The 113,058-nt window shown below is 73.3% G+C and carries 97 protein-coding genes and 2 pseudogenes (1 of these 99 only partly in view); 25 read left to right on the forward strand and 74 right to left on the reverse strand.

The genetic code is table 11. The annotated features are described in order from the left end of the window. Positions 1 to 207 precede the first annotated feature (207 nt). Positions 208 to 1,098: an SAM-dependent methyltransferase gene (locus ACFVVX_RS27770; protein WP_387949392.1), complete on the reverse strand. Its 891-nt coding sequence runs from the start codon at positions 1,096 to 1,098 to the stop codon at positions 208 to 210. A 272-nt stretch (positions 1,099 to 1,370) separates the two neighbouring features. Between ACFVVX_RS27770 and ACFVVX_RS27775 the strand changes: the two genes are divergently transcribed. Then, entirely contained in the window at positions 1,371 to 2,294 is a 924-nt protein-coding gene (locus ACFVVX_RS27775) for a polysaccharide deacetylase family protein (RefSeq protein ID WP_387949394.1), read from the forward strand. A 46-nt stretch (positions 2,295 to 2,340) separates the two neighbouring features. Here the strand turns inward: ACFVVX_RS27775 and ACFVVX_RS27780 are convergent, their stop codons facing one another. Further along, entirely contained in the window at positions 2,341 to 3,159 is an 819-nt protein-coding gene (locus tag ACFVVX_RS27780; RefSeq protein WP_387949396.1) for an SDR family NAD(P)-dependent oxidoreductase, read from the reverse strand. 261 nt (positions 3,160 to 3,420) lie between these two features. Between ACFVVX_RS27780 and ACFVVX_RS27785 the strand changes: the two genes are divergently transcribed. Then, positions 3,421 to 4,290, forward strand: a complete 870-nt coding sequence (locus ACFVVX_RS27785; RefSeq protein WP_387949398.1) for a 3-hydroxybutyryl-CoA dehydrogenase — start codon at positions 3,421 to 3,423, stop codon at positions 4,288 to 4,290. A 61-nt stretch (positions 4,291 to 4,351) separates the two neighbouring features. Here ACFVVX_RS27785 and ACFVVX_RS27790 read toward each other — a convergent pair whose 3' ends face one another. The 8 genes from ACFVVX_RS27790 to infC form a co-directional block, all read right to left on the reverse strand. Continuing rightward, the gene (locus tag ACFVVX_RS27790) at positions 4,352 to 5,191 is read right to left on the reverse strand and encodes a chitosanase (RefSeq protein ID WP_387949400.1); all 840 of its coding nucleotides are present in this window, start codon (positions 5,189 to 5,191) and stop codon (positions 4,352 to 4,354) included. A 211-nt stretch (positions 5,192 to 5,402) separates the two neighbouring features. Further along, positions 5,403 to 7,904 (reverse strand): phenylalanine--tRNA ligase subunit beta, encoded by a 2,502-nt coding sequence (gene pheT / locus ACFVVX_RS27795; protein WP_387949402.1) that lies wholly within the window; start codon positions 7,902 to 7,904, stop codon positions 5,403 to 5,405. Beyond that, positions 7,904 to 9,025: a phenylalanine--tRNA ligase subunit alpha gene (gene pheS / locus ACFVVX_RS27800; protein WP_387949404.1), complete on the reverse strand. Its 1,122-nt coding sequence runs from the start codon at positions 9,023 to 9,025 to the stop codon at positions 7,904 to 7,906. Before pheS ends, pheT begins: the two co-directional genes overlap by 1 nt. A gap of 242 nt (positions 9,026 to 9,267) precedes the next feature. Beyond that, on the reverse strand, positions 9,268 to 10,371 hold the full coding sequence (locus ACFVVX_RS27805; protein WP_387949406.1) for an ATP-binding protein: 1,104 nt from the start codon (positions 10,369 to 10,371) through the stop codon (positions 9,268 to 9,270). Between the two features lie 51 nt (positions 10,372 to 10,422). Continuing rightward, positions 10,423 to 11,298, reverse strand: a complete 876-nt coding sequence (locus ACFVVX_RS27810; protein WP_387949408.1) for a TrmH family RNA methyltransferase — start codon at positions 11,296 to 11,298, stop codon at positions 10,423 to 10,425. A gap of 211 nt (positions 11,299 to 11,509) precedes the next feature. Further along, positions 11,510 to 11,905: a 50S ribosomal protein L20 gene (gene rplT, locus ACFVVX_RS27815; RefSeq protein ID WP_030055649.1), complete on the reverse strand. Its 396-nt coding sequence runs from the start codon at positions 11,903 to 11,905 to the stop codon at positions 11,510 to 11,512. A gap of 109 nt (positions 11,906 to 12,014) precedes the next feature. Beyond that, a complete protein-coding gene (gene rpmI / locus ACFVVX_RS27820; RefSeq protein WP_030055648.1) occupies positions 12,015 to 12,209 on the reverse strand; it encodes a 50S ribosomal protein L35 in 195 nt (64 codons plus the stop codon). A 140-nt stretch (positions 12,210 to 12,349) separates the two neighbouring features. Beyond that, positions 12,350 to 13,108: a translation initiation factor IF-3 gene (gene infC, locus ACFVVX_RS27825; RefSeq protein WP_387949569.1), complete on the reverse strand. Its 759-nt coding sequence runs from the start codon at positions 13,106 to 13,108 to the stop codon at positions 12,350 to 12,352. A gap of 484 nt (positions 13,109 to 13,592) precedes the next feature. Here infC and ACFVVX_RS27830 point away from each other — a divergent pair, with 484 nt between their 5' ends. Further along, a complete protein-coding gene (locus ACFVVX_RS27830; RefSeq protein ID WP_387949410.1) occupies positions 13,593 to 13,970 on the forward strand; it encodes a DUF1844 domain-containing protein in 378 nt (125 codons plus the stop codon). A 94-nt stretch (positions 13,971 to 14,064) separates the two neighbouring features. On the opposite strand, the gene ACFVVX_RS27835 is transcribed toward ACFVVX_RS27830, so the two are convergent. Next, positions 14,065 to 14,808 (reverse strand): SseB family protein, encoded by a 744-nt coding sequence (locus tag ACFVVX_RS27835; RefSeq protein ID WP_387949412.1) that lies wholly within the window; start codon positions 14,806 to 14,808, stop codon positions 14,065 to 14,067. A 116-nt stretch (positions 14,809 to 14,924) separates the two neighbouring features. Between ACFVVX_RS27835 and ACFVVX_RS27840 the strand changes: the two genes are divergently transcribed. Both ACFVVX_RS27840 and ACFVVX_RS27845 read left to right on the forward strand, forming a co-directional pair. After that, positions 14,925 to 16,178 (forward strand): amino acid deaminase/aldolase, encoded by a 1,254-nt coding sequence (locus ACFVVX_RS27840; protein WP_387949413.1) that lies wholly within the window; start codon positions 14,925 to 14,927, stop codon positions 16,176 to 16,178. A 346-nt stretch (positions 16,179 to 16,524) separates the two neighbouring features. Beyond that, positions 16,525 to 17,448, forward strand: a complete 924-nt coding sequence (locus tag ACFVVX_RS27845) for a lytic polysaccharide monooxygenase (protein WP_387949415.1) — start codon at positions 16,525 to 16,527, stop codon at positions 17,446 to 17,448. Between the two features lie 139 nt (positions 17,449 to 17,587). Here the strand turns inward: ACFVVX_RS27845 and ACFVVX_RS27850 are convergent, their stop codons facing one another. From ACFVVX_RS27850 to ACFVVX_RS27865, 4 genes are all read right to left on the reverse strand, one after another. Further along, positions 17,588 to 18,742 (reverse strand): DUF2510 domain-containing protein, encoded by a 1,155-nt coding sequence (locus tag ACFVVX_RS27850; RefSeq protein ID WP_387949417.1) that lies wholly within the window; start codon positions 18,740 to 18,742, stop codon positions 17,588 to 17,590. Between the two features lie 133 nt (positions 18,743 to 18,875). Beyond that, complete coding sequence (locus ACFVVX_RS27855; protein WP_387949419.1) at positions 18,876 to 19,682, reverse strand: 3-oxoacyl-ACP reductase; 807 nt, start codon at positions 19,680 to 19,682, stop codon at positions 18,876 to 18,878. 22 nt (positions 19,683 to 19,704) lie between these two features. Next, the gene (locus ACFVVX_RS27860; RefSeq protein ID WP_387949421.1) at positions 19,705 to 21,078 is read right to left on the reverse strand and encodes an aldehyde dehydrogenase family protein; all 1,374 of its coding nucleotides are present in this window, start codon (positions 21,076 to 21,078) and stop codon (positions 19,705 to 19,707) included. Positions 21,079 to 21,083: 5 nt separating this feature from the next. Beyond that, positions 21,084 to 22,472: a glutamine synthetase family protein gene (locus tag ACFVVX_RS27865; protein WP_387949423.1), complete on the reverse strand. Its 1,389-nt coding sequence runs from the start codon at positions 22,470 to 22,472 to the stop codon at positions 21,084 to 21,086. Between the two features lie 155 nt (positions 22,473 to 22,627). On the opposite strand from ACFVVX_RS27865, the gene ACFVVX_RS27870 reads away from it, so the two are divergent. Beyond that, positions 22,628 to 23,362 (forward strand): gamma-glutamyl-gamma-aminobutyrate hydrolase family protein, encoded by a 735-nt coding sequence (locus ACFVVX_RS27870; protein ID WP_387949424.1) that lies wholly within the window; start codon positions 22,628 to 22,630, stop codon positions 23,360 to 23,362. Between the two features lie 55 nt (positions 23,363 to 23,417). Here ACFVVX_RS27870 and ACFVVX_RS27875 read toward each other — a convergent pair whose 3' ends face one another. The 6 genes from ACFVVX_RS27875 to ACFVVX_RS27900 all read right to left on the reverse strand — a co-directional run bounded on the left by ACFVVX_RS27875 (position 23,418) and on the right by ACFVVX_RS27900 (position 29,296). After that, complete coding sequence (locus ACFVVX_RS27875; RefSeq protein WP_387949426.1) at positions 23,418 to 24,233, reverse strand: SGNH/GDSL hydrolase family protein; 816 nt, start codon at positions 24,231 to 24,233, stop codon at positions 23,418 to 23,420. 145 nt (positions 24,234 to 24,378) lie between these two features. Beyond that, positions 24,379 to 25,617, reverse strand: a complete 1,239-nt coding sequence (locus ACFVVX_RS27880; RefSeq protein WP_387949428.1) for a beta-ketoacyl-[acyl-carrier-protein] synthase family protein — start codon at positions 25,615 to 25,617, stop codon at positions 24,379 to 24,381. Continuing rightward, a complete protein-coding gene (locus tag ACFVVX_RS27885; RefSeq protein ID WP_387949429.1) occupies positions 25,614 to 25,856 on the reverse strand; it encodes an acyl carrier protein in 243 nt (80 codons plus the stop codon). Before ACFVVX_RS27885 ends, ACFVVX_RS27880 begins: the two co-directional genes overlap by 4 nt. A gap of 69 nt (positions 25,857 to 25,925) precedes the next feature. Beyond that, positions 25,926 to 27,380, reverse strand: coding sequence for an MFS transporter (locus ACFVVX_RS27890; RefSeq protein ID WP_387949430.1), 1,455 nt, complete (start codon positions 27,378 to 27,380; stop codon positions 25,926 to 25,928). A gap of 9 nt (positions 27,381 to 27,389) precedes the next feature. Further along, positions 27,390 to 28,295 carry a class I SAM-dependent methyltransferase gene (locus ACFVVX_RS27895; protein ID WP_387949431.1) on the reverse strand — a complete coding sequence of 302 codons (906 nt, stop codon included), beginning with the start codon at positions 28,293 to 28,295 and terminating at the stop codon, positions 27,390 to 27,392. Then, on the reverse strand, positions 28,292 to 29,296 hold the full coding sequence (locus ACFVVX_RS27900; RefSeq protein WP_387949432.1) for an acyl-ACP desaturase: 1,005 nt from the start codon (positions 29,294 to 29,296) through the stop codon (positions 28,292 to 28,294). The genes ACFVVX_RS27895 and ACFVVX_RS27900 overlap by 4 nt, the downstream gene beginning before the upstream one ends. A 386-nt stretch (positions 29,297 to 29,682) precedes the next feature. Between ACFVVX_RS27900 and ACFVVX_RS27905 the strand changes: the two genes are divergently transcribed. Both ACFVVX_RS27905 and ACFVVX_RS27910 read left to right on the forward strand, forming a co-directional pair. Then, positions 29,683 to 30,750, forward strand: a complete 1,068-nt coding sequence (locus ACFVVX_RS27905; RefSeq protein WP_387949434.1) for a cation diffusion facilitator family transporter — start codon at positions 29,683 to 29,685, stop codon at positions 30,748 to 30,750. 113 nt (positions 30,751 to 30,863) lie between these two features. After that, complete coding sequence (locus ACFVVX_RS27910) at positions 30,864 to 31,811, forward strand: 5'-3' exonuclease H3TH domain-containing protein (protein WP_387949436.1); 948 nt, start codon at positions 30,864 to 30,866, stop codon at positions 31,809 to 31,811. 99 nt (positions 31,812 to 31,910) lie between these two features. On the opposite strand, the gene ACFVVX_RS27915 is transcribed toward ACFVVX_RS27910, so the two are convergent. From ACFVVX_RS27915 to ACFVVX_RS27925, 3 genes are all read right to left on the reverse strand, one after another. Next, the gene (locus tag ACFVVX_RS27915) at positions 31,911 to 32,942 is read right to left on the reverse strand and encodes an aminotransferase class I/II-fold pyridoxal phosphate-dependent enzyme (protein ID WP_387949438.1); all 1,032 of its coding nucleotides are present in this window, start codon (positions 32,940 to 32,942) and stop codon (positions 31,911 to 31,913) included. After that, positions 32,939 to 34,279: a radical SAM protein gene (locus ACFVVX_RS27920; RefSeq protein ID WP_387949440.1), complete on the reverse strand. Its 1,341-nt coding sequence runs from the start codon at positions 34,277 to 34,279 to the stop codon at positions 32,939 to 32,941. Before ACFVVX_RS27920 ends, ACFVVX_RS27915 begins: the two co-directional genes overlap by 4 nt. A gap of 160 nt (positions 34,280 to 34,439) precedes the next feature. Next, on the reverse strand, positions 34,440 to 37,295 hold the full coding sequence (locus ACFVVX_RS27925) for a DEAD/DEAH box helicase (protein ID WP_387949571.1): 2,856 nt from the start codon (positions 37,293 to 37,295) through the stop codon (positions 34,440 to 34,442). A 243-nt stretch (positions 37,296 to 37,538) separates the two neighbouring features. On the opposite strand from ACFVVX_RS27925, the gene ACFVVX_RS27930 reads away from it, so the two are divergent. After that, a complete protein-coding gene (locus ACFVVX_RS27930; RefSeq protein WP_387949442.1) occupies positions 37,539 to 37,916 on the forward strand; it encodes a hypothetical protein in 378 nt (125 codons plus the stop codon). Positions 37,917 to 37,944: 28 nt separating this feature from the next. Further along, positions 37,945 to 38,277 (forward strand): ArsR/SmtB family transcription factor, encoded by a 333-nt coding sequence (locus ACFVVX_RS27935; RefSeq protein ID WP_387949444.1) that lies wholly within the window; start codon positions 37,945 to 37,947, stop codon positions 38,275 to 38,277. A 60-nt stretch (positions 38,278 to 38,337) separates the two neighbouring features. Here the strand turns inward: ACFVVX_RS27935 and ACFVVX_RS27940 are convergent, their stop codons facing one another. After that, complete coding sequence (locus tag ACFVVX_RS27940) at positions 38,338 to 39,510, reverse strand: aminotransferase class V-fold PLP-dependent enzyme (protein ID WP_387949446.1); 1,173 nt, start codon at positions 39,508 to 39,510, stop codon at positions 38,338 to 38,340. A 78-nt stretch (positions 39,511 to 39,588) separates the two neighbouring features. Between ACFVVX_RS27940 and ACFVVX_RS27945 the strand changes: the two genes are divergently transcribed. Both ACFVVX_RS27945 and ACFVVX_RS27950 read left to right on the forward strand, forming a co-directional pair. Beyond that, on the forward strand, positions 39,589 to 41,655 hold the full coding sequence (locus tag ACFVVX_RS27945; protein ID WP_387949448.1) for a prolyl oligopeptidase family serine peptidase: 2,067 nt from the start codon (positions 39,589 to 39,591) through the stop codon (positions 41,653 to 41,655). A gap of 192 nt (positions 41,656 to 41,847) precedes the next feature. After that, entirely contained in the window at positions 41,848 to 44,214 is a 2,367-nt protein-coding gene (locus tag ACFVVX_RS27950) for an immune inhibitor A domain-containing protein (protein WP_387949449.1), read from the forward strand. Positions 44,215 to 44,340: 126 nt separating this feature from the next. Here ACFVVX_RS27950 and ACFVVX_RS27955 read toward each other — a convergent pair whose 3' ends face one another. The 7 genes from ACFVVX_RS27955 to ACFVVX_RS27985 all read right to left on the reverse strand — a co-directional run bounded on the left by ACFVVX_RS27955 (position 44,341) and on the right by ACFVVX_RS27985 (position 53,263). Then, the gene (locus ACFVVX_RS27955; RefSeq protein WP_387949451.1) at positions 44,341 to 46,713 is read right to left on the reverse strand and encodes a collagenase; all 2,373 of its coding nucleotides are present in this window, start codon (positions 46,711 to 46,713) and stop codon (positions 44,341 to 44,343) included. A gap of 320 nt (positions 46,714 to 47,033) precedes the next feature. Then, positions 47,034 to 47,357 (reverse strand): hypothetical protein, encoded by a 324-nt coding sequence (locus tag ACFVVX_RS27960; protein WP_387949453.1) that lies wholly within the window; start codon positions 47,355 to 47,357, stop codon positions 47,034 to 47,036. A gap of 190 nt (positions 47,358 to 47,547) precedes the next feature. Then, complete coding sequence (locus ACFVVX_RS27965) at positions 47,548 to 48,525, reverse strand: ABC transporter ATP-binding protein (RefSeq protein ID WP_387949455.1); 978 nt, start codon at positions 48,523 to 48,525, stop codon at positions 47,548 to 47,550. Continuing rightward, entirely contained in the window at positions 48,522 to 49,553 is a 1,032-nt protein-coding gene (locus tag ACFVVX_RS27970; RefSeq protein ID WP_387949456.1) for an ABC transporter ATP-binding protein, read from the reverse strand. Before ACFVVX_RS27970 ends, ACFVVX_RS27965 begins: the two co-directional genes overlap by 4 nt. 2 nt (positions 49,554 to 49,555) lie before the next feature. After that, positions 49,556 to 50,542, reverse strand: a complete 987-nt coding sequence (locus ACFVVX_RS27975; protein ID WP_387949458.1) for an ABC transporter permease — start codon at positions 50,540 to 50,542, stop codon at positions 49,556 to 49,558. Next, positions 50,539 to 51,498, reverse strand: a complete 960-nt coding sequence (locus ACFVVX_RS27980; protein ID WP_387949459.1) for an ABC transporter permease — start codon at positions 51,496 to 51,498, stop codon at positions 50,539 to 50,541. The genes ACFVVX_RS27975 and ACFVVX_RS27980 overlap by 4 nt, the downstream gene beginning before the upstream one ends. A gap of 13 nt (positions 51,499 to 51,511) precedes the next feature. Next, positions 51,512 to 53,263 carry an ABC transporter substrate-binding protein gene (locus ACFVVX_RS27985; RefSeq protein ID WP_387949460.1) on the reverse strand — a complete coding sequence of 584 codons (1,752 nt, stop codon included), beginning with the start codon at positions 53,261 to 53,263 and terminating at the stop codon, positions 51,512 to 51,514. 286 nt (positions 53,264 to 53,549) lie between these two features. On the opposite strand from ACFVVX_RS27985, the gene ACFVVX_RS27990 reads away from it, so the two are divergent. Then, entirely contained in the window at positions 53,550 to 54,950 is a 1,401-nt protein-coding gene (locus ACFVVX_RS27990) for an aminopeptidase P family protein (RefSeq protein ID WP_387949572.1), read from the forward strand. 40 nt (positions 54,951 to 54,990) lie between these two features. On the opposite strand, the gene ACFVVX_RS27995 is transcribed toward ACFVVX_RS27990, so the two are convergent. Then, a complete protein-coding gene (locus ACFVVX_RS27995; RefSeq protein ID WP_387949462.1) occupies positions 54,991 to 55,638 on the reverse strand; it encodes a response regulator in 648 nt (215 codons plus the stop codon). After that, positions 55,635 to 56,864 carry a sensor histidine kinase gene (locus ACFVVX_RS28000; protein WP_387949464.1) on the reverse strand — a complete coding sequence of 410 codons (1,230 nt, stop codon included), beginning with the start codon at positions 56,862 to 56,864 and terminating at the stop codon, positions 55,635 to 55,637. The genes ACFVVX_RS27995 and ACFVVX_RS28000 overlap by 4 nt, the downstream gene beginning before the upstream one ends. A gap of 162 nt (positions 56,865 to 57,026) precedes the next feature. Between ACFVVX_RS28000 and ACFVVX_RS28005 the strand changes: the two genes are divergently transcribed. Beyond that, positions 57,027 to 58,103, forward strand: a complete 1,077-nt coding sequence (locus ACFVVX_RS28005) for an ABC transporter permease (protein WP_387949466.1) — start codon at positions 57,027 to 57,029, stop codon at positions 58,101 to 58,103. Then, on the forward strand, positions 58,100 to 58,780 hold the full coding sequence (locus tag ACFVVX_RS28010) for an ABC transporter ATP-binding protein (RefSeq protein WP_387949468.1): 681 nt from the start codon (positions 58,100 to 58,102) through the stop codon (positions 58,778 to 58,780). The genes ACFVVX_RS28005 and ACFVVX_RS28010 overlap by 4 nt, the downstream gene beginning before the upstream one ends. A gap of 1 nt (position 58,781) precedes the next feature. Here the strand turns inward: ACFVVX_RS28010 and ACFVVX_RS28015 are convergent, their stop codons facing one another. From ACFVVX_RS28015 to arc, 26 genes and pseudogenes are all read right to left on the reverse strand, one after another. Then, positions 58,782 to 59,378 (reverse strand): Uma2 family endonuclease, encoded by a 597-nt coding sequence (locus tag ACFVVX_RS28015; RefSeq protein WP_387949470.1) that lies wholly within the window; start codon positions 59,376 to 59,378, stop codon positions 58,782 to 58,784. A 101-nt stretch (positions 59,379 to 59,479) separates the two neighbouring features. Further along, on the reverse strand, positions 59,480 to 60,196 hold the full coding sequence (locus tag ACFVVX_RS28020; protein WP_387949472.1) for a GntR family transcriptional regulator: 717 nt from the start codon (positions 60,194 to 60,196) through the stop codon (positions 59,480 to 59,482). Positions 60,197 to 60,496: 300 nt separating this feature from the next. Further along, positions 60,497 to 61,366: an ornithine cyclodeaminase family protein gene (locus ACFVVX_RS28025; protein ID WP_387949574.1), complete on the reverse strand. Its 870-nt coding sequence runs from the start codon at positions 61,364 to 61,366 to the stop codon at positions 60,497 to 60,499. A gap of 95 nt (positions 61,367 to 61,461) precedes the next feature. Then, a complete protein-coding gene (locus ACFVVX_RS28030; protein ID WP_387949473.1) occupies positions 61,462 to 62,490 on the reverse strand; it encodes a proline racemase family protein in 1,029 nt (342 codons plus the stop codon). After that, positions 62,487 to 63,854, reverse strand: a complete 1,368-nt coding sequence (locus tag ACFVVX_RS28035) for an aldehyde dehydrogenase family protein (protein ID WP_387949475.1) — start codon at positions 63,852 to 63,854, stop codon at positions 62,487 to 62,489. Before ACFVVX_RS28035 ends, ACFVVX_RS28030 begins: the two co-directional genes overlap by 4 nt. A 41-nt stretch (positions 63,855 to 63,895) precedes the next feature. After that, positions 63,896 to 64,900, reverse strand: coding sequence for a proline racemase family protein (locus tag ACFVVX_RS28040; RefSeq protein ID WP_387949476.1), 1,005 nt, complete (start codon positions 64,898 to 64,900; stop codon positions 63,896 to 63,898). Between the two features lie 92 nt (positions 64,901 to 64,992). Further along, a complete protein-coding gene (locus ACFVVX_RS28045) occupies positions 64,993 to 65,928 on the reverse strand; it encodes a dihydrodipicolinate synthase family protein (RefSeq protein ID WP_387949477.1) in 936 nt (311 codons plus the stop codon). A 98-nt stretch (positions 65,929 to 66,026) separates the two neighbouring features. Further along, positions 66,027 to 67,442, reverse strand: a complete 1,416-nt coding sequence (locus ACFVVX_RS28050) for an NAD(P)/FAD-dependent oxidoreductase (RefSeq protein ID WP_387949479.1) — start codon at positions 67,440 to 67,442, stop codon at positions 66,027 to 66,029. Further along, positions 67,423 to 67,737 (reverse strand): (2Fe-2S)-binding protein, encoded by a 315-nt coding sequence (locus tag ACFVVX_RS28055; protein ID WP_387949481.1) that lies wholly within the window; start codon positions 67,735 to 67,737, stop codon positions 67,423 to 67,425. The genes ACFVVX_RS28050 and ACFVVX_RS28055 overlap by 20 nt, the downstream gene beginning before the upstream one ends. A gap of 228 nt (positions 67,738 to 67,965) precedes the next feature. Further along, positions 67,966 to 69,126, reverse strand: coding sequence for an NAD(P)/FAD-dependent oxidoreductase (locus ACFVVX_RS28060; RefSeq protein WP_387949482.1), 1,161 nt, complete (start codon positions 69,124 to 69,126; stop codon positions 67,966 to 67,968). Between the two features lie 142 nt (positions 69,127 to 69,268). After that, positions 69,269 to 70,159 (reverse strand): twin-arginine translocase subunit TatC, encoded by an 891-nt coding sequence (gene tatC, locus ACFVVX_RS28065; protein ID WP_387949576.1) that lies wholly within the window; start codon positions 70,157 to 70,159, stop codon positions 69,269 to 69,271. Between the two features lie 161 nt (positions 70,160 to 70,320). Then, entirely contained in the window at positions 70,321 to 70,635 is a 315-nt protein-coding gene (gene tatA, locus ACFVVX_RS28070) for a Sec-independent protein translocase subunit TatA (RefSeq protein WP_387949484.1), read from the reverse strand. A 213-nt stretch (positions 70,636 to 70,848) separates the two neighbouring features. Continuing rightward, the gene (locus ACFVVX_RS28075; protein WP_387949486.1) at positions 70,849 to 71,025 is read right to left on the reverse strand and encodes a hypothetical protein; all 177 of its coding nucleotides are present in this window, start codon (positions 71,023 to 71,025) and stop codon (positions 70,849 to 70,851) included. 231 nt (positions 71,026 to 71,256) lie between these two features. Further along, a pseudogene (locus ACFVVX_RS28080) lies at positions 71,257 to 71,469 on the reverse strand (hypothetical protein); the annotation flags it as partial. 3 nt (positions 71,470 to 71,472) lie between these two features. After that, positions 71,473 to 72,429 carry a helix-turn-helix transcriptional regulator gene (locus ACFVVX_RS28085; protein WP_387949487.1) on the reverse strand — a complete coding sequence of 319 codons (957 nt, stop codon included), beginning with the start codon at positions 72,427 to 72,429 and terminating at the stop codon, positions 71,473 to 71,475. After that, on the reverse strand, positions 72,426 to 73,469 hold the full coding sequence (locus tag ACFVVX_RS28090) for a helix-turn-helix transcriptional regulator (protein ID WP_387949489.1): 1,044 nt from the start codon (positions 73,467 to 73,469) through the stop codon (positions 72,426 to 72,428). The genes ACFVVX_RS28085 and ACFVVX_RS28090 overlap by 4 nt, the downstream gene beginning before the upstream one ends. A gap of 179 nt (positions 73,470 to 73,648) precedes the next feature. After that, the gene (locus tag ACFVVX_RS28095) at positions 73,649 to 74,023 is read right to left on the reverse strand and encodes an FKBP-type peptidyl-prolyl cis-trans isomerase (RefSeq protein ID WP_387949491.1); all 375 of its coding nucleotides are present in this window, start codon (positions 74,021 to 74,023) and stop codon (positions 73,649 to 73,651) included. 161 nt (positions 74,024 to 74,184) lie between these two features. Continuing rightward, positions 74,185 to 75,498, reverse strand: a complete 1,314-nt coding sequence (locus ACFVVX_RS28100) for an FKBP-type peptidyl-prolyl cis-trans isomerase (RefSeq protein ID WP_387949492.1) — start codon at positions 75,496 to 75,498, stop codon at positions 74,185 to 74,187. A gap of 319 nt (positions 75,499 to 75,817) precedes the next feature. Continuing rightward, positions 75,818 to 76,804, reverse strand: coding sequence for an FKBP-type peptidyl-prolyl cis-trans isomerase (locus ACFVVX_RS28105; protein ID WP_387949493.1), 987 nt, complete (start codon positions 76,802 to 76,804; stop codon positions 75,818 to 75,820). Positions 76,805 to 76,933: 129 nt separating this feature from the next. Then, a complete protein-coding gene (gene pafA / locus ACFVVX_RS28110) occupies positions 76,934 to 78,295 on the reverse strand; it encodes a Pup--protein ligase (protein WP_387949494.1) in 1,362 nt (453 codons plus the stop codon). Between the two features lie 268 nt (positions 78,296 to 78,563). After that, on the reverse strand, positions 78,564 to 79,331 hold the full coding sequence (prcA, locus tag ACFVVX_RS28115) for a proteasome subunit alpha (protein ID WP_387949495.1): 768 nt from the start codon (positions 79,329 to 79,331) through the stop codon (positions 78,564 to 78,566). A gap of 31 nt (positions 79,332 to 79,362) precedes the next feature. Beyond that, on the reverse strand, positions 79,363 to 80,160 hold the full coding sequence (gene prcB, locus ACFVVX_RS28120; protein ID WP_387949578.1) for a proteasome subunit beta: 798 nt from the start codon (positions 80,158 to 80,160) through the stop codon (positions 79,363 to 79,365). Next, positions 80,157 to 80,234 (reverse strand): annotated as a pseudogene (locus tag ACFVVX_RS28125) (recombination endonuclease VII); the annotation flags it as partial. The gene prcB and the pseudogene ACFVVX_RS28125, both read right to left, overlap by 4 nt. 134 nt (positions 80,235 to 80,368) lie before the next feature. Continuing rightward, entirely contained in the window at positions 80,369 to 80,587 is a 219-nt protein-coding gene (locus ACFVVX_RS28130) for a ubiquitin-like protein Pup (protein ID WP_387949497.1), read from the reverse strand. 174 nt (positions 80,588 to 80,761) lie between these two features. Next, positions 80,762 to 82,273 (reverse strand): depupylase/deamidase Dop, encoded by a 1,512-nt coding sequence (dop, locus tag ACFVVX_RS28135; protein WP_387949499.1) that lies wholly within the window; start codon positions 82,271 to 82,273, stop codon positions 80,762 to 80,764. Between the two features lie 251 nt (positions 82,274 to 82,524). After that, complete coding sequence (gene arc / locus ACFVVX_RS28140; RefSeq protein ID WP_387949501.1) at positions 82,525 to 84,291, reverse strand: proteasome ATPase; 1,767 nt, start codon at positions 84,289 to 84,291, stop codon at positions 82,525 to 82,527. A gap of 284 nt (positions 84,292 to 84,575) precedes the next feature. Between arc and ACFVVX_RS28145 the strand changes: the two genes are divergently transcribed. Next, positions 84,576 to 84,878 (forward strand): ferredoxin, encoded by a 303-nt coding sequence (locus ACFVVX_RS28145; RefSeq protein ID WP_387949502.1) that lies wholly within the window; start codon positions 84,576 to 84,578, stop codon positions 84,876 to 84,878. A gap of 190 nt (positions 84,879 to 85,068) precedes the next feature. On the opposite strand, the gene ACFVVX_RS28150 is transcribed toward ACFVVX_RS28145, so the two are convergent. From ACFVVX_RS28150 to ACFVVX_RS28160, 3 genes are all read right to left on the reverse strand, one after another. Beyond that, the gene (locus ACFVVX_RS28150) at positions 85,069 to 85,653 is read right to left on the reverse strand and encodes a hypothetical protein (RefSeq protein WP_387949503.1); all 585 of its coding nucleotides are present in this window, start codon (positions 85,651 to 85,653) and stop codon (positions 85,069 to 85,071) included. Between the two features lie 163 nt (positions 85,654 to 85,816). After that, entirely contained in the window at positions 85,817 to 86,776 is a 960-nt protein-coding gene (locus ACFVVX_RS28155; RefSeq protein ID WP_387949504.1) for a tRNA (adenine-N1)-methyltransferase, read from the reverse strand. 68 nt (positions 86,777 to 86,844) lie between these two features. Next, positions 86,845 to 88,071 (reverse strand): site-2 protease family protein, encoded by a 1,227-nt coding sequence (locus ACFVVX_RS28160; protein WP_387949506.1) that lies wholly within the window; start codon positions 88,069 to 88,071, stop codon positions 86,845 to 86,847. Between the two features lie 174 nt (positions 88,072 to 88,245). Here ACFVVX_RS28160 and ACFVVX_RS28165 point away from each other — a divergent pair, with 174 nt between their 5' ends. Together ACFVVX_RS28165 and ACFVVX_RS28170 are read left to right on the forward strand one after the other, a co-directional pair. Beyond that, on the forward strand, positions 88,246 to 89,154 hold the full coding sequence (locus ACFVVX_RS28165; protein ID WP_387949507.1) for a RecB family exonuclease: 909 nt from the start codon (positions 88,246 to 88,248) through the stop codon (positions 89,152 to 89,154). Further along, positions 89,155 to 89,826 carry a response regulator transcription factor gene (locus ACFVVX_RS28170; RefSeq protein ID WP_030299918.1) on the forward strand — a complete coding sequence of 224 codons (672 nt, stop codon included), beginning with the start codon at positions 89,155 to 89,157 and terminating at the stop codon, positions 89,824 to 89,826. 99 nt (positions 89,827 to 89,925) lie between these two features. Here the strand turns inward: ACFVVX_RS28170 and ACFVVX_RS28175 are convergent, their stop codons facing one another. From ACFVVX_RS28175 to metH, 3 genes are all read right to left on the reverse strand, one after another. Then, positions 89,926 to 91,539 (reverse strand): ABC transporter substrate-binding protein, encoded by a 1,614-nt coding sequence (locus ACFVVX_RS28175; protein ID WP_387949509.1) that lies wholly within the window; start codon positions 91,537 to 91,539, stop codon positions 89,926 to 89,928. Positions 91,540 to 91,895: 356 nt separating this feature from the next. Next, positions 91,896 to 92,600, reverse strand: coding sequence for an HAD family hydrolase (locus tag ACFVVX_RS28180; protein ID WP_387949511.1), 705 nt, complete (start codon positions 92,598 to 92,600; stop codon positions 91,896 to 91,898). A gap of 146 nt (positions 92,601 to 92,746) precedes the next feature. Then, positions 92,747 to 96,253 carry a methionine synthase gene (gene metH / locus ACFVVX_RS28185; RefSeq protein ID WP_387949512.1) on the reverse strand — a complete coding sequence of 1,169 codons (3,507 nt, stop codon included), beginning with the start codon at positions 96,251 to 96,253 and terminating at the stop codon, positions 92,747 to 92,749. Between the two features lie 207 nt (positions 96,254 to 96,460). Between metH and ACFVVX_RS28190 the strand changes: the two genes are divergently transcribed. Then, the gene (locus ACFVVX_RS28190; RefSeq protein WP_387949514.1) at positions 96,461 to 97,486 is read left to right on the forward strand and encodes a hypothetical protein; all 1,026 of its coding nucleotides are present in this window, start codon (positions 96,461 to 96,463) and stop codon (positions 97,484 to 97,486) included. A 45-nt stretch (positions 97,487 to 97,531) separates the two neighbouring features. On the opposite strand, the gene ACFVVX_RS28195 is transcribed toward ACFVVX_RS28190, so the two are convergent. Further along, entirely contained in the window at positions 97,532 to 98,044 is a 513-nt protein-coding gene (locus ACFVVX_RS28195) for an SRPBCC domain-containing protein (protein WP_387949516.1), read from the reverse strand. Between the two features lie 160 nt (positions 98,045 to 98,204). On the opposite strand from ACFVVX_RS28195, the gene ACFVVX_RS28200 reads away from it, so the two are divergent. Next, complete coding sequence (locus tag ACFVVX_RS28200; RefSeq protein WP_387949518.1) at positions 98,205 to 99,032, forward strand: SGNH/GDSL hydrolase family protein; 828 nt, start codon at positions 98,205 to 98,207, stop codon at positions 99,030 to 99,032. Positions 99,033 to 99,292: 260 nt separating this feature from the next. Then, complete coding sequence (locus tag ACFVVX_RS28205; protein ID WP_387949520.1) at positions 99,293 to 100,243, forward strand: PAC2 family protein; 951 nt, start codon at positions 99,293 to 99,295, stop codon at positions 100,241 to 100,243. 308 nt (positions 100,244 to 100,551) lie between these two features. Here ACFVVX_RS28205 and mshC read toward each other — a convergent pair whose 3' ends face one another. From mshC to ACFVVX_RS28235, 6 genes are all read right to left on the reverse strand, one after another. After that, on the reverse strand, positions 100,552 to 101,781 hold the full coding sequence (gene mshC / locus ACFVVX_RS28210) for a cysteine--1-D-myo-inosityl 2-amino-2-deoxy-alpha-D-glucopyranoside ligase (RefSeq protein ID WP_387949522.1): 1,230 nt from the start codon (positions 101,779 to 101,781) through the stop codon (positions 100,552 to 100,554). Positions 101,782 to 102,012: 231 nt separating this feature from the next. Continuing rightward, the gene (locus tag ACFVVX_RS28215; RefSeq protein ID WP_387949523.1) at positions 102,013 to 102,894 is read right to left on the reverse strand and encodes a carbohydrate-binding protein; all 882 of its coding nucleotides are present in this window, start codon (positions 102,892 to 102,894) and stop codon (positions 102,013 to 102,015) included. 130 nt (positions 102,895 to 103,024) lie between these two features. Beyond that, a complete protein-coding gene (locus ACFVVX_RS28220) occupies positions 103,025 to 103,933 on the reverse strand; it encodes a helix-turn-helix domain-containing protein (protein ID WP_387949525.1) in 909 nt (302 codons plus the stop codon). Between the two features lie 178 nt (positions 103,934 to 104,111). Beyond that, entirely contained in the window at positions 104,112 to 104,984 is an 873-nt protein-coding gene (locus ACFVVX_RS28225; protein WP_387949527.1) for an SCO1664 family protein, read from the reverse strand. Continuing rightward, positions 104,954 to 105,532, reverse strand: a complete 579-nt coding sequence (locus tag ACFVVX_RS28230) for a DUF3090 family protein (RefSeq protein WP_387949529.1) — start codon at positions 105,530 to 105,532, stop codon at positions 104,954 to 104,956. The genes ACFVVX_RS28225 and ACFVVX_RS28230 overlap by 31 nt, the downstream gene beginning before the upstream one ends. A gap of 340 nt (positions 105,533 to 105,872) precedes the next feature. Continuing rightward, positions 105,873 to 106,571 carry a histidine phosphatase family protein gene (locus ACFVVX_RS28235; protein WP_387949531.1) on the reverse strand — a complete coding sequence of 233 codons (699 nt, stop codon included), beginning with the start codon at positions 106,569 to 106,571 and terminating at the stop codon, positions 105,873 to 105,875. Between the two features lie 170 nt (positions 106,572 to 106,741). Between ACFVVX_RS28235 and ACFVVX_RS28240 the strand changes: the two genes are divergently transcribed. Further along, a complete protein-coding gene (locus ACFVVX_RS28240) occupies positions 106,742 to 107,734 on the forward strand; it encodes a magnesium and cobalt transport protein CorA (RefSeq protein ID WP_387949533.1) in 993 nt (330 codons plus the stop codon). 93 nt (positions 107,735 to 107,827) lie between these two features. On the opposite strand, the gene ACFVVX_RS28245 is transcribed toward ACFVVX_RS28240, so the two are convergent. After that, on the reverse strand, positions 107,828 to 108,874 hold the full coding sequence (locus tag ACFVVX_RS28245; protein ID WP_387949535.1) for an LLM class F420-dependent oxidoreductase: 1,047 nt from the start codon (positions 108,872 to 108,874) through the stop codon (positions 107,828 to 107,830). A 292-nt stretch (positions 108,875 to 109,166) separates the two neighbouring features. Here ACFVVX_RS28245 and ACFVVX_RS28250 point away from each other — a divergent pair, with 292 nt between their 5' ends. The 3 genes from ACFVVX_RS28250 to ACFVVX_RS28260 all read left to right on the forward strand — a co-directional run. Then, positions 109,167 to 110,147, forward strand: coding sequence for an aldo/keto reductase (locus ACFVVX_RS28250; RefSeq protein ID WP_387949537.1), 981 nt, complete (start codon positions 109,167 to 109,169; stop codon positions 110,145 to 110,147). A 101-nt stretch (positions 110,148 to 110,248) separates the two neighbouring features. Beyond that, entirely contained in the window at positions 110,249 to 112,528 is a 2,280-nt protein-coding gene (locus ACFVVX_RS28255; RefSeq protein ID WP_387949539.1) for a helix-hairpin-helix domain-containing protein, read from the forward strand. Positions 112,529 to 112,736: 208 nt separating this feature from the next. Beyond that, positions 112,737 to 113,058, forward strand: partial view of an SDR family NAD(P)-dependent oxidoreductase gene (locus ACFVVX_RS28260; RefSeq protein ID WP_387949541.1) — the 5' portion only. It continues 461 nt past the right edge of the window; only the first 322 of its 783 coding nucleotides appear in the window; it begins with the start codon at positions 112,737 to 112,739; its stop codon lies off the right edge, out of view.

Raw genomic sequence — 113,058 nt, forward strand, 5'->3', positions numbered from 1 at the left:
AGTCCTCGTACTGGACGTACTTGGGCTTTCGGCCGGTGCGGCGAGAGTGCGTGCCGGGCGTCGCGACGGGGCGAAGGTTGCCTGACGCGGCACTAAGCGGACCCGGACCCTGCCAAGGCGCCCGACGGCGGCGCCGGGGCCGCCTCCGGGCGCCGCGGCTCGAAGGCGGCTTCGGTGCCCGAAGGCGGGTCAGCGCTTGAAGGCGGGTCAGCGCTTGAAGGCGACGGCCGCGTACGCGGAGACGTCCTGCCAGCCGGCCGGGAGCTCCCCGGTGGGCACGTGCCCGGCCTCCGGGCGCCAGAGCGGGAGTTGGACCAGGCCCGGGCCGGCGAACTCGAAGTCCCCGAAGAACGGCTCGACGGCCGCGCGCGGGCGCAGCACCAGCGGGGCGCTGGCGCTCTTGTAGATCCGGGTGCCCTCGGCCGCGCTCTCCCGGGAGGCGAAGTCGGGGCTGCCGTGCGAGAGGATCAGCGCGCTGCCCGGCGCGAGCGCGTCGCGCAGGGTCCGGACGATCTCCCGGGCGCCGTCCTCGTCCCGGATGAAGTGCAGGACCGCGACCAGCATCAGCGCCACCGGCTCGCCGAGGTCGACGGCCGCGCGCAGACCGGGGTGTTCGAGGATCGAGGAGGGATCCCGCAGGTCGGCCTCGATGACGGAGGTGTGCCCGGCGGGGTGGCCGGCCAGCAGCGCCCGGGCGTGGGTGGCCACGATCGGGTCGTTGTCGATGTAGACGACGCGGGCGTCCGGGGCGGCGCGCTGGGCGACCTCGCTCGTGGAGCCGACGGCGGGGATGCCGGTGCCGATGTCGATGAACTGGCGGATGCCCCGGCCGGCCACGAACTCGACGGCGCGGCCGAGGAACTCGCGGTTGGTGCGGGCCAGCAGCGGCAGCGCGGGGTAGGCGGCGATGGCGGCCTCGGCGGCCTTGCGGTCGACCTCGAAGTTGTCCTTGCCGCCGAGGTAGTAGTCGTACATCCGGGCCGTGTGCGGGACGCCGGTGTCCAGTTCGGTCGGCGGCTGCCAGTCCTCGGACCGCGCCCAGTCCCAGTCCGTGTCCGCCCCCGCGGCCGCCACAGCGGTGCCCTCGTCCTCGTGCATCCTGTCCGCCCCCTATGCTCACCTGCCGGAATGCGCACCACCGCGCTGCGGGTGCCGCGGCCGACCGCCGAACTGCTCGGCGGGACCGGTCTGTTGCGACTCCGTTGCGAGTACCGGGCGGTGCGCCGTGATCGTATCCGACGACACCGTGCGGAAACAGCGCGAGTTCAGGTTCACGCAACGCCCACCGGACGGGTATGAGCACGTCGAACCGCTCGCTGGGGCACCCTCCGAATCGCCCGGGCGCCGCGTCGTCCCTATGCTGACTGCCGATGACTGCCGACCGCCGCACCGTACTGCGCTCCGCCGCCAAGCTGGCCGTTCTCACCGCCGTCGGCGGGCTGCTCACCGCCTGCGGGGACAGCGCCCCCCGCCGGACGGATCCCGGGCTCCTCGCCGTGCACGCCGGCACGGTCGACCCGCAGGGCGGCGACCCGGCCGCCGTCGACCCGGCCTGGGCCGCCGGGGAGGGCCCGGCCTCCCCCGCGCCGACCGCCTCGCCCGACCCGGCGCCCTCCCCGGACCTCCCGGCCACCGCCGCCCCGACCGCCACCGCGCCGCCGGCCCCGCCCGCGCTGCCGCCGCTGGCCCCGGGCACCCCGGCCGAGGTCGCGTACGGGCCGCGCACCGGCAGGAACGTCGCCCTGACCTTCCACGGCAGCGGGGATCCGAAGCTGGCCACCGCCGTGCTGGAGATCGCCGAACAGCGCGGCGCCAGGCTCACGGTGATGGCCGTCGGCAGCTGGCTGGACCAGCAGCCGCAGATGGCCCGCCGGATCCTGGACGGCGGCCACGAGCTGGGCAACCACACCCAGAACCACCAGAACATCTCCACCATGACGCCGGAGCAGGCCCGGGCCGAGATCGCCCAGTGCGCGGAGCGGCTGCAGCGGCTCACCGGCTCGATCGGCCGCTGGTTCCGGCCGTCCGCCGCCCAGTACGCCACCCCGATGGTGCGCGAGCAGGCCCGGGCGGTCGGGTACGAGCACGTGCTCTCCTTCGACGTGGACCCGCGCGACTACAGCGACCCGAGCGCCGCCGAGCTCCAGCGCCGGGTGCTCGGCTCGGTCAAGGGCGGCTCGGTGGTCGCGCTGCACATGGGCCACCAGTGCACGGTGGACGCGCTGCCCGGCATCCTCGACGGCCTGGCCAAGGCCGGACTCAAGCCGGTCACCGCCAGCCAGCTCTGCGCCTAGGGCCGGCGTCCGCGGGCTCCGCGCCCGGGGCCGGCCGTCCGCGGGCTCAGCCCATCGGGTCCTGCGGCCCGTAGGGGCGCAGCCGCAGCGTCCGGGCGTCGGCCGCGCGGATCTCCTCGGCGCGGCTGACCAGCTCCTCCAGGTTGTCCCGCCCGGCGTGGATGAAGCGCCCGTGCAGGGCGTCGAAGCGGCCGCGCGCCGCGTCCACCGTGACGGCGACCATGTAGGGGATGGAGCCCCAGGTCTTCATGTCCTGGAACATCGGCATCCCGGCGGTCATGTCGGTGGCCACCGCGCCGGGGCTGATGTCGAGGACCACGATGCGGTGTCCGGCGAGCGAGTCGGCGATGTTGTCGGAGAGCTGGAGCAGCGCGCCCTTGGAGGTGGCGTAGGCGGTGTAGTTGCCGTCAGGGCGCAGCGCGAAGCCGGAGTTGAGGTTGACCACCCGGCCGTGGCCGCGCTCGACCATGCCGGGCAGGACGCAGCGCAGCAGGTTGTAGGGGCCGCGCAGGTTGGTCTCGATCACCTGCCACCAGTGGTTGGGGTCGGTCTCCCAGAGCGGGACCTCGGCGTGGTCGACCTGGCCGGCGTTGTTGACCAGGAGGTCGACCGGGCCGAGGTCGCGTTCGACGACCCGGACGGCCTCGCGGACCGAGCCGTGCCGGGTGACGTCGGCGGTGACGGCGACCCCGCGGGAGCCGTGCCGGGCGCACTCCTTGAGGGTGTCGGTGAGGGTCTCGTGGGTGCGGCCGACGAGGCCGACGCCCATGCCCTCGGCGGCCAGGCCGATGGCGATCTCCCGGCCGATGCCCCGGCCGGCCCCGGTGACCAGGGCGACCTGTCCTCTGAGCGATCCCGACGGCATCCCGTTGCTCCCTTCGCCTGACCCCCGACCGTCCCGCATTCTGTCCGTCCGCGGGCGGGTCGGTACCCGGGCGCACGGGCGGCGGGAGCGGCCTCACCCGTTCGGCTCAGCCGGGGAGGGGATGACCTACCGGCCGGTACGGAGTAGTAACGTCGTCGGGGCGGTGCACCGGTTCACGCATTCCGGTACGCCCGCCCGCTGAACAGCAGCTTGCTGGGACACCTCGCTGGGTCACCCCCAGCACCACCGAAGGGCAACGGAGTGAGTGACATCGCGCGCGTCGGAGTGATCGGCTGCGGTCTCATGGGGTCGGGCATCGCGGAGGTCTTCGCCCGGGCCGGGCTGGACGTCCTGGTGTCGGAGGCCAGCGGTGAGGCGCTGGAGTTCGGCCGGACCAGGCTGACCAACTCCCTGGAGACCGCGGTCAAGCGCGGCAAGCTGACCCCCGAGCTGCGCGACGAGGCGCTGTCCCGGCTGGCCTTCACCACCGACCTGGCGGACTTCGCCGACCGCGACCTGGTGGTCGAGGCGGTCGCCGAGCGCGAGGACATCAAGGTCAAGATCTTCCAGACGCTGGACCAGGTGGTGGAGCGCCGCGACGCGATCCTCGCCTCCAACACCTCGTCGATCCCGATCGTGAAGCTGGCCGCCGCCACCTCGCGCCCGGAGCAGGTCATCGGCCTGCACTTCTTCAACCCGGCGCCGGTGCAGAAGCTGGTCGAGGTCATCCCGACGCTGACCACCTCGGCCGCCACCACCGAGCGGGTGGAGACCTTCGCCACCCAGGTGCTCGGCAAGGAGCCGATCCGGGCCCGTGACCGCGCCGGTTTCGTGGTGAACGCGCTGCTGGTGCCGTACCTGCTGTCGGCGGTGCGGATGTTCGAGTCCGGGGTGGCGACGGCGTCCGACATCGACAAGGGCATGGAGGCCGGCTGCGCCCACCCGATGGGCCCGCTGCGGCTGTGCGACCTGATCGGCCTGGACACCATCGTGTCGATCGCCGAGTCGATGTACGACGAGTACAAGGAGCCGCTGTACGCCGCTCCCCCGCTGCTGTCCCGGATGGTCGACGCCGGGCTGCTGGGCCGCAAGTCCGGCCGCGGCTTCTACGACTACACCGCGAGCGCCTGACCTCCGCACGCGCAGGGGGCGGGGAGGCCGTGGCCTCCCCGCCCCCTCGGCGTGTCCGCGCTCAGCTGTTGATGGCGTAGCTGTCGCCGTAGACCTTCCACTTGAGCGGGGGGTTGAGGTCGAAGTTCTTGGCGTTCAGGAAGACCAGCTGCTCGGTGTCGACGCGGCTGGTGTCGGAGTGCGCCTCCTCCAGCTTCATGGCGGCCTTGCGGGCGTCCAGGAAGGCCTTGAGGTAGGTGGCCTCGTCGCCGCCCTGCGCGGGGGACTTGGCCTTCTTCAGGGCGTTCTTGCGGATGGTGCCGAAGCCCGCCGCGTCGAAGCCGCCGCCGTGCATGACGATGGCGTCGTAGTAGGCGAACTGGCCGAGCGCGCGCAGGCCGTCGGCCTTGGCCTGGTTGACGGCGGGGTTGAAGTAGACGCGGTCGCGCTCGTCGTTCTGGGCCTGCAGGAAGACGGAGTCCTTGGCGGCGGTGGCCCAGTCCTTCACGAAGGCGCTGCCGAGGCCGCTGTGCGACTCGGTGCCGTTGACCTTGCGCAGGGCGGGCAGGTACTTGGCGAGGATGTTGCCGGGCTTGAGGTCGGTGTAGTGCTCGACCAGGTCGAGCATGTCGCCGGTGCCGGAACAGAAGCCGATGATGCCGGCGGTGTAGCCGCGGCCGTCCTTGATGTCCTCGATGTACTTGTACTGCGCCTTCCAGTCCAGCGAGGAGTTCTCGGCGCTGGACACCAGCTGCATCGCGATGTCCTTCTTGTGCGGGTCGTCCAGGCCGACGGCCTTCACCTGGACGACGGCCGCGGCCGGCGCGGCCTGGGCGGCGCCGGCCGCCGCCACGGTGGCGGGCGCGGCCACCAGGAGGGCGGCGAGGGCTATGCGTACGGTGCGGTGCTGCGGACGGTGCATCTGACGCTCCGTTTCCTTGGCCCGGGCAGGGGGTACCCGGGCTCCGTGGGAGTTAGGAAACTTTCCTAACTAAGAGATAGCGCCCACCGCGCCGCGTCCGCAAGGGTTTTGACCGAATCGCCTCAAGCGGCGGCCGGAAGTCACCGCCCGCACGCCGAAGGGCCCCTGGAGACCGGACGGTCTCCAGGGGCCCTTCGGTACGGCCCGCGGATCAGGCGCCGCGCAGCACCGCGCCGGTGCGGGCGAGGGCCTCGGCCACGGCCGCCTCGCGGGCGGCGCTCGCCTCGTCGGCGGTCAGCGTGCGGTCCGCCGCGCGGAAGCGCAGCGCGTACGCCAGCGACTTCCGTCCCGCGCCGACCTGCTCGCCGGTGAAGACGTCGAACAGCCGGATGTCCTCCAGCAGTTCGCCCGCCCCGGAGCGCAGCGCCGCCTCCACCTCGGCGGCCGGGACGGCCGCGTCGACGATCAGCGCCACGTCCTGGGTGGCCACCGGGAAGCCGGAGACCGCCGGACCGGAGACCCGCTCGACACCGTCGGCGGTGAGCAGGTCGAGGTCCATCTGCATCGCGCTGCTGCGCTCCGGAAGGCCCATCGCCTTCACCACGCGCGGGTGCAGCTCACCGGCGTGGCCGACCACCCGGTCGGTGCCGGCGACCAGCAGCTCGGCGCAGCGGCCCGGGTGCCAGGGCATCAGCTGACCCTGGCGCACGGTCAGCTCGACGCCGGCCGCGCGGGCCACCGTGCGGGCCGCCTCGACGGCGTCCGCCCAGGAGGCGTCGGCGCCCTTGCCCCACCAGCCGGAGGGCAGCCGCTCGCCGGCCAGTGCGACGGCGACCCGGCGCGGCTGGTGCGGCAGGGCGGCGTCGAGGGCGGCGAGCTCCTCGTTGCTGGGACGGTGGTCGACGGCCGGGCGCGGCGCGACGGACAGCTCGTCCTTGGGCAGGAAGACGGTGCCCGTCTCGAAGATCGCCAGGTCGGTGTTGCCGCGCCCGACGTTGCGGCGCAGCGCCCCGAGCAGGCCCGGCAGCAGCGTGGTGCGCAGCGCCGGCTCCTCGTCGTTGAGCGGGTTGACCAGCTTGACCGTGCGGCGGCGGCGGTCGTCCTTCTCCAGGCCGAGCGCGTCGAAGGCGGCCTCGCCGACGAACGGGTAGTTGTTGACCTCGACGTAGCCGGCGCCGGCCAGCGCCACGCCGACCCGGCGGTGCATCCGCTGGGCCTCGGTAAGGCCCTTGCCCGGCGGCACGGTGGGCATCCGGGCGGGCACGTTGTCGTAGCCCTCCAGGCGGATGACCTCCTCCGCGAGGTCGTACGGGTCGGTGAGGTCGGGCCGCCAGGTCGGCGGGGTGACCTCCAGGACGTCGGCGCCCGCGACGGAGCAGCCGATCTCCTGCAGGCGGCGGGTGACGCTCTCGCGGCCGTACTCGGCGCCGGCCACCCGGTCGGGCAGGTCCGCGGCGATGGTGATGGTGCGCACCGGGTGCGGGGCGGCGATGTCGGTGACCCCGGCCTCGGCGGTGCCGCCGGCGATCAGGACCAGCAGGTCGACGGCGCGCTGTGCGGCGGCGCGGGCGGCCTCCGGGTCGACGCCGCGCTCGAAGCGCTTGGACGCCTCGGAGGGCAGCTTGTGCCGCTTGGCACCGCGGGCGATGACGACCGGGTCGAAGTGGGCCGCCTCGATGATCACCTCGGTGGTGCCCGGGCCGGCGGCCGGGTCGAGGATCTCGGTGGAGGCGCCGCCCATGACGCCGGCCAGCCCGATCGGGCCGCTGGTGTCGCAGATCAGCAGGTCCTCGGCGGAGAGCTTGCGCGCGACGCCGTCGAGGGTGGTGAGGCGCTCGCCGTTCTCGGCCCGGCGCACGGTGATCGGGCCGTTCACGCGCTGCTTGTCGTAGGCGTGCAGCGGCTGGCCGACCTCCAGCATCACGTAGTTGGTGATGTCGACGGTCAGCGAGATCGGGCGGATGCCGGACTTCTGGAGCCGGCGCTGCAGCCAGATCGGGGACTTGGCGGTGGGGTCGAGGCCGATCACCGTGCGGGCGACGAAGCGGTCGCAGCCGGCCGGGTCGGCGACCTTGACCAGGTAGCCGAAGGAGTTGGCCGGGGGCACGTCCAGCAGCGCCGGGTCCGCCAGCGGCAGCCCGTACGCGGCGGCGGCCTCACGGGCCACACCGCGCATGGACAGGCAGTAGCCGCGGTCCGGGGTGACGGCGATGTCCAGCACCTCGTCGACGAGCTGGAGCAGCTCGATCGCGTCGGTGCCGGGCTCGTGGTGCTGCTCCAGGACGATGATGCCGTCGTGGTCGTCGCCCATGCCCAGCTCGCGGGCGGAGCAGATCATGCCGGCCGAGGTGTGGCCGTAGGTCTGCCGCGCGGCGATCGGGAACGGGCCGGGCAGCACGGCGCCCGGGAGGACCACGACGACCTTGTCGCCGACGGCGAAGTTGGTCGCGCCGCAGACGATCTCCTGCGGTGCGCCGGTGCCGTTGGCGTCGCCGACGTTGACGAAGCAGTGCCGGATCGGCTTCTTGAAGCCGGACAGCTCCTCGATGGAGAGCACCTGGCCGACGACCAGCGGGCCCTTGAGGTCGGTGCCGATCTGCTCGACGGTCTCGACCTCGAGGCCGGCGCGGACCAGGCGCTCCGCGACGTCGCGGCCGGTCTCGCCGGCCGGCAGGTCGACGTACTCGCGCAGCCAGGAAAGCGGGACGCGCATCAGATCTCCATCCCGAACGGGAGGGTGAAGCGGACGTCACCCTCGACCATGTCGCGCATGTCGGCGACGTTGTGACGGTTCATCAGGATCCGCTCCAGGCCCAGGCCGAAGGCGAACCCGCTGTAGCGGTTCGGGTCGACACCGCAGGCGATCAGCACCCGCGGGTTGACCACGCCGCAGCCGCCGAGCTCGATCCAGCCCTCGGAGGAGCAGGTGCGGCAGGGCCGGTCCGGGTTGCCGACGCTCTCGCCGCGGCACACGAAGCACTGCAGGTCGATCTCGGCGCTCGGCTCGGTGAACGGGAAGTACGAGGGGCGCCAGCGCAGCTCCAGGCCGTCGCCGATCAGCTTGGACACCAGCTGCTCGATGGTGCCCTTGAGGTCGGCGAAGGTGATGCCCTCGTCCACGGCCAGGCCCTCGACCTGCCGGAAGACCGGGGTGTGGGTGGCGTCCAGCTCGTCCGTGCGGTAGACCCGGCCGGGGCAGACCACGTAGATCGGGGGCTCGCGGTCGAGCATCGTGCGGGCCTGGACCGGGGAGGTCTGGGTGCGCAGCACCACGCCGGAGTCGGCGGAGCCGTCGGGCGCCCGGACGAAGAAGGTGTCCTGCATCGAGCGGGCCGGGTGGTCCGGGCCCAGGTTGAGGGCGTCGAAGTTCAGCCACTCGGCCTCGACCTCGGGGCCCTCGGCGACCTCGTAGCCCATGGCCACGAAGGTGTCCTCGATGCGCTCGGCCATCGTGGTCAGCGGGTGGCGGGCGCCGCGCGGGGCGCGGTCGTACGGCAGCGTGACGTCCACCGCCTCCTCGACCAGCACGCGGGCGTCGCGCTCCGCCTCCAGCTCGGTCTGCCGCCGGGCGAGGGCCTGGTTGACGGCGCCCCGGGCCTGGCCGATCAGCTTGCCGGCGGCGGCCTTGGCGTGCGGGGGCAGGGCGCCGATCTCGCGGTTGGCGAGGGAGAGCGCGGAGCGGTCGCCGGTGTGGGCGACCTTGGCCTGCTTCAGCTCGTCGAGGGTGGTGGCGGCGGCGAAGGCTGCGAGGGCCTCGTCGCGGGCCTGCTCCACCACCTCGGGCTTGAGGGCCTCGACCTCGACCGGGTCGTAAGACTTGTTGGGTGCCGACATCTCTATCTTCCCGTGCTCCTGCTCGTCCGTGCTCAGGTAAGGGGCTCGCCTCTGCGTCACGCCCGGCGTGGCCGGGGCACGGGCAGCCGCTCTCCGTACCGAAGAGGGGGATGTCCGCGGCGCAGCCGCGCAGGGCGTTGCGCAACGCCAAAGGTCGAGTGTAGTCGCAGCGCGTAGCGCGACTGTCGTGAAGCCCGTCCGGGAGCGCCCGGGAGCCTGCTCGGCTCCTTGCCCGCGCTCGTTCAGAGCATGAAGTCGGGCACCCCGGCGGGCAGGATAAATCGGAACCGGGCGCCGCCGCCGGGCGCGCGGTCGACGCGGATCGAGCCGCCGTGGGCCTCCACGATGCCCTTGACGATATAGAGGCCCAGGCCCGTGCCGCCGCGCTTGGAGCCGCGCCAGAAGCGGGTGAAGACGCGCGGCATCGACTCCTCGGGGATGCCGCTGCCCTCGTCGCTCACGGTGATCGCTGTGCCTTCCACGATGCGGGGCGGGGTGCCGGGGCGATCCCAGACGGGTGCCTCGACGACCTCCTTGGCCGGTGCCACCTCGATCGTGACAGTTCCCTCGCCGTGCCGCACCGCATTTTCCAGCAGGTTGGCCAGCACCTGGTCGACCTTGTCGGGGTCGGCCCACAGCACGGTGAGCGGCTCGGCGATCCGGATGTCGAAGCGGTCCTCGGGGGTGCCGGCCGCGACCTTGCCGTCGACGTGCCGGCGCACGGCGGCGGCCAGGTCGACCACCTGCTTGCGCAGCTCCAGCCGGCCGGCGTCGATCCGGGAGATGTCCAGCAGTTCGGCGATCAGCCGGGTGACCCGGTCGGCGTCGGCGTCGACGGTCTCCAGCATCAGCCGCTTCTGCCCGTCGGTGAACCGCTCCCACTTGGCCAGCAGCGTCGCGGTGAAGCCCTTGACGCTCGTCAGCGGCGAGCGCAGCTCGTGCGCGACGGTCGCGATCAGCTCGGCGTGGCTGCGCTCGGTGCGCCGGCGGGCCTCGGTGCCGCGCAGGGCGATCACCAGCCGCTCCAGCGGGCCCTGCGGGCGGGCCCGGACGTAGCGGGCGGAGACCAGCACCTCACGGCCGCCGGGCAGCAGCAGGTTGCGCTCGGGCTGGCTGGTGCGGATCGCCAGGCCCCCGTACGGGTCGGTCAGCTGCCACCAGCGGCGGCCGTCCAGGTCCTCCAGCGGCAGCGCGTCCGCCAGCGGGCTGCCGAGCGCGGCCTGCGGTGCGATGCCGGTCAGCCGGGCGGCCGCGCGGTTGAAGCAGACCACCCGGCCCAGGGCGTCGGCGACCACCAGGCCGTCCGGCAGGTCGTCCGGGTCCAGCTCTGCCCCGTTGACGGCCATGGGTGTCCTCCCCGATTACCCACCGTGTCTTTCCCCCCACCGAGGCAGACCCTAGCGCTCCTGGCCCTGTGCGCGACACCCTCCCGGCGAGCGCTGCGCACGGGCGGAGGCGTAGAGGCAGACGGCGGCGGCCGTGGCGAGGTTGAGGCTCTCGGCGTGTCCGTGGATCGGTACGCGCACCACCTCGTCGGCGAGTGCGCGGGTCTCCTCCGGAAGCCCCCACGCCTCGTTGCCGAACACCCATGCGCCGGGCGCGCCCAGGGTGCCCTCGTCCAGCTCCTGGTCGAGGTCGCGCTCCCCCGCGCCGTCCGCGGCCAGCACCCGCACGCCCGCCTCGCGCAGCCGGGCGACGGCCTCCTCGACCGGCACGCCGACGGCGACCGGGAGGTGGAACAGGCTGCCGACGGAGGCCCGGACGGCCTTCGGGTTGTACAGGTCGACCGAGGCGTCGGTCAGCACCACGGCGTCCGCACCGGCCGCGTCGGCGGTGCGCAGCACGGTGCCGGCGTTCCCCGGGTCGCGGACGTGCGCGAGCACCGCCACCAGCTGGGGGCGGGCCCTGAGCACCTCCTCGAAGGGGGTGTCGATGAAGCGGCAGAGCGCCACGATGCCCTGCGGGGTCACGGTGTCGCAGATCTCGGCGACGACCTCGTCGGTGGCGGTGAGCACCGGCAGGCCCTCGGCGAGGGCGGCGGCGACGATGCCGGCGTGCCGCTCGGCGGCCTCGGGGGTGGCGTAGACCTCGACCACGGCGTGCTCGGACGAGCCCGGCAGCTTCCCGAACGCGACGGCCTCGCGCACGGCCTGCGGGCCCTCGACGAGGAAGCGGCGCTCCTTGGTGCGCTGGTTCCGCTTGGCGAGCCGGCGGGCGGCGACCACCCGGGGCGAGCGCAGGGAGGTCAGCAGGGGGGTGTCGGTGCTCGGCATGTTCTCGTCTCTGGGGCGGGGAGCCGGTGGCGGGTGCTGGGCCGGTGCGGTGCGGTTCGGGGTGACCGGCGCGGCCGGACCGTCACGGTGGGCCCGGTGCGGTGGGGCCGGTGCTGGGCCGGTGCGGTCGGGGCCCGTGGCGCGCGGAACGCAAAACCGGACCCGCAGGATGGAGCCTGCGGGTCCGGTCAGCTCGGCTGATCCAGGAGGATCAGGCGGCGTCGGCGGCAGCCTTCGGGGCGTTGACGTCGGCCGGCAGCGCCTTCTGGGCGACCTCGACGAGCGACGCGAACGCGCCCGGGTCGTTGACCGCGAGGTCCGCAAGCATCTTGCGGTCGATCTCGACGCTCGCGGCCTTCAGGCCCTGCACGAAGCGGTTGTAGGTGATGCCGTTGGCACGGGCCGCAGCGTTGATGCGCTGGATCCACAGCTGACGGAAGTCGCCCTTGCGCTTCTTGCGGTCGTTGAAGTTGTAGACCAGCGAGTGGGTGACCTGCTCCTTGGCCTTGCGGTACAGGCGCGAGCGCTGGCCCCGGTAGCCGCTGGCGCGCTCCAGGATGACCCGGCGCTTCTTGTGGGCGTTGACTGCCCGCTTGACGCGTGCCACTTGATTACTCCTTGAGTTGGACCACGGACTACTTCACGTGGTCCGTCATTCGAATGGGTCGGGAAGGATCAGCTGCCCCGTCAGCGGCTCGCGCCGGACGGGAGGGCGATCACTTGCCGAGAAGCTTCTTGATCTTCTTGGCGTCAGCCGGGGCCAGCTCGACGGTGCCGGCCAGCTTGCGGGTCAGCGTCGAGGGCTTGTGCTCCAGGAGGTGGCGACGGCCCGCGCGCTCGCGCAGCACCTTGCCAGAGCCACTGATCTTGAAGCGCTTGCTGGCGCCACTGTGCGTCTTCTGCTTCGGCATTTCGCCGTATCTCCTCGTCGGTCCGTCCACGCCCGCGCGGTTTGCGCCGCGCGGGCGTGAAGGATGGATCTGTGATGACCGGGCAGGACGCCCCGTCACCCTGGTGGCCGGTCTCCCGGGCCGCCCTGGCCGGTGAAGGCTCAGGCGTCCTGGGAGGCCTCGGCCGGCTGCTCGACCTCGGCGGCGACCTCGGCGGCCTCGTCGACCTCGGCGGCCTCGACATCCTCGATGTCGTCGGCCTCGTCGGCCTCCGCCTCGGCTGCGGCGTTCTCGGCCTCGAGCGCCGCGTCCTCGTCCAGCTCGGCGGCGTCGGAGCCGGGGGTCCGGCCCTGTCGCTCGGCCTTGCGGGCGTCGGCGAGCGCGCGGGCCTCGGCCATCGCCTCGGTCTTCTTCTTGTGCGGGCCAAGAACCATGATCATGTTTCGGCCGTCCTGCTTGGCCGAGGACTCCACGAAGCCCAGGTCCTGGACGTCGTTCGCCAGCCGCTGCAGCAGTCGGAAGCCCAGCTCGGGGCGGGACTGCTCACGACCGCGGAACATGATCGTGATCTTGACCTTGTCGCCCTGCTTGAGGAACCGGACGACGTGACCCTTCTTGGTGTCATAGTCGTGCGGGTCGATCTTCGGCCGGAGCTTCATCTCCTTGATGACCGTGTGCGCCTGGTTCTTGCGCGCCTCACGGGCCTTCATGGCCGACTCGTACTTGAACTTGCCGTAGTCCATGAGCTTGCACACCGGCGGCCGGGCGGTCGCCGCGACCTCGACGAGGTCAAGGTCGTACTCCTGCGCAAGCTCCAGCGCCTTGGCAAGCGGCACGATGCCGACCTGCTCGCCGCTGGGACCGACGAGTCGCACCTCGGGGACGCGAATCCGGTCGTTGATGCGGGGCTCGGTGCTGATGGGGCCTCCTCGGTTGCACCTTCTGCGATGCGGCCGTCGGACGGCGGTCGCACGTAGTGGACTCGACCACTGGGCGGGGCTTCATTCGTGCTGCGCTGCCTGACTTGCTGGTAGGCACTGCATGCACCGCGACACGAAAAAAGCCCCGCTCGGTGCAAGCGGGGCTCCACATATCCGGGGGCGGTACCCGGTGAGGGGCACTGCGGCGACTCGGCACCCTGCGGCGCCCGTCGCGGACCGGGACCCGTCGACGGTGAAGCCGATCAGGTGGGAGACTTTCGCGGTTGCCCTCTCGGGCCTCCTGTGAGTGGAGCCTCCACTTGCTGGCCAGGCGCCCTGGGGGCTCCCGGCCGGTCAGTCTCGAAGCATACAGCGTTTCGACTCCCGGCGGTATTCCGCCCCTCGCTCCCCGTGGCCCGGGCCGTTCCCCCGCGCCCTTGTACGCTCCTGGTGTACGTACACCGGCACGACGGAGTGAGTCCCCTTGAGCACCGAGCCCACCCAGAACCCCGCCTCCGACGACGAGGCGCTCGGCTTCGACGACCTCACCCGGGACATCGCCGAGGTCCCGGCCGTCGAGGTGATCACCACCGTCGCGGTGCACCTGATGAGCGCGGCCGCCGTGAAGTGCGGGCTGGCCGAGGGCGGCGAGGCGGACAAGGACCTCGACGAGGCCCGCAAGCTGATCACCGCGCTGGCCGGGCTGGTCACCGCCGGCGCCCCCGAGATCAGCAACTTCCACGCCGCGCCGCTGCGGGACGGCCTGAAGTCGCTCCAGCTGGCCTTCCGCGAGGCCTCCCTCGTCCCGGACGCCCCGGGCGCGGGCCCCGGCGAGAAGTTCACCGGGCCGGTCTACGCCTGAGCCGCCGCACACCCGTGAAGGTGCCCCCTCGTCGGACGAGGGCGGCACCTTCCGCGGTATCCGGCACCGGCCGATCCGGCACCGGCCGGTACCGCTACCGCCGGTACAGCGGCTCGCCGGGCAGCCGGGCGTCGGCCGGCAGCACGGCCAGGCTCAGGCCGCGGTCGAGCCGGACCCGCAGGACCGGATCGGCCGCGACGGCCTGCCCGACCCGCTGCGCGGCCGCCTGGACGGCCTGCTGGTCCAGGCCCGCCTCGAACACCACCGCGAGCAGGCCGTCCCCGTCCTCGTAGGGCGCCAGCAGACCGGTCACCACCTGCGGCTCGGCCGCCAGCAGCGCCCGCACCGCCTCGCGCACCTCGGGGTCGCGCACCGGCGGCAGGTACGGGCGGTTCTCCGCCAGCGCGCGCAGCCGGGCGCCGGACAGCCGGTAGGCCACCGGGCCGGCCGGGTCGATCAGCAGGGTGTCGGCGCGCTCGGAGAAGGCGACCATCGCGGCCTGCGGCGCGGCCACCGGCGCCGGGCGGGCGTCGGCCCGCCAGCGGGCCATCGCCTCCAGGGAGGTGAAGGCGGGCAGCGCCCGGCGGCCGTCGGGGGCCTCGACCACCGGGACGGCCATGTCGCTGGTCTTCTCGTGCTTGTGGCCGTGCTCGTCCAGCTCCACCTCACCGAGGAGCGCGACGATCGGCACCATCAGCCGGGTCGGTGTCAGCGCCGCGAGCACCTCCGGTTCGGCCGTGCGGTCCTCGGACCAGCGTGCGAGCGCCGCGGCGAGCGCCGGGTCGGCGGTGCCGTCGTCCTCGGCGAATCCTGGGTTCGGAATGTTCTTGCGATCCACCCGGCCGACCCTATGCCACCTCACGCCCCCGGCCCGGTCCGGCCGTCCGGGCCCGTCCGGGGCCGGTCGCGTCGCGCCCCTACCCACCGGTAGTGGCGGTGTGGCAGTCTGCGCGCATGGCCACGCCCGAACTCGCCGCCCGCACCGCCCGAACCGCCGCGTCCGCCTTCACCGGGGCCTCGCCGAGTGCCGACCGGGCGCGGTACGACCGGGCCACCGCGGGGCTGGACGGGCCGGTGGCCGTGGTCGACCTGGAGGCCTTCGACGCCAACGCCGCGGACCTGGTGCGGCGGGCCGGAGGCAAGCCGGTGCGGGTGGCCAGCAAGTCGGTGCGGTGCCGGGCGCTGCTGGAGCGGGTGCTGGCGACGGACGGCTTCGCCGGGGTGATGAGCTTCACCCTCGCCGAGTCGCTCTGGCTGGCCCGCCAGGGGTTCACCGACATCCTGCTCGCGTACCCCTCCGCCGACCGGGCCGGCTTCGCCGAGCTCACCGCCGATCCGGCCCTGGCCGGCGCCGTCACCGTGCTGCTGGACGACCCGGCCCAGCTGGACCTGATCGACCGGGCCAGGACCGGCACCGCCGAGATCCGGGTCTGCCTGGAACTGGACACCGCGCTGCGGCTGTTCGGCGGGCGGGTCCGGGTCGGCGCCCGGCGCTCACCGCTGCACGCGCCCGAGGACCTCGGCGCCTTCGCCGAACTGGTGCAGCGCCGCCCGGGGTTCCGGGTGGTCGGGCTGATGGCGTACGAGGGGCACATCGCCGGGGTCGGCGACATCGTGCCCGGGCGGCCGGTGCGCTCGCGGATGATCCGGCTGATGCAGGCCAGGGCGCGGGCCGAACTGGCCGAGCGCCGTGCGGCGGCGGTGCGGCGGCTGCGGCGGGTCGCCGACCTGGAGTTCGTCAACGGCGGCGGAACCGGAAGCGTCGAGTCGACCGTGGCCGAGCGCGCGGTGACCGAGGTGGCGGCCGGCTCCGGGCTGTACCTCCCGCAGCTGTTCGACCACTACCGCTCGTTCCGGGGCCGCCCGGCCGCGCTGTTCGGCCAGCCGGTGGTGCGCCGGCCCGGCCTCGGCGTGGTGACGGTGCTCGGCGGCGGCTACCCGGCCTCCGGCGCGGCCGGACCGGACCGCTCGCCGGTGCCGTACCTGCCGCAGGGGCTGCGCTACGACCCGATGGAGGGCGCCGGCGAGGTGCAGACGCCGCTGCTCGGCGCGGCCGCCGACGACCTGCTGATCGGCGACCGGGTCTGGTTCCGGCACGCCAAGGCCGGCGAGCTGTGCGAGCGCTTCCCCGAGCTGCACCTGATCGAGGGCGACCGGGTGGTGCGCAGCGTCCCGACCTACCGGGGCGAGGGCCAGACCTTCCTCTGAGGGCGGCCGCGCGCAGGTGCGGGCCTCCCGGCGGACCGGCCCGACCCCAAGTCGTCGGGCACTCACCGGGGTTGGACGACCGGTTCCGCGGACCTCGCGGCGGCGAGCTTAGCCAGGCCTTAAAAAGGCCCGATGGGACACCTAACTCGGGTGTCCTGTCGGGCCTTTGCGCTGCACGTACGGCTACAGTCCGTCAAAAAGTACGCCACATCGGGCTATTGCCAGCTGGTCTAGTCCAATCATACGCTCAGCCGGGGGTCAGAGTGCCGGGCCGGCGGCCCCTCGGGCAGACGTGTCCACTCCCCCACACTCTCGGCCCGGACGACGGTCAAGGAGTCCCCACCCCATGTCCTTCAAGCGAAGTGCCCTCTCCGTCGGCGTCCTCGGCGCCGCGTTCCTCGCCGTGGCGGCCTCCACCGCCGGTACGGCCAGCGCCCACGGCACCATGACCAACCCGGTGAGCCGGGTCGCGGCCTGCTACGCCGAGGGCCCGGAGAACCCCAAGTCCCAGGTGTGCAAGGACCTCGTGGCGCTGAGCGGCACCCAGCCGCTGTACGACTGGAACGAGGTCAACATCGCCAACGCGGACGGCCACCACCAGGCGCTGATCCCGGACGGCAAGCTCTGCTCGGCGAACCGGGACAAGTACAAGGCGCTCGACCTGCCGCGGGCCGACTGGCCGGCCACCCCGGTGAGTTCGGGCTCCTTCAACTTCAAGTTCCGCGTCACCGCGCCGCACCAGGGCAACCAGACGGTCTACATCACCAAGCAGAGCTGGGACCCGACCAAACCGCTGAAGTGGTCCGACCTGGAGCCGACCCCGGTCGCGGTGGTCCCGACCAGCCGGACCGCCGCGGACGGCTACTACAACTACACCGGCACGCTGCCGCAGCGCACCGGCCGCCAGCTGCTCTACACGGTGTGGCAGCGCACCGACAGCCCGGAGGCCTTCTACAGCTGCTCGGACGTCGACTTCGGCAAGGCGGCCACCGCCGGGCAGCCGGTCTCGGCCCTCGCCGCCGCCGACGCGCCCGCCGCGCCGAGCGAGCAGCAGATCACCGCGGGCCAGTCCAAGTCCACCGTGTCCCACAACGGGCACGGCGGCAACGCCAACGAGCCGGCCGGCGCGGTCGTTCCGACCGCCAACGCCGCCGTCGGCACCTCGGCCACCGGTCCGCTGCTGCTGAGCGGCGCCGCCGCGATCAGCGTCGGCTGGGCCGGCATGGTTCTCCGGCGTCGTCGTATCGAGGCTGTTCGACGCGACGCCTGACCGCCGGAGGCCGGGACCGGGCCGTTGACCGACCCCCGTGCGGTCCGGCCCCGGCCGATGCCCCCGCATCGAGCCCGACCATGACGGCGGCCCACCCGGAATCCGGGTGGGCCGCCGTGCGTGAGCAGCGCGGGGCCGGTCAGGTGTTGGCGCCGCCGTCGGCTCCGCCCGGGCCGCCGCCGGGGAAGGCGGGGATCTTGCCGGTGTAGTCGGCGATGCCCTTGACGATCGTGTCCATCACGGCGACGTCGGGCGCCTTGTCGGCGATGTCGAAGCCGAGGTGGACGGCGACCAGGTTCTTGCCGTCGGCGGACGGGAAGACCACGGTCTGGACGTAGCCGTCGTTGCCCTTCACCGCGTCGACCTTCCAGCGGACCAGGTAGCCGTCGCGGCCGTCGACCTTGACCGCCTCGGACTTCAGCTCCTCATGGGAGTTGATCTCGCTGTAGGACTCCTTGGCCGCCTTGTCGATGTCGGCCTTGGCGGCCGCCTGGACGTCGCTGCCGGCGCCGGCGATCCGGTTGGTGTTGGCACCGCCGAGCGAGCACTGGGCGGCGGCGCCGGTCGCGCCCTCGCACTTGTAGGAGCCGATGCTGAGCGCGGCGTAGCCGTCGCTGGTGGTGCCGCCCTCCCAGCCGGAGGGGACGGGCAGGGTGATCCGGTTGACCAGGTCGGCGGCGGTCCCGCTGCCGGCCTGCTTGCCGTCCCCGGAGCCTCCGTTGCCGCCGCCCTTGCCGCCGTTCCCGCCCTTGCCGCCGTTCCCGCCGCCGTTGCCGTTGCCGTTGCCGCCGCCGTTCCCGTTGCCACCGCCGTCGTCACCACCGCCGCCGAAGTCGGGCAGGCCGCCCCAGGGGCCGTCCCCGCCGCGCGGAGCGGGCTGCGGAACGGCCCGGTGCGAGCCCCGCTCCCCGTCGTGGTCCATCGCCAGGTAGGTCACGCCGGAGCCGACGCCCAGCCCGAGCACGGCCGCCACGGCGGCCGCCACGACCGCCGTGGAGGGCTTGCGCCGGGGCTTCGGCGGCTGCGGCGCGGCCGTGCCGTAGGCGGCGCCGAAGGGGGGCGGCTCCGGGTAGCGGACCGTCGGCCCGCTGCCCAGCACCTCCCCCTCCAGCACGGTGGTCTCGGCGGCCGTCTCCGGCCCCGGAGCCGCCGCGGCCTGGGGCGGCGGGGCGTCCGAGGGTGCGGGCCGGGTGCTGGCCGTCCAGCCGTTGCCGTCCCACCAGCGCTGCGGCCTCGGGTCGCCGCCGGTGTCCTTGGGGTCCGGGTACCACCCGGCGGGGATCTGCTCGCTCACGAAAGAGAATCTAAAGGGAGCCGGATAAACGCGATATCAGCGCGGCCCCGAATTCCCGGTGTTTTCCATGAGATTCCGGTGAGAACCCCCGGGCGGGCCTGCAACACGGCCTGCAACAGGGCCTGCAACGGGCCTACAACGGGGTGACGTAGGCCCCCGCGATGCCGCCGTCGACCAGGAACTCGCCCGCCGTGATGAAGGACGAGTCGTCGCTCGCCAGGAACGCGACGGCGGCCGCGATCTCCTCCGGCCGGGCGAAGCGGCCCAGCGGGATGTGCACCAGGCGGCGCGCCGCCCGCTCCGGGTCCTTGGCGAACAGCTCCCGCAGCAGCGGGGTGTCCACCGGCCCGGGCGACAGGGCGTTGACCCGGATGCCCTCCCGGGCGAACTGCACGCCCAGCTCCCGCGACATCGCCAGCACCCCGCCCTTGGAGGCGGTGTACGAGATCTGCGAGGTGGCCGCGCCCATCCTGGCCACGAAGCTGGCGGTGTTGATGATCGAGCCGCGCCCGTGCCGCCGCATGTACGGCAGCGCCGCCTTGCAGCACAGGTAGACGGAGGTCAGGTTGACCTCCTGGACCCTGCGCCAGGCCGCCAGGTCGGTGGTCAGGATGGAGTCGTCCTCCGGCGGCGAGATCCCGGCGTTGTTGAAGGCCACGTCCACGCTGCCGTAGGTCTCGTAGGCCTCGTCGAACAGCGCCTCGACCATGTACGGGTCGGTGACGTCGGTGTGCACGAAGAGGCCGCCGACCTCGGCGGCGGCCGCCTTGCCGGTCTTCTCGTCGAGGTCGGCGCAGACCACCCGGGCCCCCTCGGAGGCCAGCCGGCGGGCGGCGGCCAGGCCGATGCCGCTGCCCGCACCGGTGATCACGGCCGTGCGGCCGACCAGTCGCCGGCAGACCGGAGCGTCCTTCGCGGTCGCGGCTGGCTTCTCGGTCATGGGGGCTCCTACTCCTCGGACCCTAGGGCTCGGTGTGGATGAAGACGTTCTTGGTCTCGGTGAAGTGGCGCAGCGCGTCCGGCCCCAGCTCACGGCCGATGCCGGACTCCCCGAAGCCGCCGAAGGGCGTCCAGTACCGCACCGAGGAGTGCGAGTTGACGGACAGGTTGCCCGCGGCCACGCCCCGGGCCAGCCGCAGCGCCCGGCCCAGGTCGCGGGTCCAGATCGATCCGGAGAGCCCGTAGCGGGTGGCGTTGGCGAGCCGCAGGGCGTCCGCCTCGTCCTCGAAGGGCAGCACGACGGCGACCGGGCCGAAGATCTCCTCGGTGACGGCCGGCACGCCCGGGTCGGCGGGGGCGAGGACGGTCGGCGGGTACCAGAAGCCGGGGCCCTCGGGCACCGCACCGCGGGCGAGCACGGGCAGGTCGGGGGTGACGTAGGAGGCGACCCGGCGGACCTGGGCGGCGGAGATCAGCGGCCCGAGCCGGGTGTCGGGGTCGGCCGGGTCCCCCGTGCGGACGGCCTCGACGGCGGGCAGCAGCAGGGCGAGGAAGTCGTCCACGGCCTCGCGCTGCACCAGGATCCGGCTGCGCGCGCAGCAGTCCTGGCCGCTGTTGTCGAGGAAGGACATCGGGTCGGCGGCGCGGGCGAGGTCGGCGTCGGCGAAGACGATGCTGGGGCTCTTGCCGCCGAGTTCGAGGGTGACCCGCTTGGCGCGGGCGGCGCAGCGGGCGGCGACCTCCTTGCCGACCACGGTCGAGCCGGTGAAGACGATCTTGCGGACCGCCGGGTGGTCGACCAGGGCCCGCCCGGTGGTGCCGCCGGCGCCGGGGACGACCTGGAACAGGCCCTCGGGCAGCCCGGCGGCGAGGGCGAGTTCGGCCAGCCGCAGGGCGGTGAGTGGGGTCGCCTCGGCGGGCTTGAGCAGCACCGCGTTGCCCGCCGCGAGGGCCGGGGCGAAGCCCCAGGCGGCGATCGGCATCGGGAAGTTCCAGGGGGCGATCACGCCGACCAGGCCGACGGGCTCGTGGAAGGTGACGTCCAGGCCGCCGGCCACCGGGATCTGCCGCCCGGTGAGCCGCTCCACTCCCCCGGCGGCGTACTCCAGCAGGTCGCGGACGTTGCCGGCCTCCCAGCGGGCGTTGCCGACGGTGTGGCCGGCCTCGCTCACCTCCAGTGCGGCGAGTTCGGGGATGTGCACGTCGACCTGGTCGGCGAAGCGGCGCAGCAGCCGGGCCCGGTCGCCGGGGGCGAGGGCGGCCCAGCCCTGCTGGGCCTTGAGCGCGCGCTGGACGGCGGCGTCGAGCCGCTCGGGGGTGGTGTCGGGAACGGTGGCGAGGACGGCGCCGGTGGTGGGGTCGAGGACGTCGGTGGCGCCGCCGGTGGGCTCGGGCATGGTGCTCACATCCGCTCGAAGGATCGGTAGCGCTCCCAGTCGGTGATGGCGCCGTCGTAGGCGGCCTGTTCGACCCGCGCCATGTTCAGGTAGTGGTCGACCACGTCGGTGCCGAAGGCGGCGCGGGCGAGGTCGCTGCGCTCCCAGAGGTCGGCGGCCTCGCGCAGGGTGGCGGGGACCCGGGCGTACTCGTCGACGGCGTAGGCGTTGCCGAGGCAGGGGGCGGGCAGGTCGAGTTTCTGCTGGAGGCCGTGCAGCCCGGCGGCGATCATGCCGGCCACCGCGAGGTACGGGTTGACGTCTCCGCCGGGGACGCGGTTCTCCATCCGCAGGCCGGGGCCGTGGCCGACCACGCGGTAGGCGCAGGTGCGGTTGTCGCGGCCCCAGGCGACGGCGGTCGGGGCGAAGGAGCCGGGCCGGTAGCGCTTGTAGGAGTTGATGTTCGGCGCGTAGAGCAGGCTGAACTCGCGCAGCGCGAGGAGCTGTCCGGCGAGGAAGTGCCGCATGGTGTCGGTCATCCGCCCGTCGCGGCCGGCGAAGGCGGGGGCGCCCACGGCGTCGCGCAGCGACAGGTGGATGTGGCAGCTGTTGCCCTCGCGCTCGTCGTACTTGGCCATGAAGGTGAGTGCGCAGCCCTGTTGGGCGGCGATCTCCTTGGCGCCGGTCTTGTAGACGCTGTGCTGGTCGCAGGTGGTGAGGGCGTCGGTGTAGCGGAACGCGATCTCGTGCTGGCCGAGGTTGCACTCGCCCTTGGCGGACTCCACGACGAGCCCGGCGCCGGCCATCTCGTTGCGGATCCGGGCGAGCAGCGGTTCGACCCGGGCGGTGCCGAGCAGCGAGTAGTCGACGTTGTACTGGTTCGCCGGGGTGAGGCCGCGGTAGCCGCCGAGCCAGGCCTGTTCGTAGGTGTCGCGGAAGACCAGGAACTCCAGTTCGGTGCCGATGTCGGCGGCGAGGCCGTACTCCGCGAGGCGTTCGATCTGGCGGCGCAGCAGCTGCCGGGGCGCGGCGGCGACGGGGCGGCCGCCGTGCCGGGCGAGGTCGGCGGTGACCTGGGCGGTGCCGGGCTGCCAGGGGGTGAGCCGCAGGGTGGCGAGGTCGGGGCGCATGGCGAAGTCGCCGTACCCGGTCTCCCAGGAGGAGAGGGCGTAGCCGTCGACGGTGTTGAGGTCGATGTCGACGGCGAGCAGGTAGTCGCAGGCCTCGGCGCCGTTCTCGGCGACCTCGTCGAGGAAGAAGCGGGCGGCGAAGCGCTTGCCCTGGAGGCGGCCCTGCATGTCGGTGAAGGCGAGTGCGACGGTGTGGATCTCGCCGGTGTCGACCAGGGCGCGCAGCTGGTCCAGGGTGAGCGGCGGGCGCGGCGGCGCGGCGGCACCGGGGGTGTTGTCGGGCATGGCGGAACCCTCCTCCTCGATCACTCAGCGAGATCGATCGGTCACAGCGAACCGTACGGCCTGGCCCGGACGGCACGGAAGAGGGCGGACGGGTGTGGCGCGCCGATATGCGTGATTGACGAGGGAACGGGCGGTGCGGGAGGAGAATGCCCGCCATGGATCGCAGGCCTTTCATCGGCGTCAGCACCTACGTGGTGGACGCGAGTTGGAGCGACTGGCGGGACCGCCGGGTGGCGCTGGTACCCGAGCGGTACACCGCATACGTACGGGATGCGGGCGGGATCGCGGTGCTGTTGCCGCCGGACGCCGCGGAACGCGCGCCGGAGGTGCTCGCCCGGTTGGACGCCCTGGTCATCGCGGGCGGACCGGACATGGACCCGGCGTACTACGGGCAGCCGCCGCACCCCCGCACCGAGGTGGACTCACCGGAGCGGGACCACTGGGAGTCGGCACTGATCCGGGCGGCGCTGGCGGCGGGCATCCCGCTGCTGGGCATCTGCCGGGGCATGCAGGTGCTGAACGTGGTCTGCGGCGGCTCGTTGGTGCAGCACCTGCCGGACGTGGTCAGTCCGGACGTGCACGGCGGCTCGCCCGGCAGGTACGGGGAGCACACCGTGCGGCCGGTGCCCGGGACGCTGCTCGGCGGGCTGCTGCCGGAGAGCGAGCTGACCGTGCCGACCTTCCACCACCAGGCGGTGGACCGGCTGGGCGCCGGCCTGCGGGTGGGCGCGTACGCGCCGGACGGCACCATCGAGTCGGTGGAGGGGCCGGGCTTCACGCTGGGCGTGCAGTGGCACCCGGAGCAGGGCGAGGACCTGCGGGTGATGCAGGCGCTGGTACGGGCGGCGACGGCGGCCCGGTCGGTGCCGCTGGAGGCGGTGCCCGGCTAGCAATTCCCTCCGGGTGAGCCTGAGTTGTCGCGTGGCGGCCGACGGCCGGGACGGGCTACGGCGTCACCGGGTCGGGGTGGGCGGACTGCCGGGCTGCCGCGAGGAGGCTCGGCAGCATCCGCTCGGCGTGCTCCGCGTACCCGCGCGGGGAGGGGTGGACGCCGTCCGGGCCGAGGAGTTCGTCGGCCCGGTCGCGGAAGTCCGTCCCGGCGGAGGGGGCCAGGACGGCGCCGACCCGCTCGGCCGCGCGGGTCTGCAGGCGGGCCAGGCGCCGGGAGCGGCGGGCGCCCGCCCAGCGGACCGGCGCCCGGAAGCCGGGCCCGTACCCGGGGTTGGGGCAGGGCACCACGACCAGCTGCCAGCCGGTCTCGCGCAGGGCCCGCACCAGGTGGGCGAACCGCCGTGCGGAGCGGCCGAGCGGGATCGGCAGCAGGGCGTCGTTGCCGCCGACGATCAGCACCGCGATGCCGGGCCGCAGCCTGGCCGCGCGGACCGTCTGCCACTGGAGGCCGGCGGTGGTGGCGCCCACCCGGGCGAGCACCCGCAGGTCCACCGGCCGGCCGAGCCCCTCGCCGAGGGCTTCGGCGAGGCGGGCGCCCATGGTCTCCTCGCGCCGCCCGGCGCCGAGGCTCTGGGCGAGCGAGTCGCCCAGCATCAGCAGGGTCAGCGGCCGGTCGTCGGCCGGCCGGGCCGGTCCGTACCGCCCGTCGGCGACCGGCACGGACCAGTCGGCGGGCGGGCGGTGCATCAGCAGGCGGCTGTAGAGCCGGGCGGCGGCGAGCCGGATCCGGCCGAACGGGCCGCCGGCGCGGCGGGAGCGGGGGCCGGCCCCGGCCGGACGGGTGTCCGGCGGGGCGGTCGGGGCGGTCATGGTGGAACTCCGGATCGGGCGCGGGGGACGGGCGGACGGGGACGGGCGGGGGCGGGCGGACGGGACGGGGCCGGCGGACGGGCGGGGGCGGGCGGACGGGACGGGGCCGGCGGACGGGCGGGGACGGCGGACGGGTCGGCGGGGTTCAGGCGGCGGTCAGGACGACGGCCGCGTTCTGGCCGCCGAAGCCGCTGGACACCGAGACGGCGGCCCGGACGTCGAGCGGGCGCGGCACCTTGGTGACCACGTCCAGGTCGATCGCCCCGTCCATCCGGTCGAGGTTGGCGGTCGGCGGGATCAGCCCGTGCTGCAGGGTGAGGACGGTCAGCGCGGCCTCGATGGCGCCGGCCGCGCCCATGGTGTGGCCGATCACGCTCTTGTTGGCGGTGACCGGTGGCGGGCGGTGGAATACCCGGTGCAGCGCCGCCGCCTCCGCCGGGTCGTTCAGCGCGGTACCGGTGCCGTGTGCGTTGACGTGGCCGATCTCGTGCGGCGCCAGTCCGGCGTCGGCCAGCGCGGCCTCGACGGCCCGGGCCAGGCCGTCGCCGTCCGGGCGGGGCGCGGTGAAGTGGTAGGCGTCGGCGGCGGAGCCGTGGCCCGCCAGGTAGGCGCGCGGGCGCACTCCGCGCGCCCGGGCGTGGTCCACCCGCTCCAGGACCAGGACTCCCGCGCCCTCGCCGAGGACGAAGCCGTCCCGGTCGGCGTCGAACGGGCGGGAGGCGCCGACCGGGTCGTGCCGGCGCCGGGAGAGCGCGCCGAGGCGGTCGAAGGCCGTCGCCACCATGGGCGAGCGCGGGCTGTCCGTGCCGCCGGCCAGCACCACGTCGCAGGAGCCGGCCCGGATCAGCCCGCAGGCCAGGCCGAGCGCGGTGGTGCCGGAGGCGCAGGCGGTACTGGTGACCAGGCTGGGGCCGAGCACCCCGAGGTCCAGGCCGACCTCCCCGGCCGCCATGTTGGGGATGCTCCGCGGAAGCATCAGCGGCGAGACCCGGTCGGGCCGGCCCTCGTCCATCCGGGCGTACTCCACCCGGTAGTGCTCGACGCTGTTGGCGCTCACGCCGAGCACCACGCCGACCCGGGTGCCGTCCCACCCGGCCGGGTCGAGCCGGGCGTCCGCGACCGCCTCCCGGGCGGCCAGGACGGCGAGTTGGGCGAACCGGTCGAGCCGCCGGGCGAGTCGGCCGCCGAGCAGCGCGGGCGCGTCGTACGCGTCGACACGGCAGGAGAAGTCGACGTTCAGTCCGGCCAGGGCCGGGTCGTGCCGGGCCGTCGGACGCCCGTCGCAGAACCGCTCCCAGGTGGCCGCCGCGCCGAACCCGGCAGGGGTGACCATCCCGAGTCCGGTGACCGCGACCGCCTTCCCGGCGGCCTGGCGCACCGTCACCGCGCTGCTCCGGCGGCCAGGTCCCCGTCGGCGAAGGCGGCCAGCTCGCCGAGGGTGCCGTCGGGCCGGATGTCGGTCACCGTGACGCCGATCCGCTCCTCCACCAGCAGGGAGAGCTCGACCAGGGCCAGGCTGTCCAGCTCCAGCGAGGCCAGGGTGGCGGCCGGGCCGACCCGCTCGGGGGCGACGTCGAACTCCTGGACGAGGCAGTCGCGCAGGATGGTGTAGGTCTCGGACACGGAGAGGCCTTTCGATGACGGAGGAAGCGGAGGACGGAGGTCGCGGGGCAGGGGCGGGGAACGCGGGGGTCAGTCGGGTTCGGGGCCGAGAACGGGCAGGGCGGGCAGGGCGGCGGCCGCCGGGTCGCGGCCCGGCAGGCGGGACCAGGCGAGCAGGGCCGCGAGCAGGGCGGCTCCCCCGCCGACCCAGGAGGCGTCGGCGAGCCCGTCGGTGAAGGCGCTCCGCGGGTCCGACCCGCCGCTCGCGCCGCCCAGCGCGGTGGCCAGGACCGAGCCGAGCACCGCCACCCCCAGCGTCGAACCGACCTGCCGGGTCGCGTCGTTGAGCGCCGAGCCGACACCGGCCATGGCCTCGGGCACCGCGCTCATCACCAGTTCGGTGGCGACCGGCGCCAGCAGTCCGGCGCCGAAGCCGGCCACCGCCTCGAAGGCCAGCACCGGGAGGTCCCCCGAGTCGGTGCCCAGCCTGGCCAGCTGGACGAAGCCCGCGGCGATCAGCAGCTGTCCGCCGGCCGCCGGCACCCGGGCGCCGCACCGCCGGGCCACCACCGGCCCGAGGACGGCGCCCGCCGCCAGCCCCAGCGACAGCGGGACCATCCGGACGCCGGCCTGCCAGGCGGACAGGCCGCGCACCTGCTGGAGGTAGAGCGTCAGCAGGAACATCGCGCCGAACATGGCGAAGGACATCAGCGCCAGCGACAGCGTCGCGGGCCAGACCGGGCCGCCGCGCAGCAGCCGGACCGGCACCATCGGCGCCGCGCACCGCAGTTGCCGCAGCACGAGGCCGGTGAGCAGCAGCGCCGCCGCGCCGAACGCGGCGAGCACGGCGGCGCTGGTCCAGCCGTGTCCGGGCGCCTCGATGAAGGCCCAGACCAGCGCGAGCAGTCCGCCGCAGGAGAGCAGGGCACCCGGCCAGTCCAGCGGCCGGGTGGCGGGGTCGCGCGACTCCGGCAGGACGGCCGCCGCGGCGGCGAGGACGGCCGCGACGACCGGGACGTTCAGCCAGAACGCGGCCTGCCAGCCGTACCGGTCGACCAGCCAGCCGCCGGCGACCGGCCCGAACAGCGCGCCGACCCCGGCCACCGCCGCCCAGATGCCGATCGCCCGGCGCCGCTGCGCCGGATCGGGCAGCACGTGCACGATGGTGCAGAGCGTGGCGGGCATGAACAGCGCCGCGCCCAGTCCCATCCCGCAGCGGGCGGCGATCAGCTGGGCCGCGCCGGTGCCGGTGGCACCGGCGGCCGAGGCGAGCCCGCACAGGGCGAGCCCGAGGCCGAACGCCCGCCGCCGGCCGTAGCGGTCGCCGAGCGCGCCCGCGGCCAGCACGCAGCCGCCGAGCGCGAGCGCGTAGCCGTCGACGATCCACTGGGTCTCGGCCAGGCTCGGCCCGAGGTCCTCGCGCAGCCCGGGGATCGCGACGTTCAGGACGGTGAAGTCCAGGCCGATCAGGAACAGCGCGGCGCAGACCACGGCCACCGCCGCCCACGCCCGCCGCCCGGTCACCGGCGCGTTTCGCTGAGGCACGCGCCGGCCTCAGACCGGCAGCCGCAGCGGCTCGTCGCGCCGCCGGAAGCCGATCCGGTACAGCGTGGCGGCGCCGCGCAGGAAGGTCACCTCGCTGCCCCGCAGATAGCGGCGGTAGCGGCGGAATCCCTCCTCGCCGACCAGCCGCTCGGCCTCCGTGCGGGCCCGCAGCAGCCGGGCCGACCAGGAGGCGAGGGTCCGGACGTAGTCCTCGGCCGAGGCGTGCAGGACGGTCGGCGAGAAGTACGGGTCGGCGGCCGCGGCGATCTCGCTCAGCCGGGGCAGCCGGGCGCCGGGGAAGATGTCGCTGCCGACGAAGGCGCCCAGCGGGCCCCCGCCGTCGGCCGCGCCGTCGTAGGCGATGGTCTGCAGCGACATCCGGCCGCCGGGGCGCAGCCAGCCGTGGCACTGCTCGAAGTACCGGGCGTAGACGCCGAGCCGCTCGGCGCGGTCCATCTCCGCGGTGGCGAAGTGCTCGAAGGAGCCCATCGCGACCACCGCGTCGTAAGGGCGCTCGGGGCGGTGGTCCTCCCAGCTCTCCAGCCTGGCCCGGACGCCCGGCAGGCCGCGTGCCTCGAGGTGGGCGTGCTGGGCGCGCGAGATGGTGAGCCCGGTGGCCTCGGCGGCCCGGCGCCCGCGGACGGCGTGCTCCAGCATCGCGCCCCAGCCGCAGCCGACGTCGAGCAGGCGCAGTCCGCCGTCCGGCTCGGCGCCGACCAGGTCCAGGTGGTGGTCCAGCTTGGCCCGTTGGGCGCGGGGCAGTGCGGTGGCGTCGGGTTCGTCGCGGGGGATGCCGTCCCACTTCGCGGCCGTGTAGGCCAGGGTCTCGTCGAGCCACAGTGCGTAGAAGTCGTTGCCGAGGTCGTAGTGGTACTCGATGTCGGCGGCGGGTGTGCCGGCCGTGGTGATGGTCATGCCTCTCCTGTTCGGGGTGCGCTCGCGCCGGTCCGGGGTGTGACCTCGGGAGCGGTGGCGGGGGCGGCGCGGCGGGCGCGGACCACGAGGGCCTGGGCGCGGCGCTCGACGAAGCGGGCGGCCCGGGCGTCCAGGCGCTCCAGGTGCCCGGCGAGCCGGTCGCGGGCCTGTTCGCCGACCGGTCCGAGTCCGGTCAGCTCGAAGACCCGCAGGGTGCGCAGCACCGGGACCAGTACCTCGTCGTGGTGGATCCTCGGGTCGTAGACGCCGGCCACCGCCACGTCGGCGGCCATCCGGGCGAAGCCCGGCATGCCCTGGCCGGGCATCGCGAAGTCGGTCACGGTGTCCGCCAGCACGGCGAGCACCTGGTCGGGGTCGAGCTCCAGCGCGGCGCGCAGCAGTTCGCGGTAGAAGACCATGTGCAGGTTCTCGTCCTGGGCGATCCGGGCGAGCAGCCGTTCGCAGACCGGGTCGCCGCTGAGCCGGCCGGTGTTGCGGTGGCTGACCCGGGTCGCGAGCTCCTGGACGGCCGCGTAGGCGACGGTGGCGAGTACGCCGGTCGGCCGGGGGTCGGCCGGGGTGCCGACCTGGGCCATCCGGGCGCGTTCCAGGGCGATCGGGTCGACGGCGCGGGTGGCGTGCAGGTAGGCCCGCAGGGAGGTGGCGTGCCGGTCCTCCTCGGCGGTCCACCGGTGCAGCCAGGCCCCCCAGGCGCCGTCGCGGGAGGTCTGGGTGCCGATGGTCCAGTGGTAGCCGGGGAGGTTGTCCTCGGTGAGCAGGTTGACCACCAGCGCGGAGCGCACCGCCGGGTCGAGTGCGGACTGCCCGGGGTGCCAGGCCTCCCCGTCGAGCGGGCCGTCGTAGTCCCGGCCGAGGCTCCAGGGCACGTACTGGTGGGGGAACCACTCGCGCGCCGATCCGAGGTGGCGATTCATCAAGTCCTCGGCCACCGGCTCCAGTTCCGCCAGCCAGTGGACGGTGCCCACCGTAGTGATCTTCACGGATGGTGATCGTTGCGCAGCCGTGCGTGACCGCGCAAGCCGGTGTCACCCGGTCGGGTCAGCCGATGAGCCCGAAGTGGACGAAAAGCGGGCGGAAGAGGCCGGAAGGAAGCAGCGGGTGGTCCGCACCCGAACCGGAAGCGGACCGGGTCGGACGGGAAGGGTCGGGGGTGACCTGACCGAGGCCGGCGGCGTTGAGGAGGCGGCGCCCGGCGGTATCCCGCCTGCTCACCACGGGCGTGCTCCGATCGAGCGAAGGGGGCCAGGCGGCAACGACAACGGTCACCAGTACAGCCTTTGGATCTTTGTCCGATCTGAGGTTCACTTCGGGTGCAGGGCGGTTGCGCCCCTTACCCCACCCCCCGTGCGTCCAGGAGAGGACTTCGATGGCCGGGCACGAGCACTCCCACGATGATCATGCGCATGACCACGGGCACGCCCACGGCGGCCGCGGTCACGGCGCGCACGGTCACGGCGGGCACGGCGGGCACTCGCACGGGGTCGCCGCCGACGCCGACCGCCGCTGGCTGCTGAGCGCGCTCGCGCTGATCGTGGTGTTCATGGCCGGCGAGGTCGTGGTGGGCTTCGCCGCCGAGTCGCTGGCGCTGATCTCGGACGCCGCGCACATGCTCACCGACGCCGCCTCGATCGTGCTGGCGCTGGTCGCGATGCGGCTGGCCGCCCGGCCGGCGAGGGGCGGCTACACCTACGGGCTCAAGCGGGCCGAGATCCTCTCCGCCCAGGCCAACGGCGTGACGCTGCTGGTGCTCTCCGCCTGGCTCGGCTACGAGGCGGTCGCCCGGCTGATCGACCCGCCCGACGTGGCCGGCTCGCTGGTCCTGGTCACCGCGCTGGTCGGGATCGTGGTCAACCTGGCCGCCGCCTGGTGCATGTCCAGGGCGAACCGCAGCTCGCTGAACGTCGAGGGCGCCTTCCAGCACGTGGTGACCGACCTGTACGCGTTCATCGCCACCGCCGTCGCCGGTGCGGTGATGCTGGCCACCGGCTTCTCCCGGGCCGACGCGATCGCCTCGCTGATCGTGGTCGCGCTGATGCTGAAGGCCGGCGTCGGCCTGGTCCGGGACTCCGGGCGGATCTTCCTGGAGGCCGCGCCGGCGGGCATCGACCCGGACGCGGTGGCGGACCGGATGGTCGCCCAGCCGCTGGTGGAGGAGATCCACGACCTGCACATCTGGGAGATCACCTCCAACCAGCCCGCCCTGTCCGCGCACATCCTGGTCACCCCGGGCGGCGACTGCCACGCGGTGCGCCGCGGGCTCCAGCGCAGGCTGGCCGACGAGTACGGGATCACCCACAGCACCCTCCAGGTGGACCACGTCGGCGAGGACGACGCGGGCGGGCTGCTGCAGATCACCGCGCCGACGGACACCGGCCCCGAGCACTGCGCCGACTCGCACGGCCCGGTCCACCGCGCCGGCCCGCACGAGCACTGACCCCGCCCCGGACCGGGACCGGCGCACCCGCGGACGGGGCGAGGACAGCCCGGACAGCCACGGGCGCGGACCGGCCAGGGCAACGGACCGGCGCGACGTCCGTCCCGTACGGCATGATCGGAGGCGTGACCGCACCCGTGACCGCACCGCGACTGATGCTGCTCGACTCCGCCAGCCTCTACTTCCGGGCCTACTACGGTGTGCCGGACACCCTGCGCTCGCCGCAGGGTGAGCCGGTCAACGCCGTCCGGGGCCTGCTGGACTTCATCACCCGGCTGGTCCAGGACCACCGCCCGGACCAGCTGGTCGCCTGCATGGACGCCGACTGGCGCCCGCAGTGGCGGGTCGACCTGGTGCCCTCCTACAAGACGCACCGGGTCGCCGAGGCGGCCGAGGACGGCGAGGAGGAGGTGCCGGACACCCTCGCCCCGCAGGTCCCGGTGATCGAGCAGGTGCTGGACGCGCTCGGCATCGCCCGGGTCGGCTCCCCCGGCTACGAGGCGGACGACGTGATCGGCACCCTGACCGCCCGCGCCACGGGCCCGGTGCAGATCGTCACCGGGGACCGCGACCTGTTCCAGCTGGTGGACGGCACCCGCGGGATCACCGTCCTCTACCCGGTCAAGGGCATGGGGAACCTGCAGGTCACCGATGACGCCGTGCTGATGGAGAAGTACGGCGTGCCCGGCTCCCGGTACGCCGACATGGCGGCGCTGCGCGGGGATCCGAGCGACGGCCTGCCGGGCGTCAAGGGCATCGGCGAGAAGACGGCCGCCCAGCTGATCAACGAGTACGGCGACCTGGCCGCGATCCGGGCCGCCGCCCTGGACATCGGCTCGAAGCTGACCCCGGCCCGGCGCCGCAACATCGTCGAGGGCGGGGCCTACCTGGACGTCGCGCCGACGGTGGTGCGGGTCGCCGAGGACGCGCCGCTGCCGGACTTCGACCCGGCGCTGCCGCACGAGCCGCTGGACCCGATGTCCCTGGAGGAGCTCTCCACCCGCTGGGGCCTCGGCACCTCCCTCACCCGCCTCCTCGAAACCCTCGCCGCCACCCGCTGAGCACGGAGCCCGCGCGGCGCACTCCGCCGCGCGGGCTCCCCGGCACCTCCCGGGCCTCAGGTCCGGTCACTGTCGTCGGCGCTTCCTACCGTCGTCGCGCTACCGAGGTCCCGACTCGGCCTCGTCCGCCGCCGTCGGGCCGAAGGCGTCGGCGAGGCTGGTCAGGACGGACCCCGGCCAGCGGCTCTCGCCGAACACGCCGACCGGCACGGCGAGCACGCCGTACTCGCGGTGGAGCGTCTGCGCCGGGATCCCGACCGGGAAGAAGTAGTTGCCGGGGCAGGTCCGGGTCTCCGCGGGAATCGCCCCGAGCACCTCGTCCGGCAGCCGTGTGAACAACCGCTCGGCCCGCGCGGCCAGTTCGTCGACGACCAGCCGGGGCAGGTCACCGTGCCCGGTCAGCAGGCGGTCGGCGAGCCTCAGCTGATCCGGCGTCGGCGGATCCGCCCGGAACGCTTCGGCCAGTTCGGCCTGCGCCGGACCGAGCAGCACCACGCCGAACGTCTGCGGCCACAGCCACCCCTTGGTGACCGAGTGCAGCAGGACCGCACGACCGGTGTCGAGCAGGCGCCGGGTGCCGGCGGCGAACGGGGCTCCCAGCTCGTAGACGCTGTCGATCAGCAGGTGGCGGTGCGGCGACTCCCGCAACCACGAGATCACCGCGTCGCACTCGGCCTCGGACAGGTACCGGCCGAGCGGCTTGCTGGGGTTGGCGAGCAGCAGGTACTCGGGCCGGTCGTCCGCCGGCGACGTCGGCAGGGCCGGCGCCGGCAGCGTCGGGTAGGACGCGGGCGCCAGGCCCGCGGCGCGGGCCAGGTCGAAGTAGACCGGGTACACGTCGCCGGGCAGCCACAGCCGTGCCTGCACGGTGCGCAGCCACCGGAACACCACGCCGAGTCCGTGCCGGACGCCCCGGCAGACCATGGCGTGGCGGGACCACTCCTGCGGCAGCTCGAACCGCCGCAGCCAGGCGCGGGCGAGATCGCAGCGGTACACCGTGTGCGTGCCGGCCGGCGCTTCCGGTCGCATCGGAGCGAGCGCCCGGTACAGGTTGGTCTCGGCGGCGTCCAGGAGCGGCGGGGCCGCACCGAGTTGCCGCCGCCGGAACTCCTGGAACTCGTCGAACCTCATACCGCTGCACCTTCCGGCAGGATCTCGCTGGCCCGGTCCTCCAGGGAGGCGTAGCAGCGTCCGTCGGCCATGACGTTCCAGCTGCGGGCGATCCCGTGGGTGCGCTCCCAGAGCAGGCTGGGCTCGGTGTAGGCGGCGATCCGCATCGGCCGGCCGTCCCAGCTGCCGTGGTGGACCGGTGCGCCCCAGGGCAGGCGGCTCTCCAGGTCGAAGCCGTGCCGGGCGGCGAACCGGGTGACGACGGACAGCGGGACCTGGTGCTCCCGGCTCCAGACGTTGGCGGCGCGGTCGAAGTAGAGCGACTCGGTGCTGGTGGAGACGTAGAGCTCCTTGAAGCAGACCTCCTCGACACCGAGCGCCGCGGCCCACGAGAGGTAGTCGGCCACGCCGGCCTCATCGGCCACGCCGCCGTGCTGGAGCACGCAGATCAGCCGCAGCCGCAGGCCCGGCCAGCGGTCGCGTTCCGCGCGCCAGGTGTCGGCCACGGAGCCCACCGGGGTGCGCAGCGTCATCAGCCGCTCGCTGACGTCGTCGTCCTGGTGGTGCCGGGAGACCGCCAGCACGCTCAGGCCCGCGGCGCCCAGGGCGGCCAGCCGGTCGGCCCGGTCGGCGTGCCCGCCCTTGGCCAGGTTGTGCGCGTTGGTGATCAGGACGACCTTCGGGAAGGCCGCCGAGCAGGCGGACACCAGCCGCAGCTGCTGTTCGAACGGGAGGAGCGAGGGCTCCCCGCCGCCGGTGATCACCGCCCGCTCGGCGCCCGCCGCGCGGGCGCGCTCCAGCCAGGAGCCGACCGCGTCCCACGGCACCCGGGCCGGCGCCTGGTCGGTGGAGATCGAAGCCGCGGAGAAGCAGAACGAACACCGGGCCTGGCAGGCGGAGGCGACCGGCAGCACCGACACCGAGCGCGGCCGCAGGTCGGTGTAGCTGCGCCGGGCCGATCCGTGCAGCTGCAGCGAATCCGCCATCACGTCCTCGACGGTTGTCGGGCGCAGCGTGAAGTCCTCGCCCGCCTGGTCGAGTTCGTGGACGGCCGACAAGCGGATGCGGGGCTCGTGCAGTTCCGCGCCGAGGCCGGTCGACACGTTGGGCAGCAGCGTGTCCGGGTCCACCGCGGTTTCCAGCACCAGCAGCCGGTCGCCCGTGATGTTTAGGCGGTCCAGCAGGCGTCGTGCCTTGCCTATGCCGATGCCCAGCTCCGCCCGGGTCAGCAGGTGGAACCGGTCGGGGTGGGTACTCTCCGGGATCCCCGCCTTGCCGTAGGCGAACGCGTACTTGTCGAAGCCCCTGGCGAAGTTCGACAGCACGATGACGTGGAAGCGCTGGCCGGTGCGGTTCATCCCGTCATCATGCACGAACGGGTCCGGAGCCCGTCCGGGCGGTACTCCCCCGCCGGGTGCGCCACAGGGCCCGCCCGACCCGGGGCACGCCGGAGGGGCCCGTCGTGGTGACGGGCCCCTCCGGCGTGCCGTCAGGTCAGGCAGATCAGGTCAGGTCAGGTCAGGTCACCGAGGAGTAGGCGATGATGCCGCGGCGCAGGCCGTCCACCGCCTTGCGGGCGGTCCTGCGCAGTTCGGCGTCCTCGCCGGCGGCGTCCTGGATCTGGCCGAGGACGTCGATCAGCTGCTTCGTCCAGCGGACGAAGTCGCCGGCCGGCATGTCGGCGTCGCGCAGCACCTGGTCCAGGCTGTGGCCCAGCGCCCAGCGGTAGGCCGCCCAGGCGAAGCCGAGGTCCGGCTCGCGCTGGCCGACGCCCTCGGCGGTGTTGATCCGGTGCTGCTCCTCCAGGGCGTCCAGGTGGCCCCAGATCCGGACCATCTTGCCGAGCGCCTCCTTGGCGCCGCCCTCCGGGACGCGGGGGGCGGCGGCGTCGTCGGACTGCCGGGCCTCGTAGACCAGCGCCGAGGCGCAGGCGGCCAGCTCGGCGGCGGCCAGGCCGCTCCAGACGCCCTCGCGGATGCACTCGGAGGCGAGCAGGTCCAGCTCGCCGTAGAGCCGGCCGAGCCGCTTGCCGTCGTCGGTGACGGTGTCGCCCTGGAGGTAGCCGAGGTCGGCGAGCAGCCCGCAGACCCGGTCGAAGGTGCGGGCGATGGTGTGGGTGCGGGAGCGCATCCGGCGCTCCAGCAGCTCGGTGTCGCGGTGCAGCCGGTGGTAGCGCTCGGCCCAGCGGGCGTGGTCCTCGCGCTCGTCGCAGCCGTGGCACGGGTGCCGGCGCAGCTCGGCGCGCAGCCGGCTGATCTCCGGGTCGTCGGCGGCGGCCGCGCGGCCCTTGCGGAACCGCTCGGGCTCCAGGTGGCCGGCCTTGGTCCGCAGTGCCGAGGCCAGGTCGCGCCGGGACTGCGGGCTGCGCGGGTTGAAGGACTTGGGGATGCGTACCCGCTCGACGGCGGCGACCGGGTGCGGGAAGTCGATCATGGCGAGCCGCTTGACCTGCCGCTCGGCGGTCAGCACCACCGGGCGCGGGCCGTCGGCGAAGTCCGGGTGGCGCGGGTTGCCGCGCGGGGAGCGGCTGACCGGCGGCAGGCCCGGGTCGAGGACGAGGGCGAGGCCGGCGAACTTGCCGGTGGGGACGTGGATGACGTCGCCCGGCTTGAGCTGCTCGATGGACTCGACGGCCTCGGCCCGGCGCTGGCTGCTGCCCTCGCGGGCGAGGTCGTTCTCCCGGTCCTTGAGCCGGCGGCGCAGGTCCATGTACTCGTCGAAGTCCCCGAGGTGGCAGGTCATGGACTCGCGGTAGCCGTCCAGGCCCTCCTCGTTGCGCTGGACCTGGCGGGCGATGCCGACCACCGAGCGGTCCGCCTGGAACTGCGCGAAGGACGTCTCCAGGAGCTCGCGGGAGCGGTGCCGTCCGAACTGGGAGACCAGGTTGACGGCCATGTTGTAGGACGGCCGGAACGAGGACTTCAGCGGGTAGGTGCGGGTGCCGGCCAGGCCGGCCAGGGCCTCCGGGTCGAGGCCGCGCTGCCACAGCACGACGGCGTGGCCCTCGATGTCGATGCCGCGCCGCCCGGCCCGGCCGGTGAGCTGGGTGTACTCGCCGGGGGTGATGTCGGCGTGGGTCTCGCCGTTCCACTTGACCAGCTTCTCCATGACCACCGAGCGGGCGGGCATGTTGATGCCCAGCGCCAGGGTCTCGGTCGCGAAGACGGCCTTGACCAGGCCCTTCACGAAGAGCTCCTCGACCACCTCCTTGAAGCGGGGCAGCATCCCGGCGTGGTGGGCGGCGATGCCGCGCTCCAGCCCGTCCAGCCACTCGAAGTAGCCGAGGACGTGCAGGTCCTCGTCGGGGATGTCGGCGCAGCGCTCCTCGACGATGGCGCGGACCCGGCCCCGGTCGCCGTCCTTGTTGAGCCGCAGGCCGGAGCTGAGGCACTGCTGCACGGCGGCCTCGCAGCCGGCCCGGCTGAAGATGAAGGTGATCGCGGGCAGCAGGCCCTCGGCGTCCAGGCGGTCGATGACGTCGACCCGGCCCGGGGTCCAGACCTTGCCGGGGCGGCCGTTGGGCATGCTCCGCCCGCGGCCGCGGCCGAACTTGTCGCGGGGGTTGCGGTCGAGCTCGGAGCGGGCGAGGCGGACCAGCTCGGGGTTGACCGCCTTGGCCGGGTTGCGCGGGGCGTCCTTGGGCCGGCCGTCGCGGTCCGGGTTGGCGAACAGGTCGTACATCCGGTTGCCGGCCATCACGTGCTGCCACAGCGGCACCGGGCGGACCTCGGAGACGATCACCTTGGTGCCGCCGCGCACGGTGTCCAGCCAGTCGCCGAACTCCTCGGCGTTGGAGACGGTGGCGGAGAGCGAGACGAGGGTGACGGACTCGGGGAGGTGGATGATGACCTCCTCCCAGACGGCGCCGCGGAAGCGGTCGGCGAGGTAGTGCACCTCGTCCATGACCACGTAGCCGAGGCCGTTGAGGGTGCTGGAGCCCGCGTAGAGCATGTTGCGCAGCACCTCGGTGGTCATCACCACCACGGGGGCGTCGCCGTTGACACTGTTGTCACCGGTGAGCAGGCCGACCTTGTCGGCGCCGTAGCGCTTGACCAGGTCTCCGTACTTCTGGTTGGAGAGGGCCTTGATCGGCGTCGTGTAGAAGCACTTGCGCCCACTCTGGAGGGCGAGGTGGACCGCGAACTCGCCCACGATGGTCTTGCCGGAGCCGGTGGGGGCGGCGACCAGGACGCCCGAGCCGCCTTCCAGGGCCTGGCAGGCCTCCAGCTGGAAGTCGTCCAGCGGGAAGTCGTACAGCTGCTGGAAGCCGTACAGGGCGGTCGCCTGCTCCTTGGCCCTGCGGCGGAAGGCCGCGTACGCCTCGGCGGGGCTCAGCTCCTGGTCTTCGGACTGCTCGGGCTGAGGGGTGTTCATCGCCGTCCGGGTGTGGTTGGTGTGATCTCGCATCTCAGCGAGAGGTTACCCGGGAGGACCGACATCGATAGCACCGTTTTTCGTGCGACGAGATCAGTTCTCTCTCAGATCCATAGTTGCAAACATCTTCAAGTGATCACGATCGCACCGGCTTCGAACGTCTCCGGTCATCCCCGGTGGAAAGCCCGCGACCCTCCCTAGATTCGGAGTCCGACAGCCACCACGCACGGGAGGAGCAAGACGATGGCGAACCTGGAGACGTCCCTCAAGGAGGCCATGGGCATCGACGGCGCGATCGGCGTCGCCCTGGTCGACTACGGCAGCGGCATGGCGCTCGGCACCCTCGGCGGGGACACCGGCGAGCTGGACCTCAACCTCGCCGCCGCCGGCAACACCGACCTGGTCCGGGCCAAGATGCGGACCATGGAGATGCTCAGCCTCCACGACAACGAGATCGAGGACATCCTGGTCAGCCTGACCAGCCAGTACCACCTGGTCCGCCCGCTCACCACGCAGAACGGCCGCGGCCTCTTCCTCTTCCTGGCGCTCAACCGCGGCCGCTCCAACCTCGCCATGGCCCGCCACCAGCTCAGGCGGATCGAAGTGGCACTGGAGATCTGACCGGCCTGCCACCAGGGAGGGGAGAGTCGTGGCGGTAGCGCTTTACCAGGCGAAGGCCGAGTTCTTCCGGATGCTCGGCCACCCCGTCCGGATCCGGGTGCTGGAGCTGCTGCAGGCCGGACCGACGTCCGTCCGCGAGCTGCTGGGCGAGCTGGAGGTCGAACCGTCCAGCCTCTCCCAGCAGCTCGCGGTGCTGCGCCGGTCCGGCATCGTCACCGCCACCCGGGAGGGCGGCACGGTGGTGTACGCCCTGGCCGGCGGGGACGTCGCCGACCTGCTCCGGGCGGCCCGGCGGATCCTGACCGTGCTCCTGGCCGACCAGCACCTGCTGCTCACCGAGCTGCGGGCGGCCGCCGACTAGGGCGTGTTTGCAAAGTCGCGTCGGGTCCGCGACGCCGGGCATCCCGGAGCCCGGAGCCCGTCAGCCGCGCAGCAGCTCCGCCAGGGCCGCCGCCAGCCGCTCGTACTCGTCCGGCCGGTTGTACAGCTGCGCGCTGATCCGCAGCACGCCGCCGCCCGCCCAGGGGCGCACCGCGATTCGTACCGCCGCCCGCTTCCACAGCCAGGCCATCACCGCCCGGGCGTCCGCCTCGGTCTCGCCCTGCCCGGGCGGCAGCCGCAGCGCGCGCATCGGCACGCCCGCCAGGCCCGGCAGCGGCCGGAGCCCGACGCGTTCGGCCAGCACCCGCTGCCCGTACCCGGCGAGCCGGTCGTTGTGCGCGCGCACCCGCTCGGCGCCGAGCCCGTGCAGCACCTCGAAGCCGGCCGGGGCGGCCAGCCACGGCGTGTAGTCGACCGTGCCGCGCCACTCGACGGCGGCCGGGAAGCCCCGGGCGTGCTCCCAGGACACCGCGAGCGGGCGGACCCGGGCGGCCCACTCCGGGCGGACCGCGAGCAGGCCGGTGGCCCGCGGGGCGAAGGCCCACTTGTGCAGGTTGCCGACCCAGAAGTCGGCGGCCTCGTCGATCGGGTCGGCCAGCGCGCCGGGCGCGTGGGCGCCGTCCACCACGGTGGCCACCCCGCGCCCGCGCAGGGCGGCGAGCAGCGCGGGCGTGGCGATCCCGCGGGCGCCGACCGAGGTGATCTGGTCCAGGACGGCCAGCACGGTCCGGCCGTCCACCCCGGCGAGGACGGCCTCGCGGACGGCGTCCTCGCCCGGGTCGTCCAGCGGCAGCCGGACGACGTGCACCTCGGCGCCCGCCTCCGCCGCGCGCCGCCGCACCGCCAGCTCGACCGCGCCGTACCCGTGGTCGGTGAGCAGGATCCGGTCCCCGGCCGCCAGCGGGACGGAGTCCAGCGCGATGGCGACGCCCTCGGTGACGTTGCCGACCAGCACCGACCGGTCCGGGTCCGCGCCGAGTTCGGCGGCGAGCCCGGTCCGGGCCGCGGCCACCCGTGCGGGCAGGTCGGCGAAGAAGCCGTCCGGGTCGCGCTCCATCTCCTCCCGCAGCCGCTCCTGGACCCGCTGCACCGGGACGGGGACCGCGCCGAACGAGCCGTGGTTGAGGTGCACCGCCGCCGGATCCAGCGTGAACAGACCGTCCGTGCCCGGCAGCGGGGCCGGGGGCTCGACGGTCCGCAGGTCCTCGATCACGATTCCTCCGACATGATGTGTGACATTTCACATGACATAATACTGGTGAGTCTCCCGCACCGCGGAGACCATCGGGCGGTGACCATCACCGACCCCTTCCTCTCGCTCAGCACCCGCACCGGCCGCTTCACCTACGGCGCCCCGCGCGCGTTCGTCCTCTCCGAGGACGGCACCCGGCTGCTCCTGCTGCGCTCGACCGGCTCCGAGGACCCGGTCGACCGGCTCCGGCTGCTCGACCTGGCCACCCGCCAGGAGCGCCTGGTCGCCGACCCCGCCGCGCTCGCCCCGGAGCGCACCGGCGACCGGGACGACCTGCCGGCCGTCGAACGCCGCCTGCGCGAGCGCATCCGGCTCCACGCGGCCGGAATAGGCTCGTACGCCGCCACCGCCGACTGCGCGACCGCCGTCTTCGCCCTGGACGGCCGACTGTTCCGCACCGACACCGCCACCGGTGCCACCACCGAACTCCCCACCGCCGGACCGGCCTTCGACCCGCGTCCGGCCCCGGACGGCCGGCGCACCGCCTACGTCGCCGGGGACGCGCTGTACGTCCACCCCGACCCCCGCCCGCTCAGCCCCGCCGACGGCGCCCGCTGGGGCGTCGCCGAGTTCGCCGCCGCCGAGGAGCTGGGCCGCTCCCGCGGCCACTGGTGGCGCCCGGACGGCGGCGCGCTGCTGGCCGCCCGGGTGGACGAGTCCGCCCTCCCCCGGCGGTACTTCGCCGACCCGGCCCGGCCGGACGAGCAGTCCGAGGACTTCGCCTACCCGCAGGCCGGCGGACCGAACGCCGACGTGCAGCTGTGGGTCCTCGGCCTCGACGGCACCCGGCTCCGACTGCACTGGGACACCGAGGCGTTCCCCTACCTCTGCGCCGCCGAGTGGGCCGGGACGGACGAGGTCCTGCTCACCGTCGCCGACCGCCTGCAGCAGAACGTGCTGCTGCTCGGCGCCGACCCGGCCACCGGCGTGTGCACCGAACTGTCCCGCACCACCGACGAGTTCTGGGTGGACGACCTGCCCGGCACCCCGGCCCGGCTGGACGGCGGCCGGCTGCTCACCGTCCACGACACCCCCGAGGCCCGCGGCCTGGCGCTGGACGGCAAGCCGCTCGACACCACCGGACTGCAGATCCGCCGGGTGGTCGGCCGGCTGCGCGGCCGGCTGCTCTGCGAGACCGGCGAGGGCGACCCGGCCGACCAGCACGTCCACCTGATCGACCCGGACGGCGGCGCGCCCGAGCGGCTCAGCGCCGGCCCCGGCGTCCACTCGGCACTCGCCGCCGGCGACACCCTGCTGCTCACCTCGGCCGGTCCGGCCGGGGTCCGCCGCCGGGCGCTGTTCCGGGGCGAGGAGGTCGAGCTCGCCGACCACGCCGCCGCACTGCCCTACCAGGTCACCCCGCAGCTCGCCCGGGTCACCGAACTCGCCCTGCCCACCGCCGTCGTGTACCCGCGCGAGCACCGGGCCGGCGAGCGGCTGCCCGTCCTGCTGGACGTCTACGGCGGACCCGGCTTCCAGGCCGTGGCCAACGAGCCGCGCCGCTGGCAGCTCCGCCAGTGGTGGGCCGACCAGGGCTTCGCCGTGGTCACCACCGACAACCGGGGCACCCCCTTCGTCTCCCCCGCCTTCAGCCGGGCGATCTTCCGCCGGTTCTCCCAGGTGGCGCTGGACGACCAGGTGGCCGCCCTGCAGGCGCTCGCCGCCACCCATCCCGACCTCGACCTGACCCGGGTCGGCGTACGCGGCTGGTCCTACGGCGGCTACTTCGCGGCGCTCGCCGTCCTGCGCCGCCCGGACGTCTTCCACGCCGCCTGCGCGGGCGCGGCACCGACCGACTTCCGCCGGTACGACACCGCGTACACCGAGCGCTACCTCGGCCTGCCGCAGGACAACCCCGAGGGCTACGCCGGCGACTGCCTGGTCGACGACGCGCCCGCCCTGTCCCGGCCGCTGCTGCTGATCCACGGCCTGGCCGACGACAACGTCCACCCCTCGCACACCCTGCTGCTCTCCCAGGCCCTCACCCGGGCCGGCCGGGCGCACCGCGTGCTGCCGCTGCCGGGCGTCACCCACATGACCCCGAACGGGGTGAACGAGCAGCTCACGACGGCCGAACTCGCCTTCCTGCGCGAGACCCTGGGGTAGTCCGCAGAGCTCACCGGCACCGGGCACCACGAGCCCGGTGCGGCGTGTGGAAGGGGCGCCGTGCGGGCCGACCGCACGGCGCCCCTTCCGCATACCCCACCCGCTGCGTCCACACTCTTCCGTGTGACCCATGACATGTGAAATATTACCTGCGCCCATCCGGTCACCCATCTCCCCGAAAGGACCGGTCAGTTGCGCAGACTGTCCGCGGTACTCGCGGCAGCGCTCACCACGAGCGCGATAGCGGCCACCCTCCTCGGCACCCCCGCCCAGGCCGCACCCCCCTCCCCCGCCGCCACGATCGCGGCCCAGAGCGCGGAACAGGGCGGCGCCGAAGCCCCGCCCGGCCCGCTCGCCCCCCAGGAGCGCGAGCGCCAGTCGCTGCGCACCAAGGCCCTGGAACAGCTCAACAAGGGCGCGGTCGCCAAGACCTCGGACAAGCGGGCGCCCGCCAGGGTGAAGGTCGGCAACGACTACGTCCAACTCGCGCAGCAGCGCAAGGACAAGGTCTTCGTCATCCTCGCCCAGTTCGGCGACGAGGTGGACAACTCCACCCTCTACAACGGCCAGCCCCGCTACGGCGGCACCCCCGGCCCGCGCGCCAACAGCATCCCCAAGCCCGACAAGAGCGACAACCACACGCTCTGGAGCAAGGACTTCAGCCGGGACTACTACCAGCAGCTGTTCTTCGACGACCGGCCCGGCGCCGTGTCGATGCGCAACTACTACCGCACCCAGTCCTCCGGCCGCTACGACGTCGAGGGCACGGTCAGCAACTGGGTGACCCTGCCGTACAACGAGGCCCGGTACGGCAGCAACAAGGGCCCGCAGGGCTCCGGCGCCTGGACCCAGGGGCAGGAGTTCATCCGGGACGCGGTCAAGGCCTGGTACGACGGCGAGGTCGCCAAGGGCCGCTCCGCCGCGGACGTCAAGGCCGAACTGGCCCAGTACGACGTCTACGACCGCTACGACCACGACAAGGACGGCGAGTTCAACCAGCCCGACGGCTACCTGGACAACGTCATCGTCGTGCACGCCGGCATCGACGAGACCTGGGGCGGTGGCGCCCAGGGCGCCGACGCCCTGTGGGCGCACCGCAGTTGGGCCTTCCCGGACGCCTCCGGGCAGACCGGCCCGGCCGGCAACAAGATCGGCGGCGCGCCGGTCGGCGACACCGGCCTGTTCGTCTACGACTACGTCCAGGGCGGCGAGAACAGCGGCGTCGGCCTGTTCGCCCACGAGTTCGGCCACAACCTGGGCCTGCCCGACCTGTACAGCACCAGCGGTGGCGACAACAGCGTCAACTTCTGGTCGCTGATGTCCTCCGGCTCGTACCTGGGCAAGGAGAAGAACACCACCGGCGCCTACCCGGGCGACCTCGACGCCTGGAGCAAGCTGCAGTTCGGCTGGCTCAACTACGACGAGGCGCAGGCCGCGACCCGCTCCAGCCACGCGCTCGGGGTCAGCAGCTACAACACCGACCAGGCCCAGGCCGTCCTGGTGCACCTGCCGGACAGCACCACCAGCACCGACCTCGCCGACCCCTTCCAGGGCGGCCGGCAGTGGTGGAGCGACACGGGCGACAACCTGGACAACTCGCTGGCCCGCACCGTCGACCTGCGGTCGGTGAGCGGCGCGGCCGCGCTCGACGCCGCCGCCTGGTACGACATCGAGCAGGACTACGACTTCCTGACCGTCGAGGCCTCCACCGACGCGGGCAAGACCTGGAAGGCCCTCGGCGGCACCGTCGACGGCGCCCCGATCGGTACCACGGCCGCCAACACGCCCGGTTTCAGCGGCGCTTCGGGCACGTACCGGAAGGTGCACATCCCGCTGGACGCCTACGCCGGCCAGCAGGTGCGGCTGCGGTTCCACGTCACCTCCGACAACAACACGCACGGCCGGGGCGTGCTCGTGGACGCCGTCCGGATCACCGCCGGCGACACCGAGCTGTTCGCCGACGGCGCCGAGAACGGCGCGGGCGACTGGACGGCCACCGGCTTCTCGGTCATCACCGGCCGCGCCGCCGTCAAGCAGCACCCGCGCGCGTACATCGTCGAGAACCGCCGCTACACCGGTTACGGCGCCTTCCTCAAGACCGGCCCGTACAACTTCGGTTACTCGGGCGTCGAGGGCAAGCAGAACATCGTCGACAACTACCCGTACCAGGAGGGCGTGCTCATCTGGCTCTGGGACACCGCGTACGGCGACAACAACACCAAGGACCACCTGGGCGGCGGCCTGATCCTGCCGATCGACGCCCACCCGACGCCGATCCGCTTCAAGGACGGCACCCTGGTCAACGGCCGCGCGCAGACCTTCGACGCGACCTTCTCGCTCAAGCCCACCACGGCGTTCACCCTGCACAGGGCGGGCGTCGCGGTGAAGATCGCGTCCGAGCCCGCCGTCCCGGTCTTCAACGACCGCACCGGCGTCTACAGCGACCCGGCCACCCCGCAGCTCGGTGTGAAGGTGCCCGACACCAACACCCGGATCGAGGTGGTCCGCGAGACCCACGGCGGCCAGCTCACCACCGTCAGGGTCGGCCCGGCCTCCTGACCCCCGGCACGCCGAAGGCCTCGGCCCCCGCTCACCAGCGGGGGCCGAGGCCTTCTTCGTGGGTCCCGGTCGGGCGCGGCCCTCGTGAGGTTCCCCGCCGCGCCCGACCGGGGGTCGGTGGGAGGACTACCGCCGCAGCGGGCCCTCACAGGTGTAGTCGGCGGTGCCGGCCTGGCCGGAGGGCCAGACGTCGACCTTGCCGAACCAGCAGTTCATGTCCGCCAGGTTGTTGGACGCCGTGCCGCCGCGGCCGAGCAGGAAGTAGTCGACCGTGCCGGCCATGTCCGCCCGGACCCGGCCCGCGTCGGCCGCGTTGGTGAGGTTGGCCGTGATGCGCCCCGTGCAGCTGAAGCGCATCTTGTTGTCCCAGTCGCCGTTGTCCTTGCAGGTCGGCGTGTTGGACGTGGCCGCGGACAGCGCGCTCTGCACCTCGGAGGCGTAGGCGTACTGCAGCGAGCCGTTCGGCGTGAAGCGGGTCACCGGGACGAGGAGCTTCGCCGCCTGCGGGATCTCGGCGTCCAGGAAGGCCGAGTACTCGCGCTGCAGCGCCGCGTCCCGGCCCAGGCGCTCCCGCCAGGCGTCGTAGCCCGCACGGTCGTCGGCCCGCATCAGGCGGTACATCTCGGCGAGCTGCTCGGGGTGCTTCTCGCCCAGCAGGTTGAAGAAGGTCGCCGCGTACGGGTAGACCGTGAAGCCCCGCGAGGCCCAGGTGGCCTGGAGGATCTGGTCGACGGTCAGCCGGGCCGCGCCGCGCTGCTCCGCCGTGGCGATCTCGCTGACCATCATCGCGCGCGCCTTGACGCCCCCGTCGCGGGTGGAGCCGGCGAAGTACTCGGCGGTTCCCTCGTTCATGGCGAAGGTGGAGTCGTCCGTCCAGCGGGCGGAGTTGGCGGGCCCGGGGATGGCCCAGCGGGCGTTGAGGTAGTGGGTGTACTCGTGCCGGAACAGCTCCTCCAGGCTGAAGTACGACTCGTCGCTGGTGCGCTGGTAGGTGAAGAAGGTGGAACGCCCCTCCACGAACATGCCGCCGTTGTTGACGTCGCCGATCCCGAAGAGCAGGTTCTGCAGGTTGATGTAGCTGGACTTCGTGCCGTACAGCTGGATCTCCAGCTTGGGGTTGGGGTCGTCGGCCACCGGCTGGTCGGTGCCGATCACCCGGAAGTACTGGGCCTTGACCTGCTTGGTGGCGTAGTACAGCTGGTCGGCGGTGGCCCGGTCGAGCGGGGTGTGGATGACCAGGGTCCCGTTGTCGTAGGTGTACGTGTTCGGGAGGACCTCCCTGGCCACGTCGGCCCGGCAGACCCTGTACTGGCCGCAGATCCCCATCTCGTTGAGCCACACGCCGAGGCTGGCCCAGGGCTTGCTGAGCCGGCCGAAGACATCGGTGACCTGCGTGAAGGTCTGGCCCGCCTGGTCGCGCAGCCCGGACTTGAGCGCGTCGATCGTGCTGAACCGGCCGTACTCCAGCATCGCGTCACCGGCCGCCCACTCGCTGCCGGTGCCCTTGAGGTGCCGGTAGCCCGCGTACGCCCGGAAGGCCTCGCGGTAGCCGGCGTCGGCGGCCACGGCGGCCCGGAACAGCCCCTGCGGGTCGTCGCCCACGTTGTAGACGCCCTGGAAGTTGAGCTGCAGGGCGCTCTGGACGGCCCAGTTCCAGCCGTAGTCACCGACCACGGCACTGCCGGGGGCGAACATCCCGAGGACCCGCTTGACCAGGCCGATGCGGCCGAGCCGGAGCGTCGGCATGGTGCCGGTCTGCAGCAGCTCGCCCATCGCGCTGCCCGCGGCGGTGGTCGGCTCGAACACCCGGGGGTTGGCGGTGTAGCGGGTGATCGCCCGGTCGAGGGCCGCCGTGGTCACGGCGTCGCGGATGTCGATCACGTCGTGGTGGTAGAAGTCGAACAGCACCGCGACGTGCAGGAAGTACCAGAGTTCCTTCTGGTTCAGGTTGTCGGCGCTGTCGAAGGACGGCGCCAGATCGCTGATCCGGTCGGCCACCGCCCGGACGTGGGCGCCGGTCATCACCTTGGCGAACCGCGCGTCCCAGCTGGTCAGCAGCGGCAGCAGGCACTCCTGGTACGGGTGCCGGCGGTCGGCGAGGAAGTCGGCCAGCTCGCCCGGGGTGAGTGCGCTGAACCGCTCGACGGTGCAGGGTGCGGCCTGGTCCGCCTGGTCCGCGGCGGCGGCGACCGGCGCCGTGCCGGCCGGCGCCGCGGCCTGCGGCGCGGCGGTGGTCGGCTGGAGGGCCGCGGCGCCGGGCCAGCCGCCGGGACCGGCCGAGGAGGCACCGGCCGGCGCGGCGGCCTGGTGGGCCACCTCGCCGTCGGGGCCGTACGCGGCCGGGCCGAACGCCCCGCCCGGGGCGCCGGCGGAAGCGGCGGCGGCCGGAGCGGCGGCGGGGTTGCCGACCGCCTGGGCGCTCTGGACGAGCGGCGCGGCCAGCGTTGCGGCGAGTGCGATCGAGAGCATGGTGGTGCGCATGCGTCGCGTGGAAGACACCAATAACTCCTGCGAGTGTGGGGTGTTGGGCAGTTGGTGTCGTGCAGGCACCCCGTGCCGACCCGTGGGGACCGTGGAGGCGGGCGGAGGCGGGGGGCCGTGCCCGGGCGCGGCGGGGAGAGGTGTGCGCCCGGGCAGGGGCCGGCCGTGTGGAAGGAGCGGCCGGATCGGACCCGTACGGGCCCACCGCGGAAGCGGTTGAACGGCAGGCCCGTACGGGGGTCGGTGGGAGGACTACCGCCGCAGCGGTCCCTCACAGGTGTGGTCGGCGGTGCCCGCCCGGCCCGAGGACCAGACGTCGACCTTGCCGAAGGTGCAGTTCATGTCGTTGAATGCGCGTCGCCCAGCGAGCCGCCGCCGGGCGCGGGGGCGGCGGTGCCGGCCCTGGCGACGGCGTCGCCCAGGCGGTCCACCTCGTCGTAGCCGGTCCGGGCGCCGTCGAAGGTCCCGGTGCCCGCGGACGGCGTGCCTGTGGACGCAGCGCCGGCGGACGGCGTGACGGCGGACGGCGTGGCGGCGGGCCGCGCGCCGGCGGACGGCTGCGCGGCGCCGAACGCCTGGGCGCTCTGGACGAGCGGCAGGGTGAGGGTGGCGGCCATCGCGGCCGCGAGCAGAACTCTTCGCCCGGTGCGGGAAGTTGACACCAGTGCTCCTGGGATGTGGAGGTGTGGGGGAGGTGGAGCGGTGTACCTGCGGAAACACGGGGAGGTGCGGCATGGGGAGGTGCGGTGGGGGTGGGACCGATCACGGGTGTTGCGCCCGTCGGGCGCACCTGGGGCTGCACCGCCGGGCGTGGGGCACCGGCGGTACAGCGGCAGGCGGGCCCGAAGGACCTCAGGCCTCCGGGAAGTGGCAGGCCGCCTCCCGAGCGCCCGGCCCGGCGATCTGCAGCAGCGGCCGCTCGGTGCGGCACACGTCCTGCACCTTCGGGCAGCGCGGGTGGAAGCTGCACCCGCTCGGCGGGTTCGCCGGGCTCGGCGGGTCGCCGATCAGCACGATCCGCTCCCGGGCCCGCTCCGCCGCCGGGTCGGGCAGCGGCACGGCGGAGAGCAGGGCCCGGGTGTAGGGGTGGGCCGGGTTGCCGTAGACCTCCGCCTTGTCGCCGATCTCGACGATCCGGCCGAGGTACATCACCGCGACCCGGTCGCAGACCCGCTTGACCACCGAGAGGTCGTGGGCGATGAAGATGTACGCCAGGCCGAGCTCCTCCTGCAGCCGCTCCATCAGGTTGACCACCTGGGCCTGGATGGAGACGTCCAGCGCGGAGACCGGCTCGTCGGCGACCACCAGCCGCGGGGAGGTGGCCAGCGAGCGGGCGATGCCGATCCGCTGCGCCTGGCCGCCGGAGAACTCGTGCGGGTAGCGGTCCAGGTGCTCGGGGATCAGCCCGACCAGCTCCATCAGCTCCGCCGCCCGCTTGCGCGCGTCGGCCGCGCCGGTGCCCTGGACCAGCAGCGGCTCGGAGATGATCCGGGCCACCGTCTGCCGGGGGTTGAGCGAGGAGTACGGGTCCTGGAACACCATCTGCAGGTCCCGCCGGTGCGGGCGCAGCTGGGCCTGGGTCAGGCCGCCGATCTCGGTGCCGTCGAAGTCGACGGTGCCGGAGGTCGGGTCGATCAGCCGGACGATCATGCGCCCGGTGGTGGACTTGCCGCAGCCGGACTCGCCGACCAGGCCGAGGGTCTCACCGGCGCCGACGTCGAAGCTGACGCCGTCCACGGCCCGGACGGGCGCACCGGGCCGGCCGGTGCGGGAGCGGCGCCCGGGGAAGGTCTTGACCAGGTCCCGGACGGACAGCAGGGGCTCGGTCATCCGAGGGCTCCTTCCGGCACCAGCGGCAGATGGCAGGCGGCCTGGTGGCCGAGGGCGAGCGCGCCGAACTCCGGGCGCTCGGCCAGGCAGCGGGCGTGCTCGGGTGCGGTCGCGGCGGTGGTGCGGGCGCAGCGCGGCGCGAAGGAGCAGCCCGGGGAGGGGTTGATCAGCGACGGCGGGCTGCCGGGGATGGCCCGCAGCGGGGCGTCGTCGGTGTCGTCGAGGCGGGGCAGCGAGTCCAGCAGCCCGCGGGTGTAGGGGTGCGCGGGGGCGCCGAACAGCCTTTCCACGGGGGCCTGTTCGGCGGCCCGGCCGCCGTACATGACCATCACCTCGTGGGCGACCCGGGCGACCACGCCGAGGTCGTGGGTGATCATCACGACGCCGAGGCCGCGGTCCTGCTGGATCCTGGCGATCAGGTCGAGGATCTGGGCCTGGACGGTGACGTCGAGCGCGGTGGTGGGCTCGTCGGCGATCAGCAGGTCCGGCTCGCAGGCGAGGGCCATGGCGATCATCACGCGCTGGCGCATGCCGCCGGAGAACTGGTGCGGGTACTCGTCCACCCGGCGGGCGGGTTCGGGGATGCCGACCTCGCCGAGCATCTCGATCGCCCGCTGGCGCCCCGCCTTGCGGGAGGCCCTGAAGTGGACCCGGTAGTGCTCGGCGATCTGCTCGCCGACGGTGTAGAAGGGGTGCAGGCTGGAGAGCGGGTCCTGGAAGATCATGGCGATCCGCCGGCCCCGGACGGTGCCGAGCTCCCGCTCGCCCAGGCCGTTGAGCTCCTGGCCGTTGAGCCGGATCGAGCCGGTGACGCTGGCGCCGCGGTGCAGGCCCATGACGGCCAGCGAGGTGACGGACTTGCCGCTGCCGGACTCGCCGACCAGGCCGAGGGTGCGGCCGGCCTCGACGGCGAAGCTGATGCCGTCGACGGCCCGGACGGTGCCGCGCGGGGTGTTGAACGCGACCCTGAGGTCGTCGACCTCCAGAAGAGCGCCGTGCCCTCCGGTGAGCTCGCTTCGCTCGCCCATGGTCAGTACCTCACTCTCGGGTCGACGTACGCGTAGAGCACGTCGACCAGCAGGTTCGCGGCGACGATGAAGAAGGCCGCGAGCAGGGTGACGCCGAGGATGACGGGCTGGTCGGAGCGGAGCAGGCCGTCGTAGAAGAGCCGTCCGATGCCGGGCAGTCCGAAGATGGACTCGGTGATGACGGCGCCGGCCAGCAGGCCGCCGAGGTCCATGCCGAAGATGGTGAGGATCGGCGTCATGCCGGAGCGCAGCCCGTGCTTGACGGTGACGGTCCGGGACGGCAGCCCCTTGGCCCGGGCGGTGCGGATGTACGGCTCGGCCATCGCCTCGATCATCGAGTTGCGGCTCTGCCGGGCGTACATGGCCGCGTACAGCAGGGCCAGGGCGGTCCAGGGCAGCAGCAGGTTGGAGGCCCAGGCGACCGGGCCGTCGGTGAAGTCGTGGTACGCGGGGTAGGGCAGCAGGCCGGTGGTCCGGACGATGCCCCAGATCAGCATGATCGAGGTGAAGTAGACCGGCAGCGAGGCGGTGCCGACCGAGAGCACCATCAGCACGCGGTCGGTGAGGCTGCCCTTGCGCAGCGCCGAGGTGACGCCGGCGCCGAGGCCGAGCAGCAGCCAGAGCACGGAGGCGCCGAGGGCGAGCGACACGGAGACCGGCAGGCGGTCGACGAGCAGGTCCCAGACCGGCAGCGAGTACTCGTAGGAGTAGCCGAGGCAGGGGAAGCCGCAGTGCACGGCGCTCGGGCCGCTGCCGTAGTCGCGGCCGGCCACGATGCCGGACAGGTAGGTCCCGAACTGCTCCCAGATCGGGGCGTCGAGGCCCATCGCGGCCTTGACCTCGGCGAGCCGCTCGGGGCTGCAGGTCTTGCCGCAGGCGGCCGAGGCCGGGTCGTTCGGCAGCAGGTAGAAGATGGTGAAGGTGATGGCGCAGATGGCCAGCAGGATGCCGGCCACGCCGAGCAGTCTGCGGCCGAGGAAGAGGATCACGACCGGCCTCCCCGGGGGTCGAGGATGTCCCGCAGCGCGTCGCCGAGCAGGGTGAAGGCGAGCACGGCGATGAAGAGGAAGGCCGTCGGGATCAGGAAGTACGTCGGGTCGATCTCGTAGTGCACGATGGACTCGGCGATCATCTGGCCCCAGGAGGCCGTGGGCGGGCGGACGCCTACGCCGAGGTAGGAGAGCGCCGCCTCGGTGGCGATCATGCCGGGGATCAGCAGCGTGGTGTACGCGATGATCGGGCCGGAGACGTTCGGCAGGATCTCCCGGGTGAGGATGCGCCAGGAGCGCGCGCCGCCGACCTTGGCGGCCTCGACGTACTCGCGGTGCTTGAGCGAGAGGGTCTGGCCGCGGACCACCCGGGCGATGCCGGGCCAGCCGAACAGGCCGATCACCAGGGTCATCAGCAGGATCCGGTTGACGTCCTTGGCCACCGACATCATCGCGATCATGAAGATCAGCGACGGGAACGACATCGTGAGGTCCATCAGCCGGGAGAGCACGGTGTCGACGCGGCCGCCGAAGTAGCCGGCCGCGATGCCGGCCAGGGTGCCGGAGACCACGACCACCGCGGTGGCGGTGAAGGCGATGATCAGCGACACCTGGCCGCCGTGCAGGACCCTCGCGAACAGGTCGCGGCCGGTGAACGGCTCGACGCCGAACCAGTGCCGGGCGCTGACGCCGCCGAAGTCACCGATGGGCACGCCGCCCAGGTACGGGTCGATGGCCCGCTTGTCGAACTCCTCGGGGGACCAGCCCCCGAGCGCGCTCAGCGGGGTGGCCAGGGCCGCCATCAGCACCAGGGCGCCGACGGCGATCAGGCCGAACCGGGCCGAACCGCGGGCCCAGAGCTGGTCCCAGACCAGCCGCCAGGGCCCGCGCCCGGCCTTCTCGGGGCCCGCCGCCGCGACGGGCGCGGCGGCGGGCTCAGTGGAGGTGATACTCATCGCGAACGGTCCCTCAGCCCTGGCTCTTCGAGGGGTCCTTGAGGCCGACCACGGCCATGTCGATCATGCCGGCGTAGCCGGAGTTGCCGAACGCGCCGGCCACGTTGGTGCCGACCAGCAGCGGGCGGCGCTGCCACATCAGCGGGACGGCCGGGGCCTTCTTCATCAGGTCCTCGTCCAGCTGCGTCCAGGCCTTGTTGGCCTCGTTGACGTCCGTCATGGCCGCGATCTGGTCCATCCGGTCCATCGTGGCCTGGTCGCGGAACTGGCTGTAGTTGCCCTGGTTGCCCTTCTCCTTGATGGTCCGGCCGTCGAACAGGAACGGGAAGAAGGTCGCGGCGGACGGGTAGTCCGGGCACCAGCCGTTGATGGTCAGCTCGGGGGCGTTCTTGATGTCGCCGAGGGTGTCGGTGAAGGCCGACGGGTCGACCGTGTTGACGGTGACCTGGATGCCGGCCTTGCTCAGCGACTGCTGGATGGCCTCGCCGCGGGTCTTGTCACCGAGCGAGACGGTGAGCGAGAGCTTGAGGTCGGTCTTGCCGGCCGCCTTCAGCAGGGCCTTGGCCTTCTCCGGGTCGCCGGCGGCGGGGATCTTCAGCGGGTCGGCCTTGGTGCCGCCGTTCAGCGACGGCGGCAGGAAGGAGGTGGCGACGTCGGCCATCGCGGGGCCGCCGAACGCGGTGACCTGGGCCTCCTTGTCGACGGCGTACATCATCGCCTCGCGGACCTTCGGGTCGTCGAAGGGCGCCTTGGAGGTGTTCAGGTAGAGGCTGTCGGTACAGCCGGTGCGCTCGGCCACCATGCGGGACTTGACGTCCGCCTTGGGCAGCACCTTCGGCACGGACTCGGGGCGCATCCACGGCATCTCGATGGCGGAGCCGTCGGCGCCGTCGCTGGCGATGATCCGGTCGTCGACCTGGCCGCCCTTGAGGCCCTGGGTCACCACGATCTTGTCCGGGTAGGCCTTGCGGACCGGGTCGCCGGCGGCGTCCCAGTTGGTGTTGCGGACCAGCACCAGCTGCTTGCCGCGGTCGTAGGTCTCGATCTTGTACGGGCCGGAGGAGAACGGCCGGATGTCGTACTGGGTGCCCTTCTCCTGGGCCTGCGGCACCGGGGAGAAGGTCGGCAGGGTCGCGGTGTAGGCGAACTCGGCGACCGGGCGCTTGAGGCGGAAGACGATGGTCTTGTCGTCCGGCGTCTCGATGCTCGACAGGTGCTCGCCGGTCAGCGGGCCCTTGTAGTTCTCGCCGCCGGCCAGGTACTGGGCGGCGTAGTCGGGGCCGCCGGTGAGGTCCGGGGAGAACGAGCGCTCGACGTTGTACTTGATGTCGGCGGACTTGATCGCGCTGCCGTCCTCGTACTTGAGCCCGTCCTTCAGGGTGAAGGTCCAGGTCTTCCCGCCGTCCGACGGGCGGCCGGTGTCCGTGGCGAGGTCCGGTACGATCTCGCTTCCGGCGGCGCCGGGCTCGGCCTTGAAGGTGACCAGGGTGCGGTAGATCAGGCGGGTGCCGAAGTCCATGTGCGGCAGCGTCCAGTTGCGGGCCGGGTCGAGGTGGGCGAAGTCCTGGTTGGTCAGCACGGTGAGGGTGCCGCCCTTGACCGGCGTGCCGCCGATGATCGTCCCGCTCTCGGCGCCCGGGCCCTTGGTGGCGCCCGGCGCGGCGTCCCCGCCGGTGTCGCTCTTGTCGTTGCCGCAGGCCCCGAGGCCGAGGGTCAGTGTGGCTGCGATGGCCGCCGCGAGGGCGGCGTGGGTGCGCCTGGTCATGTGCAACTCCGCAGTGGGGGGGCCGGACGTGAAGGCCCGTGACTCGCCCCGGGGCAGGTCCGGGGCCAGACCGGGAGGGCGACTTCAGGGGTCTAGCCGCTCCACGGTGTGACCCGTAACATAGTAATGTGAAATTGCACTGCACAAGAGGTGGCGCCTCCCGTTACCGACCTGTGTCCGTGCAGCACCCCCAGTCCCTTTAGGAGTACCCCCGGTGACCCTCCGTCAGACCGGTCTCAACACCGGCAGCCACGACCTCCCCGTCTCCCCCGCCCTGGACGCCTTCATGGGCACCGCCTGGGCGCCCACCCCGCTCCCCGCCGAACAGCGCGTCCCCGGGTACGCCGTCATGCCGCACCGCCGGGCCCGGCTCTCCGCCGCCTTCCCCGGCGAGCGGCTGATCGTCCCGGCCGGGGAGCTCAAGGTCCGCAGCAACGACGAGGACTACCGCTTCCGCCCGCACAGCGCCTACGCCTGGCTGACCGGCCTCACCGGCGAGGACCAGGTCGGGCACATCCTCGTCCTCGAACCCTCCGGCCCGGAGGGCCACGAGCCGGTCCTCTACCTGCGCCCCCGCTCCCCGCGCGGCGGCCCCAACCGGGGCTCGGAGTTCTACCGCGACCGCCGCTACGGCGAGTTCTGGGTCGGGCGCCGCCCCGACCTCGCCGAGGCCTCCCGGCTCACCGGCGTGCGCACCGAGCACCTCGACGACCTCGAGAAGCTGCTCACCGGCCCGCAGCCCGCCACCCGGGTCCTGGCCGGCGTCGACCCCGAGCTGGACGCCGCCACCGAGCGGCCCGGCTCGCCCGCCCTGGCCGCGGCCGACGGCCGGCTCGCCTCCGTGCTGTCCGAGCTGCGCCTGGTCAAGGACTCCTGGGAGGTCGAGCAGCTCCAGCTCTCGGTCGACCACACCGTGCTGGGCTTCCAGGACGTCGTCCGCGCGCTGCCCACCGCCCTGCAGCACGCCCGCGGCGAACGCTGGATCGAGGGCGTCTTCAACCTGCGCGCCCGCGCCGAGGGCAACGGCACCGGCTACGACACCATCGCCGCCTCCGGCGCCCACGCCTGCGTCCTGCACTGGATCCGCAACGACGGCGCGCTCGACCCGAACGCGCTGCTGCTGCTCGACGCCGGCGTGGAGACGGACACCCTCTACACCGCCGACATCACCCGGACCCTCCCGCTCAGCGGCACCTTCTCCCCGGTCCAGCGCCAGGCGTACGAACTGGTCCTCGCCGCCCAGGACGCCGGCATCGCCGCGCTCCGCCCCGGCGCCAGCTTCCGCGACTTCCACCGCGCCGCCATGCGGGTCATCGCCGAGGGCCTCGCCGACTGGGGCGTCCTGCGCATCCCCGCCGAGCAGGCCCTCCAGGAGGACAGCGGCATCTTCCGCCGCTACACCCTCTGCAGCACCGGCCACATGCTCGGCCTCGACGTCCACGACTGCGCCAAGGCCCGCGCCGAGACGTACCTGGACGGCGTCCTGGAGGAGGGCCAGGTCCTCACCGTCGAGCCGGGCCTCTACCTCCAGCCCGACGACGAGACCCTCCCCGTCGAGCTGCGCGGCCTCGGCATCCGCATCGAGGACGACCTGGTCATCACCGCCGACGGCGCCCACCTGATGTCCGGCGCGCTGCCCCGCACGCCCGACGCCCTGGAGTCCTGGATGGCGAACCTGCTGTCCTGACCGCCGGCCCGCCGGCCCTCGGGCTGATCCGCCGGGGCGCTCACGCGCCCCGGCGGATCAGCCCCCGCCCGCGCGCCTCGCGTACCGCAGCGGTCCGCGAGTCCACCCCCAACTTCGTGTAGATGTGCACCAGATGGGACTTCACGGTGGCCTGGCTCAGGTGCAGGTGCTGGCTGATCTGACGGTTCGTCAGCCCGTCCGCCACCAGCCCGAGCACCTCCGTCTCGCGTGCGCTCAGCGCCGCCGCGGGCGTCCGCATCCGTTCCAGCAGCCGGTCCGCCACGGTGGCCGCCAGGGCCGTCCGCCCCGCCGCCGCCGACCGGACGGCCCGCGCCAGCTCCTCCGGCGGCGCGTCCTTCAACAGGTACCCGGTGGCGCCCGCCTCCAGGGCCGGCAGGGTGTCGGCGTCCGTGTCGTAGGTGGTGACGACGAGGACCCGGGGCGCCCCGGGCCGGGCGGTGATCGCCGCGGTGGCCTGCGCACCGTTCATCGCGGAGCCGGGACCGAACTGCAGGTCCATCAGCACCACGTCCACCGCCAGCTCGCCGGCCAGCTCGACGGCGCGCTCCGCCGTGGCCGCCTCCGCGACGACGGCGAGGTCCGGCTCGGCCTCCAGCACCGCCCGCAGCCCGGCCCGGACCACCGGGTGGTCGTCGGCGAGCAGCAGGCGGATCACCCGGTCGCTCACGGCCGCTCCCCCGCGGCGGCGACGGGCAGCAGTACGGCGAGCGCCGTGCCCTCCCCCGGGGCGGACTCCACGGTGAAGGTGCCGCCGAGCGCCCGGGCCCTCGCCCGCATCGACGGCAGGCCGAAGCCCCCGTCGGCCCCCGGCCCCCGGTCCGTCCCGGGCCCCGCTCCCGCTGCGGCCTCCACCGGGTCGAATCCCGCGCCGTCGTCGAACACGTCGAGCGCCACCTCTCCCTCCATATAGCTGAGCGTCACCTCGGCACGCGAGGCGTGCGCGTGCCGCACGGTGTTGCCGAGCGCCGACTGCGCGATCCGCAGCAGCGCCACCTCCTGCGGCACCGACAGCCCCACCGGATCCCCGGAGACGTGCAGATGGACGGGCAGGCCGCTGTGCGCGGTCGTGGTGGCGCACAACCGCCCCAGCGCGACCGGCAGCGAGGCGTCGTCCAGGCCGGGCGGGGTGAGCGCGCGAACGAACCGGCGCGCCTCTTCAAGGTTGTCCTGGGCCGCCTGCCGGGCCTGCTCGACGTAGCCGCCGGCGGCCTCGGTACGCTCCGGCAGGGCCCGCTGGGCGGCCCGCAGCAGCAGCTGGATGCTGGTCAGGCTCTGCGCGAGGGTGTCGTGGATCTCCCGGGCCAGCCGCTCCCGCTCGGCCAGCACCCCCGCCGCGTGGTGGGCGGCGGCCGCGTCGGCGCGGGCGGCGGTCAGCTCGTCGATGAGCCGGCGCCGCTCCTCGCTCTCCCGGTAGAGCGCCTGGTAGCCGAACACGGTGACGGTGGCGACGGCCGCCCCGAGCGCCGGACCGATGGCCGCCGCGACGGTGAAGGCGTGCTGGTGCCAGGCGTACGCGGTGATCGCCGCCACCGCGGTGACGGCGACGGCGGCGAGCCCGCTCCGGCGGCCGAGCAGGTGCAGCTCCAGGAAGTACAGCGGGAAGGCCAGCCAGACCCCGTCCGGGGTGGCGACCAGCAGCCCCGCCCAGGCCACCCCGAGCAGTCCCAGCCAGAGCGCGGCGGCCCGCCGCGACCGGCGGACGGCCGGCAGGAACGGGCCGGCCGCGTAGACGGCGGCCATCGCGAGCGCGGCGGGGACGACCGCCGCCGGATCACCGCCGCGGCCGGCCGCGGCACGGGCCACGGCGAGCCCGAGCAGGCCCGCCACCAGCAGGTGCAGGCAGACCTGGAGTACGCGGGCGACGGGGGTGGTGCGGGGTCGTTCGGTCGCCATCCGTCCAGCCTAGGAGCAGCCCCGCCGCCCGGCATCAATCAAAAGGTTGAACTCCGCTTCCGCCCTTGGACGCCGAGGATCCAATCCCCCGTGCGATGCCCGCACGGCCCTGCCCCGGCCACTGTGGGGAGCGTCGCACAAGGACCGGAGAAAGGGCTCGTCGTGTTCGTCGCCTGGAGGGACCTGGGGTTCGCCAAGGGGCGGTTCGCCCTGATGGGGAGCGTCATCGTACTGATCACCGTGCTGGTCGGCCTGCTGTCCGGTCTGACCGCCGGCCTCGGACGGCAGAACATCTCGGCGATCACCGGACTGCCCGCCGACCACCTGGCCTTCTCCCGGCCGGCCGACGGACAGAAGCTGTCCTTCACCGACTCCCAGGTCACGCCCGAGCAGTGGCAGGGCTGGGCCCGGGAGCCGGGCGTCACCGCGGCGCAGCCGCTCGGCATCGCCACCACCAAGGCGGCGGCCGGGCAGCGCACCGCCGCGCTCAGCGCCTTCGGCGTTCCGGAGGGCTCCACCCTCGCCCCGCCGGGCGTGCCGCCGGGCCCCGGCCGGGTCGTGCTGTCGACGGCCGCCGCCGAGCAGCTGGGGGGCCTGCGCCCGGGCGCCGAGCTGACCCTGGCGGGCCGCCCGCTCCAGGTCGCGGCGGTGGCCGGCGACGCCTCGTACAGCCACACCCCGGTCGTCTGGACCGGCCTCGGCGACTGGCAGCAGCTCGCCCCGAACGGCGCCGGGCACGCCACGGTGATCGCCCTCACCACCACCTCCGGCGCGGACCTCGCCGCCGCCGACTCCCGCCACGGCACCGAGACCCGCGACCGCGACGACGCGCTCGCCGCGATCGGCTCCTACACCTCGGAGAACGGCTCGCTGCAGCTGATGCGCGGATTCCTGTTCGCCATCTCGGCCCTGGTGATCGGCGCGTTCTTCACCGTCTGGACGATCCAGCGCAGCGGCGACGTCGCCGTCCTCAAGGCGCTCGGCGCCTCCACCGGCTACCTGCTGAAGGACGCGCTCGGCCAGGCCGTCCTGCTGCTGGTGCTCGGCACGGCCGCGGGTACCGCGATCGCGCTCGCCGCCGGGGCGGCGATCGGCTCGGCCGTGCCGTTCGTCCTGGACGCCCCGACCCTGCTGTTCCCGGCCGCCGTGATGATCGCGCTCGGCGCGGTCGGCGCGGCCCTGTCCATCCGGCGGATCACCTCCGTCGACCCGCTGACCGCCCTGGGGAGCGCCCGATGAGCCTGCACCTCGACCGCATCACCCTCACCTACCCGGACGGCGACGGCCGGCTCACCGCCCTGGACGAGGTCTCGCTCAGCGTCCCCAAGGGCTCGCTCACGGCGGTGGTCGGCCCGTCCGGCTCCGGCAAGTCCAGCCTGCTGGCCGTCGCCGCGACCCTGATCGCGCCGGACCGCGGCCAGGTGGTGGTCGACGGCGTCGACACCACCTGGCTCGGCCGCGCCGAGCTCACCGCACTGCGCCGCCACCGGATCGGCATCGTCTTCCAGCAGGCCAACCTGCTGCCCTCGCTGACCGCCGCCGAGCAGCTCCAGGTGATGGCCCACCTGGACGGCCGCCCCCCGCGCGCCGCCCTCCCCCGGGCCCTCGAACTCCTCGACGCCGTCGGTCTGCGCGACCAGGCCTCCCGGCGGCCGCACCAGCTCTCCGGCGGTCAGCGCCAGCGCGTCAACATCGCCCGCGCCCTGATGAACGACCCCACCGTGCTGCTCGTCGACGAGCCGACCAGCGCCCTCGACCACGAACGCGGGTCCGCCGTCATCGACCTGATCACCGAGCTCACCCACCGCCGCGCGACCGCGACCGTGCTGGTCACCCACGACCGCACCCATCTGAGGGCCGTCGACCAGGTCGCGGAGGTCCATGACGGCCGGCTGACCGTCCCGGCGGCGGCCTGAGCTACTTCTTGGCGGTGAGCACGTCGTCCACCGAGAGCGTCACCGGTGCCCCGATCGACTCGGGCAGCGTGAACGACTGGCCGGGGTGGTGGACGGCGTGCACCCGGTACTCGCCGTCCTGCGGCTCGGTGAGCACCATGACGCGCTGGTCGGCGCGGTCCACGATCACGTAGACCGGCACCCCGGCGGAGGCGTAGACCGTCGGTTTCCGCTTCAGGTCGTCGCTGAGGTTGGAGGAGGTGACCTCCAGCACGAGGCGGAACACGGCCGGGTCGTAGCAGTTGTACCCGCTCAGTCGGTCGTCGCTGCCCGCGTCGAGAACCGCCAGGTCGGGGACGACGAAGTCGGACGGCCCGTCCGGCAGCCAGATGCCGACGCCTTGGAAGACCTCCGTCTCGCCGTCGTCCAGCCCTGCCGCGAAGAACAGCTTCATGAGCCTGGTGAGGGACCGGCTGCGAGGGATGTCGGGCGCGGGCGTCACGGCGATCTGGCTCCCGATGATCTCGACCCGGTAGCCGGGGAACTGCTTGGAGATCAGCTCCGCGGCTCCGAGCAGCGTCGGCTGCTCCATGGGTTCTTCCACTGCTGCGGCGGACATGGAGTTCCTCCTGGCTGCCGATGTCGAGAGCATCGTCGTGGAACCCGGGCGCCGATCGCCGCCTGATCGCCGGTGTTCACCCGAACGAGTGCCGCCAGCCGTTACCGCGCCCGCAGCCTCAGCGCCGGCGGGGCCGCCGCAGCCGCCTCCTCCTCCTGGCCGGCCGCCCAGAGGGAGCGGACGTGGCCGAGGTGGCGGGACATGCACTCCTCGGCGGCGGCGGCGTCGCCGGAGATCATCAGGTCGAGCAGCTCCAGGTGCTCCTCGGCCGAGGAGACCAGCTCGCCGCGCTGGTCCAGCCGGTTGAGGCCGTAGAGCCGGGAGCGCTTGCGCAGGTCGCCGACGACCTCGACCAGGCGGGTGTTTCCGGCCAGGCCCAGCAGGTCGAGGTGGAACTGGCGGTCCGCCTCCAGGTAGCCGATCAGGTCGTGCTTGCGGGCGGCCGCGACGATCGCCTCGGCCTGCGGGCGCAGGGCCTCCAGCTGCTCGGCGACGGCGGAGCGGGTGACCCGGCCGATGGTCGGGACCTCGATCAGGGCGCGGATCTCGGTGAAGTCGTCGAGATCGCGCTCGGTCAGCTCGGTGACCCGGAAGCCCTTGTTGCGGACGGCCTCGACCAGGCCCTCGCGGGCGAGGTCGAGCATGGCCTCGCGGACGGGGGTGGCGGAGACGCCGAAGTCGGCGGCGAGGGCGGGCGCGGAGTAGACGACGCCGGGGCGCAGCTCACCGGAGATGAGGGCGGCGCGCAGCGCGTGGGCGACCTGGTCGCGCAGCCGCTCCTGGACGGAGATCAGGGTGCGGGGTTTGAGGTCGGCCATGGTGTTCCTCCGGTGGTTGCAGAACACCAGCGTACAATGTCACGTTACGTTGAGTGTGCAACAGTCCGGGATTCGGGCGATCCGTCGGACGCCCGAAAGAACGTGCTGCCCCATGGTGGCAGCGGCCGCCGGCTGTGACAACGGCCGGCGGCGCCCCACTCCCTACGACTTCCTGCTACGCCCGCCGCGCGACACACCGGGCACCCGGCGGCCCAGGGCGCGCAAAGGCGGCCGGTGCGGCGGGGGATCCCTCCCCGCCGCACCGGCCGCAGCCTGTCCTTCGCCCTGACCCCCGCCGGGTCAGCCGCCCTGGCGGTGGACCTCCGCCGCGACGGCGAGGTCCTGCCAGGCCATCCCGACGCTCTTGAAGAAGCGCGGGCGGTCGGCCGGCACCGGCACCTCGCCGCGCACCAGCTCGGCCAGGTTCCACAGCGTGTCCGCGCCGGTGACGCCCGCCGCCAGCAGGTCGCCCGCCTCGCGCAGGGCGGCGGCGCGCGCCTCCACGTACAGCGCGGCGCGGCGGACCAGTACGGCGTCCACCTCGCGCGCGTCCGGCTCGTGCGAGCCCACCGCAGCGACCACCGCGCGGTCGGGCACCAGGGCGCCGTCGAACAGCGGGGTGCGGGCCGTGGTGCAGCAGACCACCAGATCGGCGTGGGCCACCGCGGACGGTGTCCCGACGACGGCCTCCAGCCCGAGCCGGCGGGCGTACGCGGCCAGCGCCTCGGCGGGCTCCGCGCGGCGCGCGACCACCGTGACCCGGGTCAGCGGGCACACCCCGAGCAGCGCGTCCAGGTGCCCGTACGCCTGCGGTCCCGCGCCGAACAGGACGAGGTGCTCGGCGTCCGGCGCGGCCAGCCGGCGCAGCGCGACGGCGGTGACGGCGGGCGTGCGCAGCGCGGTCAGCGCCGCGCCGTCGAGCAGCGCGAGGGGCTGCAGCGTGGGGCCGTCGAGCAGTAGGTAGCTGCCGGTGATCCGGGGCAGCCCGACCGCGGGGTTGGCGGGCACCACCCCGGCGATCTTGACGCCCGCGTACCGGTCCGAGGCGGCCGGCATCAGCAGCAGTTCACCGGCGGGCACCGCCACCGCGGAGCGGGCGGGCCCGGCCTCCGGGTCCAGCCCGTCCAGCAGCACCTGTTCGATGGCGTCCGCGGCCTGCGCGGGGGTCAGGCCGACGGCGCCCGGCGCGACGCGCGGGAGCGGCTCAACGGCCGCGCCGGGCAGGATGGGGGCGGCGGCGGGGTCCGCGGCCGCGCGGGGGTGGATCACAGCAGGAACCCCGCGCCCAGCTCGTCCTGCGCGTCCAGCAGGAAGCGGTGCTCGCCGGTGCGGTACGCCGTCCCGGTGACCTCGGTGACCACGCCGTCGGTCAGCGGGTCGCCGCCCGAGGGCACCCGGCCGGTGAACAGCGTTCCGATCACCGATTCGTGCCGCAGCTCCTCGCCGGGTGCCAGCCGCCCCTCGGCGGTGAGCACCGCGAGGCGGGCCGAGGTGCCGGAGCCGCACGGGGAGCGGTCGATCTGGCCGTCGGCGAAGACGGTGACGTTGCGCTGGTGCGGGCCGGTCGGCGTGTCGGGCAGCTCGTCGTACAGGATGACCCCGTACACGCCGGACAGTCGCGGATCGCCGGCGTTCCGCACGGCGGGCGAGTCGGCCAGCGCCGCGCGGATCTCCCGCCCGGCCGCCGTCAGTTCGGGCAGCTGCTCCGGGGTCACCGACAGGCCCAGCGCCGCCGCCGGCACCGAGGCGTAGCAGGCCCCGGCGTGCGCGACGGCGACCTCCACGACCCCGCGGGACGTCTCCACCGGGAGCTTCAGCGCGCTGACCACGGTCGGCACGTTGCGGAAGGTCACCCCGGTGGTCCGCCCGCCCTCGCGGTGGACGGCGGCGGTGACCCGCCCGGAGGGGACGTCGATCCGCACCCGTACGACACCATCGGCCGGGGCCGCGACCAGACCGGAGTCCACCGCCCAGGCGCCGAGCGCGATGGTGCCGTGCCCGCAGGCGGTGGAGTAGCCGTCCTTGTGCCAGAACAGCACGCCGAGGTGGGCCTCGTCGTCGTCCGGCGGCACCAGGAAGCCGCCGTACATCCCGGCGTGGCCGCGCGGTTCGCGGGTCAGCAGCCGCCGCACGTCGTCCAGCGCGCTCGGCCGCGGGGCCGTCGCCTCGCCGCCCGCGCCCAGCGCGATGGCCCGCCGCTCGGCGACGCTGTCGCCGGGGATCACCGGCGCGCCGCCCAGCACGATCCGGAACGGTTCGCCGGCCGCGTGGTAGTCGACGGTCTCGACGATCACGAGGCACCCCCGGCCGGAAGCAGCGTCACCGTCCGGCTGGCGGTGTAGAAGTCGAGTGCGGCGGAGCCCTGTTCGCGGTCGCCGTGGCTGGCGCCCTTGGCCCCGCCGAAGGGCAGGTGGAAGTCGACGCCGCTGGACGGGGCGTTGACCCGGATCATGCCCGCGTCCAGCCGGTCGGCGGCGGCCAGCGCGACGTCGAGGTCGCGGGTGTGCACCGAGGCCGACAGCGTGTACGGGGTGTCGTTGGCGAGCGCGATCGCCTCGTCCAGGTCGGCGGCCGCGTGCAGCACGGCGATCGGGCCGAAGAACTCCTCGCGCCGCAGCGGGTGGTCGTCCGGCACGCCGGCGACCAGGGTCGGGGCGAGGTACCAGCCGGTTCGGTCCGGGACGTCGCCGCCGGTCAGCAGCTCGGCCCCGGCCGCGCGGGCCGAGGCGACGGCCGCGCTGATCTCGTCCCGGGTGGCGGCGTTGATGACCGGTCCGCAGGACGTGTCGTCGACCTGTGCGAGCGCCTTGACCAGCGCGGCCCGCAGCGGCTCGTACGCCCCGCCGACGGCGATCACCCGGCTGGTGGCGGTGCACTTCTGCCCGGCGTACCCGGCGATCGCGGCGGCCAGGTGGGCGGCCGCCTGCTCCATGTCGGCGTCCGGGAGGACGAGTGCCGCGTTCAGTCCGCCGAGCTCGGCCTGGACCGGGATGCCGCGCTCGGTCGCGGTCCGGACCACCCGGCGGCCGACCCCGGTGGAGCCGGTGAACGAGACCACGTCGGCGGCGCCGACCAGCTCGCCGCCCTCCGCGCCGCCGCCCGGCAGCACGGTGAAGACGTCGGCCGGCAGCCCGGCCTCGGCCACCAGCTCGGCCAGCCGCAGCGCGCAGCCGATCGCCTCCGAGGAGGGCTTGAGCACCACGGAGTTGCCGACGGCCAGCGCCGGGGCGGCCTTCCAGGTGGGGATCGCCAGCGGGAAGTTCCACGGCGTGATCAGCCCGGCGACCCCGTACGGGCGGCGGCGGGTGAGCAGCAGTCCGGGCCCGGCGGCGGGCTCGTGCACGGCGCCGGACGCCGCGTACGGCGCCTGGGCGTAGTAGCGCCAGATCGCGGCGGTGCGGGCGACCTCGCCGCGCGCCTCGCCGAGCGGCTTGCCGACCTCGCGGACGACCAGCGCGGCCAGCTCGTCCGCGTTCGCCTCGACCAGCTCGGCGATCCGGGTGAGCGCGGCAGAGCGGGCGCCGGCGCCCGAGGCGAGCCACCCGGACTGCGCCGCCCGGGCACGGCCGACGGTGGCCCGCACGGCTTCGGCACCGGGCGCGGGCGCCTCGGCGACGAGGTCCGTGGGATCGGCGGGGTTGTACGAACGGATCGTCACAGCAGGTAGTCCTTAGCGGAGGTCAGCGGGGGCGGCCGGGGTCAGAGCAGGAACCCGGCCGGGAACGGGTCGCTCGGGTCGAGGAAGTACTGGGCGGTGCCGGTGATCCAGGCCCGTCCGGTGACGGTGGGCACCACTGCGGGGTGCCCGGCCACCTCGGTCTCCTCGACCAGGCGGCCGGTGAAGGTCGTCCCGATGAAGGAGTCGTTGCGGAAGTCCCGGCCGAGCGGCAGCTCGCCGCGGGCGTGCAGCTGGGCCATCCGCGCGGAGGTGCCGGTACCGCAGGGCGAGCGGTCGAACCAGCCGGGGTGGATGGCCATCGCGTGCCGGGAGTGCTCGGCGGTCGAGCCGGGCGCGAGCAGCTGGACGTGGTGGCAGCTGTGGATGGACGGGTTGTCGGGGTGGACCGGCCGGTCCGGGCCCGAGTTGATCGCGTCCATCAGCGCCAGGCCGGCGTCCAGGATCTCCTGCTTGCGCTCGCGCTCGAACGGCAGCCCGAACTCGGCGAGCGGCAGGATGGCGTAGAAGTTGCCGCCGTACGCGAGGTCGTAGCCGACCGTGCCGTAGCCGGGCACCTCGATCTTGCGGTCCAGCGCGACGCTGTACGAGGCCACGTTACGGATGGTGACGGCCTTGGCCGCGCCGCCCTCGACCTGCACCTCGGCGACGACCAGTCCGGCGGGGGTGTCCAGCCGGATGGTGGTGACCGGTTCCACCACCGGGACCATGCCGGTCTCCACCAGGACGGTGGCGACGCCGATGGTGCCGTGCCCGCACATCGGCAGGAGGCCGGAGACCTCGATGTAGAGCACGCCGTAGTCGGCGTCCGGCCGGGTCGGCGGCTGCAGGATCGCACCGCTCATCGCGGCGTGGCCGCGGGGCTCGTACATCAGCAGGGTGCGGAAGTGGTCCAGGTGCTGCTGGAAGTGCACCCGGCGCTCGGCCATCGTGGCGCCGGGGATGACCCCGAACCCTCCGGTGATGACCCGGGTGGGCATGCCCTCGGTGTGCGAGTCGACGGCGTGGAACACGTGGCGGCTGCGCATGTGGGTGTGACTCCCGTCGGGTGGGGGGTGGATGGGGCCGGGCCGGCTGCCCCCGCAGCCGGCCGATCCCGGGCTGTAGCGCTACGCGCGTGCTACGCGAGGCCCTCGGCGAGCGCCTTCTCGGTGGCCGCGCGGACGGCCGTCTCGATCTCCGGGGACAGCGGCAGGCGCGGCGGCCTGGTCGGGCCGCCGGGGCGGCCGGCGATGTCCTGGGAGAGCTTGATGGCCTGGACGAACTCGGTCTTGGAGTCCCAGCGCAGCAGCGGGTGCAGCGCCCGGTAGAGCGGCAGCGCGACGTCCAGGTCGCGGGCGACCGCGGCCCGGTAGAGCGCCACGGTGGCTTCCGGCAGGGCGTTCGGGTAGCCGGCGATCCAGCCGACGGCGCCGGCCACGGCCAGCTCCAGCAGCACGTCGTCGGCGCCGATCAGCAGGTCCAGCCCGGGGGCCAGCTCGGCGATCTCGTACGCCCGGCGGACGTCGCCGCTGAACTCCTTGACCGCGACGATCGAGCCCTCGGCGTGCAGCTTGGCGAGCAGCGGGGGGACCAGGTCGACCTTGGTGTCGTACGGGTTGTTGTACGCCACGATCGGCACGCCGGCCTTGGCGACCTCGGCGTAGTGGGCGCGGACGATGGCCTCGTCGGCGCGGTAGGCGTTCGGCGGCAGCAGCAGGACGGAGCCGGCGCCGGCCTCGGCCGCGTGCTCGGCCCAGCGGCGGGACTCGGCGCTGCCGTAGGCGGCCACGCCGGGCATGACCCGGGCGCCGTCGCCGGCCGCCTCGACGGCGACCTGGACGATCCGGCGGCGCTCCTCGTCGGTGAGGGTCTGGTACTCCCCCAGCGAGCCGTTGGGGACGACGCCGTCACAGCCGGAGTCGATCAGCCAGCGGACGTGGTCGGCGTAGGCGTCGTAGTCGACGGAGAGGTCCGAGCGCAGCGGGATCGTGGTGGCGACCATGACGCCGCGCCAAGGACGGGTGGTGTCGTACGGGGTGTGGGACACGGATGACTCCTTGGTGAGGTGTGACATTTTATTAGAGGGCGCGGGCGAGGGCAAGTGCCTCCGCCCGCCGGTTCGAGAGCCGTTTCCCGACCGGGTGCGATCCCGGCCGGGAAACGGCGTCCGGGTCAGTCCTGCGCCCCGGCGGCGAGCTGCGAGAGCGGCACCGGACAGGCCAGCGGACGCCGGTCGGCGGTCGGTTCCCCGCCACCGGCCAGCGCGGCCACGGCCGGACCGCACATCCGGCCCTGGCACCAGCCCATCCCGGCCCGGGTGAGCAGCTTGACCGTCCGGGCGTCGCCGGCGCCGAGCTCGTCCACCGCCTCGGTGATCCGGGCCGCGGGGACCTCCTCGCAGCGGCAGACGTCGGTGTCCGGGCGCAGCCAGCCGGTCCAGCCGGGGCCGGGCCGGTGGGCGGCGGCCATCAGGTCGGCGAAGGCCCGCAGCCGGGAGCGGCGGCGCAGCAGGGCGGCGTGCGGGAGCCGGTCGGCCACGGCGTGCGCGGCCAGCTCCCCCTCGGTGATCGCCAGGTCGGCGCCGCCGACGCCGCAGGTCTCGCCCGCCGCCCAGAGGCCGGGGACGCTGGTGCGCATCCGGGCGTCGACCTCCAGCGCGACCGCGCCGTCGGCGACGGCCCGGGTGGCGGCGCCCAGCTCGGTGGCCAGCTCGATCTGCGGCAGCAGTCCGTGGCCGACGGCGACGGCGTCGCAGGCGATCCGCCGCTCGGTGCCGGGCACCGGCCGCCAGTCGGCGTCCAGCCGGGCCACCGTGACGGCGGTGACCCGGTCGGTGCCGTGCGCCTCGACGACGGCGCTGCGGCGGCGCAGCCGCACGCCGTGGCGCAGCAGCGCGCTGCCGTGGCCGGCGCCCTCGACGAGCTTGGCCGGGACGGCGGCCAGCACGCCGGGGCGCCGGGCGTAGCCGAGGTAGTCGGTGGCCTCGACCACCGCGGGCACCTCGGCCCCGGCGGTGACCAGGGAGGACGCGGCCGCCAGCAGCAGCGGTCCGCTGCCGGCCACCACGATCCGGCGGCCCGGCAGGACCAGGCCCGCCTTGAGCATCGCCTGCGCCCCGCCGGCGGTGACCACCCCTGGCAGCGTCCAGCCGGGGAACGGCAGCTGCCGCTCGTAGGCCCCGGTGGCCAGCAGGACGGCGCGGGCCCGGACGGTGGACCGCTCCTCGGCCTGCGGGCCGAGCGTGACGTGCACCGCCCAGGCGTCGGCGGCCTCGTCGGTCCGCTCCAGCGCCCAGACCTGGTGTCCGCCCAGGAAGTCGACCAGGCCGGTGTCCCGGTGGTCGGCGAGCCGGTCGGCGAGGTCGGTGTAGACGGACCAGCCGTGGTGCAGCCGGTCCGGCCGGGTGGCGCCGAGGCCGGGCGCGGGGTGGCGGTAGTACTGGCCGCCGGTGCGCGGCCCGGCGTCGAGCAGGGCGCAGCGCAGTCCGAGGTCGGCGGCGGTGACGGCGGCCGCGAGGCCGGCCGGGCCGGCGCCGATCACGGCGAGGTCGTACCCGGGGGTGCGGGTGTCAGACGGCGAGGTCGGCACGGCCGTTTCCCTCCTGGGTGGTGACGACGGTGCCGGGCTCGGCGGGGAGCAGGCAGGTCCGCTGGTTGGGGCGGCCGTCGACGACGGCCAGGCAGTCGAAGCAGGCGCCGATTCCGCAGAAGGCCCCGCGCGGCCGGCCGCCGACCCGGGTGGTGCGCCAGGCCAGCACGCCGTCCGCCCACAGGGCGGCGGCGATCGACTGCCCGGGCAGTGCGGGCACCGGCCGCCCGTCGAAGTCGATGGTGTGGGCGGTACCGGGTACCGCCCTGACCAGGGCGGCGGGGGTTCGGCGCATGGGCGGCGTCTCCGTTCCGATCGGGAGGCTGAACGGGTGCCGGGCAGCGGTGCTGGGCCGGCCCTGAACAGGGCATTGAGCGGGGGCATTGAGTGGAAGCGCTGAGCGGGGGTGCTGAGCGGGGGTGCTGAGCAGAACGCGGGTGGCGGGTGGCGGGTGGGCGACGGTGCACTTTGCAAAGCGACCACCCCTTTGCAAAATCATCGAGCCCTTTGCAAAGTGCAGGGGTCAAGCGGCCGCCGGAAACCGGTCCGCCCGGAAGGGCGAGAGGTCCAGGGAGGGAGCCTTCCCGACCAGCTGCTCGCTGATCAGCAGCCCGGTGGCCGGGGCCAGTCCGATGCCCGCGCCCTCGTGGCCGCAGGCGTGGTAGAGCCCGGGCACCCGCGGGTCGGCCCCGATCGCGGGCAGGTGGTCCGGCAGGTACGGCCGAAATCCCCGGTAGGCACGCAGCACGTTCACGTCCGCGAGGACGGGGAACAGCGCGGCGGCCTGCGCCGCGAGCCGGTTCAGCACCTCCACCGAGAGCGTCCGGTCGAAGCCGACCCGCTCCCGGCTGGCGCCGATCAGCACCGGCCCGCCCGGCGTGCCCTCGACGACCGCCGAGGTCTGCAGCGCCGCCGACCCGCTGGCGACGTCCGCGACGTAGTCGGCGGCGTAGACCTTGCGCCGGACGATCCGCGGCAGCGGCTCGGTCACCAGGACGAAGCCGCGCCGGGGCAGCACCGGCAGGTGCACCCCGGCCAGGGCGGCCAGCTCGCCGCCCCAGGTGCCGGCCGCGTTGACCACCGCGGGCGCGTCCAGCCTCCGCCGGTCGGTGTCGACACCGAGCACGGCGCCGTCCGGCCCGGTCCGCACCGCCCCGACCGTCTCGCCGGTGTACAGCAGCGCGCCGTCACGGCGGGCGGCACGCAGCAGGTGGGCGGCGGCCAGGGCGGGCTGGACCTGGGAGTCCTGCGGGTAGTGGAAGCCGCCGGCCAGGCCGGGGGCGAGGTGCGGTTCGAGCTCCTGCAGCCGCTCGGCGGGGATCTCCTCGGCGACGACGCCGACCGCGGCCTGTTCGGCGGCGAAGGCGCGCAGGGCGTCCTGCCGGGCCGGGGTCGCCGCGACCACCAGGCCGCCCTTGGGCTCGTACTCGACCTCGGCGCCGAGGGTCTCGGCGAGCTCGGTCCAGAGCGCGGTGCTGAACAACGCGAGGTCCAGCTCGGGGCCGGGCTCCTTGTCGGAGACCAGGAGGTTGCCCTCACCGGCCCCGGTGGTACCGCCGGCGACCGGACCGCGGTCGACGACGGCGACGGAGAGTCCGGCGCGGGCGGCGTAGTAGGCGCAGGCGGCACCGACCACGCCGGCACCGACCACGACGACATCCAGAGAGGTCTTGGACTTGGGCACGTCAGTAATATGTCACATGCCATCCCGCCTGCCAAGACGGCCCCGCCGAACGGCCAAAACCGCGCAAAAGAGCCCCGGTCCGCCGACACTCGGCGGACCGGGGCTCTCCTGGCCGGACGATCACCGGACAATCACCGGACGATCAGGTGATGTCGTCCATCTGCTCATGACGGGCGGCCGGCACCGGCGCACTCGCCACCGGCGCGGTGGAGGCCTCCACCGCCTCCGCCCCGGAGACCGCCTGGACGCTGAGGTCCAGCTGCGAGGCCTCCTCGTCGTCCAGCCCGAGGTCCGGGTTTCGCTTGGCCTTGCGCTTGTCGTTCACGATGGCGATCCCGACCGCGACGAAGTACAGCGCCCAGATCGGCGCGGCGAGCACCAGCATGCTGACCGGCTCGGCGCTCGGCGTCGCGAAGGCGGCGAACACGGTGATGGCCAGCACCATGCCGCGCCACCAGCCGAGCAGCCGCTTGCCGGTGACGATGCCGACCATGTTCAGCATCACCAGCAGCAGTGGGAACTCGAAGGCGAGGCCGAAGACCAGCACCATCCGGGTGGCGATGTCGAGGTAGTCCTCGGGCGGCAGGATCGGCGTGGTGTTGTTCGGGGTGAACGAGATCAACACGTCGACCGTGGTCGGCAGCACCAGGATGGCGCAGGTCACGCCGGCCAGGAACAGCGGCGCCCCGGCGGCCATGAAGATGACCGTGTACTTCTTCTCGTGCCGGTGCAGGCCGGGCGCGATGAAGGCCCAGACCTGGTAGAGCCAGATCGGTACGGCCGCGACCACACCGGCCGTCAGCGACACCTTGAGCATCCAGGTGAAACCGGCGGTCAGACCGATGTTGGAGACCTGGGCGCACTTGCCGTGGAACTGGCTGGCGGTCTCCACCGTGCAGTGCGGCAGAGGCTTCAGCAGGAAGTCCTCGATCTGCTTGTGGTAGATCGCCGCGACGATCGTGACGATCACGATCGCCAGGACCGACTTGACCACACGGTTCCGCAGTTCCCGCAGGTGGTCGGCGAGGGCCATCCGCCCGTCAGGATCCTTGGGCGCCTTCGACGCCTTGGAGAGCTTGCTCAACCCCGGTCCTCAACTCGTGCGTCGAGGCCCGCCGGTCGGCAGGCCTCCATGGTCATGTGCGGCGCGTCCCTCACGTGGCTCGCCCGCCTCACCTGCGGCGCGCGTGCCGGTCACCGCGGCTGCCCGCCGTCCGACGCGGAGTACGCGGACTGTGCGGAGGCCGGCTCGGACACCGGCCTGGCCGTCGCGGAGGCGCCCGGGGCGGCCTGGATGGTCTTGGCCGTCGCGGACTCCGCGCCCGCCGCGGGCGCGGGCGGCTGCGCGTCGGCGTCCTGCGCGCCGTCGGAGCGCATCGCCTTGGTCTCGCTCTTCAGGATCCGCAGCGACTGGCCGAGCGAGCGGGCCAGATCGGGCAGCCGCTTGGCGCCGAAAAGCAGAATGGCAAGAACCACGACCACCAGGATCGCGGTCGGCGAGATCCGCATGCTCGACCACCTTCACTCATAGGCGGCACCGGCAGGCCGCTCGCTGCGGGGATGGTAACCGCTGCGGGTGACACCTGGACGACGGCCGCCCGAACGGGACAGCGGCCCCCGTCGCACCTCAGGAGCCTGCTGAGAGGGTAACCCGGCGCCCCCCGCGCGCATCAGCCCCCGTACCCGCTGACGGCTCTGCCGTGGTAAGGCTCACCCGGGGCATCAGCGCCCGGGCACCGCCGCGGCGAGATCGCCGGCCGCCTCGGCCAGCGCCCGGGAGGCGGCGTCCACTCCCTTGGCCAGGGCCCGCACGTCCAGCCAGAGCCGGACCGCGAGGACCCCGAGGACCAGCAGCCCGGCGGTGGCGAGCAGGACGGCGGCAACGAGCATCCAGGACATGCCGCCCACCCTATCCGCCGAGCCCGGCGGCCCTGCTCAGCCCTCGGCCGGGACGAGTCCCCCGCCCGGGAACAGGCCCCCGGCCTGGACGACGCTCCCGGTCGGGCCTGCGCCCTTGACCGGCACACCGCCGGGCTGCGGCACACCCGCCACCGGTCCGAGGCCGCCCGCCTGCGGCACGCCCCCGACCGGTCCGAGGCCGCCCGCCGGCGGGGCGCCCTCCACCGGCACGAGCCGCATGGTGCGCACCCCGGCGCCCGTCAGCGCCGCGACGATCTTCTCCCCGGCGGGCTTGCGCACCCCCGCCCCGCAGAGCGGGCAGCCGAAGCTGTAGTGGGCCTGGTCCGGAGTCCGACCGAAGGTCAGGCGGAACTCCTCCGCCGGCAGCTCCACCTTCTCGCGGCACTCCGAGCAGTACACCTTGAATCTGGTACCCGGCTCCACGGCTCAGTCCCGTCCGTCCCCGTACCCGGCCAGTGCCTCCAGCGCCGCCGACCGCGCCTGCTCGGCGAGCTCCGGCGGGGAGACGATCCGCCCGTCCCGGCCCAGCCGCAGCGCCAGCGGGCGCAGCTGGGAGGGGTCGGCGCTGCGCAGGGTGATCCGCAGGCCGCCGTCGGGCAGTTCCTCGGCGCGGTCGTGGGTGTAGTACTCGGCGACCCAGCGGCCGCCGGAGGACACCTCGACGACCACCTCGGGGTCGTCGGCGGAGGGGTTGACGAGTCCGCCGGAGAGGTCGCGCGGCTCCCGGCGCGGCGGGTCGGCGGGGGCGTCGAGCACCTTGATCTCGGCGACCCGGTCGAGTCGGAACATCCGGTGGTCCTCGGAGGTCCGGCACCAGGCCTCGAGGTAGGTGTGGCCCTCGGTGAGCAGTCGGATCGGGTCGACCTCGCGCTCGGTCATCCCGCCGCGCCCGTGCGAGTAGTAGCGCAGCCAGAGGCGGCGGCCCTCGCTGAGCGCGCGGTCGATGTCGGCGAAGACGTGGCTCTCGGCCTCGAAGGTGACGCCGACCCGGGCGCTGCCCTCGGCGCTGTCCCCGGCGGCGTTCTCGATCTTGGCGACGGCCCGGGTGAGCGCCTCCCGGTCACCTGCGCGCAGTCCGGGCAGTCCGGCCACCGCGCGGGCGGCGACCAGCAGTGCGGTCGCCTCGTCGGCGGCCAGCCGCAGCGGCTGGGCGACGTCGTCGACGTTGTGCCACCAGATCCGCTCGCCGTCGGTGTCGATGTCGAGCAGGTCGCCGCCGCGGAAGCTGGTGCCGCACATCGGCAGGACGTTGAGGTCGCCGATCAGCTCGCGCTCGGTGATGCCGAAGGCGCGGGCCACCTCGGCGACCTCGGCGCCCGGCCGTTCGCGCAGGTACGTGACCAGCGAGAGCATCCGGCGGGTCTGGTCGATGGCGTTGCTCATGCCTGTGCTCCCTCTCCAGCAGCGACGACCGGCTCCACGACGGTCGCCGGCTCCACGACGGCCGGTTCCGCAGTGGCCGGTTCCACACCGGCGACGGCGCGCAGCCGCTCGATCACGTCGGCGCGCAGTTCCTCCGGTCCGAGGACCAGGACGTCCGGTCCGAACTCGGCGAGGTCGGCGCCCAGCCCGTTGCCGTACGGGATCTCCAGCTCGTCCCAGGCGTCGTCGATCCGACGGGTGCTCAGCGCCTTGGTGCGCAGGGGGAATCCGGCGCCCCGGCGGACCTTGACGGCGGCGGTCGCGGTGGCGCCCTCGCCGGCGAACTTGGCGACGGTGGCGCGGACGTCCACGTGCTCGGGCACGGCGCCGAGGAAGGCGCCGGTGCGGGCGCGGACCTTGGCGGTGATCCGGCTGAGCCGGAAGACCCGGGCGTCGCCGCGGTCGCGGTCCCAGCCGGCGAGGTACCAGTGGCCGCGCCAGCACTCCAGGGCCCAGGGCTCGACGGTGCGCTGCTCGGCGGTGGCGGCGCCGGCCTTGCGGTACTCGAAGGTGACCGGGCGGCGGTCGCGGGCGGCGGTGAGCAGCGGTTCGAAGGCGGCTTCGCGGGCGGGGATGCGCGGTTCCAGGGCGGTGCGGCCCTCGGTCTCGGTGAAGGGCACGCCGGCCGCGCGGAGCTTCTGCAGTGCGCCGCTGGCCGCGCCGGACATCTTGGCCTGCTGCCAGACGCGGGCGGCCAGGGTGAGGGCGGCGGCCTCCTCGGCGTCGAGGGCGATCTCCGGCAGGCGGTTGCGGTCGGCGCGGGCGAGGTAGCCGAGTTCGCCGTCGAGGGCGTTCTCGTCGACGTCGATGACCAGACCGAGTTCGCGCAGGTCGTCCTTGTCCCGCTCGAACATCCGGTTGAAGGCGTCCTCGCTGCTGTTCTGCCAGGCCTCGCGGTACGCCTCGATGGATTCCCGCAGCTCCTTCTTGGAGAGCGGCCGTCTGGTGTTCATCAGGCACAGGGCGAGATTCATCAGCCGCTCTGCCTTGGCGATCGCCATCGCTGACCCTTCCGGTGGTGCCGCGCCGTGCGCGGGGTGCGCCCGCCGGGCAATTGTCGACCCGGCGGGACCGACCGTACCGGTAGCGGTACGCAGTGCAAAAGCCGCGTCCGGAAATGCCGCGGGCCGCACCCCGGAAGCGGGGTGCGGCCCGGTGGAGCGGCCGGTGTCGGACGCTGTCAGACGCCCAGCAGGTCGACCACGAAGATCAGGGTCGAACCCGCGGGGATGAGCGGGCTCGGCGACTGGTTGCCGTACGCCAGGTGGGCCGGGATGACCAGCTCGCGGCGGCCGCCGACCTTCATGCCGGCGACGCCCTGGTCCCAGCCCTTGATGACGCGACCGGCGCCGAGCGGGAACTTGAAGCTGCTGCCGCGGTTCCAGCTGGCGTCGAACTCCTCGCCGGTCTCGAACGTGACACCGACGTAGTGCACGTCGACGACCTGGCCGGGCTTGGCCTCGTCGCCGGTGCCGACCTCGATGTCGCGGATCTGCAGCTCGACCGGCGGCTCACCGATCGGGAAGTCGATCTCCGGCTTCGTCTTGTTGCTCACTACTGCCTCTTCTCGCGGTTGGTTCCATTCATGACCAAGCGGCGGGCGCCCGCACCCCGGTCCGTTCCCGGACCACGGTACGGGCGCCCGCCGCCCGTCCGGGCCCGGCCACGCGGCCGGACCCGAAGGTCACACGCACACCATTGTCACCCGAAAGTGGATCAGCCGACGCCCGCATCCAGGATGTCGACCACGAACACCAGGGTGGAGTTGGCCGGGATGTCGCCCTGCGCCTGGTCCTTGTAGCCGAGCGAGGCGGGGATCACCAGCTCGATCCGGCTGCCCACGGTCTGGCCCTCCAGACCCTGGTCCCAGCCGGCGATGACCTGGCCGCCGCCGAGCGGGAAGGAGAACGCCTGGCCCTTGCTGAGCGAGGAGTCGAAGACCTTGCCGTCCTTGGCCAGCGCGCCGGTGTACTGGACGACGATCTTCTCGCCCTTCTCCACCTTGGGGCCGGTGCCCTTGATCAGGACGTGGGACTTCAGCTCGGTCGGGTCGGCGGCGCCGGCGACCGGGGTGATGTCGGCCGGCTTCTTGCCGTTGTCCTTGACCTGCGGGAAGTCCGCGGGCGGCGGGGTGACGGTGCCGCTGACGACGGCGTCCGGGGCGTTGCTGTTGCGGATGTCGATGACGAACACCAGGTTGTCCTTGGCGCCGATCGACATGCTCGGGTTGCCCTGGGCGCCGAACGCGGCGGCGGGCGGGGCGACCACCAGGAGCCGGCTGCCGGCCTTCTTGCCGAGCACGGCCTGGTCCAGCGCCGGGATCAGCGCGTCCATGCCGGCCTGGAAGATCTGCTGCTTGCCCTTGTCGTCGTACGAGCTGGGGATGTCCTTGCCGGTCGTCCAGTCCTTGGCGGTGTAGTCGACCGAGGTCCAGGAGTTCTTCTCGACCTTGGCGCCGGTGCCCTCGGAGAGGACCTTCACCACGAAGCTGCCGTCGGACTGCTCGGCGGGCACCTCGATGCCGGCCTTGGTGCCGAACGCGCCGGTGATCGTCGGCATCACCTTGGCGCTGTCCTTGATCGGCGGCACCGGCTCGGCGGACGGCGTGGCCGGGGCGCTCTTGGCGGCGTCCGGCTTGGCGGCGGTGTCGGCCTTGTCTCCGCCGTCGCGGTTCACCACGTACAGCGTGATGCCGCTGCCGACCAGCAGCACGGCGAGCACGGTGCCGAGGATCACACCGAGTCGGCCGACTCCGGGCGGGTTCTCGTCGTACCCGGCCTCGGAGCTGTCCTGGCGGCGCACGTTGGAGGCGAAGATCTGCGGGGTGTCCTCGGTCTTCGTCCCGCCGGCCGGCCGCGGGGCCTGGCCGGGCTGGGCCCAGCCCGCCTGCTGCTTCAGGATCGACGGCGGTACGACGATCGACTCGCCGTCGCCCGGAAGCGGACCGCCGGGCCGCGAGTCTGCCGGGTCCCCGGCGGAGTTTCCGTTCGCGGTGCCGGCCCCGCCCGGGCTCGACGCTTTCTCAGACATGACTCCCCATCCATCTCGCCACGAGGTCTTCGAGGTCTACGGCCGGCGCGGTGATCGCCGGGGTGCTGTCGCACTGCCGCCCGAACCCCGCACGTCGGCGGCGCCTACCACAGTGCGAGGGCAGTATGACAGGTCAGGATGAGGGCGGACGTTTCCTTGTGCGAGCGCCCGCCCAAGCGTACGGAATCCACCCCGTCGCTTCCTAGGGCTTGTCCGCATCGGAACAATTCCCACCGGGTGCGCGGAGGGAGTCCTCGGACCTCCCGAGGGCCGGTACCGGCCGTACCGGCCCTCGGGGTGTGTCCGGCTCCGACGCGCCCTACACCGCCTCAAGGATGTCGATCACGAACACCAGGGTGGAGTTCGGCGGCACCGAGCCCTGGGCGCTGTCCTTGTAACCGAGGGCCGGCGGCACCACCAGCTCGACCCTGCTGCCCACGGTCTGCCCGACCAGGCCCTTGTCCCAGCCCTCGATCACGCTTCCGGTGCCGATCTGCAGCGCCTGCGCGCCGCCGTGGCTCCAGGAGGAGTCGAACTGCTGGCCGTTGCTCCAGAGCACCCCGGTGTACTGCACCACCAGGGTCTGCCCGCCCTTCACCTGCTTGCCCTCGCCCTTGATCAGCACCGCCTGCTGGAGCTCGGTGGGCGCCGGCTGGCCGGGCGGAATGGTGATCGTCACCGCGGCCTTGCCGTTGTCCTTCACCTGCGGCAGCGTCGCCGGCGGCTGCGTCATCGCGCCCGAGAGCGTGGAGTCCTGCGGCAGGCTCTCCATGATGTCCAGCACGAACACCACGGTGTCCCCGCCGGCCACCCCGAGCTGGCCGCTGCCCTGGCCGCCGAACGCGGCGGCCGGCGGGGCCACCACCAGCAGTCGGCTGCCGACCTTCTTGCCGAGCACGCTCTGGTCGAAGGCGGGCACCAGCTGCCCGCTGCCGGCCTGGTACAGCTGCGGCTTGCCGCCCGCGTCGTAGGAGCTCGGCAGGTCCTTGCCGGTCGTCCAGTCCTTCGCCGTGTAGTTGACCGTCACCCAGTCGCCCTTGTTGACCGTGGAGCGATCGCCCTCGCTGACGGTGTTCACCACGAACTGGCCGCTGGGCTGGCCCTCGGGGAGGGTGATGGTGGCCTTGCTTCCGAACCCGCCACCGGACACCGTCGGCATCGGCGAGGCCTCGCTGACCGGCGACGGCACGGTCGGGGCCGCGCTGGACGCCGAGGGTGAGGCCGGGCTGGCCGCCTTGGTGGAACTGCTGCAGGCGACCACCAGCAGCAGGGGCAGGGTGAGAAGCAAACCGGCGGTGCGACGCACGGTGTTCCTAACTGTCGGTCAAAGTCGGTCTCCGGACTCGACGGACAGCGTATGCCCAGGCGGTGTCCGGCCCCGGTAGACAACGCCGGGGCCGGACACCGCAAAGATCACACCGGGGCCCTTGGCCGCTCACATCCCCGCGATCAGCTTCTCCACCCGCTCGTCCACCGAACGGAACGGGTCCTTGCAGAGCACCGTCCGCTGCGCCTGGTCGTTCAGCTTCAGGTGCACCCAGTCCACCGTGAAGTCCCGGCGCTGCTCCTGTGCCCGGCGGATGAAGTCCCCGCGCAGCCGGGCCCGGGTGGTCTGCGGCGGGATCGACTTGGCCTCGAAGGTCTTGAGGTCCGTCGACACCCGCTTCGCCTGGCCCTTGCCCTGGAGCAGGTAGAACAGGCCGCGACGGCGGTGGATGTCGTGGTACGCGAGGTCGATCTGGGCCACCCGCGGGTTGGACATGCTCATCTCGTGCTTGGCCCGGTACCGCTCGATGAGCTTGTACTTCATGATCCAGTCGATCTCGGTGGCGACCGAGTCGAGGTTCTCGCTGCGGACGGCCTCCAGGGTGCGTCCCCAGAGTTCGAGCACGGTGGCGATGGTGCCGGTGTTGATGCCCTTGCGGTCCGCGAACTCCAGCGCCTTGGTGAAGTACTCCTCCTGGATGTCCAGTGCGGAGGCCTCCCGCCCGTTGGCGAGCCGCACCTGGTGGGTGCCGGTGAGGTCGTGGCTGACCTCGCGGATCGCCCGGATCGGGTTCTCCAGGGTGAGGTCGCGCATCACCACGCCGGCCTCGATCAGCCGCAGCACCAGGTCGGTGGCGCCGACCTTGAGCAGGGTGGTGGTCTCGGACATGTTGGAGTCGCCGACGATCACGTGCAGCCGGCGGTACCGCTCGGCGTCGGCGTGCGGCTCGTCGCGGGTGTTGATGATCGGGCGGGAGCGGGTGGTCGCGGAGCTGACGCCCTCCCAGATGTGCTCGGCCCGCTGGCTGACGCAGTAGACCGCGCCCCGCGGGGTCTGCAGCACCTTGCCGGCCCCGCAGATCAGCTGCCGGGTCACCAGGAACGGGATCAGCACGTCCGCCAGCCGGGAGAACTCGCCGTGCCGGGCCACCAGGTAGTTCTCGTGGCAGCCGTAGGAGTTGCCGGCCGAGTCGGTGTTGTTCTTGAACAGGTAGACGTCGCCCGCGATGCCCTCCTCGTGCAGCCGCCGCTCGGCGTCCACCAGGAGGCCTTCGAGGATGCGCTCGCCCGCCTTGTCGTGCGTCACCAGCTCCACGACGTCGTCGCACTCGGGGGTGGCGTACTCGGGGTGGGAGCCGACGTCGAGGTAGAGCCGGGCACCGTTGCGCAGGAAGACGTTGCTGCTGCGGCCCCAGGAGACAACGCGGCGGAAGAGGTACCGGGCCACCTCGTCCGGCGACAGCCGTCGCTGCCCCCGGAATGTGCAGGTGACTCCGTACTCGTTCTCCAGCCCGAAAATTCGGCGGTCCATGGCACCTTCTTTCGAAGGAATCACCGGTTCTGGCCGGTGAGCGGATCGGGATCCTGAACTCTGCGGCGCCGGGCCGCAGCAGGCCTTGAAGGCTGATCGCCTGCTTCGGCAGCGGGCAGGGCTTGTCCGGGGCCGGCCGTCAGGCGGGCTCGAAGTCCCACGGTCTCGACCGTCGGGGAGGAGTCACGAGGCATCCGTTCTCTGAGAGGGCCTCCGGGGAAGCCCCGCACGACGGCGGACAGCCGCCGTACGGGACCCCTCCGTCTTGCTAGTCCGACTTGTCCGCCGGCGGGACGGCCGCCGGCTTCTCCTCGTCGTCCGTCTCGGCGGACTCGTCCCCGTCGAGCAGCCGGGCGAGCTGGCCGCCCAGGATCCGCTTGAACTTGCGCTGCTGGAAGCGCTGGCGGTCGAGCACCGCCACCTCCAGCTGCTCCGGGGTCAGGGTGCGCGGGCTGCCGCCGTTGGGATCCCGGGCGAGGGAGTCCACGGCGACCTTGACCGCCTCGGTGAGGGACAGCCCGCTGCGGTGGCGCTGGCCCAGGTAGTTGCCGATCGAGTCGGCGTTGCCGCCGACCACCACGTAGCTCTTCTCGTCGACGACCGAGCCGTCCGGCGTGAGCCGGTAGATCTGGTCCTCGTCCGGGGTGCGGCCGACCTCGGCCACGATCAGCTCGACCTCGTACGGCTTCTCCCCGACCGAGGAGAAGATGGTGCCGAGCGTCTGGGCGTAGACGTTGGCCAGGCCCCGGGCGGTGACGTCGGCCCGGTCGTAGGAGTACCCGCGCAGGTCGGCGTAGCGGACGCCGCCGATCCGCAGGTTCTCGAACTCGTTGTAGCGGCCGACCGCCGCGAAGGCGATCTTGTCGTAGATCTCGGAGACCTTGTGCAGCGCCCGGGAGGTGTTCTCCGCGACGAAGACGATGCCCTCGGTGTAGGTGAGCACGACCACGCTGCGACCGCGCGCGATGCCCTTGCGGGCGTACTCCGCGCGGTCCGCCATGGCCTGCTGGGGCGAGACGTAGAACGGTGTCGACACCGGCGGTCGTCCCTTCCTTGGTAGGTGATGGCTAGAGCAGCGGGGCCTGCGGGCCGTTGGGGTGGATCAGGCGCTCGTCGGTGATCGAGACGGCGATCTCGGACACCTCGGCCTCGGTGAGCCGGCGGAAGCCGTCCTCGGTGATCAGCGAGACGATCGGGAAGATCTTGCGGGCGAGGTCCGGACCGCCGGTGGCGGAGTCGTCGTCGGCCGCGTCGTAGAGGGCCTGGACGACCAGGGTGGAGGCCTGCCGGGCCGTCAGGTCCTTGTGGTAGAGCTTCTTCAGCGAGCCCCGGGCGAAGACCGAGCCGGAGCCGGTGGCGGCGAACCCGCGCTCCTCGGAGCGGCCGCCGGTGACGTCGTAGTTGAAGATCCGGCCGCGGCCGAGGTCGAGGTCGTAGCCGGCGAACAGCGGGACGACCGCGAGGCCCTGCATCGCCATGCCGAGGTTGCCCCGGATCATGGTGGTCAGGCGGTTGGCCTTGCCCTCCAGGGAGAGCACGGTGCCCTCGATCTTCTCGTAGTGCTCCAGCTCCAGCTGGAACAGCCGGACCATCTCGACCGCGAGGCCGGCGGTGCCGGCGATGCCGACCGCGCTGTACTCGTCGGCCGGGAAGACCTTCTCGATGTCCCGCTGGGCGATCACGTTGCCCATGGTGGCTCGGCGGTCACCGGCGATGACCACGCCCTTGTCGAAGACCGCGGCGACGATCGTCGTCCCGTGCGGGGCCTCGACGACCGCCCCCTCGGGCAGGCCGCGGCGGCCCGGGATCAGCTCCGGCTGGTGGTCCGCCAGGAACTCGAGGAACGACGAGGATCCCGGGGTCAGGAAGGCAGCCGGTAGACGCCCGGTGCCACGAGTGTTGGCTTCCACACGATTCCTTCCAGGTAGCTTGAAGCGCGCGCTGCCCGCACCCTACCCGCCCGGCGATCACTATCCACCCGTGGCTGGGGCCGGACCCGGGCGGACGAACGGCCTTCGCCGCCCGCCCGCCGTGGCGGTCGCAACCGAGAATTCCCTGAATGCCCGGACGGGGTTACTGGCCGCCCTTTTGCACGAACTGCCGCACGAAATCCTCGGCATTGGACTCGAGTACCTCGTCGATTTCGTCCAGAACCGCGTCGACGTCGTCGCTGAGCTTTTCCTGGCGCTCCTTGAGGTCGTCGGAATTCTGCGCTTCCGCAGTCTGCTCCTCGACCTCCTCGGAGGAGCGGTTCGCCCGCTGCTGGCCGCCGTCGGTGTCCTTGCTCGCCATTTCCCTCACCCCGCTCGATTCGTCTGGCACGGTTTGGTCGCTGCTTGCTGCACCGACCCTATACACAAGGTGCGACAACCGCTCCCGGTTTGCCGGTGGCGCTTCCTGTCCAACACCCGCTGCCACCCCGGATGATTCCCATTCGACGGGCGTTCACCCGTGGTGATCGAAAAGTTACCCGCCGGAGAGGACCCGGAGCAGGTCCTCGGCGGTGCGACAGCGGTCCAGCAGTTCCTTGACGTGGTTGCGGGTCCCGCGCAGCGGCTCCAGCGTGGGTACCCGCTGGAGGGAGTCCCGGCCGGGCAGGTCGAAGATCACCGAGTCCCAGGAGGCCGCCGCGACGTGCTCCGCGTACTGCTCCAGGCAGCGGCCGCGGAAGTACGCCCGGGTGTCCTCCGGGGGCTTGGAGACGGCCCGCTCGATCTCCGCCTCGGTCAGCAGCCGCTCGAACCTGCCACGGGCCACCAGGCGGTTGTAGAGGCCCTTCTCCGGCCGTACGTCGCTGTACTGGAGGTCCACCAGGTGCAGCCGCGAGTTGTCCCACCCCACGGCGTCCCGGCTGCGGTAGCCCTCCAGGATCTCGCGCTTGGCGACCCAGTCCAGTTGCCGCGAGAGCGACATCGGGTCGCGCTCCAGGCGCCCCAGCACGTCCTCCCAGCGGGCCAGCACGTCGGTGGTCTGCTCGTCGGCGTCGGTGCCGAACCGGTCCTCGACGTACTTGCGGGCCAGTTCGAAGTACTCCAGCTGGAGCTGGACCGCCGTGAGCTTGCGCCCGTTGCGCAGGGTGATCAGGTGCTTGAGGGTCGGGTCGTGGGAGACCCGGTGCAGGGTGCGCACCGGCTGGTCGACGGCGAGGTCCGAGGCGATGAAGGAGTCCTCGATCATCGACAGCACCAGTGCGGTGGTGCCCAGCTTGAGGTAGGTGGAGATCTCCGAGAGGTTGGCATCCCCGATGATCACGTGCAGCCGGCGGTACTTCTCGGCGTCGGCGTGCGGTTCGTCCCGGGTGTTGATGATCGGCCGCTTGAGGGTGGTCTCCAGACCCACCTCGACCTCGAAGTAGTCGGCGCGCTGGCTGATCTGGAAGCCGTGCGCGGAGCCGTCCTGGCCGATGCCGACCCGGCCGGCGCCGGTGACCACCTGGCGGGAGACGAAGAACGGGGTGAGGTGGCGGACGATGTCGGCGAACGGCGTCGCCCGCTTCATCAGGTAGTTCTCGTGGGTGCCGTAGGAGGCGCCCTTGTTGTCGGTGTTGTTCTTGTAGAGGTGGATGGTCTGCCCGTTGGGCAGTTCCAGGGCGCGCTGGGCGGCGGCGGCCATGATCCGCTCGCCCGCCTTGTCCCAGAGCACGGCGTCGCGCGGGTTGGTCACCTCGGGCGAGCTGTACTCGGGGTGTGCGTGGTCCACGTAGAAACGCGCGCCGTTGGTGAGGATGACATTGGCGAGGCCGATGTCCTCGTCGGTCAACTGGCTGGCGTCGGCGACGTCGCGCGCGAGGTCGAAGCCCCGGGCGTCGCGCAGTGGGTTCTCCTCCTCGAAGTCCCAGCGGGCCCGCCGCGCCCGGTGCATCGCCGCCGCGTACGCGTTGACGATCTGGGACGAGGTGAGCATGGCGTTGGCGTTGGGGTGCCCGGGCACGGAGATCCCGTACTCGGTCTCGATGCCCATCACGCGCCGTACGGTCATGCGGCCCTCCTTGCCCGGTGTGCCGCCCCCCACGGGCGGGACACGCTGACGTACCGCTGAACAACACCGACGCCGGCGAGGTGCCGCGAGCGGTGGGTCGAGCCTAGAACGCCGCACCGACGGGCGGCCCCCGAGACGCGCCGTCCGGCTGCGGGGCCGCGAGGCGCCACAGCCGGACGGGGTGCGTGCTGCTCCGGGGACCGCGGGCGGCCCGGGGTACTGCGGGTTGTACTCCTGCGGGTACTGCGCGCTTACAGGTACTGCCCCGTGTTGGCGACGGTGTCGATCGAGCGGCCGGACTCGGCGCCCTGCTTCCCGGTGACCAGCGTGCGGATGAAGACGATCCGCTCGCCCTTCTTGCCGGAGATCCGGGCCCAGTCGTCCGGGTTGGTGGTGTTCGGCAGGTCCTCGTTCTCCTTGAACTCGTCCACGCAGGCGGCGAGCAGGTGGGAGACGCGCAGACCGCGCTGGCCGTGGTCGAGGAAGTCCTTGATGGCCATCTTCTTCGCCCGGTCGACGATGTTCTGGATCATCGCGCCGGAGTTGAAGTCCTTGAAGTACAGGACCTCCTTGTCACCGTTGGCGTAGGTGACCTCCAGGAAGCGGTTCTCCTCGGTCTCGGTGTACATCCGCTCGACGACGGCCTGGATCATCGCGTCCACCGTCGCCTCGACGGAGCTGCCGTGCTCCTTGAGGTCGTCCGGGTGGAAGGGCAGGGTGCCCTTGAGGTACTTGGAGAAGATGTCCTTCGCGGCCTCGGCGTCCGGACGCTCGATCTTGATCTTGACGTCCAGCCGGCCGGGCCGCAGGATCGCCGGGTCGATCATGTCCTCGCGGTTCGAGGCGCCGATGACGATGACGTTCTCCAGGCCCTCCACACCGTCGATCTCGGCCAGCAGCTGCGGGACGATGGTGTTCTCCACGTCCGAGCTGACACCCGAGCCGCGGGTGCGGAACAGCGACTCCATCTCGTCGAAGAAGACGATGACGGGCGTGCCCTCGCTCGCCTTCTCCCGGGCCCGTTGGAAGACCAGGCGGATCTGCCGCTCGGTCTCGCCGACGTACTTGTTGAGCAGCTCGGGGCCCTTGATGTTGAGGAAGTAGCTCTTGCCCTGCGGGCGGCCGGTGACCTCGGCGACCTTCTTGGCCAGCGAGTTCGCCACCGCCTTGGCGATCAGCGTCTTGCCGCAGCCGGGCGGGCCGTAGAGCAGCACGCCCTTGGGCGGGCGCAGCTCGTACTCCTTGAAGAGGTCGGCGTGCAGGTACGGAAGCTCGACCGCGTCCCGGATCAGCTCGATCTGGTTGGCCAGACCGCCGATTTGGCGGTAGTCGATGTCCGGGACCTCCTCGAGGACCAGCTCCTCGACCTCGGACTTCGGCACGACCTCGTACACGTAGCCGGAGCGGGGCTCCAGCAACAGGGCGTCGCCCGGCCGGATGGTGATCTCGCGGAGCGGTTCGGCGAGCCGGACCACCCGCTCCTCGTCGGTGTGCCCGACGACCAGGGCGCGTTCGCCGTCCTCGAGGATCTCCTTGAGGGTGACGATGTCGCCGATGCTCTCGAAGGCCATCGCGTCCACGATGTTGAGGGCCTCGTTGAGCATCACCTCCTGGCCGCGCCGCAGCTCGTCGAGGTCGACGTTGGGGCTGACGTTCACGCGGAGCTTGCGCCCGCCGGTGAAGATGTCGGCGGTGCCGTCCTCGTTCTGGCTGAGGAAGGTGCCGAATCCGGCCGGGGGCTGTGCCAGCCGGTCCACTTCCTCCTTGAGGGCCACGATCTGGTCGCGGGCCTCTCGCAGGGTGGAGGCGAGCCGTTCGTTCTGGGCGGTCACGCCGGCCAGGTTGGTCTGGAGCTCGACGATCCGCTCTTCGAGGATTCTCGAATTGCGCGGCGAGTCGGCGAGCTTGCGGCGCAACACGGCGATTTCCTGCTCAAGGTACGAGACCTGAGCGGTCTCGTCGGAACCACGAGCGGGCCTGCCGGTGCTGCGGTTGTAGTCGTCATCGTGGGCTGCCACGGTCCTCACCTCCTCCGGGGAGCTGGACGCTTCCAGACCCTACCTGGGACCAGGGGTCCGTAAACCCCTAGATCAAGAAAGATGGAACGGGCGTGTCCGATCTTCGCCCTCGCGTGCTTCCCCTCTGCTAAGGGGATACCCAGCGCGCACCGCCCAAAGCCGACCAGATGTATCGTCGAGCGAGTCGATATCCGATCGCGACCGAGACCTTCGGTCCGATCGTTGTACGAATGGCGGGAATGCCCACAATCAGGGGCGACCCGGGACAGAAACGGCAGGGGACCATGTCGGTGACCGGTGAGGCGACGGCGAGCGAGCCGCTGGAGGTGTGGATCGACCAGGATCTGTGCACCGGCGACGGCATCTGTGTGCAGTACGCGCCCGAGGTCTTCGAGCTCGACATCGACGGACTGGCCTATGTGAAGGGCCCGGACGACGAGTTGCGCCAGGAGCCCGGCCAGAGCGCCCCGGTACCGCTGACGCTGCTTCAGGACGTGGTGGACTCCGCCAAGGAGTGCCCCGGCGACTGCATCCACGTGCGCCGCACCACCGACCAGGTCGAGGTCTACGGCCCGGACGCGGACTGACCGGACCAGGCGGACTGCCCTACGCCCCGAGCCGAAGGGCCGCGCCGGTGCCGAAAGTGACGAGCGACAAGCGAGGCACGAGCGCCGGAGCGAGGAGCGTCGGCACCGGGTCAGAGCGGGCCGGAGGCGAGCGGGCGAGCAGCACCGCCGCCGGGTCGGAGCGGCCCGGAGGCGAGCGGGCGAGTAACAGTCAGGACCGCGCGAGCGGGGCGGCGGTCTGGGAGCGGTCCCAGCCGCCGCCCTTGCGCGTCCAGGTGAGGTCCAGTGAGATGTCCGGGCTGAAGCGCGGCACGTCGTCGCTGGAATACCCCTGCCCGTGGCCGGTGATGACGCCGTCGCTGCGCAGTCCGAGCCGGCTGACGGTGAGGTTCTCGCGCTCGGAGAGCAGGGTGGCCAGGACCGCGGGACGGCCGCCGGGGCCGGGGCCGAGCAGGTAGACGGCGTCGGGCGGGGTGCCGTTCTCGGCCGCGCAGTGGGCGGCGGCGATGGTGCCGGGCCGCCCGTCGCCGAGGTCGGCGGCGAAGCTGACCGAGATCTTCACCGGGAACGGGCCGCAGTCCAGCGGGAGTTCGGCCTTCGCCGGGTCGGGCGCGGTGGCCACCGGTATCGCCTTCGCGGTGGGGCGCACCGGACCGGGGGTGCCGGTGGCCGAGTTGGCGGCGAGCGCGGTGGCCACCACGGCGGCGCAGCCGGCGATCGCCAGGGCCCAGTGCCAGGGCGCGGAACGGGCGTGTGCGGGACCGTTCCGGCCCTGCGGGGTCTGCTGCTCAGCCATCGTCCCGACCGCGCTCTCCACCAGGCGTTCCCCTCCTGTGGTCTGTGTGAGCGAGCATCGTCCCACACGCCGGCGGCGGCGAAATGCCCCGGGGTGCGCGGGTAGCACGAAGGGGTGGCACGGCGGGCGTGAGCCCCTCGTGCCACCCCTGTCGGGCGTACGGTCAGCCGAGGTCGGTCTGCTCGTCCCCGGAGGTGCGGGAGGCGGCCCGGGCCGCGGCGCGCTCCTGGAGGCTGGGCTCGGCCGTCGCGTTGTCGTAGTCCTCGCCGTACGCGCCCTTGGCGGGGCGGCGGCGGCGCAGCGGCGGCTCGACGCCGTCGGCCAGCCGGCGGGCGGTGAGCAGGAAGCCGGTGTGGCCGATCATCCGGTGGTCCGGGCGGACGGCCAGGCCCTCCAGGTGCCAGGTGCGGACCATGGTCTCCCAGGCCTGCGGCTCCGTGTAGGTGCCGTGCTCGCGCAGGGCCTCGACGGTCTTGGACATCTGCGTGGTGGTGGCCACGTAGCAGCAGATGAGGCCGCCGGGGACGAGCGCCTTGGAGGCGACGTCCAGGCACTCCCAGGGGGCCAGCATGTCGAGGATGACGCGGTCGACGTCGCCCTCGACCAGGTTGTCCTGGAGGTCGCCGACGGTGAGCTTCCACGCCGGGTGGGGTCCGCCGAAGTAGCGCTCGACGTTGCTCTTGGCGATGTCGGCGAAGTCCTGGCGGCGCTCGTAGGAGGCGAGCATGCCGGTGTCGCCGACGGCGCGCAGCAGGTAGGTGGAGAGCGCGCCGGAGCCGACGCCGGCCTCGACCACGCGGGCGCCGGCGAAGATGTCGGCCATGGCGAGGATCTGCCCGGCGTCCTTCGGGTAGATCACGGCGGCGCCGCGCGGCATGGACAGGACGTAGTCGGGGAGCAGGGGGCGCAGCGCGAGGTACGGGACGTTGCCCGTGGTGCGCACGACCGTGCCCTCGGGGGCGCCGATCAGCTCGTCGTGGGGGAACGCACCCTTGTGGGTGTGGAACTGGTTCCCGGCCTGGAGCGTGAACGTGTAGTGGCGGCCCTTCGGGTCGGTCAGCTGGACCTGGTCCCCGACCTGGAAGGGCCCGCGTCGGCGGGTGGCACCGGTCGGTTCGGACATGCGGACAATCCTAAGGGAAGCAGGCGCTCCGCCCGACCACGGTGATCACCGCGGCCCGGCCGCGGTGGTCACCGGCCGGTGACGGCGGCGGTCAGGCGCTGTTCGATGTCGGTGAGCGCGGCGACGCCGTAGACCCGGCCGTCCTCCTCGACGACGAGGTACTCGCCGGCCGGGGTGGTGCGCACGGCGCGCAGCAGGTCCTCGCCGGTGAGCTCGGCGGACAGGCGCAGGCCGGGTTCGAGGTCGCGGGCGAGCGCGCCGACGGCGACCCAGGGGCGGCGGTGCTCGGGGACGGCCCGGACGGCGGACTCGTGGACCAGGGCGACGGGTTCGCCGCGGCCGTCGACGATCACCAGGGCGCCGGCTCCGCCTTCGCGGGCGCGGCGCAGCGCCTCGCCGAGCGGGGTGTCGGCGGTGACCTCGACGGCCCGGCGGGCGAGCTCGCGCAGCCGCAGTCCGGGCAGGGCCTCCTTGAGGCGGGCGTTGCGCAGGCTGCCGCCTGCGCCGTTCCAGATGATCGCGGCGAGGACGGCGGCCAGGACGGCGTCGACCAGGGTGTCGGTGGTGCTGCGTTCGACGCCGCGGGCGGCGCTGATCAGCGGCAGGCCGATCAGGACGGCGATGGCCAGGGCGCGGCCGACCCAGGCGGCGGCGACGGTGCCGCTCATCGGTCTGCCGGTGACGGCCCAGACGACGGCGCGCAGCATCCGGCCGCCGTCCAGTGGCAGGCCGGGCAGGAGGTTGAAGGCGGCGACGACGAGGTTGGAGACCATCAGGCCGGTGAGCAGGACCCCGGGCACGGTGGAGAGCTCGACGGTCTGGACGGCGAGGTAGAAGGCGCCGCCGAGGACGAGGGAGAGCAGCGGGCCGACGAAGGCCAGCCAGAACTCCCGCCAGGGGCTCTCGGCCTCGTTCTCGATCTCGGAGACGCCGCCGAAGAACTGCAGCTGGATCCGGCGTACCCCGAGTCCGTAGCGCAGGGCGACCAGGGTGTGGGCGAGTTCGTGGACGAGGACGGAGGCGTAGAAGGCGACGGCGAAGGAGAAGGCCACCAGGTAGCGGGTGCCGCCGAGCTGGGGGAGCACGCGGTCGAGCTGGCCGCCGAAGACCCAGGTGATGAGGGCGGCGATGACGAACCAGGAGGGGGTGACGTAGATCGGCACGCCGAAGGGGCGGCCCATCAGGATGCCGCCGCGCCGCTCGGGCTCCTCGGGCGGCGGCGGGGGCCCGGGGCGGGCGCCGTGGTCGTCGTGCGGTGGCTGGTCGGAGGTCTGCCGACCCCTGCTGTCGCTCACCGTGATCCCTTCAGGTCGAGTCCCGCGTCGTGCACCGCGCGTCGGTGCGCCCACGCTACGTGATCTGGGCCGCTGTGCTCCGCGCGCCCCTCTCGGTGGCTTCATACCCACTGGGCGGGCGTTGTGGCAGCACCGTGGCAGCGGGATGACAGCGCAGGGCAATAGGGTCGGGGTATGCAGCAGACCGACCACAGCAGTGCCGCCGCGGCTCCGGCGCGCCCGGCGTCGCCTCCGAGCGGCCTGTCCCCGTCGCGCGCGGGGGATTTTCTGACCTGCCCGCTGCTGTACCGGTTGCGGGTGATCGACCGGCTGCCGGAGCCGCCGAGTCAGGCGGCGACCCGCGGCACCCTGGTGCACGCGGTGCTGGAGCGGCTGTTCGACAGCCCGGCGGCGGATCGGACGCCGGACCGGGCGCTGGGCCTGTTGCGCCCGCAGTGGGAGCGGTTGCTGGGCGAGCGCCCGGAGCTGGTCTCGCTGTTCCCGGACGACCCGGACGGCGCGGCGCTGACCCGCTGGCTGGCGGACGCCGAGAAGCTGGTCGAGCGGTGGTTCCGGTTGGAGGATCCGACCCGGCTGCACCCGGTGGAGCGGGAGCTGTACGTGGAGACGGCCCTGCAGTCGGGGCTGCTGCTGCGCGGGTACATCGACCGGGTGGACGTCGCGCCGACCGGTGAGGTCCGGTTGGTGGACTACAAGACCGGCCGCGCGCCCTCGCGGGACTTCGAGGGCAAGGCGATGTTCCAGATGAAGTTCTACGCCCTGGTGGTGTGGCGCTGGAAGGGCGTGATCCCCAGGCGGCTGCAGCTGGTCTACCTCGGCGGTGGCGGGGACGTGGTCAGTTACGACCCGGACGAGGCGGATCTGCTGGCGGTGGAGCGCAAGCTGCAGGCGCTGTGGGAGCGGATCTCGCTCGCGGTGGCCACCGGGGACTTCCCGGCCACCCGCAACCGGCTCTGCGACTGGTGCGACCACCAGGCCAGCTGCCCGGAGTTCGGCGGTACTCCCCCGCCGTATCCGCTGCCGCTGGCCCGAAGGTCCGACGAAGACGATCCCACGGGGGATCCGATGAGCAAGGAGTCCTAGGTGACGATCCGAGTGCTGCTGGTCGACGACCAGCCGCTGCTGCGCACCGGTTTCCGGATGATCCTGGAGGCCGAGTCCGACCTGGTGGTGGTCGGCGAGGCCGGTGACGGTCAGCAGGCGCTGGACCAGGTCCGGGCGCTGCAGCCCGACGTGGTGCTGATGGACATCCGGATGCCCAGGATGGACGGCGTGGAGGCGACCCGCCGGATCGCCGGCCCGGGGCGGGACGGTCCGGCCAAGGTGCTGGTGCTGACCACCTTCGACCTGGACGAGTACGTGGTGGAGGCGCTGCGCGCGGGTGCGAGCGGCTTCCTGTTGAAGGACGTGCCGGCCGAGGAGCTGGTGCAGGCGATCCGGGTGGTGGCGGACGGCGCGGCGATGCTGGCGCCGAGCATCACCCGGCGGCTGCTGGACATGTACGCCACCAAGCTGCCCTCGGGCGAGGAGGCGCCGCCGCAGGCGCTGAACGCGCTGACCGAGCGCGAGCTGGAGGTGCTGAAGCTGGTGGCGCGCGGGCTGTCGAACGCGGAGATCGCGGCGGAGCTGTTCGTCAGCGAGACGACGGTGAAGACGCACGTCGGCCATGTGCTGACCAAGCTGCAGCTGCGCGACCGGGTGCAGGCGGCGGTGTACGCGTACGAGAGCGGGCTGGTGCGTCCGGGCGCGCTCTGAGCCCGTGCGGCTCCGGATGTGACGGTGGCCCGTCCGCTCCCCTTGCACCCTGGGGGGAGCGGACGGGCCACCGTGCTGAGGGCGGCTCAGTTCACCGAGCTACTTGCCGACCCGGCTGATCTCCCAGAAGCGGAAGACGCCGGTGGTGTCGACGGTCGACTCCACTCCGGTGATGTTGGAGCGGGAGACGAAGAAGGCCTTGTTCTGGAACAGCGGGATCAGCGGCGCGTTCTCGGCGACGATGGCCTGGATCTGGTTGAAGGTCGCGGCGGCGGCGCCGCGGTCGGCCTGCTTGAGGCTCTCGGGCACGAGCTTCTGGCTGATCCGGGGGTCGTCCCAGCCGTGGTGGTACGAGCCGCCCTCGACGATCAGCGGCGCCACGTAGTTGTCGGCGTCGGGGTAGTCGGCGAACCAGCCGATGATGTACGCCTGGTACTTGCTCTCGGTCCAGCCCTTCTTGAAGGTGTCCCAGTCCGCCTCCTGCTGGACCGTGACCTGGAAGAGGCCGCCGGCCTCCAGCTGCTTCTTCAGGGCGTCGGACTCAGCGCCCTCGGCGCGCGAGCGGGACCAGGTGAGGTTCAGCTTGACCGGCAGCGGGACCTTCGCGGCGGTCAGGATCGCCTTGGCCTTGTTGACGTCCTGGTCGCCGTACTTGTCGAAGAAGGCGGTGTTGTGGCCGATGACGCCGGCCGGGACCATCGAGTACAGCGGCTGGACGGTGCGCGCGAAGACGTCGCGGGCGAGCGCCTTGCGGTCGATCAGCTGGGCCGCGGCCTGCCGGACGGCGAGGTTGCCGCCGGTGGCGTCCTTGGTGTTGAAGACCAGGGAGCGGGTGTCGTTGCTGTCGCCCTCGACGACCTGCAGGTCGGTCTTGCCGCCCTGCTGGTCGGAGCGGATCTGGGCGGCCGTGTTGGGTTCCAGGCTGTTGTCGGTGAGGTCGACGTCGCCCTTGTCGAGCGCGGCCTTCAGTTCGACGGCCTTGTCGAAGTAGCGGAGCGTGAACTTCTTGTTCCGCAGCTTGGCGTCGCCGGTGTACTTGTCGTTGGGCGTGAGGACGACCTTGCCCGGGATCTTGGCGCCGCTGCCGGCCGTGATGGTGTCGACCGAGTCGATCTTGTACGGGCCGGAGCCGACCAGCTGGTCGTTGGCCAGCAGCTTGTCGGCGGGGAAGACCTGGTGGTCGACGATGGCACCGGCCGGGCCGGCCAGCTTGGCGGGGAGCACCGCGTCGGGCTGCGAGAGGTGGAAGACCACCTCGGTGTCGCCCTTGGCCTCGACGGACTTGATCGAGTCGAGCAGGCCGGAGGGGCCGTTCTCGTCCTTGATCTTCTTGCTGCGCTCGATGGAGAACACCACGTCGGCGGCGGTCAGCGGGTGGCCGTTGGAGAACTTCAGGCCGGCGCGCAGCGTGCAGTGGTAGAGCGTGGCGTCGCCGGCGGTGAACTCGCAGGACTGCGCGGCGTCGGGGCTCGGCGAGCTGGAGGCCGCGGGGAAGGTCAGCAGCGACTGGAAGGTGTTGCGCAGCAGCAGCCAGGAGCCCGCGTCGTAGGCGCCGGCCGGGTCCAGCACGCTGGTGAGCGAGGTGGTGCCCATGGTGATCGCCTTGTCGCCGTCCCCCTTGACGGCGTCCGTGACCGAGCCGCAGCCGGCCACGGAGACGGCGACCAGGCCGGCACAGCCGAGCACTGCCAGTCGTTCAGCTGAGTTCTTCACGCGTCGCGTCCTTCTGGGTGCGGTCCGGCAGGGGGCCGGTCGGCCCGCGGTGGGGTCCGCCTCCGGGGTTGCGGAGGGCGCGCGCGGGCCGGGCCGTGCGACCGCGGACGGACGGGGTTGGCCGTCAGTGGCGGTGGCAGGGCTCGGGGGGTGGGGAACGAACTGGAGTAGCGTGCCATATCGAACACGCGGCACCGGTACGCGTACAGGTGACAGTTGGGACACGAGGGGACGGATCCGCGGCGGCGATCCGACGAGTTGTCAGGCAATGCCCGTTTTCTCCCGGGACGACCCCGGAATGCGGCTGGTTCCGACCGCTTACCGGCGAGTAGGATGCCGCCGCAATGAGACGATAATCACACGCGCGAGGCGACCAGCGAGCGCAGCAGTTCAAGATCGACCTGCTCCAGCGAGGACAGCACCAGCCGTCCGGGGGCCGGCTCGATCGCCGCCACCGAGGGCACCGCGATCACCGGGCAGCCGGCCGCCTCGGCCGAGCGCACCCCGGTCGGCGCGTCCTCCACCACCACGCAGCGGGCCGGTTCGGCGCCGAGCCGACGCACCGCCTCCAGGTACGGGTCCGGGTGCGGCTTGGTCCGCGGCACCTCGTCCCCCGCGACCGAGAACGCGAAGTGCCGCGAGCCCAGCGACTCCAGCACGATGTCGATCACGTGCCGGTGCGAGGCCGACACCAGGGCGGCCGGGATCCCGTGCGCGGCAAGGGTGTTGAGCAGCCGCTCGGCGCCCGGCATGAGCGGCACGCCGCCCGCCAGCAGGTCCACGAAGCGCTGGTTGATCAGCACCGTCAGATCGGCCGGCGCGATGTCCACCCCGGTGGCGCCGATCAGGTAGTCGAGCACCCGGCTCATCGGGCCGCCGACCACGTGGACCCGGTCCTTCTCGTCCAGCGCGTAGCCCAGCTCGGCGAAGAGCGAGGCCTCGGCCTGCCACCAGAACTCCTCGGTGTCCACCAGTGTCCCGTCCATGTCCAGCAGCACCGCCTGGAGGCCCCGGCCGTCGCCCTGGTCGAGGGTGCGCGTGGCGGTGGAGATGGTGGTCATGGGGGGAGTCCTTCCGTCCGTGCCCCGGGCCGCAGGGCCCTGGGGATGGCACAGGCCGGCCCGCTGGTGAGCGGACCGGCCCGTTCAGGATGATCCAGGATACGCCCCGACCGCCCGGAAAGGGCGAACGGTACGCGACGCGGGGGCTACCGCGCGTTGAAGTACTTGGCCTCCGGGTGGTGGATCACGATCGCGTCGGTGGACTGCTCGGGGTGCAGCTGGAACTCCTCGGAGAGCACCACGCCGATCCGCTCCGGCCTCAGCAGCTCGGCGATCTTCGCGCGGTCCTCCAGCTCCGGGCAGGCCCCGTAGCCGAGCGAGAACCGGGCGCCCCGGTACTTCAGCGCGAACATGTCCTTGACGTCCTGCGGGTCCTCGCCGGAGAAGCCCAGCTCGAAGCGGACCCGGGCGTGCCAGAACTCGGCCAGCGCCTCGGCGAGCTGCACCGAGAGGCCGTGCAGCTCCAGGTAGTCGCGGTAGGAGTTGTTGGCGAACAGCTCGTTGGCCGCCTCGGAGATCCGGTTGCCCATGGTGACCACCTGCAGGCCCACCACGTCCTTGACGCCCGACTCCTCCGGGCGGAAGAAGTCCGCCAGGCAGAGCCGGCGCCCGCGCCGCTGGCGCGGGAAGGTGAACCGGGTGCGCTCGGAGCCGTCCTCGTTGTAGACGACCAGGTCGTCGCCCTTGGAGTTCGCCGGGTAGTAGCCGTAGACCACGGCCGCCTCCAGCCAGCCCTCGGTCTGCAGCCGGTCCAGCCACATCCGCAGCCGCGGCCGGCCCTCGGTCTCCACCAGCTCCTCGTACGAGGGCCCGTCGCCGGTGCGCGCCGCCTTGAGGCCCCACTGGCCCTTGAAGAGCGCGTCCTCGTCGAGCCAGGAGGCGTAGTCCGCGAACGGCACGCCCTTGACGATCCGGTCGCCCCAGAACGGCGGGGCCGGCACCGTGTTGTCCACCGAGACGTCGGAGCGGACCTGGCCGAGGTTGACCTCCTCCGGCTCCTCGACCTCAACCCGGGCGTGCCGGCGCTGCTTGAGCTCCGGCAGGCTGGCGCCGGGCACCCCGCGCTTGACCGCGATCAGCGCGTCCATCAGCCGCAGGCCCTCGAAGGCGTCCCGGGCGTAGCGGACCTCGCCCTCGTAGATCTCGTGCAGGTCCTGCTCGACGTAGGCCCGGGTGAGCGCCGCGCCGCCGAGGATCACCGGGTAGTCGGCCGCCAGCTTGCGCTGGTTCAGCTCCTCCAGGTTCTCCTTCATGATCACGGTGGACTTCACCAGCAGGCCGGACATCCCGATCACGTCCGCGCGGTGCTCCTGCGCGGCGTCCAGGATCGCCGAGACCGGCTGCTTGATGCCCAGGTTGACCACGTTGTAGCCGTTGTTGGACAGGATGATGTCGACCAGGTTCTTGCCGATGTCGTGGACGTCGCCCTTGACGGTGGCCAGCACGATGGTGCCCTTGCCCTCGTCGTCGGACTTCTCCATGTGCGGCTCCAGGTGGGCCACCGCGGTCTTCATCACCTCGGCGGACTGCAGCACGAACGGCAGCTGCATCTGGCCGGAGCCGAACAGCTCGCCGACCACCTTCATGCCGGCCAGCAGCGTGCTGTTGACGATCTCCAGCGCGGGGCGCTCGACCAGCGCCTCGTCCAGGTCGGCCTCCAGGCCGTTGCGCTCGCCGTCGATGATCCGGCGCTGCAGGCGCTCCTCCAGCGGCAGCGCCGCCAGCTCCTCGGCCTTGGAGGCCCGCATCGAGGTCGAGGAGACGCCCTCGAACAGCTGGAGCAGCTTCTGCAGCGGGTCGTACCCCTCGGCCCGGCGGTCGTAGACCAGGTCGAGCGCGACCTCCCGCTGGTCCTCGGGGATCCGGGCCATCGGCAGGATCTTCGAGGCGTGCACGATCGCGGAGTCCAGGCCGGCCTCCACGCACTCGTTCAGGAAGACCGAGTTGATCACCATGCGGGCGGCCGGGCTGAGGCCGAAGGAGATGTTGGACAGGCCCAGGGTGGTCTGCACGTCCGGGTGGCGGCGCTTGAGCTCCCGGATCGCCTCGATGGTCTCGATGCCGTCCCGGCGGGACTCCTCCTGCCCGGTGCCCAGGGTGAAGGCCAGGCAGTCGACCAGGATGGAGCCCTCGTCGATGCCGTACTCGGTGGTGAGCTGGGCGATCAGCCGCTCGGCGATCGCGACCTTCGTGTCCGCGGTGCGGGCCTGGCCCTCCTCGTCGATGGTCAGGGCGATCAGGCCGGCGCCGTGCTCGCGGGCCAGCGAGGCGATCCGCCCGAAGCGGGTGTCCGGGCCGTCGCCGTCCTCGTAGTTCACCGAGTTCAGCAGCGCGCGGCCGCCGAGCGACTCCAGGCCCGCGCGCAGCACGTCCGGCTCGGTGGAGTCCAGCACGATCGGCAGGGTGGAGGCGGTGGCCAGCCGGCCGGCGATCTCCTTCATGTCGGCGACGCCGTCGCGGCCCACGTAGTCGACGCAGAGGTCCAGCAGGTGGGAGCCGTCCCGGATCTGGTCGCGGGCGATCTCCACGCAGGCCTGCCAGTCCCCCGCCAGCATCGAGTCGCGGAACTTCTTCGAGCCGTTGGCGTTGGTGCGCTCGCCGATCGCCAGGTACGAGGTGTCCTGGCGGAACGGCACCGCCTGGTAGAGCGAGGCCGCGGACGGGTCCGGCTGCGGGGTGCGGACGACGACCGGCCGGCCCTGGACCCGCTCGACCACCTGGCGCAGGTGCTCGGGGGTGGTGCCGCAGCAGCCGCCGACCAGCGACAGGCCGTACTCGCGGGTGAAGGTGTCGTGCGCCTCGGCCAGCTCCTCCGGGGACAGCGGGTAGTGCGCGCCGTCCTTGCCCAGCACCGGCAGACCGGCGTTCGGCATGCAGGACAGGCCGATCTTCGCGTTCTTGGCCAGGTAGCGCAGGTGCTCGCTCATCTCGGCCGGGCCGGTGGCGCAGTTCAGGCCGATGTAGTCGATGCCCAGCGGCTCCAGGGCCGTCAGCGCGGCGCCGATCTCCGAGCCCAGCAGCATGGTGCCGGTGGTCTCCACGGTCACCTGCACCAGCACCGGCAGGTCGAGGCCGGCCTCGGCGAGCGCGCGCTTCGAGCCGAGGATGGCGGCCTTGGTCTGCAGCAGGTCCTGGCTGGTCTCCACCAGCAGCGCGTCCGCGCCGCCCGCGATCAGGCCGGCCGCGTTCAGCTGGAAGCCGTCGCGCAGCACCTCGTACGGCGCGTGGCCGAGGGTGGGCAGCTTGGTGCCGGGGCCGATCGAGCCGAGCACCCAGCGGGTCCGGCCGTCGGCGGCGTGCGCGTCGGCGACCTCGCGGGCGATCCGGGCGCCGGACTCGGACAGCTCGAAGATCCGCTCGGCGATGTCGTACTCGCCGAGGGCCGAGAAGTTGGCGCCGAAGGTGTTGGTCTCCACGCAGTCCACGCCCACACCGAAGTAGGCCTCGTGGACGGAGCGGACGATGTCGGGCCGGGTGACGTTCAGGACCTCGTTGCAGCCCTCCAGGTTCTGGAAGTCCTCCAGACTCGGATCCTGGGCTTGGAGCATGGTGCCCATCGCCCCGTCGGCCACGACCACGCGGGTGGCGAGTGCCTCGCGCAACGCGTTCGCGCGGATCTGCTGGATGGTGGACGGGTCGGCTGCAGTGGCCATGGGGCTTCTCCCTGGGTGCGACGGCTGTCGGCTTTGCGACCCCGCTGACTCGGGGCCGCACGTGGCCAGGGTATCCGGCCCACGGCGTGAGCCGTTGGAGCATTTCGTATCCTGAGCGCTCGGCCGCAAAGGGGGAGCAACACGATGGCCAGGTTCCGGACACATGCCCGTCGGGTTCGAACGGCGCTGGGGGCGCCGTTTCGGGCCGTGCGCCTGCGGTGGCGGGGGTGGTCGCGGTGGCAGCGGGCCCTGGCCGTGGGCCTGCTGCTCCCGGCCGTCCTGCTCGCGCCGCCGGGCACGGCGGCCCTGGCACTGCGGCTGCAGTACGTCGGGGAGCCGTCCCCCGAGGCCCGGACCAGGGGCCGGGACGCGGTCTGGCTGGGCCACGCCTGGGTGGACGGCCGAAAGGGTGACGCCGACCTCACCGCCCTCGCCGCCCGGCTCGCCGGCACCGGCATCCACGACCTGTACGTGCACACCGGCCCGCTGGAGCACGACGGCTCGCTGCCCGAGGCCGTCCACCCGCGGGCCCGCTGGTTCACCGACGCCGTGCACCGGGCGCTGCCCGGCATCCGGGTGCAGAGCTGGCTCGGCGACGAGGTGAAGCCGGAGAAGGACGCCCTGGACCTGGAGGACGCGGCCACCCGGGACCGGGTCACCGCCTCCGCGCGGTCCGTCCTGGACCTCGGCTTCGACGGGGTGCACTTCGACATGGAGCCGATCCGCCCGGGCTCGGCCGGCTGGCTGGCGCTGCTGGACCAGGTGCGCGAGGTGACGTCCGCGCGCGGCGCACCGCTCTCGGTGGCCGCCCCGCAGATCGACCCGCTGCCCGGGCTGCACTCGGCCGGCATCCTGCTCACCGACCACGGCAAGTGGTGGGACCAGGCCTACTTCGCCGAGACCGCCCGCCGGGTCGACCAGATCGCGGTGATGACGTACGACTCCAGCATGCCGACGGCCTCGCTGTACGGCGGGTACAACGCCCTGCAGACCGAGCTGGCGCTGGAGGCCACCCCGAAGGACGTGGACCTGCTGATGGGCCTGCCGTTCTACTGGGAGGACAAGTGGGGGCACTGGGGCAAGGCGGAGACGGTGGACGCCGCCATCCGGGGCATCCGCCTCGGCCTGGGCCGCCACGACCTCCAGCGGCGCAACTTCGGCGTCGGGCTGTACGTGGACTTCGCCGCCACCGAGGAGAACTGGGCCGACTACCGGCGCGGCTGGGTGCGCTGAACCCGGGCCGCCGGGCCTGCCCGGACGCGCCCCGCCGGGGCCGGCCTACGCCAGCCGGTGGGCCAGCGCGCCCAGGTAGCGGTGGACGGAGCTGTCCTCGCCCAGCACGTAGTGCGAGACCGCGCGGTACACCGGGCGGTAGACCTCGCCGCGCTCGGTGACGGTCAGGGTGCAGCCCTCGCCGGCCGGGGTGAGGGTGTACGTCCAGGTGCCGCCGTAGGGCAGGTCCTGGTCCGCGATGCCGGTCACCAGCCGGTGCGGCGCCTCGCTCTCCACCACCTCGTACGTGGTGTGCCCGTGCCGGTCGTACTCGCGCCAGCGGACCCGGCCGCCGGCCGCGGGCAGCCGCTCCACCTGGGACAGGCCCGGGCGCCACGCCGGGTACAGGTCGATGTCCGTCAGCACGTCCCAGACCGCGCCCGGCGGCTGCGCCAGGTCGAGCCCGCCTTCGGTGACGTGCTCCACCGGCAGCCGCCGGCCGGCCGCCGCCGCGGCCACCGCCGCCCCGGCGCCGACCGCCACCACCGCACCCGCGCCGATCCACAGCCATCTGCTCATCCGCCCGGCTCCTCACACCCGCCGTCCGGCCCCGACTCCATCATCGCGCCGCCCCGCCACGCGGGCACGACAGCGACTGTGCGTGCCCGTTCCGCTACGATCCGTGCCCGATGGGCCGAGGCGGACCGCGCCCGGCCGCCGGAACCCCCGGAGTACCGCCGTGCAGCGCCACCGCCTCCTGGCCGCCCTGGCCGCCACCCCCCTGCTCGCCCTCACCGCCGCCGGCCCCGCCCGCGCGGTGGACACCTCCGCACTGGACGCCCCGCCCCGGTACGCCGCCCTCGGCGACTCCTACGCCGCCGGGGCCGGGGCCGGCGGCTACGAGCAGGACGGCGGCGACTGCCACCGCAGCGCCAACGCCTACCCGGCGCTCTGGGCCGCCGACCACGGCGCCACCGCCTTCCTGGCCGCCGCGTGCAGCGGCGCCACCACCGCCGACGTGCGGCGCGACCAGCTGCCCCGGGTGGCGGCGGACACCGGACTGGTGACCCTCACCGCCGGCGGCAACGACCTCGGCTTCGCCCAGGCCGCCGGCGACTGCCTCCAGCCGCTGACCACCGAGAGCCGCTGCGACCGCACCCTGGACGAGGCCGAGCGGCGGCTGCGCGAGGAGCTCCCGGACCGGCTCGCGGAGCTCTACGACGGCGTCCGGGCCGCCGCCCCGGCTGCCCGGGTCGTCGTCACCGGCTACCCGCACCTGCTGCGGACCGGCACCACCTGCCTGATCGGCACCGACCCGCGCCGGCAGCGGTTCAACGCGCTCACCGACGAGCTGGACGAGCTCGTCCGCCGTCAGGCCGAGACCCGCGGCTTCGCGTTCGCCGACGTCCGGACCGCGTTCGAGGGCCACGAGGTGTGCGCCCCGGCGGGCCGGGAGTGGATCACCGGCATCGTCCTCCCCCGGCTCTGGGAGTCCTTCCACCCCACCGCCGACGGCCAGTCCCTCGGCTACCTCCCGGCCGTCACCGCGGCCGCCGGCCCGCGCTAGGTGGCGCCCGGGACCAGGCCCGGCGGGGCGCCCTCGGCGGCCCGCGGATAACCGCTGGATCCCGGCGCCCCGCTCCCCCAGACTGTCCCGGTGCCCGGCCGAGGTGCGCATCAAAGCCCGTAGGCTGGGCAGGTAGGGACCATGGAGCGAGGCGTTCCATGGGTGACGAGAGGTTCGACAGTCGGCAGCCGTCCCGCCGAAGCCCCGGCAGCCCGCCCGGGGCCTGGCACGGACGACCGCCGACCGGAGGGAGACGCTGGGTGATCGAGCTGGAAGATGTTCCCGAGTTGATCGACCCGGTGATGGTCTGCGCCTTCGAGGGCTGGAACGATGCCGGCGACGCCGCCTCCGCGGCCGTGGCGCATCTGGACGACACCTGGAGCGGCAAGGTGTTCGCCGCCCTGGACGCGGAGGACTACTACGACTTCCAGGTCAACCGGCCGACGGTCTGGCTGGACGGCGGAATCCGCCGGATCACCTGGCCGACCACCCGGCTCTCGGTGATCCGGGTCACGGAGCCCAAGACCCGGGACGTCGTGCTGGTGCGCGGCATCGAGCCCAGCATGCGCTGGCGCTCGTTCTGCAACGAGCTGCTCGGCTTCGCGCACGAGCTGGGCATCGAGCTGGTGGTGATCCTGGGCGCGCTGCTCGGCGACACCCCGCACAGCCGCCCGGTGCCGGTCAGCGGGGTCACCTCCGACCCCGACCTGGCCCAGCGGCTGGACCTGGAGGAGAGCCGCTACGAGGGCCCGACCGGGATCGTCGGCGTGCTCCAGGAGGCCTGCACGCACGCCGGGGTGCCGGCCGTGACGCTCTGGGCGGCGGTGCCGCACTACGTCGCGCAGCCGCCGAACCCCAAGGCCACCCTGGCGCTGATCAACAAGCTGGAGGACTTGCTGGACCTGCGCATCCCGCCGGGCGAGCTGGGCGAGGACGCCCGGGCCTGGCAGCTGGGCGTGGACCAGCTCGCCGCCGAGGACAGCGAGGTGGCCGAGTACGTGCAGCAGCTGGAGGAGGCACAGGACACCGCCGAGCTGCCGGAGGCCTCGGGCGACGCGATCGCCCGGGAGTTCGAGCGCTACCTGCGCCGCCGGGAGAACGTCGGCCCGACGGGCGAGAAGCCGGTCGCCGGTCACGCCACGGCGGAGCGGCCCAGCGAGCCCGAGGCGCCCGGCGCCCGGGAGGCCCAGGAGGGCGACGCGGACGACTGATCCGCGACCGGCCGCCGGGTGACCGGGCGGGCCGGCGGCGGGCAGGCACGCACGTCGAAGGGGTGCCGGGAGAAGTCTCCCGGCACCCCTTCGGTGTGCTGTCTTCGACGTGCTGCGGGCCGTCCGGCCCGGTCCGTCAGGACCTAGTGCCGCGTCAGGCAACCTTCGCCCCGTCGCGACGCCCGGCACGCACTCTCGCCGCACCGGCCGAAAGCCCAAGTACGTCCAGTACGAGGGCTTCCGGCCGGCACGCCGATAGCACGCACCGGACGCCGCTCCTTGACGGGCAAAAGTTGCCTGACGCAGCACTAGAGCGCGACGCCGAGCAGTGCGTCCACGGTGCGCGAGACCAGGCCCGGCGCGCCGATGTCCGTGCCGCCCGCGGACTCCTGCCGGTCGGCCCAGCGGTCGACCGCGGCCAGCGCGGCGGGCGCGTCCAGGTCGTGCGCGAGTGCCTCGCGGACCTCGGCGAGCAGTCCCTCGGCCGACGGGCCGTCCGGCCGGGACACGGCGGCACGCCAGCGGGCGAGGCGCTCCAGGGCCTCGTCCAGGGTGCCCTTGGTCCACTCCCAGTCCTCGCGGTAGTGGTGCGAGAGCAGCGCGAGGCGGATCGCGGCCGGGTCGACGCCCTCGCGGCGCAGCGCGGAGACGAACACCAGGTTGCCGCGCGACTTGGACATCTTGTGCCCGTCCAGGCCGACCATGCCGGCGTGCACGTAGGCCTTGGCGTACGGGCGGTCGCCGGTGGCGACCTGGGCGTGGGCGGCGCCCATCTCGTGGTGCGGGAAGGAGAGGTCGCTGCCGCCGCCCTGGATGTCGAAGGACATGCCGAGGTACTTCAGGGCGATCGCCACGCACTCGATGTGCCAGCCGGGGCGGCCGTGGCCGAGCTCGGTGTCCCAGGCGGGCTCGCCGGGGCGGGCCGCGAGCCAGAGCAGGGCGTCCAGCGGGTGGCGCTTGCCCGGGCGGTCCGGGTCGCCGCCGCGCTCGGCGAAGACCGGCCGCATGGCGTCGGTCGTGAGGCCGGAGACCTCGCCGAAGTGCGGGTCCGACTCGACGGAGAAGTAGATGTCGCCGTCGACGCGGTACGCGGCGCCGCTCTCCAGCAGCTTCTGGACCAGCGGGACGATCCACGGGATCGACTCGACGGCGCCGATGTAGTGGGCCGGCGGGAGCAGCCGCAGGGCGGTCATGTCCTCGCGGAACAGCGCGGTCTCGCGCTCGGCGAGCGCCGTCCAGTCCTGGCCGGTGGCGACGGCGCGCTCCAGCAGCGGGTCGTCCACGTCGGTGACGTTCTGGACGTAGAGGACGTCGTGGCCGGCGTCCTTCCACACCCGCTGCACCAGGTCGAACGCGTTGTAGGTGGCGGCGTGGCCCATGTGGGTCGCGTCGTAGGGAGTGATGCCGCAGACGTAGATCCGGGCGGTGCCGTCCTGCGGCACGACCTCACGGATACACCCCGCTGCGGTGTCGTGGATACGAAGGGGGAGCCCCTGACCAGGCAGGGCGGGAACCTCGGAGGCGGGCCAGGCATGCATGGAACTGACTTTAACCTTGCGAACATTTGAAAGCCTAACCAGTGCACAAGATCGACTGGATTCGTTGTCCGAGCGGTTCCTTACTGATAAGGACCAGCCATTGACTGCTTTCGGACGTTCTTCGGGGAATAAGTCGACGGTGCGTCGGATGCGCGGATGAGCGCCCGGCCGGCCCTGCCGCCGGCCGGGCGCCCGGCCCTCGGGGTGCGCGCGGAGCCGCTAGGTCAGGACCTAGACGCGCTGCCAGAGGGCCGGCACGTTCGGCGGCTCCCAGCCGGTGATGGCGGTGTGTGCCTGGAGGCACCGGTAGGAGGCGCCGGCGTAGGTGACCCGGTCGCCCGCGTTGTAGAGCGTGCCCGCGGCCCAGCTGCCGCCGGGCGGGGTGGTCGGGGGCGTGGTGGGCGGGGTGGTCGGCGTGGTGGGGCTCGGGCTGGTGGGCGGCGTGGTGGGGGTCTGCGGCACGTTCAGGACGAAGTCGTAGGTGCCCTCCTTCGCCGAGCCGACCTGGCGGACGTTCATCAGCAGCCGTGCGTCGTAGATGGTGTCGGTGCTGTTGCGCGGCTCCCCGGGGAAGTACAGCTGGGTGGTGAGGACCGGGCGGCCCGGGGCCTGGACCTTCACGTGGATGTGCCGGGTGCGGCCCGGGTAGAGGCCGGGGACGATCGTGGAGAGGGTGAACGCACCCTGCGCGTTGGTGAACTGGTGGCCGCGGAAGGTGAAGCCGACGTTGTCGTAGGCGCCGTTGACGTCGGCCTGCCAGAAGTCCAGCAGGGCGTTCGCGATCGGCAGGCAGGCCCGGCCGAAGACGTAGCCGCTGACGGTGAGCCGGGTGCCGGGGGTGTTCGCCGTCACCAGGGAGGTGCGCAGCGGGGAGTTCGGCTTGAAGTAGGGGCCCTCGGTCTGTTCGATGGTCGGATCGTCGTCGTCGTGGCAGGCGGGGGTCAGACCGGGCGCCTCGCCGGTGCCGACCCGGTCGCGGGCGAGGGCCACGCCGCCGCCGATCAGCAGCGGGGCGGTGCCGAGGACGGCGGCGGCCTTCAGGACGGTCTTGCGGCTGATCCGGCGGTCGATCAGGCCCTCCGGCCCGGTCGCGGGCTCTTCGGGTGCGGGCATGCGCCGACTCCTTCGCTGAGAGAGACGTGGGGGAAAGCGGGGGTCGGCCCTTGTCATGGTGGGGGCATGACAAGGACCGGGCCGGTGGCCGCCCTCCGCAGCGGGCGGCCACCGGCGGCCAGTAGGAAACCTACGGGCCGTCCGGCGCGGCCGCGATGGACCCGATCCGGGGATCGTGGTGATTTCCTCCGACCCGGGCACGGAACTCCCCCGGCGTCATGCCGGTCTCCCTGCGAAAGAACCGGCAGAAGTACGCCGGGTCGTCGAAGCCGGTCTCCCGGGATATCTGTCGGACCGTCAGTTCGGTGCAGGCGAGCAGTCGTTTGGCCTCCAGGGTCTGCTGCTGGCGGATCAGCCGGCCGGGGGTGCGGCCGGTGGACTGCTTGACCAGGGTGTGCAGATAGCCGGGCGAGACCCCCAACTCCTGGGCGCAGGAGCCGACCGAGCGCCGCACCCCGCCCGGTTCGGCGATCAACCTGGTGAAGGCGGCGGCCAGTTCGGCCGGACGGCCGGGCGCGGCGGCGCCCTCCTCGGGTGCGCGGGCGCGCAGCGCGCGGACGATCAGGACGTGCAGTAGGGCCCGGAGCACACCCGGGTAGCCGGCCGGGCGGGAGCGGAACTCGTGCTCCATGTCCGCCAGCAGCGCGATGATCGGGGCGGCCTGCTCGCCGAGCCGCAGTCCGGGCCGGGCGGCCAGGGTGCGCAGCGAGACGAGGTCCCGGGGGTTGGAGAGCAGGAAGTCCTCGTTGAACAGGACGACGTGCCCGGCCAGGTCGTCCGCGTCGTCCCAGTAGTGCACCTGACCGGGGGTGATGACGCACAACTGGGGTGGCTGCAGCGGCCGGTGCACCAGGTCCACGACGTGGGCGCCGCGGCCGCCGGTGACCAGGACGATCTCGTAGAAGGAGTGCCGGTGGGGGAAGCCGGCCCGGGAGAGCGGGCCGATGGTGTCGAAGGTGCCGATCGCGAACGGCAGCAGGTGCGGCAGCGGGACCTGTAAGCGGTGCAGCGGCAGGTCCAGTGCGCGGGCGGCGTTCACGGCGCGGTCCGGGGTGGGATGGCCGGGGCGGGGGTGGTCCGGGCCCGGTCCGGGGTCGTCCGTCGCTCGTTCATCGGAGCAGTGTGCGACCCGTCCACCGCACCGGTCCAGACCAATGCACGCCCCGGCACGGGACCGGGCCCCGAACCGGGCTGCGGAGCCGCCTTGAAGGCGGGCCCTAGATCGGCGGCCAGGGGATGGCGGGCCACTCCTCGGACGGCAGCGGGTGGCGGCCGGTGCCGCGCAGCTCGGCGATCCGGGCGCGGGCGGCGGCGAGTTCGGCCGCGGTCAGGTGCGGGGCCAGCCGCTCGCCGAGCGCGCCGTCCAGCTGCCCGGCCAGGTCGGCCAGCACCTCCAGCGCCTCGGCGGGAAGCGGCTCACCGGCCCAGCCCCAGAGCAGGGTCCGCAGCTTGCCCTCGGTGTTGAAGGTGACCCCGTGGTCGATGCCGTAGATCCGGCCGTCGGCGGCCGCGATCAGGTGGCCGCCCTTGCGGTCGGCGTTGTTGAGGACGGCGTCCAGGACGGCGAGCCGGCGCAGCCGCCGGTCGTCGGGGTGGACCAGCAGCGCGGTGCGCCCGCCGCCGACGTCGGCGCGGACGATCGGCAGCCAGCCGGCCTCCGGACCGGCCGGGTCCTGGAGGGCGAGCAGCGGGTCGGCGCCCGGGTCGGGTTCGACCCAGAGCTGCACCATGCCGGGCCCGTGCGGGCCGTCGCGCAGCACGGTGGGCGGGATCAGCGCCCACCCGGTGGCGGCGGCGACCTCGTAGGCGGCGACCTCCCGGCCGGCCAGCGTGCCGTCGGGGAAGTCCCAGAGCGGGCGTTCGCCGGCCACCGGCTTGTAGACGGCCTGCGCGGACCGCCCGTCCGCGCTGATGCTGCAGTACAGCGCGGCGTTGGAGGCGTCGGTGAGCCGCCCGTGGACGGTGAGTTCGCCCTCGCGCAGCAGGCTCAGCGCGGTCGGCACGTCGGCCGCCAGGGCTGCGCCGGCCACCGGGTCGGCCTGGGGAGGGGTGTCGGTGTTCAGCGCCGGTAACCGTTCGCGCGCGGGCACAGGTGGCCCTCCGGGTCGAGCGGCAGGTTGCAGAACGGGCAGGGCTTGCGGCCGGCCGCGACCAGGTCGAGCGCCCGCTTGGCGAACACCCGGGCCATCGCGCCGGAGAGCCGTACCCGGAGCATGTCGGGGCCGTTCTCGTCGTCCTCGAAGACGGCCTCGGCGGCGGCCTCGTCCTCTTCCGCTTCCTCCTCCTCGATCACCGCCTGGGCCTCGACCACCAGGCAGGCGTCGACGCTGTCCCAGGCCAGCGCCATGGTCCCGACCCGGAACTCCTGTTCCAGCGGCAGGTCGAGCGGGGCGGTGTCGAGCAGGTCGACCGGGGCGGCGGCGGGGATCGCGGCGTCGCCGCCGCTGCGCCGCAGGGCCTCGTCGAGGACCTCCTCTATCCGCTCGGCCAGCGCGGCGACCTGGGTCTTCTCCAGCAGCACACTGGTGATCCGGCCCCGGGCGCTGGCCTGCAGGTAGAACGCCCGGGCGCCGGGTTGGCCGACGGTACCGGCCACGAACCGTTCGGGCTGGTCGTAGAAGAAGACCTGACGGGGCACGCTCTCGCTCCGGATCGTTTCGATCGTTCCGACGTCTTCCGACGCCGTGGCTGGACTGGACGTGACGGGCTGGGCCCCTGCGCGGGCTCGTTAGTCACCCTACGACTTCCGGGCCGGGCCCGGGGCGCCGCGCCCGTTACGGGCGGGTGACCTGCGGCGGGCGGCTTGCCGCACGGACCGGAGGCCGGGGTGTTCGGGCGGCCGGGCGACCGAACCGGCCCGAGCCGGGCGGGCCCGGCGATCGACCGGGCGGTCGGCGCGGGGCGGTTGACGCGGGCGGGTTGACGCCGGGCGGTCGGGGTGAGGCGGTCGACGTGGGCCGTCGGCCGGGGCGGCCGGCTCAGGCCGTGCCGGTGGCGCCGCCGACCACCGCGTCGCCCGCCGGGGCGCCCCCGCCGCCGGGCCTGGGTGCCAGCGAGGAGAGGTCGCCGGTGTCGCCCATTCTCAGCACGAAGGGCCGCTGGGGGGTGTAGCGGATCGCGGTGACCGAGCAGGGGTCGACGTTGATCCGCTGGAAGTGGTCCAGGTGCAGGCCGAGCGCGTCGGCCACCACGGCCTTGATCACGTCGCCGTGCGAGCAGGCGATCCAGACCGCGTCCTCGCCGTGCTCGGCGGCGATCTTCCCGTTCCACTCGCGCACCGCGTCCACCGTGCGGTGGCTCAGCTCGCGCAGCGACTCCCCGCCGGGGAAGACGGCCGCCGCCGCGTGGTCCTGGACGGTGCGCCAGAGCGGTTCCCCGGCCAGCTCGGCGAGCGGGCGGCCGGTCCACTCGCCGTAGTGGCACTCGCCGAGGCGGTCGTCCTGGGCGGGCCCGCCCAGCTCGGGCCGGGCGGCGAGCAGCGGCTCCAGAGTCTGCCGACAGCGTTCCAGCGGGCTGCTGACGGCCTGCGCCAGCGGGATCCCGGCGAGCCGGCCGGCCAGTGCCTCGGCCTGGGCTCGCCCGGTGTCGTCGAGGTCCACCCCGGGCGTCCAACCGGCCAGGATTCCGGCGGTGTTCGCGGTGGAGCGGCCGTGGCGGACGAGCAGCAGGGTGGGCATGGGGCCTAGCGTACGACAACGCCCGCGGCCGGGTGCCGCGGCGGTCGCGGGTGCGCTGCGGGCCCGCTGCGGAGGTGCTGCGGGGTGCGCTGGGGCGTGGCCTGCGGGGGTGGCCCGCGGGTGTGCGCTTCCGGTGGAGATGGCGCCGATGTCCGTCGCGAGCGGCCACAATGGCCCGCATGATCGTGCATTGCGCCCTCTACCGTGCCGGCCGCCGCATCGAAGGGCCCGAGGACTACTCGGACGCCCTGGCCGCCGCGCGGGCGGCCGGCGACGGCAGCTTCGTCTGGATAGGCCTGTTCGAGCCCACGGCCGAGGAACTGGACCTGGTCAGCACGGAGTTCTCGCTGCACCCGCTGGCCGTCGAGGACGCCGTCGGCGCCCACCAGCGGCCCAAGGTGGAGGCGTACCAGGACTCGCTGTTCGTCGCGCTCAAGACCGTGGGCTACCACCCCGGCGGGCACGCGGTGACCACCGGCGAGGTGATGATCTTCGTCGGGGACGGCTACGTCATGACGGTCCGCCACGGCGCCGACAGCCCGCTCGGCGAGCTGCGGGCGGAGCTGGAGCAGCAGCCGGACGTCCTGCGGTACGGGCCGAGCGCGGTGCTGCACTCGGTCTGCGACACGGTGGTGGACGGCTACCTCGACGTGGCCACCGCCCTCCAGGCGGACCTGGACGAGCTGGAGGCCGACGTCTTCGCCCCCGGCCGGGTCGGCCGGGACACCGCGGGCCGGATCTACGGCTACAAGCGCCAGCTGGTCGCGGTCCGCCGGGCCACCGGCCCGCTGGTCGAGCCGATGCTGCGCCTGGAGCGCGGCGGCGTGCCGTTCGTCCGCCCCGAGGCGCTGCCCTACCTGCGGGACGTCGCCGACCACCTGGCGCGGGCCAACGACCAGGTGGAGGGCATGGACCGGCTGCTGTCCGACATCCTCAGCGCCAACCTGGCGCAGGTCAGCGTGCAGCAGAACAACGACATGCGGAAGATCTCGGCGTGGGCGGCGCTGGCGGCCGTCCCGACGATGATCGCGGGCGTGTACGGCATGAACTTCGAGCACATGCCCGAGCTGCACCAGCCCTGGGGCTACCCGGCCGCGGTGGGGCTGATGGTGCTGGTCTGCGCCGTCCTGCACCGGGTGTTCAAGCGGCACGGCTGGCTGTGACGGCCGGCGGGTCCGTGAGCCGTGCGCCCACCGACCCGCCAGCCCGCCGGCCCGCCGGCCCTCGCGATCAGGCACTCAGGCCCTCAGACCCTCTTAGGCCAGCCCGGCGCGCTCCAGGGCCTCGACGCCGGTGCGCAGCGCCTGCACCCGCTCCTCCAGGCTGAACCCGGCCGGGGCCAGGGTGAGCGTGGTGACGCCCGCATCGGCGTAGGCCTGCATCCGGTCGGCGATCCGGGCGGTGTCGCCGATCAGCGAGGTGGCGTCGATCAGGTCGTGCGGGACGGCGGCCGCGGCGCCCGCGTAGTCCTTGGCGAGGTACTTCTCCTGGATCTCGTCCGCCGCCTGCTCGTAGCCCATCCGCCGGGTGAGCTGGTTGTAGAAGTTCTTGTCCTTGCTGCCCATGCCGCCGATGTAGAGCGCGGCGTAGGAGCGCTGGGCGTCGGCGCCGGCCTTGATGTCCTCGCCGACCGCGATGGTGACGGTCGGGCAGAGGTCGAAGCCCTCCAGGGTCTGCCCGGCCTTGGTGCGGCCGGCCCGCAGCGGGTCGATCGAGAGCGCGGCGTGCTCGGGGGAGAAGAAGATGCCGAGCCAGCCGTCGGCGATCTCGCCGGTCTGCTCCAGGTTCTTCGGGCCGATCGCCGCGATGTACAGCGGAATGTGCTCGCGCACCGGGTGCACGGTGAGCTTGATCGGCTTGCCGGGCCCGCCGGGCAGCGGCAGCGTCCAGTTGGCGCCCTGGTGGACCAGGCGCTCGCGGGACATCGCCTTGCGGATGATCTCCACGTACTCGCGGGTGCGGGCGAGCGGCTTGTCGAACTTCACGCCGTACCAGCCCTCGGAGACCTGCGGGCCGGAGACGCCGAGGCCGAGCCGGAACCGCCCGCCGGAGAGGGTGTCCAGGGTGGCGGCCGTCATCGCGGTCATCGCCGGGGTGCGGGCCGGGATCTGGAAGATCGCCGAACCGACGTCGATCCGCTCGGTCTTGGCGGCGACGTACGACAGCACGGTCGCCGCGTCCGAGCCGTACGCCTCGGCCGCCCAGCAGACCGAGTAGCCCAGTCGGTCGGCCTCCTGGGCCACCGCGATGTTGTCGGCGTCCATGCCGAGTCCCCAGTAGCCGAGGTTGATGCCGAGTCGCATGTGCCCTGCCTTCCAGTCCGGTTGATCGCGAGGGTAACCGCGCGTCCGGCCGTCATGCTACTGGCCGGTAGGGGTGTGCCGGGTCACATTCCGGCGAGCCGGGCGCACGGTGGCCGCCCTGCGGGTCTGCGCACCTGTCCGGACCCCGGCCGCTACGCTCAGCCGACGTGGGGGAGCCTCTTCCCACCTGCGCGTTTGCCGGGTTCACCGGCGTTGCCGACGTCCGGGCGCCACCGGTGTGACGGACGGTACCGGCGTTGTCGACGTTATCGGCCACTGGAGGGCCCGCCCGATGGAAAAGCGTCACCTCGGCCGTACCGGGCTGCAGGTCTCCCGGCTCGGCCTCGGCACCATGACCTGGGGCCGCGACACCGACGAGCACGAGGCGGCCGACCTGCTCAAGGAGTTCGTCGACGCCGGCGGCAACCTGGTCGACACCGCCGACGTCTACGCGGACGGCGGCGCCGAGTACCTGCTCTCCCGGCTCACCGACAACCTGATCCCGCGCTCCGAACTCGTCATCGCCACCAAGGCGGGCAGCGTTCCGGAGTCCGGCCGGCGCTTCGACGGTTCGCGCGGCCACCTGCTCGCCGCCCTGGACGCCTCGCTGCGCCGGCTCGGCACCGACTACGTCGACCTGTGGCAGGTGCACGCCTTCGACCCGACGACGCCCGTCGAGGAGACTCTGAGCGCCCTGGACATCGCCGTCGCCTCCGGGCGCGCCCGCTACGTCGGCGTCTGCGACTACAGCGGCTGGCAGCTCGCCAAGGCCGCCACCTGGCAGCACGCCCACCACGGGCGGGTGCCGCTGGCCGGCGTGCAGCTGGAGTACTCGCTGCTCCAGCGCGGCATCGAGCGCGAGGCGCTGCCCGCCGCGCAGGACGGCGGGATCGGGCTGCTCGCCGCCTCACCGCTCGGGCGGGGCGTGCTCACCGGCAAGTACCGGCACGGCGTCCCGCAGGACTCGCGCGGCGCCTCGCCCTACCTCTCCGGCTTCGTCCAGCCCTACCTCGGGGAGCGCTCGCGGCGGATCGTGGACGCCGTCGCCACCGCCGCCGACGGTCTGGCCAGCAGCCCGCTCGCGGTGGCGCTCGCCTGGGTCCGGGACCGGCCCGGTGTCGCCGCCGCGCTGGTCGGGGCGCGGACCCTGACACAGCTGCAGGCGGCGCTGTCAGTGGAGGCGCTTACGCTTCCGGGTGAGATCCGCGGTGCGCTCGATGACATCTCGTCGCCGGTGCACCGGTACCCGGACCAGGGGTGGAGCGAGCTCTAGGGCTCGGGCCACCCGGTGACGAACGACGTTTGACCGCACCCGCCGCGCGCTCGCGCCCGCGGTACCGGTGCCCGGCTGTGGAGTGACCTTTGGAGCGGACGATGGGCAACACGGAGAACGACGCTCCGGGCGGTACGGCGGACGTCTCGGTGGCGGACGGCTCGGCGGTGGAGGCGGCGGCAGCGGACGGCCCGCCGGAGGACGGCGTGATCGGCACGGGTGCGCCCGAGGGCGACGCCCCGGAGGCCGGTACGCCGCAGGCCGGCGGGTCGGAGGCCGGTGCGCTCGGGGCCGGTACGCCGCAGGGCAGTGCGCCCGGGGGCGGCGTGACCGGCGCGGGTGACAAGGCGGCGGCCATCGCGGCGCTGGCGGAGGCGGTCCGCGCGGTCGGGCAGCAACCGGGCGAGGCCGCGGCTGCGGCCTCCGGGGCCGCCGGGCCCGTCGCCTCCACCGAGGCCGCCCGGCCGGTCCGCGCCGAGACCGACGAGCAGCGGGCGCAGGCCCTGCGCGACACCGCCGAGGTGCTGGCCGCCGGCGGCGCACCGACCGACCTCGCGGCCGCCGCCGTGGCCGAGTTCGGCGACGGCGCCGCCGAACAGCTGCGCGCCGACCCCTGGGCGGTCCTCTCCCTGCCCGGCGTCCACCCCGAGCACGCGGACGGCTTCGCCCGCGGGCTGCTCGGCCCCGCCGCGGGCCCGGGCGACCCTCGCCGGGCCCAGGCGCTGGTGCCGTGGGTGCTGGAGCAGGCCGCGCTGCGCGGGCACTCCGCCATGGAGATCGGCGAGGTGGCGGCCGGGCTCGACCGCCTCGGCCTGCCGGACTCGGCGGCCGCCCTGCAGGCGGCGATGGTCGACGGCCGCGCGATGCCCTTCCAGGAGGAGCTCACCGGCGCCGAGGCGAAGGCCGGGTCCGACGACGAGGACGACGAGCCCCCGACCCGGACCCTGCTCGCACTGGAGCGGCTGGCGCTGGCGGAGGAGAGCCTGGCGGACGGTCTGGTCCGACTGATGTCCACCTTCCTCGCGGGCGAGGACCCGGAGGACGTCGAGGACGACGAAGAGCCCGAGGCCGCCGAAGATGCCGAGAACGCCGAGACTTCCGAGGCCGGTGACGCCGATGGCGGTGACGGCCGGGAGTCCGAGGAGCTCGGCGAGACCGCCGACCCCGTCGTTCCCGGCCCGGCCGCCTGGGAGGCCGCCGCCTCGGCCGCCCCCTCCTCCTCCGCGGCCGCCCTGATCCGGGCGGTCGCCGACAGTGCGCTGGTCACCCACACCGGCGGCGAGGCCGCCCGGGCCGAGCCCGCCGCGCTGCTGCGGGCCGCCGCCGCCCTCGGGCTGCGCACCTGGGCCGCCACCTGGACCGACCAGGGCCGGGACGCCTTCGCCGCGCTGGCCGCCGAGGCCGCCCCCGACGACGCGCCGGCCCTCCGGATCGCCACGCTCACCAGCCTGCTGACCGGGTCCGACGGCCCCGGCCGCTCCCCCGACGGGACGCTGGCCCTCGACCTCCTGGTCGTCCTGGACGCCCCGCTGCTCGACGTCGAGCTGGCCGCGACCCTCCTGGAGTCCCTCGCCGACGGCACCCGCCTGGTCCTCAGCGGCGATCCGGGCCAGCTGTGGTCGGCCGGTCCCGGGCGGTTCTTCGCCGACCTGCTGGCTGCCAAGGTCTGCCCTTCGGTGGCCTCCCGCACCCCGGACTTCGGTCCGATCGGCGAGCTGGTCTCCGGCGTCGGCATCGGCGAGCTCCAGCCGGTCGAGGCACCGGACAAGGAGGTGGTCATCCTGACCGCCAAGGACGCCGGCGAGGCCGTCCACCGCGCCATCCAGCTGCTCACCGACTCCATCCCGCGCGCGCTCGGCATCCCCGCCGAGCAGGTGGTCCTGCTCACCCCCGGCCACGGCGGCGGCGCCGGCACCCGGGCGCTCAACGCCGCGGCGAAGGCCCGGCTCAACCCCGGCCCCGGCCGCTTCGGCGGCTTCGACCCGGGCGACCGGGTGGTCGACTCCCCCGCGCCCGGTGTCACCCGCCCCGCCCGGGTGGTCGACGGCGACGCCACCGGCCTGCACCTGGAGTACGCCGACGGCTCCCGCCGTACCGTCCCGCCCGCCGAGGCCGGACGCCTGCGGCACGGCTGGGCGCTGACCGTCCACCAGGCGGTCGGCCGCCGCTGGCCCGGCACGGTCGTCGTCCTGCCGGAGGACGCGGGCACCGCGCTCACCCGGCAGTGGGTCTACACCGCGTTCGGCCGCGGCGAGCGCCACCTCTCGGTGGTCCACGCGGCCGGTCCGGCCCTGCTCCAGGCCGTCACCGAGCGGCCGGCCCGGCCCCGCACCACCCGCCTGCGCGCCATCCTCGCGGAGAACGCCGTCCAGGCGTACTGACCCCGCACCGCGGCGCCACGCCCACGGGCGGTCCCCCGATTCCGGGGGACCGCCCGTTTCGCATGCCCTGCCCGGGTCCCGGGCGCCCCTGCCATAAACAGCCGTCATGGCACCGGTAGAAACCATGCCTTGGACGAATACCAGCAGTTCAGCGGAGGGTGGAAGCACAGGTGGAAGCACATCCCAGCGAACCGAGGAGTACCGTCCGATGGATCTTCAGCTCACCGACAGAGTGGTCGTCGTCACCGGTGCCTCCGCCGGGATCGGCGAGGCCACCGTGCGCCTGCTGGCCGCCGAAGGGGCCACCGTGGTCGGGGTGGCCCGCAAGCCCGACGGCGTCGAGGAGCTCGGGGCGCGGGTGCGGGCGGTGGCCGCCGACGTCACCGAGCCCGGCGCGGCCGCCCGCATCGTCGAGCAGGTGCTGGCCGAACACGGCCGGCTCGACGCCCTGGTCAACAACGTCGGCGGGCTGGACGCCCGGGCCGGTTTCCTGGAGGTCACCGACGAGCAGTGGCTGGCCACCTTCGACC

It is taken from the genome of Kitasatospora sp. NPDC058170 (assembly GCF_042883905.1).
Lineage (GTDB): Bacteria > Actinomycetota > Actinomycetes > Streptomycetales > Streptomycetaceae > Kitasatospora.

What these genes read in the sequence shown, in the direction of transcription:
- ACFVVX_RS27770 (WP_387949392.1), bottom strand. Translation starts at nt 1,098, where the DNA reads ATGCACGAGGACGAGGGCACCGCTGTGGCGGCCGCGGGGGCGGACACG.
- ACFVVX_RS27775 (WP_387949394.1), top strand. Translation starts at nt 1,371, where the DNA reads ATGACTGCCGACCGCCGCACCGTACTGCGCTCCGCCGCCAAGCTGGCC.
- ACFVVX_RS27780 (WP_387949396.1), bottom strand. Translation starts at nt 3,159, where the DNA reads ATGCCGTCGGGATCGCTCAGAGGACAGGTCGCCCTGGTCACCGGGGCC.
- ACFVVX_RS27790 (WP_387949400.1), bottom strand. Translation starts at nt 5,191, where the DNA reads ATGCACCGTCCGCAGCACCGCACCGTACGCATAGCCCTCGCCGCCCTC.
- pheT (WP_387949402.1), bottom strand. Translation starts at nt 7,904, where the DNA reads ATGCGCGTCCCGCTTTCCTGGCTGCGCGAGTACGTCGACCTGCCGGCC.
- pheS (WP_387949404.1), bottom strand. Translation starts at nt 9,025, where the DNA reads ATGTCGGCACCCAACAAGTCTTACGACCCGGTCGAGGTCGAGGCCCTC.
- ACFVVX_RS27805 (WP_387949406.1), bottom strand. Translation starts at nt 10,371, where the DNA reads ATGGCCGTCAACGGGGCAGAGCTGGACCCGGACGACCTGCCGGACGGC.
- ACFVVX_RS27810 (WP_387949408.1), bottom strand. Translation starts at nt 11,298, where the DNA reads ATGCCGAGCACCGACACCCCCCTGCTGACCTCCCTGCGCTCGCCCCGG.
- rpmI (WP_030055648.1), bottom strand. Translation starts at nt 12,209, where the DNA reads ATGCCGAAGCAGAAGACGCACAGTGGCGCCAGCAAGCGCTTCAAGATC.
- ACFVVX_RS27840 (WP_387949413.1), top strand. Translation starts at nt 14,925, where the DNA reads ATGGCCACGCCCGAACTCGCCGCCCGCACCGCCCGAACCGCCGCGTCC.
- ACFVVX_RS27845 (WP_387949415.1), top strand. Translation starts at nt 16,525, where the DNA reads ATGTCCTTCAAGCGAAGTGCCCTCTCCGTCGGCGTCCTCGGCGCCGCG.
- ACFVVX_RS27855 (WP_387949419.1), bottom strand. Translation starts at nt 19,682, where the DNA reads ATGACCGAGAAGCCAGCCGCGACCGCGAAGGACGCTCCGGTCTGCCGG.
- ACFVVX_RS27860 (WP_387949421.1), bottom strand. Translation starts at nt 21,078, where the DNA reads ATGCCCGAGCCCACCGGCGGCGCCACCGACGTCCTCGACCCCACCACC.
- ACFVVX_RS27865 (WP_387949423.1), bottom strand. Translation starts at nt 22,472, where the DNA reads ATGCCCGACAACACCCCCGGTGCCGCCGCGCCGCCGCGCCCGCCGCTC.
- ACFVVX_RS27870 (WP_387949424.1), top strand. Translation starts at nt 22,628, where the DNA reads ATGGATCGCAGGCCTTTCATCGGCGTCAGCACCTACGTGGTGGACGCG.
- ACFVVX_RS27875 (WP_387949426.1), bottom strand. Translation starts at nt 24,233, where the DNA reads ATGACCGCCCCGACCGCCCCGCCGGACACCCGTCCGGCCGGGGCCGGC.
- ACFVVX_RS27895 (WP_387949431.1), bottom strand. Translation starts at nt 28,295, where the DNA reads ATGACCATCACCACGGCCGGCACACCCGCCGCCGACATCGAGTACCAC.
- ACFVVX_RS27905 (WP_387949434.1), top strand. Translation starts at nt 29,683, where the DNA reads ATGGCCGGGCACGAGCACTCCCACGATGATCATGCGCATGACCACGGG.
- ACFVVX_RS27910 (WP_387949436.1), top strand. Translation starts at nt 30,864, where the DNA reads ATGATCGGAGGCGTGACCGCACCCGTGACCGCACCGCGACTGATGCTG.
- ACFVVX_RS27915 (WP_387949438.1), bottom strand. Translation starts at nt 32,942, where the DNA reads ATGAGGTTCGACGAGTTCCAGGAGTTCCGGCGGCGGCAACTCGGTGCG.
- ACFVVX_RS27920 (WP_387949440.1), bottom strand. Translation starts at nt 34,279, where the DNA reads ATGAACCGCACCGGCCAGCGCTTCCACGTCATCGTGCTGTCGAACTTC.
- ACFVVX_RS27925 (WP_387949571.1), bottom strand. Translation starts at nt 37,295, where the DNA reads ATGAACACCCCTCAGCCCGAGCAGTCCGAAGACCAGGAGCTGAGCCCC.
- ACFVVX_RS27930 (WP_387949442.1), top strand. Translation starts at nt 37,539, where the DNA reads ATGGCGAACCTGGAGACGTCCCTCAAGGAGGCCATGGGCATCGACGGC.
- ACFVVX_RS27965 (WP_387949455.1), bottom strand. Translation starts at nt 48,525, where the DNA reads ATGACCGAGCCCCTGCTGTCCGTCCGGGACCTGGTCAAGACCTTCCCC.
- ACFVVX_RS27970 (WP_387949456.1), bottom strand. Translation starts at nt 49,553, where the DNA reads ATGGGCGAGCGAAGCGAGCTCACCGGAGGGCACGGCGCTCTTCTGGAG.
- ACFVVX_RS27980 (WP_387949459.1), bottom strand. Translation starts at nt 51,498, where the DNA reads ATGAGTATCACCTCCACTGAGCCCGCCGCCGCGCCCGTCGCGGCGGCG.
- ACFVVX_RS27985 (WP_387949460.1), bottom strand. Translation starts at nt 53,263, where the DNA reads ATGACCAGGCGCACCCACGCCGCCCTCGCGGCGGCCATCGCAGCCACA.
- ACFVVX_RS27990 (WP_387949572.1), top strand. Translation starts at nt 53,550, where the DNA reads ATGGGCACCGCCTGGGCGCCCACCCCGCTCCCCGCCGAACAGCGCGTC.
- ACFVVX_RS28000 (WP_387949464.1), bottom strand. Translation starts at nt 56,864, where the DNA reads ATGGCGACCGAACGACCCCGCACCACCCCCGTCGCCCGCGTACTCCAG.
- ACFVVX_RS28010 (WP_387949468.1), top strand. Translation starts at nt 58,100, where the DNA reads ATGAGCCTGCACCTCGACCGCATCACCCTCACCTACCCGGACGGCGAC.
- ACFVVX_RS28015 (WP_387949470.1), bottom strand. Translation starts at nt 59,378, where the DNA reads ATGTCCGCCGCAGCAGTGGAAGAACCCATGGAGCAGCCGACGCTGCTC.
- ACFVVX_RS28020 (WP_387949472.1), bottom strand. Translation starts at nt 60,196, where the DNA reads ATGGCCGACCTCAAACCCCGCACCCTGATCTCCGTCCAGGAGCGGCTG.
- ACFVVX_RS28040 (WP_387949476.1), bottom strand. Translation starts at nt 64,900, where the DNA reads ATGCGCAGCCGCCACGTGTTCCACGCCGTCGACTCGCACACCGAGGGC.
- ACFVVX_RS28045 (WP_387949477.1), bottom strand. Translation starts at nt 65,928, where the DNA reads ATGTCACACCTCACCAAGGAGTCATCCGTGTCCCACACCCCGTACGAC.
- ACFVVX_RS28055 (WP_387949481.1), bottom strand. Translation starts at nt 67,737, where the DNA reads ATGCGCCGAACCCCCGCCGCCCTGGTCAGGGCGGTACCCGGTACCGCC.
- tatC (WP_387949576.1), bottom strand. Translation starts at nt 70,159, where the DNA reads ATGGCCCTCGCCGACCACCTGCGGGAACTGCGGAACCGTGTGGTCAAG.
- tatA (WP_387949484.1), bottom strand. Translation starts at nt 70,635, where the DNA reads ATGCGGATCTCGCCGACCGCGATCCTGGTGGTCGTGGTTCTTGCCATT.
- ACFVVX_RS28075 (WP_387949486.1), bottom strand. Translation starts at nt 71,025, where the DNA reads ATGTCCTGGATGCTCGTTGCCGCCGTCCTGCTCGCCACCGCCGGGCTG.
- ACFVVX_RS28085 (WP_387949487.1), bottom strand. Translation starts at nt 72,429, where the DNA reads ATGAGCAACGCCATCGACCAGACCCGCCGGATGCTCTCGCTGGTCACG.
- ACFVVX_RS28090 (WP_387949489.1), bottom strand. Translation starts at nt 73,469, where the DNA reads ATGGCGATCGCCAAGGCAGAGCGGCTGATGAATCTCGCCCTGTGCCTG.
- ACFVVX_RS28100 (WP_387949492.1), bottom strand. Translation starts at nt 75,498, where the DNA reads ATGTCTGAGAAAGCGTCGAGCCCGGGCGGGGCCGGCACCGCGAACGGA.
- pafA (WP_387949494.1), bottom strand. Translation starts at nt 78,295, where the DNA reads ATGGACCGCCGAATTTTCGGGCTGGAGAACGAGTACGGAGTCACCTGC.
- ACFVVX_RS28130 (WP_387949497.1), bottom strand. Translation starts at nt 80,587, where the DNA reads ATGGCGAGCAAGGACACCGACGGCGGCCAGCAGCGGGCGAACCGCTCC.
- dop (WP_387949499.1), bottom strand. Translation starts at nt 82,273, where the DNA reads ATGACCGTACGGCGCGTGATGGGCATCGAGACCGAGTACGGGATCTCC.
- ACFVVX_RS28145 (WP_387949502.1), top strand. Translation starts at nt 84,576, where the DNA reads ATGTCGGTGACCGGTGAGGCGACGGCGAGCGAGCCGCTGGAGGTGTGG.
- ACFVVX_RS28150 (WP_387949503.1), bottom strand. Translation starts at nt 85,653, where the DNA reads ATGGCTGAGCAGCAGACCCCGCAGGGCCGGAACGGTCCCGCACACGCC.
- ACFVVX_RS28155 (WP_387949504.1), bottom strand. Translation starts at nt 86,776, where the DNA reads ATGTCCGAACCGACCGGTGCCACCCGCCGACGCGGGCCCTTCCAGGTC.
- ACFVVX_RS28165 (WP_387949507.1), top strand. Translation starts at nt 88,246, where the DNA reads ATGCAGCAGACCGACCACAGCAGTGCCGCCGCGGCTCCGGCGCGCCCG.
- ACFVVX_RS28180 (WP_387949511.1), bottom strand. Translation starts at nt 92,600, where the DNA reads ATGACCACCATCTCCACCGCCACGCGCACCCTCGACCAGGGCGACGGC.
- metH (WP_387949512.1), bottom strand. Translation starts at nt 96,253, where the DNA reads ATGGCCACTGCAGCCGACCCGTCCACCATCCAGCAGATCCGCGCGAAC.
- ACFVVX_RS28195 (WP_387949516.1), bottom strand. Translation starts at nt 98,044, where the DNA reads ATGAGCAGATGGCTGTGGATCGGCGCGGGTGCGGTGGTGGCGGTCGGC.
- mshC (WP_387949522.1), bottom strand. Translation starts at nt 101,781, where the DNA reads ATGCATGCCTGGCCCGCCTCCGAGGTTCCCGCCCTGCCTGGTCAGGGG.
- ACFVVX_RS28215 (WP_387949523.1), bottom strand. Translation starts at nt 102,894, where the DNA reads ATGCCCGCACCCGAAGAGCCCGCGACCGGGCCGGAGGGCCTGATCGAC.
- ACFVVX_RS28235 (WP_387949531.1), bottom strand. Translation starts at nt 106,571, where the DNA reads ATGCCCACCCTGCTGCTCGTCCGCCACGGCCGCTCCACCGCGAACACC.
- ACFVVX_RS28240 (WP_387949533.1), top strand. Translation starts at nt 106,742, where the DNA reads ATGGCCCGCATGATCGTGCATTGCGCCCTCTACCGTGCCGGCCGCCGC.
- ACFVVX_RS28245 (WP_387949535.1), bottom strand. Translation starts at nt 108,874, where the DNA reads ATGCGACTCGGCATCAACCTCGGCTACTGGGGACTCGGCATGGACGCC.
- ACFVVX_RS28250 (WP_387949537.1), top strand. Translation starts at nt 109,167, where the DNA reads ATGGAAAAGCGTCACCTCGGCCGTACCGGGCTGCAGGTCTCCCGGCTC.
- ACFVVX_RS28255 (WP_387949539.1), top strand. Translation starts at nt 110,249, where the DNA reads ATGGGCAACACGGAGAACGACGCTCCGGGCGGTACGGCGGACGTCTCG.